The organism is Flagellimonas sp. 2504JD4-2 (assembly GCF_053642935.1).
The window spans coordinates 1-115,343 of record NZ_JBSIOV010000001.1 but is presented as its reverse complement, the minus strand read 5'-3'; the positions used below and the strand labels follow the sequence as shown (position 1 = coordinate 115,343).

Below are 115,343 nucleotides of genomic sequence, written 5' to 3'. Positions count from 1 at the left end.
GGTTTTGAAAACCATCCCAACCACGATGTGGCCAATAGTCAAATGGATGATTTTGGTGGAATGATTTCCTTTGTTCCTAAGGGAAGCAGCTATGAGGAAGCCATTAAAATTGTGGAAAAATTAGAGGTGTTCACACTTGCCGAATCTTTGGGCGGAGTGGAGAGCTTGGCAGGTCACCCAGCGAGCATGACGCATGCCAGTATTCCGAAAGAAGAACGTGAAAAAAGCGGAGTGGTCGATTCCCTAATTCGACTTAGCGTAGGGATTGAGGATGTTGACGATTTGATAGCTGACTTGGAACAGGCCATCGGATAACTGTTTTTGAAAAATTTTTAAAAAACAGGGGTTTAAATTATGTAAATACCATAATTTTGCCGTCTAATTCCTAATTCAATAAAATTGACCCCTTTTGAGAAACTGGGGACATTAAACCAGTAATCCGTTTTATGGAAGCAAAAATCAAAGCATTTATGGATGAGGTCATCGCCAGAAATGGCCATGAACCTGAATTCATCCAGGCGGTACAGGAAGTTGCGGAAACCGTTATCCCGTACATTGTAAAAAACGATATCTATCATGGGAAAAACATCCTTTTGAGAATGGTAGAACCGGAACGATTGATGTCGTTTCGAGTGGCATGGGTAGATGATGAGGGAGAGATTCACGTTAACCGTGGATATCGTATACAAATGAATTCAGCAATTGGCCCATACAAAGGCGGTCTTCGTTTTCACCCAACGGTGAATGCTAGTGTATTGAAGTTCTTGGCGTTTGAGCAAGTCTTTAAAAACAGCTTGACCACACTTCCCATGGGAGGAGGAAAAGGGGGTTCCGATTTTGACCCTAAAGGAAAGTCAGATGATGAGGTAATGCGCTTTTGCCACTCCTTTATGACAGAGTTGTGCCGACATATTGGTCCAAATACTGATGTTCCCGCTGGAGATATTGGTGTTGGTTCCCGTGAAATTGGATTCCTTTTTGGGATGTACAAAAAAATTAGAAATGAATTTACTGGAGTATTGACCGGAAAGGGTCGTTCTTGGGGAGGTTCATTGATTCGTCCAGAAGCAACAGGCTATGGAACGGTGTACTTTGCCGATAGCATGCTAAAAACCCAAGGAAAATCATTCGAAGGCAAAAATGTTGTGATTTCTGGTTCTGGAAACGTTGCACAATATGCTGCCGAGAAGGTGATGCATTTAGGTGGAAAAGTATTGACACTTTCCGATTCTGGAGGATATATCTACGACAAAGAAGGTATTGATGAAGAGAAGTTGGCCTTCGTCATGGATTTGAAGAACAACAAGAGGGGAAGGATTTCCGAATATGCGGATAAATATCCTTCAGCGGAATATCACAAAGGAAAAACCCCTTGGGAAGTAACCTGTGATGTTGCGTTGCCATGTGCCACTCAGAACGAGCTTGATGGTGATGATGCCGCCACCTTGATAAAGAATGGCTGTATGGCTGTTGCTGAAGGTGCGAACATGCCTTCGACCCCAGAGGCCATCCATGCGTTCCATGATGCCAAGATTTTGTTTGCACCTGGAAAAGCATCCAACGCCGGTGGTGTTGCCACTTCTGGATTGGAGATGTCGCAAAACTCACTTCGAATCAGCTGGACACGCGAAGAAGTTGACGAAAGATTAAAAGGTATTATGGAAGATATCCATGATTCCTGCATCGAATATGGAAAAGAAGAAGACGGCTATTGCAATTACGTTAAAGGAGCCAATATTGCAGGTTTCGTAAAAGTTGCTGATGCCATGTTGGCGCAAGGAGTTATTTAACACCTTGGTCAAATAGTAAATAAACAGGTGGACGGTTGAATTTCAATCGTCCACTTTTTTTATCTTCATCACTAAGAGATTCAAGATTTTTAGACGCTAAAATGCAGGTTACCACCAAGGCCATTGTACTTTCATCCTTAAAATATGGGGACACAAGTCTTATTGTTAAAGCGTTTACGGAATCTGATGGATTAAAATCCTATTTGCTCAAGGGAGTGCTCTCTTCCAAAAAAGGGAAATTAAAAGCTGCTTATTTCCTTCCCTTAATGCAGTTGGAAATCGTTGGGACACATAAGAACAAGGGTACTTTGGAAAGTATTCGTGAGGCAAAAGTGACCTTACCTTATAAAACGGTGCATACGGACATTGCCAAGAACAGTATGGTACTTTTCTTAGCGGAAATGTTGACCAATAGCATTCTGGAAGAAGGGCAGGACGAGGGAATGTTCAATTACCTGGAATATGCTTTACATTGGCTGGATGAGCATCCTCCCAACCCTAATTTTCATACCTTGTTTTTGCTCAACTTGACCAAGTATTTAGGCTTTTTTCCGGACACTTCTTTTCAAAATCAACCCTATTTTGATTTGTTGGAAGGAAGTTTTTATCCGAATCCTTCCCTGAACCCATTGATCCACGGTGAAAATTTGGAGCACTTCAAAAGCCTTTTGGGCATAAATTTTGATGCACTTCCAGCAGTACGAATGAACAAGCCCCAAAGACAAGGACTCTTAAAGAATGTTATTCTGTATTTTGAATTACATTTGCACGGATTCAGAAAACCCAAGTCCTTGGCTGTTTTAAATGCAGTTTTTGAGTAGTATGCGAACCATAGGTTTTGTCCTCTTTTTTTTGATGGGTTATGTAACTGTGTCCGCCCAGGAAATTACCGTGTTGGATGCCGATACAGGCACCCCTATTGCCAATTTGGCGATTTACAACAAGGACAAATCGAGAACTGCGGTCACGGACATCGAGGGCAGCAGTGAACTCGATGTTTTTTCGAGAAACGAACGGATTACCTTTCATCATATCAGCTATGGGATATATAGCACTACAAAAGCACAAATAGGCCGAAAGGGTAACCGGGTTTACCTCGACCTTAAACCCGAAGAGCTCCAGGAAGTCGTCATGTCAGTTTCTAAATGGGAACAACAAAAAAAGGATGTTCCGCTTAAAATCGAATCCATTGATGCACATTCTATAGCATTTACAAATCCCCAGACTTCTGCTGATCTTTTACAGAACAGTGGCAAAGTATTTGTGCAAAAAAGTCAATTGGGAGGTGGAAGCCCCATGATTAGGGGCTTTGCAACAAATAGATTACTGCTCTCGGTGGATGGTGTTCGGATGAACAATGCCATTTTTAGGGGAGGGAACATTCAAAATGTAATCTCTATAGACCCTTTCGCGATAAAAAATACAGAAGTAATCTTTGGTCCTGGGTCGGTCATTTATGGTAGTGATGCCATTGGGGGTGTAATGAACTTTTTCACCCAGAAACCACGCTTTTCTTTTACGGACAGTCTCACATTTTCAGGCAATGTAAATTACAGGTTTGCTTCTGCCAATATGGAAAACACAGCACATGTTGATTTTAATTTGGGACAACAAAAATGGGCTTCCTATACCAGTTTTAGCTACAATGATTTTGATGACTTGACCATGGGGAAAAATGGCCCTGATTCGTATCTGCGGAACAATTATGTAGTTCACGAAAATGGAACCGATGTTTTGATGACCAACAATGACCCTAGAAAACAGGTCTCTTCCGGGTACAATCAAATTAGTTTTCTTCAAAAATTTACCTATCGCCCCAACACAACTTGGAACTATGACTTAGGATTGTATTATTCCGAGACTTCGGATTTTACACGGTACGATAGATTAACTCGTCCAAACAGTACTGGAGATGGATTGCGCTCGGCGGAATGGTTCTATGGCCCCCAAAAATGGTTAATGGGAAACTTTCAGGTCACTAAAAAGGGGAAGAACAAATTTTACGATGGGGTAAAGTTGACCACAGCCTATCAGCATTTCGAAGAAAGCAGAAATGAAAGATTGTTTCAAGACCCAAACCGATTCACTACCGTTGAAATGGTGGATGCGATTTCCGTAAACCTTGACTTTGAAAACAAAAAAATCGGTGATTTACGGCTGTATTATGGGGCAGAATATATTTTCAACAAGGTAAACTCTGAGGGAACACAGACCAATATCGAAACCAACGCCGTGACCGCAGCTGCTTCGCGATATCCAGATGGGGCCACTTGGCAAACTTTTGCAGGATATATTAACGGAGAGTATAAACTAAAGCCAAATTTCACCCTATTGTCAGGTGCGCGATACAGTCAGGTATGGGTAGATGCCCAGTTCGAAAATACGTTTTTCCCTTTTCCTTTTGATGAGGCCGACCTGATTACAGGAGCTTTTACGGGAAGTCTAGGTTTTAGCTGGTTTCCAAAAGCCGACCTGCAGATTACCTTAAATGGGTCTACTGGGTTTAGAGCTCCAAACATCGACGATATTGGGAAGATTTTTGATTCCGAACCAGGTTCGGTGGTGGTGCCCAACCCAGAATTGGAACCTGAATATGCCTATAATGTCGAGATAGGGGTTCGAAAGAATTTTAATGACAAAGTGGTTCTAAAAGGAGCTGCATTCTACACCTATTTGGTCGATGCTTTGGTGCGAAGGGATTTTACCTTCAATGGGGAAAGAGAAATTGTGTACAACGGTGAGCTGAGCAATGTTCAGGCCATACAAAATGCTGCAAAAGCATATGTATATGGATTTGAGCTAGGGCTGGAAGCTTTTTTGGATGAAAACTGGGCAATAACGTCAAACCTTACCATTACCGAAGGAACCGAAGAAGATGATAGCGGGGAAGATACCCCAGCAAGGCATGCTGCTCCGACCTTTGGAGATTTTCATGTAATCTGGCAAAACCAAAAATTGAGGACAGATTTGTTCCTGAATTACAATGGGGAAATTAGTTATAATGATTTGGCACTCTCTGAACGAAGCAAGGATTATATCTATGACTTGGATGCCAATGGCAATCCATTTTCCCCTTCTTGGTACACCTTGAATTTCAGATCCCAATATCAGATATCCAATGCATTTAAGGCAACTGTGAATTTGGAGAACATTACCAACCAACGCTATCGAACCTACTCTTCGGGTATCTCGGCGCCGGGGACCAACCTCATTTTGGGACTGGGCTATAGTTTTTAAAACAAAAAAAGGACTGGTTTCCCAATCCTTTTTCTTTTTGAAGTAGTTAGTTCTTATTTTCCGTTGCCACCACCTGTACTGTCATCAACAGCTTTTTTGACATCATCGGCTGCATCTTTAACAGCATCCTTTGCATCTTCGCCCAATTCCTTGGCTTTATCCATGGCATCCTCTCCTGCTTTCTTGATGCTGTCCAAAGCCTGTTCTCCGGCTTCTTTCATTTCTTCACCAGCATCTTTTACCGCATCTGCAGCGTCATTGGCTGCATCTTTTAGATTGTCTCCCGCTTCTTCGATGGACTTTTCAGCTTCTTCAGTGGCCTCTTTGGCCTTGTCTTTTGCTTCTTTGCAAGAAATCGTTGCGGACATTGAAAAACACAATGCCACGGCTACAATTAGTACTCTTTTCATTATAAAATGGTTTAGTGTTAAAGCTGTCAAGATATGGATTTTAACGGAAAGCATCATTTTTGTGATTTCCCATTTGGCTCAACCGTACAGAAAGGTCGCAAATACCTTGTTTACAGGGGGATTATTCCGACTAAATTTATAATTTTGCAAACTTGGAAATCTAGAAGAAGTAGCAGTAGATATGAAGTTTGCGGAATACAAAGGATTGGACTTGCCCAAAGTATCGGAAGAGATTCTCGAATTCTGGAAGAATAACCAGATTTTTGAGAAAAGTGTCTCTACACGTGAGGGAGGGGAAAGCTACGTATTTTATGAAGGTCCGCCTTCGGCGAATGGTATGCCTGGGATTCACCACGTAATGGCTCGTACCATAAAGGATATTTTCCCAAGGTACAAGACCATGAAAGGGTTTCAGGTAAAGCGTAAAGCTGGATGGGATACCCACGGCCTACCCATTGAAATCGGTGTTGAAAAGGAATTGGGTATTACCAAGGAAGATATTGGCAAAAAGATTTCAGTTGAGGAATATAACGCAGCCTGTAAAAAGGCCGTGATGCGCTATACGGATGTTTGGAATGAGATGACCGAAAAAGTGGGCTATTGGGTAGACATGGATGATCCGTATATCACCTACAAACCCAAGTACATGGAATCGGTTTGGTGGTTGCTGAAGCAGATTTACGATAAGGGACTCTTATATAAAGGATATACCATACAACCCTACTCGCCAAAAGCGGGAACAGGTTTAAGTTCCCATGAGTTGAACCAACCTGGGACCTACCAAGATGTGACGGATACTACAGTTACTGCCCAATTTAAGGCAAAGAAGGATTCGCTACCTGACTTCTTGAAGAATGTTGAAGGGGATATTTACTTTTTGGCCTGGACGACAACACCATGGACACTGCCTTCCAATACAGCGTTGACGGTTGGACCTAAAATTGAATATGTATTGGTCAAAAGTTATAACCAATATACGTTTGAACCAATTCAAGTAGTGTTGGCCAAAGCATTGGTAGGCAAACAATTTTCGGGTAAATTTTTTGAAGCTGAAAGTCAGGAGGAGTTTGAAGGTTTCCAATCTGGTGATAAAAAGATTCCGTATCAGGTAACACAAAGTTTTGTGGGCAAGGACTTGGTTGGAATCCAATATGAGCAGCTCATTGATTATGTGCAACCCTATCAAAATCCGGAAAATGCTTTCCGAGTGATTTCTGGGGATTTTGTGACCACCGAAGATGGTACCGGTATTGTGCATACGGCACCAACTTTTGGTGCGGATGATGCCATGGTGGCCAAACAGGCAAAACCTGAGGTTCCGCCAATGTTGGTGCTGGACGAAAACAACAACCCTGTTCCTTTGGTGGATTTACAAGGAAGGTTTAGACCTGAGATGAAAGAATTTGGCGGTAAATATGTCAAAAACGAATACTATGCCGATGATGAGGTTCCTGAAAAATCGGTGGATGTGGAGATTGCCATCAAGCTGAAGGAAGAAAACAAAGCTTTTAAGGTAGAAAAGTATGTCCATAGTTATCCCAACTGTTGGCGTACTGACAAACCTATTTTATACTACCCGCTGGATTCCTGGTTCATTAAGGTAACCGACATCAAGGATCGTATGTTCGAGCTCAATCAGAGCATTAACTGGAAACCAAAAGCTACCGGTGAGGGGCGTTTTGGAAACTGGTTGGCGAATGCGAACGACTGGAACCTTTCACGTTCCCGATATTGGGGAATCCCATTACCCATTTGGCGTACCGCCGATGGAAAGGAAGAAATGCTCATTGGCTCTGTTGAAGAACTAAAATCTGAGATGGCCAAAGCCGTTGCCGCCGGAGTTCTTGAAAAGGATGTTTTCGAGGATTTTGTAGTTGGTGATATGAGCGAGTCCAATTATGATAAAATTGATCTGCACAAGAATATCGTAGATCAAATTACCTTGGTTTCTGCTTCAGGTCAGCCTATGAAACGCGAGTCGGACCTTATTGATGTTTGGTTTGATAGCGGTTCCATGCCCTACGCCCAATGGCACTATCCTTTTGAAAACAAAGCATTGATAGATGATGGTGTGGCTTTTCCTGCAAACTTTATTGCGGAAGGCGTAGATCAAACAAGGGGGTGGTTCTACACGCTCCATGCCATTGCTACCATGGTTTTTGATACAGTTTCGTACAAAAATGTGGTCTCTAATGGACTTGTTCTGGACAAAGAAGGAAAGAAAATGTCCAAGCGTTTGGGGAATGCAGTAGATCCATTTGAGGTGCTTCCCAAACATGGTGCCGATGCCACGCGATGGTATATGATTTCCAATGCCAACCCATGGGACAATCTTAAGTTTGATATTGAAGGAATTGTTGAGGTGAAACGTAAGTTTTTCGGAACGTTGTACAACACCTATTCCTTCTTGGCGCTATATGCCAATATTGATGAATTCAGCTATGCTGAAGCGGACATTCCTTTAAAGGAAAGACCAGAGATTGACCAGTGGATTCTATCAGAATTACATTCATTGATTCAAAGAGTGGATGAGGCCTATGCCGATTATGAGGCTACAAAGGCTGCTCGAATGATTTCTGATTATGTTCAAGAGAATCTGAGCAACTGGTATGTGCGCTTAAGTAGGCGCCGATTCTGGAAAGGGGACTATCAGCAAGATAAAATTTCAGCCTATCAAACCTTGTATACCTGCTTGGTGACGGTTGCAAAACTGTCGGCACCGATTGCACCATTTTATATGGAACGTTTGTACAAGGATTTGGATACAATCACCCAAAAAGAAGGTTTTGAAAGTGTGCATTTGGCCAAATTCCCAACTTTTGATGAGGGAATGGTCAATAGAAAGCTTGAGCGAAAGATGCAGTTGGCACAAAAAGTGTCCTCATTGGTATTATCTATTCGTCAAAAGGAAAAGATAAAGGTGCGCCAACCTTTGCAGAAAATCATGATTCCTATTTTGGACGATGCACAAAAGGAGGATATTAAAGCGGTTTCAGATTTAATCAAATCAGAAGTGAATGTAAAGGAGATCGAGTTGTTGGACGATGCTTCCGGAATCCTTGTGAAGCAGATAAAGCCAAATTTCAAGGTTTTAGGCCCCAGATTTGGCAAGGATATGAAGGAGATTGCGGCCGCTGTAAGTCAATTAAAGCAGGAGGATATACAAAAAATTGAGCAGGAAGGCGAATTAATGCTACAATTGAAAAATAAAAGTATTATTTTACAGTTAACTGATGTAGAAATCAGTTCCCAGGATATTGAAGGTTGGTTGGTAGCCACCTCAGGTGCGTTGACCGTAGCGTTGGATGTTACCATCGATGACAACCTAAGAAAAGAGGGAATTGCTCGAGAATTGGTCAATAGAATCCAAAATCTTAGAAAAGAATCTGGATTTGAGGTAACCGATAAGATCGACATCAAAATACTGAAAGATGGCTTTGTGGAAAGTGCTGTGACAAGCAATGAGGAGTACATTAAAACGGAAACTTTGACCGCGGAGCTTAATTTTGAAGAAAAATTAGATGAAGGCATTGCGATTGCCTTCGATGAAGTGAACACTAAATTGTTTATTCAAAAACATTAAAAAAATGGCACAAGATTTAAAAGTAAGATATTCAGATAAAGACCTAGAGGAATTCAGAACGCTTATTGAAGAAAAAATAGAAAAGGCCAAAAGTCATTTAGAACTTTTAAAAAGTTCTTATATGAATGATGGGAACAATGGAACGGATGACACTTCTCCAACGTTCAAGGCTTTTGAAGAGGGTTCTGAGACCATGAGCAAGGAGGCAAACACCCAGTTGGCCATTCGTCAAGAAAAGTTCATTAGGGATTTAAAGAATGCCCTTCTTCGTATAGAAAACAAAACCTATGGTATTTGCCGAGTGACTGGAAAGCTCATCAACAAAGAGCGCTTAAAACTGGTTCCCCATGCAACCTTGAGCATAGAGGCAAAGAACATGCAGAAATAAATGAAACGCCTTAGGGCGTTTTTTTGTTCATGAAAGCCCTGTGGTTTTTTCTGGGATTCTTTGTCTTTGCACACATGCAAGGCCAAAAGCTGGTAAAAAAAGCTATTACCAACACAACCGAGTATATTCAGATAGACTCCGAGTTTTGCTATCAGGTGAACCTTCTTACCTCCAAAACAGAGGAAGTTGTTGTTGCAGCGAGCATAGAAGGAGAATATGCCAAGGATTTGATCATTACCATAGAAGAGGAAGGAGCTACGATGTTGATCAGTGCCAGATTTCAACCCAATTTTATCAACCCCAACGACAAGTTAAGCGCCCATAAAGTTATTTCCATTGCTTTGGATATAGAACTTCCTGAGTATAAAGATGTATTTGTATACGGAACCAACAGCAATGTTAATATTGTTGGAAAATACAAAGAGCTGAATGTGAAGCTTTCCGATGGGAGGTGCAATCTTAACAATGTGGTGGAAACAGTAGAGGTGACCACTCAAAAAGGGGATATTATTTTAACAACACCTTCGGGAAATATAATGGCAAAAAGCATGTATGGGGAAGTATTCAGTGAGGACATTCCCTTTGGGGATAATCAATTTACATTGAATACGATAGAAGGGAAAATCCATCTGAAGAAAACAAAATAATATCCATATTTTTGCCGAACCTTTTTAAAAGCATGAAACTACAGAAATCGCTATTGATCATTGTATTGGTCCTGTTGATCGACCAAATCAGCAAAATATATGTAAAGACCCATTTTTTTCTTGGAGAATCGTATGACGTATTTGATTGGTTCAAAATTCTTTTCATTGAAAATGAAGGGGCAGCATGGGGAACAAAGCTTAGCGATTTGCTTCCAGTATCAGAATCAGCAGGAAAGTTGATATTGACCATTTTTAGACTTTTCGCTATAATAGGAATTGGATATTGGCTTTGGGACATCATTAAAAAGCAGTCCCCCAGAACGCTAATTTTAGCCGTCTCGCTCATTTTTGCTGGAGCTTTGGGAAATATCATCGATTCTGTTTTCTACGGATTGATATTTGACCACAGCAATGGTCAAGTAGCGACACTTTTTACTGAAGAACCTTATGAAAGTTTATTTTATGGTAGGGTGGTCGATATGCTTTACTTTCCATTGATCAATACCTCTTGGCCCGATTGGGTACCCTTTGTTGGAGGAAATCAATTTCGTTTTTTTGAACCTGTCTTTAATATAGCTGATACGGCGATCAGCACCGGAGTAGGTATTTTGATCGTATTCAATAAAAAGGCCTTTCCCAAACCTGAGAAGGAAGAAACTGCAAGTTAAAACCTATAAATTTTGTTTGGGGTAACGCAGTAATCCAGTGTTGCGTCCTTGGCATGTGTATCGGTGATTGCATCCTCAACCTCAAATAGGGACAATCCTATTTTTACAGTCTCATTTTTACACTTGGACAAAAAAGTGTCATAGTATCCCTTGCCATAGCCCACACGGTTGCCCTGCTTATCAAAAGCAAGTAGCGGTAAGAACACCACATCGATTTTTTCTTCAGGGATTTGGATGCCATCTACGGGTTCCGGGATATGCCATTTGTTTTTTTTGAGCACGGTGCTATCCGTAAGCAAAAAGTTCTCCATGGAGTTTTCACCAGCAACTTTGGGAACGACCACATTTTTGTCCTTCCCTTGCAATAGTGTAATCAACGGTAGCGTGTCTATTTCTTTGTTTTCTTCAATGCTCAGGAAAATATGGAAATAAAAAAAATCCCAAATTGGGATTTGAAGTACATGATTCGCTAAATCAATACTCAAATCTGAAATGTGGGAACTTTCGAGCTCCGCTCTCAGATTTTTGTATTTTTTTCTTAGTTCATGTTTCAACATTTAAATGTTGAAATTTTTTGGGGTTGTTTTGGGAAACTACTTACTCTCTTGTCGAAACCGTGAAAAAAATCTTGAAGAAAAGCATCAAGATCAAATACATTCCCAAAACGATAATATAGTTCTCCATAGAATTGTATTTATACGGTTAAAAATAAGTAAAAGAATTGGAAATTTTACTATGAAATGCATTATTAATCGATGAAACGCACTTTTTTTAGCACTGGTTTAACAAAAAAACCTATTTTTTAAACAAATTTTTAAGCAATAGTGATAGCATCAACTCGAAATCAACCCCAATCAAAACACTAACTTCCCCATCAATTTTAACAAAAAAACACTATTATTAAGGTATACCTTTGTAAAAGCTTCAATTTTTGGAAATTATATGCCCAAACTTCCTTCCATTAGCGTTCAAATAAGCGCCCTGCCCAATAACCCTGGGGTGTATCAATTTTATGACGCTGAAGGAAAAATTCTTTATGTAGGAAAGGCCAAGAACCTGAAAAAACGGGTTTCCTCCTATTTCAATAAAAAACAGGAATACGGAAAGACAAGGGTCTTGGTCAAAAAAATTGATAGCATCAAACATATAGTGGTGCCCACAGAATCAGATGCTCTTCTTTTGGAGAACAACCTGATCAAAAAATTGATGCCCCGCTATAATGTTCTGCTCAAGGATGATAAATCCTATCCTTGGATTTGCGTCAAGAAAGAACGTTTCCCCAGAGTTTTTTCAACCCGAAAACTCATAAAGGACGGCTCTGAGTATTATGGTCCATATACCAGTATGAAAACCGTACGCACACTGTTGGACCTTGTAAGAAGTTTGTATCCCTTACGGACATGCAACTACGACTTATCAAAGGAAAAAATCAATGCAGGCAAGTACAAAGTGTGTTTGGAATACCACTTGGGAAATTGCCTCGGTCCATGCGAAGGATTTCAGAGCGAAGACGATTATAAAAGGCAGATAGAGGTTATCAGACAAATCATAAAAGGGAACTTTAAAAGTTCGCTGCAATCCTTCAGATTGCAAATGAAAGATTTGGCAGGTCAAATGGAATTTGAGAAGGCACAGCGTATAAAGGACAAGATTGAAATTCTGGAAAACTACCAGGCCAAATCCACAGTGGTCAATCCTAAGATCAACAATGTTGATGTTTTTACGATTATTTCCGATGAGACCCATGCCTATGTAAATTTCTTGCAACTTTCGCACGGTTCCATTATCAGGTCGCATACCATGGAAATCAAAAAGAAACTTGAAGAGACCGATGAGGAATTGTTACAACTGGCGATTACCGAGATTCGACAGCGGTTTAAATCCCTATCCAAAGAGATTTATCTTCAGTTTCCGGTACTCGTTGAGGAAGATGTCAAGATTACCCTGCCTAAATTAGGGGATAAAAGAAGGATTTTAGAACTATCCGAACGAAATGCCCGATTCTTTAGGCAAGATAGGTTCAAACAGATAAAGATTACCGATCCGGACCGGCACACAAAACGTATTATGGCTCAGATGAAAGCTGACCTTAGGCTTTCGGAGGAACCAACACATATTGAATGTTTCGATAACTCCAATATACAAGGAAGCAATCCGGTGGCGGCCTGTGTGGTTTTTAAAAATGGAAAGCCTTCAAAAAAGGAGTATCGTCATTTCAATATTAAAACCGTTGACGGTCCTGATGATTTTGCAAGTATGGAGGAAGTGGTTTTTAGAAGGTACAAACGGTTAGTGACCGAAGATGAACCATTGCCCCAGCTCATTGTCATTGATGGAGGTAAAGGGCAGCTTTCAAGTGCCTTAAAAAGCTTGGACATTTTAGGGCTTCGAGGGAAAATTGCCATTATAGGTATTGCCAAACGACTCGAGGAAATCTATTTTCCAGAGGATCCGATTCCGCTATACTTGGACAAAAAATCGGAAAGCTTGAAGATTATCCAGCAGTTAAGAAATGAAGCACACCGATTTGGGATAACCCACCATCGTAACAAACGAAGTAAGGCTGCGATCGATTCTGAATTGGAAAATATTGAAGGAATCGGTAAAAAGACCGCAGAACAACTGTTGCAGCAATTTAAATCGGTAAAAAGAATAAAAGAAGCAACCATTGAGAACCTTGCGGAATCTATAGGTATGGCAAAGGCGAAAAAAATCTATAAATCGTTCCACTGAGCATGAGCATCAAAAACATCATAATAGGAACATTCATACTGTTTGGGTTCGTGGGTTGGTCCCAGACATCAGCTCATGGGGATGACCTAAAAGTGGGATTGGTATTAAGTGGGGGCGGTGCCAAGGGAATGGCACATATTGGAGCACTTAAGATTATTGATGAAGCGGGAATAAAAGTTGACTACATTGGCGGGACCAGCATGGGCGCAATTGTAGGCGCATTATATGCTTCCGGATATTCCGCAAACGAGCTGGATTCGATTTTTAGGGTAACCGATTTTTCCCAGCTCATCCAGGATAATGTTCCCCGGGGAGCCAAAACCTTTTATGAAAAGGAAGATTCCGAACGCTATGCGTTAAGTCTTCCCTTTACCAATTTCAATGTATCCTTCCCCCAAGCCATTTCTGGTGGACAGAACATCTATAATGAGTTGGTTCGACTTCTTTTTCATGTAAAAGATGTACAGGATTTTAATAGACTGCCCATACCATTTTTATGTATCGCGACCAATGTTGAGACGGGTGAAGAGGTTTTGTTGGATTCAGGATATTTACCGGAAGCCATTATGGCCAGTGGGACTTTCCCTTCGCTTTTTGAACCTGCTGAAATAGAAGGTGAAATTTTGATAGATGGAGGAGTGGTCAATAATTATCCCATTGATGAAATCAAAGCTTTGGGTGCCGATTTAATTATCGGGGTAGATGTACAACATGGATTATCCACACGCGAATCATTGTCCTCGGCAACCGAAATTTTGCTGCAGATCAACAATTATCGAACCGTAAACGATATGAAGGTCAAGGCAGAACAAACGGACATCTATATCCGACCAAATATTGATGATTTTTCGGTAATCGACTTTGACCGAAGCAACGAGATTATGGATAGCGGTGAGGAGGCTGCAGCACTTATAATTTCAAGATTGGAAGAAGTGGCCCAAGAGCAGAAAGGTGGTACTGTGGTGCGAAAGAGAATTGAACCTATGGATAGTTTGACCATCAACCGATTGATCATAAAAGGAAACGACCAATATACTCGCGGATACATTAAGGGAAAGCTGAGGTTTAACCTTGCGGAGAAAATCCCATTTGAAAAATTAAAACAGGGAATCAACAATCTTTCGGCCACCGGAAACTTTAAGGCTATTCGATATGAACTGGTATCCAATGGCCTGGGAACGGACCTTATTTTGAAGCTAAAGGAAAATCCCACCAAAATGTTCATCAAAATGGCGGCCCATTATGATGATCTTTACAAGAGTTCTGCATTGATCAATCTTACCAAAAAGAATTTTTTGTTGAAAGATGATGTGGCCTCCTTCGATTTTATCCTCGGGGACCATATTCGGTATAATATGCAATATTACCTGGACAAAGGTTTTTACTGGAGTTTCGGAATCAATTCAAGATTTACCGATTTTGATGAAGAAATCGATTTTGGTCTTATCCGGTCAAATTTTGATGCCCCAAATGATCCAAACATCCGGGAGATCAATTTGGATGTAACCGATTGGACCAATCAGATATATCTACAAACCGTCTTGCGGGAAGAATTTGCCTTTACCCTTGGGGCGGAACACAAATTATTGCGTTACAGCACCCGGACACTCAATCAGTTTGAAGAAGAAAATGAGGCTGCGCTTCAAATATCATCCTCCAACCGCACTTTTTTTGACGACTCGAATTACTTCAGCGCGTATGGAAAAATTACGTTGGACACTTATGACGATAAATATTTCCCTACCAAAGGGGTGTTTTTTGACAGTGATTTCCATTTATATCTCTTTTCATCCGATTTCAATGATAACTTCAAGGAATTTTCCATTGGAAAAGCAAAACTTGGTGGAGCGTTTACCTTACTGGATAAGTTAACCTTGAATTTGGAGACAGAAGGAGGGTTTAAATTGGGTACTTCCGGTGTAACCTCGTTTGATTTTGTTTTGGGAGGTTTTGGAAACGATTTTGTGAACAACTTCACGCCCTTTATGGGATACGATTTTCTGAGCTTGCCCGGCAACAGCTATGTAAAGGCATATGGAAGACTGGATTTCGAATTTGCCACTAAGAACCATTTTATGTTTACCGCTAATTTTGCCAACGTCGATGACGACCTGTTCAGGACAGGGGATTGGTTTACGGAACCCACTTTTTCAGGATATGGAATTGGTTACGGATTGGAATCGTTTTTGGGGCCGATCCAAATTTATTATTCATGGTCTCCGGAAACTGACAACAGCAATGTTTTCTTCAGCGTGGGATACTGGTTTTGAGGTCAGTAAGAATTAATCAAAAACCTTAATTTTTGTAGGGGAAATATGGAACGATATGCGCACAAAACCCCTAATTTTTCTTAATTAATTGCCAAATGTTCACTATTTGGTAAAAAGATAGTTAAAGTACGTTAAAACTTACATTTTTACTGGGGTGTTAATATATCTTTGTAACACATAAGGGGTGGTTCCCTTATAACTTTAAGTATTGGTTTTTCATAATTTAAAGTTTGGTTGGTTATTTAGGAAAAGCCCAGTTCTGAAACTGGGCTTTTTTTTATACATAATATTTTGGAACAAGATTTGTTTAAGTATATGTAAAATACTGAACGCGAGATGTGATTTTAGTAATTTTATACCGACATAAAGATTATGAAAAAGATTGTTACCATATTCGCCGTCCTGCTTATGATGCCGCTAATGGCACAGAACACCCGTCCTGCCTTTAAGGCAGGGGAATGGCTAAAATTCCGCATACACTACGGGTTTTTAAATGCTAGCTACGCTACACTTCAACTTAAGAACGATACTATCGACAGTGTTCCTGTTTACCATGTGGTGGGAAGAGGAAAGACAACGGGGTTCGCCAGTATATTTTTTAAGGTCGATGACACCTACGAAAGTTATTTTAGTAAGCAAGATGGTAGACCGCACCGCTTTATCAGAAAAATTTATGAAGGTGGATATACCAAGGATATTGAGATAGATTTCTATTATGACGAGGACAAAGCAATCTTAAAGGACAATAAAAATGGGAAACAAATGGATATTCCCGTGCATGATGGAATTCAAGATTTGTTGTCGGCCTCTTACTATATGAGGGATAAATATGCACTTGATGACTTTGAAATTGGCGAATCCATAAATATGGACATGCTGTACGATGATGATGGCGTTTTTAAGTTTAAACTGAAGTATTTGGGAAAAGAAATCATTCGAACGAAGTTCGGCAAAGTAGAATGTCTTAAATTTAGGCCTTTGGTTCAGTCGGGTCGTGTTTTTAAAGAACAGGAGAGTCTTACCCTATGGGTTTCCAACGATTTGAACAAAATTCCGATTCGAATTAAGGCAGATTTGGCCGTAGGATCGTTAAAAGCAGATTTAGATGCCTATAATGGGCTAAGAAACCAGTTTAAAATAATAATGAAATAGCTTGAATGAAGAATGATGAGCGAATTGAGTCCCAAATCAATAAGCTTGAAGAAAAGTACAAAAACTCTGGACAAGATTTAAGTTCTTACCTTGACGGACTCCTTTATCAACGATACCTTACCTACTGGGATTACATCCATTTAGATACCCTATTGAGCATACAGGTGCCTCGCACCCATTTCCCGGATGAAGAGATCTTCATCATGTATCATCAGATTACCGAATTGTATTTTAAGCTGATTCTACATGAACAAAAACAAATAGTCGAAGATAAATCCCAAGACCTTTCTTTTTTCAAAGAGAAGGTAAATCGGATGAACAACTATTTCAAGGCACTTATATCATCCTTCAGTATAATGATCAAAGGGATGGAAAGAGAGCAGTTTTTACGATATAGAATGGCATTGCTTCCAGCAAGTGGATTTCAGTCGGCGCAATATCGAATGATAGAGATTTATGCCACTCCCTTGGAAAATCTTGTCCACTTTTCGGAGCGGGACAACTATACAGAAAAGGATAGTATAGAAGAGCTTTTCGAACATATTTATTGGAAAAAGGGAGCCACTGATCTCTCTAGCGGAGAAAAGACATTGACCCTTAAACAATTTGAGTTTCGGTATACGCCTAGATTGCTAAGAATATCCAATCAAGTAAAGAACAGCACCATTTATCATAAGTACCTTCAACTTCCCGAAACCTCTAGAAATGATGAGACTTTGATCAAGTCCCTAAAGGATTTGGATCTGAACGCAAATGTCAATTGGCCTTTGATGCATATGGGCTCAGCATATAGATATTTGGCCAAGGAAAACAGGGAAGTAGATGCCACTGGAGGCACTAATTGGAAAGACTTTTTGCCTCCAAGTTTTCAGAAAATAATATTTTTCCCAACTTTGTACTCTGAAGAAGAGCTGGATACATGGGGAAAACAATGGGTTGACCATATTTTTAATCCTGCTAACAAGTAAATAAAATGCAAAGATTTATTGGGGCAATCTTGGCACTGTTGGTATTGGTGTCTTGCAAAGAGAAGAAAGAATTGGTACAGCAACTGGAGCCGAAGGACCCAGTTCAAAAGCCTATCGTAAAACGATTCGGGTTCAATCTGGATGACTTCAATGTTGTTTACGATACCATTCAAAAAGGACAGACCTTCGGAGAGCTCATGCTTAGAAACAAAGTGGATTATCCTAAGATTATCCACATAGCAGAGGAGTACAAGGATACTTTCGATATTAGGAAGATAGACAGAAAACCTTATGTGCTCCTAAAATCCAAAGATACTTCCGAAACCGCCCAGGTTTTTATTTATCAAAACGATAAGATCAATTATACGGTTTTTGATTTTAGAGACAGTTTGGCCAATGCCTACAAAGGAAGGAGAAAGGTTAAATCTGTTGAACGCGAGGTAGCAGGAATTATCGAAAACAATCTTTCCGAAACATTGGACAACCTTGGAGTGGATTACAATGTGACCATTGACCTTTCCGAAATCTATGCCTGGACCATCGATTTCTTCAGATTGGAAAAGGGAGACAAGTTTAAGGTCATTTATGATGAACATTTTATCAATGATACCGTTTATGCAGGGAGAGGAGCTATTAAAGCTGCACTTTTTGAACATAAGGGTACACCGATTTATGCCTTTCCTTATGTAACTGACTCCCTTAAAAACATCTTGGACTATTATGACCAAGATGCCAATAACTTGCGTAGCACTTTTTTAAGAGCACCAATAAAATTTGGCTATCGACTTTCTTCTAGATATAATTTGCGTAGAAGAATAGCCTATTACGGCTACAAAGTAAGGCCCCATAAAGGAACAGATTATGCAGCGCCCGTTGGAACCCCAATAATTGCAACTGCAGATGGAACCGTAACTGAATCTACTCGAAGAGGTGGAAATGGCCGGTATGTTAAGATTAGGCATAACGGAACTTACAGCACCCAATACCTGCATATGAGAAAGCAAAAGGTTAAGCGCGGTGAGTTTGTTAGACAAGGAGATGTTATTGGTTGGGTAGGAATGACAGGGAACACGGGTGGACCCCATGTATGCTACCGTTTCTGGAAAAATGGAAGACAAGTGGATCCCTTGCGGGAAAAACTTCCAGCTGCCGAACCTATTGTAGACTCTTTAAGAACGGGATACTTGACCCATATCGACCCCTTAAAAACACAATTGGATTGCATAGAGTTCTTGGAATTGGCTCCCGTTCCAATTCGACAAGAAGATCAAATAACACTGAACCCATAAAATGACATTGCCCAAGACCAACCCTACGACTGCAGAAAGCTGGAAAAAACTTTTAGAACACCATAAACAAACAAAGGATAAACATTTAAGGGAATTATTTGCTCAGGATAAAGATCGAGGGCAAAGGTTCTCATTGCTTTGGAATGATTTCTTTGTGGACTACTCCAAAAACAGGATAACAGAAGAAACCCTTTCACTCCTGCTGAACCTTGCCGATGAAATCGGATTAAAAGCATCCATTTCAAGTTATTTTGGCGGACAGGCTATCAACCAGACCGAAGGCAGGGCGGTACTTCATACGGCGCTCAGGGCAAAAAAGGAAGATGAGATTTTTGTTGATGGGACTAACATTGTACCTGAAGTCTATCAGGTGCGCGAGCAGATAAAATCGTTTTCGGAAACCATAATTTCTGGCGATAAAAAAGGTTTCACCAACAAGGCTTTCACCGATGTTGTAAATATCGGGATTGGGGGATCCGACTTGGGTCCCGTTATGGTGACCGAAGCACTTAAATTTTACAAGAATCATTTAAAAATGCATTTTGTGAGCAATGTCGATGGAGACCATGTTCATGAGGTGCTAAAAGAACTTGACCCAGAAACCACTTTGTTTGTTGTTGTATCCAAAACCTTTACAACACAGGAGACTTTAAGTAATGCATTGACCATTAAAAAATGGTTTTTGAAACATGCTTCAGAATCGGATATTGCGAAACACTTTGTCGCGGTTTCCACAAACACCCAAAAGATCAAAGAATTTGGAATAGCGGACGAAAACGTATTTCCCATGTGGGATTGGGTTGGGGGGCGTTTCTCTCTCTGGAGTGCGGTAGGACTTTCTATAGCCCTTTCGGTAGGTTATGAAAACTTTGAAGCATTGTTGGACGGCGCTAATGAAATGGACACCCATTTTAAAGAAACTCCTTTTGCGGTAAACATTCCGGTAGTGCTGGCGCTGTTAAGCGTTTGGTACAATAACTTCTTTGGTGCCGAAACAGAAGCGATTATTCCTTATACCCAATATTTACATCGATTCTCTGCCTATTTGCAGCAAGGAATTATGGAGAGTAACGGAAAAAGCGTTGATAGAGCTGGAAATAGGGCCAACTACGAAACCGGAACTATTATTTGGGGGGAGCCTGGAACAAATTCCCAACATGCATTCTTTCAATTGATCCACCAGGGAACAAAACTTATCCCAACCGATTTTATCGGGTACAAAGAATCACTTCATGGAGATAAGGACCACCATAATAAGCTTATGGCAAATTTCTTTGCACAAACCGAAGCTTTGATGAATGGAAAAACCCCGGATGAGGTAAAATCCGAATTGAAAGCTCAAGGGTTATCCAAAGATGAGGTTTCAACCCTATTGCCATTTAAAGTATTTGAAGGTAACAAGCCCACAAATACAATTTTAATTGAAAAACTGAGCCCGAAAAGCTTGGGGTCCTTAATTGCACTTTATGAACATAAAATCTTCGTCCAAGGGATTATTTGGAACATTTTCAGCTACGATCAATGGGGTGTAGAATTGGGGAAGCAACTTGCCAAAAATATACTTCACGACATTGAAAGTTCAGAAATCGGCAAACATGATAGTTCTACGCTGAATCTTTTGCAGTTTTTTAAGAAATGATTTAAGGTTTAGAAAAACCCCGTTCACACCTAAACATCTGTTTTTCAGCATTTTAAATAGTGTCCAATAATTATTATATTTGAATTTGTTAACGTTCGTTTAACATTTTTGACGTCAAAAAACGTCACTTTTGCATTGCTATTCAAATAACTTAAACACTACTGAAATGAAAAAACTGTATGTATTGATTGTGGTGCTGTTCAGCACCATGATTATGTTTTCGCAAGGAACGGTTACAGGTACCGTAATGGATGGTGATCTTGGAAGCCCACTTCCAGGCGCCAGTGTTGTGCTTCAAGGAACAGATATCGGAGCATCAACTGATTTTGACGGGAAATTTTCGCTTGAGGTTTCTGACAGTTCAGGAACTCTTGTCGTTTCCTACATCGGATTTGTGACCAAAAGGATTTCTTTCAGTTCTTATGGAGATTTGGGTTCGATTACATTGAACCCTGATGCCGAGGAATTGGAAGGTGTTGTTGTAACTGGAATCTTGGATATTGCCAAGGACAGGGAAACACCAGTTGCCGTGTCAACAATCACGGCCACAGAAATTCAGGAAAAAATTGGTTCTCAAGAATTACCTGAAGTTCTTAAATCTACGCCTTCAATCTACGCTACCAAAACAGGTGGTGGTTTTGGAGATGGTAGAATCAACGTTAGAGGATTCGATTCTCAGAACACCGCGATCATGATCAACGGAATTCCAGTGAACGACATGGAAAATGGTCGAGTTTTCTGGAGTAACTGGGCAGGACTTAGTGATGTAACCACTGCTATGCAGGTTCAAAGAGGTCTTGGATCCTCCAAATTGGCTATTAGCTCTGTTGGTGGAACCATTAACATCCTAACTAAATCAACCGATAAAGAAGAAGGTGGTTCTGTTCGTTTTGGAGGGGGTAACGATGGTTATCTAAAAACTACTGCTTCTTATAACACTGGAAAATCTGAAAACGGTTTTGCTGCGTCTATCTTGTTGGGAAGGACATCTGGAGATGGATATGTGCAAGGAACCAAATTTGAGGGGTACAACTATTTTATTGGATTGGGATATGAGCCCAATGATAGAAATAGTTTCCAATTTATTTTAACAGGTGCGCCCCAGGTTCACAACCAGAGAACATCGAGTTTCTTTAACGTGGCCACCCTTGAGGATCATCTTGAATACGGCGCATTGTACAACTTTAACCATGGTTTCTTGAATGGGGAAGAGTTTGGTTGGAGAAGAAACTTCTACCACAAACCTATTGCTTCCATAAACTGGGACCATAAATTCAATGATAAAACCACACTATCTACTTCACTTTACGCGTCCGTAGGTAGAGGTGGAGGAACTGGAGACATAGGTGTTGGACCTGGCTTTGGTTTCGCAAGCTCAAGCAGATATCGTATTCCTGAAACAGGACTTGTGGATTATGATTTGATTTCAAGATTCAATAGTGGAGAAGCGGTTACTTTCTACAACGGTGATAACGGAGGAAATCCAAGACAATTGACACCTGATGCCAACGGAGATTACATTATCACCAGCTTTGGGGATGGACTCATCAGAAGAGCTTCTATGAACTCTCATAACTGGTTTGGCCTTATCGCTAATTTGCACACAGAAATCAACGATCAGTGGAGCTGGGATGTAGGTATTGATGCAAGATCATACAAAGGAATCCACTATAGAAGGGTAGACAACTTGTTGGGTGCTGATGGTTATTTTGATGATGACGATATCAACAACCCTAACCACACTGTACGTCAAGATGGTGCAATAGATTCTGACTTTGGTTCAATCGTCAATATCTTCAAAAACATTGATGATGAGGAAAAAATTGATTACTACAACGACGGTATTGTAAGATGGCTAGGAGCTTTTGGGCAAATCGAATATTCTGATGGTACAATTTCAACTTTCCTTCAAGGAGGTGTTTCCCAACAAGGATTTAAACGAATTGATTACTTCAACTACTTGGATTCTGATCCAGAGCAGGAAACTGACTTTGAAAACAGATTGGGTGGAAACATCAAAGGGGGTATCAACTATAACATCAATGAAGCGCACAACGTTTTCGTAAATGCCGGATACTACTCTAAGCAACCTTTATTCGATGCTGTTTTCTTGAACTTTAGAAACGACCTTAACCCAGATTTGACCAACGAGAAAATCTTAGGTCTAGAGGCTGGATATGGAATCAATCTAGGCGATTTTAGAGCCAAGTTTAATATCTACAGAACTTCTTGGAAAGATAGATTCCAGGATTTGAGCATTGAGACTCCAGCAGGAGATGAAGGTACGGCCAACATCAATGGTGTTGAGCAAATCCATACCGGAGTTGAGATCGAAACTAATTACAGGGCTTCTGATGTGGTTCAGTTTAGAGGAATGCTTTCGCTTGGAAATTGGGAGTATGCAGGTAACCCAACTGGTGCTGCATTGGATGATGACAGAAACGTTATCGATCCAGAAGTTACCTTGTTTTTGGACAATGTAAAAGTTGGTGATGCTGCTCAGTTCACTACCAATTTGGAAATGATTGTACGTCCAATTGAAAACTTGAAATTGAGTGGTAATCTTTACTCTGCGTCAAGATTGTTTGCGCAGATCAACGCAGATGATTTTGCAGATCCTAATCACCAAGGTTCTTTAAGATTGCCAAGCTACAGCTTGTTCGATCTTGGTGCATACTACACCTTTAACATTGGTGGTGGAAACGATGCGATCAGCATCGCTGCCAACGTAAACAATGTTTTTGATACCGAGTACATCGCAGAATCATTGACCAATACTTTCGTCGATGGCAACGCTGCCACCTTTAGAGGATTGAATACGAGTAACAAAGTATTCTTTGGTTTCGGAAGAACTTGGAACGTAAGCATGAGGTACAACTTCTAAGTTGCACCCATATCATATTTTGAAAAGCCCGCCAATTGGCGGGCTTTTTTGTTGAACTTGGTTAGACTTTTTGAATTAGAGCGAAAATTGATGATTTTGTGCTGGTTTGAAGTTTTTTTTGACTTGCCTAGCAGGGCTACGGAAGGAGAAATAGACAAAAAACGAGTGCAAAAGGAAAATTTTTTAGCCTATTGAAAAAGTTTAAATGAGTTCATTGCTAAAATCCTTACTTTTAGAATTCAAATTATACCAATGGAAATTTTACGCACACTACACTCTTACTTCGCATACATTGTACTTCTTCTATTAATTTTTGCCGTTTTCAATGCCTTGATGGGTTGGCTTGGCAAAAAGGAATTTACCATGTACAAGGACTTACGGATAAGTCTTTTTGCCCTGATTCTGTCCCATTTGCAATTGGTGGTCGGACTTATTGTGTTCTTTGTTTCAGCCAATGGCCTTAAGGCCATCCAAACCTTGGGTATGGGTGGATTGAATTCTGCGGCACGACTGTTGGCGGTGGAACACCCCTTTACCAACATCCTGGCCATTGCCTTGATCACAATCGGTTGGTCACGTCACAAGAAAAAGGATGAAAGCAGTGCCAAATTTAAGAGCATTGCCGTTTTTTATGGTCTAGGACTGCTATTGATCCTTAGTCGTATCCCATGGGGGCAGTGGTTTAATTAAAGTTTTTTGGTGTCATTCCCATGAAAATGGGAATCTCATTCCATTTCCTTGATTAAAAAAAAATTGACAGGAAAACGATTGTTATTTATCGCTGTTCAAGGTTTTGGGACAATTGTGAAACCAACTTTCAAGTAATTTTTTGAGGACTTGATATAAGAACTTCCGCAGATGGTATAATTTTCTTATTGTGCCATTGCTCAGCAATTATATTTGAATGATTGTTAGCTAAAGGTATGATTGCAAAAAAACAAATAGCTTCACTTAATGCGGTAAAGTTGTTTTTCTTTGAAAAAAGCAATTTTTATGGTCTTAGGCTATGTTTAATCGTGATTATTGGACTTTTCTCATGCAGAAACAGTGGTGATCGGAAGATAGGAGATGAGAAAGCATCGATTAAGATTGATACAATAGCCGAAAATTTGGTTATCCCTTGGGATATTGGTTTTGCTTCCGATGGACGAGTTTTTATTACGGAACGACCTGGAAGAATACGAGTGATTATTGATGGCGAACTTCGTGAAGAACCTTGGGCCCAACTTCCAGTGGCCAACTGGCAAGCAGCAGGGTTGAGCGGGATGGCCCTATCTCCTGATTTTGAAAATAATGGATTTTTATATGTGCTTGGTACTTTTCGTAAAGGGAGGGATGGGTTTGTCAATAGGGTCTATAGGTTTACGGATGACAAAAACCAAGGTGTCGATTCTACCCTAATTGTGGCCGATTTGCCATCAATTAGCACCCACTCTGGGGGAGCCTTGGATTTTGGGCCGGATGGAAAACTATATGTGGCCATGGGAGACAACGAGAACATTTCTCTTGTCCAAAAATTGGATAACACCACGGGTAAAATACTACGGTATAATCCAGATGGCTCAATTCCAGTAGACAATCCTTTTCCGGGCTCACCGGTTTACGCCTTTGGGTTAAGAAACCCACAAGGTTTTGCTTGGGATGCCAAAAGTAAGGAGATGTATGCTACCGAGCATGGGCCAAGCGGATTTGAATCCGAAAGCTACAGAGAACATCAAGATGAACTTAATATAATAGTAAAAGGAGGCAACTATGGATGGCCCATAGTTTCAGGAATGCATATGGATGAGCGGTTTTATAAACCCTTGGTCGAATGGACACCTGCTATTGCTCCTTCGGGTTTGTGTATAGTCAACAATGAGAACTCTCCATGGTTTGGAGATTTATTGGTAGGAGCTCTTTACGGTCAACACCTTCGCCGGATAAGGTTGCATAGGGATAATGGTACAGTATCCGTGGAGAACGAGGAGAGGTTGTTCGAAAATGAATTGGGAAGAATAAGAATGGTGGAAGAAGGTCCTGATGGAGCAATCTATTTTACCACTAGCAACATTGATACTCCAGGAGAACCTAAACGTCGAATAAGTCAAAAGAACGATGATCGTCTATTTAGGCTGACGGTCCCCAATTGAAATTCGAAACAGACCTATTTGTCCTTTGGAAATAGACTTTAGTCCATCTCCTTGATCAAAAACAAATACACAGGGAAGTGGTCGCTGTATCCACCGGTATACGTGCCGCCAGAATATGTTCTTAAGGGGTATCCCTTGTATTTGCCAGTTTGCACTTTTAAAAAGGATGGGGAGTATACTCCTGATTTCCAATAGTGAAGATTCTTAGTATCCTTTCGTATGAGGTTGGGAGTCATAAAAAATTGGTCAAATAGATTCCACTTGTCCCTATAGGCTAGGGTACCAATCCCTTTTTTGAATAATCTCTCCATTGGGTTAAAAAGTACGGTACTGTCCAATTGGTCCATATTGCCCTTGGTCTTTAAAATCTTTTTGAGGCTGTCATCACGTGGGTCATCGTTCAAATCTCCCATGCTTATGATTTTTGCTTCCGGATTTATACGTTGAACGGAATCGATAATACGTTTGTTGAGCAAAGCGGCCCGTATCCGATTGGGCTGGCTCTTGGTTGCCCCTCCTCGTCTCGAGGGCCAATGGTTAACGATGAAATAAAACATTTCATTCTCCAACATTCCGCCGACAACCAATTGGTCCCTAGTGTAATTTCTTTCGCCCAAATCGTCAAACAAAAGCAACCGATGGCTTTTGAAAGAGGAAGGTAAAAAGACAGATTTTTTAAAAAGCAAGGCTACATCAATGCCGCGTTCATCAGGCGAATCAAAATGTACTATTCCGTAATCTTTGTTTATAAGATGCTGGTGTTGAACCAAATCCTCAAGAACCTCTTTGTTCTCTACCTCACAAAGCCCGATAATGTCGGGAGATGTTTTGGAAACATCTTTACTGATTTTCAGAAGCACTTCGGAAATGCGTTCAATTTTCTTCATGTACCGTTGTTCTGTCCAATTGTAGCGACCTGCAGGGGTGCGCTCATCATCGAATATTAAAGTATCGTTCTTGGTATCGAAAAGGTTTTCCACATTGTAAAAAACAACCGAACGGACCGTATAAGTTTTCTGTGATTGGGCAGAAAGACAGACCGATGTCAGTACAAATAGGTAGGCTAAAAATCTCATTTGGGTTTTGATTATTGCTCGAAAATAAGTAAGATTGTTCACTTTTCTTACAAAGCAAGAAGATAATAGCCCCGATATTTTATTAGTTAACCTACTGTAGCTAGCCTATGAGAACGGCTTTGTTCTTAACGGTGCTTTGTTATGCTGGATTACTATACGGGCAGCAGAGCACGACCATAAGTGGATTTATCAAAGATAAGGTCAACAAAAGACCAATCCACAATGCTGTAATTTTTATTGAAGGGTTTTCCAAGGAGTTTTTGACGGACGTCAACGGTCATTTTGAAATTGAAACCGCCTTGCAGGGAGAGGGGGTTCTCAATATCAAGGTTCCAGATTTTGTGCCTAAACGCATTCCCGTGTTTCTAGACAATAAATCTTTGGATCTGGGGAATATTTTTTTAGAGAAAGACCTCTTAACCGAAAAAGTCGACAATCTGATTACCTTGACGGAGGGAGATTTGTCCAATGACGGAGAAGTTGTAGCTGGGGCTTCAGGTTTGCTCCAATCTACTCGAGATGTTTTTCTGAGTAGGGCGGCTTTCGATTTTGGTCAAGCATTTTTTAGGGTCAGGGGGTATGATTCCCAAAATGGCAAAGTAATGCTCAATGGAATTCCCATGAATAAGTTTTTTGATGGTCGTCCACAGTGGAACAATTGGGGAGGCCTCAATGATGTAACCCGAAATCAAGAGTTCACCAATGCGCTTGCCCTAAACCTGTATACGTTTGGAGGTATACTTGGGAACACCAACATTGACTTAAGGCCATCCACGCAGAGACCTGGGACAAGATTATCGAGCTCAATTTCCAATCGAACATATGCCGGAAGGATTATGGCAACGTATAGCTCTGGATTGAAACAGAACGGAGTTGGATATACGTTTTCGTCATCCAGAAGATGGGCCAACTCAGGATACATAGAAGGAACCTTGTATGATGCCTATTCCTTTTTTGGTGCAGTTGAATATCAAATCAACCCAGAACATAGTATTTCCCTCACCTCAATCTTGGCTCGCAATCGTAGGGGAAGGTCTGCGGCAATTACTGATGAGGTTTATGAGCTTTTGGGAAACAGATACAACCCATATTGGGGAGACCAGAATGGCAAAACCAGGAATTCTCGGGAACGTCAAATTTTTGAACCTCTGTTTTTGTTCAATTATTTTGCGAAATCCAAAAAATGGAACTGGAATTCCGGAATTGCATATCAGTTTGGCTCCAATGCCAGAGGAAGGCTTGGATATTTTAATGCGCCTAGTCCAGACCCTACCTACTACAGATATCTGCCTAGTTTTTATCTGAATAGCTCCCTGGGCGCAGATTTTGTAAATGCTGATTTAGCACGCGAGGGACTTTATGTAAATTCTCAATTGGACTGGGAATCTGTGTACGGGGCCAATGCCAATAATGATGGAAAGGCTGCCTACTTACACTATGATGATATAACACGGGAAAAACAGCTTTCTATCTCCGGCAATTTCAATTACCACATCAATGAGCAAATAAACATTGGGTTTGGCATAAACCATAAAACGGGTAGTTCTGAAAATTATGCTGAAATCCGGGATTTATTGGGAGCAGAATTTCATGAGGACATAGATACTTTCTCCAATACCAGAAACGATGTCAATGGAGATTTTGAAAAAGGTGTAGAGGATAAGTTTAGTTATCACTATAATCTTAATACCTCCGAGACTGAAGGATTTGGACAGATAGAGGTAAATTATGGTAGAATTACAGGCTTTGCTTCGTTAGCGTTCAACAATTTCAGCACACAAAGGGAGGGATTGTTTCAAAATGGGCGTTTTTTGGAAAATTCCTTGGGAACTAGTGAAAAAACTACCTTTTCCAATATGAAACTAAAGGGTGGAACCAGCTTCTTCCTTTCTGGAAGACATTGGCTCACAGCCAACGCTGCTTGGATTGGAAAGCCTCCTAAACTTCAGAATATTTTTATCAATCCTAGGGAGAATAACCAAGTAGTTCCTGAAATTTTAAGTGAGACCATTGGTACTGTTGATTTGACTTACCACGTACGTTTGCCAGATGTAACAGGCAGAATAAGTGCATTTTACACACGATTTCAACATACTACCGACATCAATTTCTTTTATGTAGAATCTGGTCTCGGTGCTGATTTTGTGCAAGAAGTGGTAACTGGTTTGGACAAACTTCATAAAGGAATTGAGTTTGGAGTACAATATGAGATTTCACCTAGTGTGAAACTGTCGGCTGCGGGAAATTTTGGAAGCTATGTGTTTGCCAGCGACCCATCGGTTCACATAAATTTTGATACTTCGGGAGAAGAGGAGGATCTTATCAATCTGGAAGGGAATATAGATTTGGGAATTGCACAGCTCAAGGGCTTGAAACTCGCCCAGGGTCCTCAAACTGCCTTTGCGCTGGGAATAGAGTATCGTAGTCCAAAATATTGGTGGATCGGGGCCACTACAAATTATCTTGATAACAACCATATAGATATTTCTACCATTAGATATACTGATAGTTTCCTTCTCGACCCTGATACTGGTCAACGCTTTGTGAACGCAACCGATGAGAATGTCCAAGCGATTCTCAGGCAACATAAATTGGATGAGTTCTATTTGCTCAATTTAGTTGGAGGGAAATCTTGGCTTATGGGTAAAAAATACATCAGCGCTTTTTTAAGCGTAAACAATTTGTTTGATGAAATTTTTAAAACCGGGGGCTATCACCAAGGGCGCAATGGGAACTATGGTCAAATGTACCAAGACAGTTTGAGTGGAACACCTTCTTTTGGACCAAAGTATTGGTTCGGATTTGGGCGAACCTATTTTCTAAATCTGGCAATAAGCTTTTAAACAGTTTTTATGCGAGTAATAAACAAACTAATATGTTTTTTTGGACTGATAGCGGTGTTTTGTTGTGTTGAGGGAACAGATTTCGATACTCCAAGACAAGATTGCGATGCTGCGTTGGAACCCAATATCAGTTTTGCCGAATTGGAAGCCTTATACCTGGATGAAACCTTGCAAATACAGGATGACTTGGTGATTGAGGGATATGTAATTTCTTCCGACAAAGCTGGAAACTTTTACAACGTTTTGTTCATTCAGGATAAGCAGGTAAATCCAACTTCTGGAGCTCAATTGGAAATCGAGTTAAGGGAATCTCATTTGGTTTTTCCCATAGGAAGTATGGTTTTGGTGAAACTGAAAGGCTTGTATCTAGGTAAAAGCAATGAAAACCTGAAGCTGGGAGGGACGTTTACTGCTTTTGGAAATATTTCTGTTGGAAGGTTACCTTCCCATAAGATTGATGAGCACATATTTCTGCCCTGCGATAACATAGATAATGTAGAACCGACCCTAGTTACAATTTCTGGATTGGATGGTGTAGGTATAAATACCTTGGTAAGGTTGGAAGGAATGGAAATCGTGGAAGAAGAATTGGGGAACACTTTCGCCCTGGAAGGAGAGGACACCGAACGTACCCTGTTGGATTGTGAAGAAAATGAGATGGGATTGCTCACCAGTGGATATTCTGATTTTCAGGCAGAAATTTTACCAGAGGGCAACGGTGCTATAACTGGGATTTTGCAAAAGGATGGCAATAACCATCAAATAGTAATTAGGGATTTGAACGACTTGAATTTTATTGATGAACGATGCCCAGAAATCATTACAGAATTTACTTCAACCCAAATTTTTATTTCCGAACTGGCCGACCCGGACAATAATTCGGGAGCACGGTTTGTGGAATTGTATAATGCAGCCCAGGAACCTTTGGATTTAAATAATTGGTCGTTAAGACGGTATACCAATGATAATACAGAGATAGGTTCTTCAATCGATTTATCTGGATTTATCGTTCAACCACAAAGTACATTTATCATATCACCCAATACCCCAGAATTTGAGTTAGTTTATGGTTTTCCGCCGGATATGGGAGTATCGACCAACAGTCCGGCGGATTCCAATGGGGATGACAACTTGGAATTGGTCGACCCTTTTGGAACCCTAATTGATGCATTTGGTATTGTGGGCGAAGACGGGTCTGGGACCAACCACGAATTTGAAGATGGACGGGCAGTTAGGAAAGGAGAAATCTTGCAAGCAAATCCCGTTTATAACTTTGAAGAGTGGATAATCTACAATGATACAGGGGGTTCGGGAACCACAAAACTGCCCCAAAACGCCCCCGAAGATTTTACCCCTGGAGAAAGACAATAGATGCGTACGACACTGTTTCGGTTTTATGGTAAAACGTCCAATCGCCTCCCAAAGGACGTAAATTATAACAGTAACATAATAACCATAACTATGAAACACGCATTATTGACCTTAATTTTTGGTCTTGCATTGGTCTTTCAGTGCCAGGCCCAACAAATTTCAAAACACGCATTGGGACTTCGACTTGGAGATGATGATGGATTTGATTCCCTAGGCGGGGAGATCAGTTATCAATTGGGACTTACAGACAACAATCGATTGGAATTTGCCCTTGGAATCAGAAGTGGAGACTCTTATGACGCCTTTAAGGCGGTTGGTCTTTACCAATGGGTTTTCCCGCTTGATGGATCATTCAATTGGTACGTAGGTGCCGGTGCAGGACTTGGAAATGTAGATGTAGATGGAGGTGGGTCGAGCACCTTCGCCTTATTGGCAGGGGACATTGGAATCGAATATAATTTTAAAATTCCGTTGCTGCTATCCTTGGATGTTAGACCTGAAATAGGTTTCGGTGATGAAGGCTATGGAAGCGATTTTGATTTTGACTTGGGACTGGGAATTCGATACCAATTCTGATAAGGATCAAATCAAGCGAAAATAAAAATCCCAAGAACGCAAGTACATGCGCTCTTGGGATTTCTTATTTAAAGCGTTCTTAAAACGGCTTAAAATTGAATTTTTGTCCTCCTACGGATGCGTCGGCCATTAGGCCTGCTTTGGGCAATGCAAAAACTGCGACCCCATCCTTATATTTTGCGTTAAATGCTATTCCGGATTTTAGAGCGACCGCTGAGGTCTCGGCCGCGAAAGCAAATTTACCTTCCTTAAAACGTTGCAGGTCTACAGAAGTTTCAAAGAATATAACTTCGATGATGGCCTGTCCCCCGGCCTGCAAACCAATATTCAGTTTTTTGAGGCCTGCCATCCCGACACTTTCCCCACCTTGATACACAACCCCATTTCCAGAGGCTCCGCCGATTATAAAACCACCTTTTCCCACATTGGGAAAGATGACATAGCCAGCAGAATTGTTGAAGAATCGCTCGAGTCCCGAATCCGCCTTCAAAAGCGTCTTTTTCGCCTTTTTGGCATCGTTCATTATTTTTCGGTCTTTCTTATTTTGGGCAAAAGTTGCTGAAGTGGCCAATAGCAGGCAAATCAACACTAGCGGTCTAACAATTTTCATATGGGATTATCTTTCATTAATGTTGGTCAAAGGTAAAAAATAAACCCCCTACAAAATCAGACAGGTTTGCCAATAAGTGTTAATGTAAATCAGATTTTGCTTCGGGCGAAAGTCCAACTATCAGTAGAGGTAGCTATCCACATTTTCCGAGTTGATGATTTGGATGGGCAATAAACTTTTCTTGGGAAGCTCCTTGCCCAAGAGCAATTTTTCCACCAATCCTTTTAATCCTAAAGACGCTTGAAGTTTAGGCGACTGATGAATCAAAAATTTAATGTCGTTGGATCGTAGATATTTTGTGTTTTCCTCCAAAAGATCGTAACCCACAACAACCTTCTTTTTCTCCAGACCTTTTAGGGCCCTAACAATACGGTATGCTTTCGAGGTAGTGACGAATAGGGCATTTACATCCTCATTGTCCTCAATAAAAGCGGCAAATTTTTGTTCAAATCCGGTGGCACCAATGGCAAACGTGGTGGTTTCATAACCATCCTTTTCCGCAAAGAACGCTTTAAAGCCCCGTTCTTTTTCCCTTAAGTGGACGGCATTGGTGGATTCCTCATCAATATGGATAATTGCAATTTTGGATGTAGCTTTAAGAGTATCCGCCATTAACTTGGCAGCAACCCTCCCACTCATAAAAAGATCTAGACCCACATAAAAATCCACAGTGCCTCCGTGAGAACTGTTAAAGGTACTTGTTAGGATATCCTTGTTTTTTAGTTCATCTAAAAGCTGGCCACTCTCCTTTTCAAACAAAGGAACAAAGAGAAACGCGTCAATGGGTTGGTCTAACAAACCTAAGCCAGTGTCCAAAAAGGATTTTGGTTCTGTGGGATCAAAGTAATGCACCGAAATATCGATATCGAATGCCCCATATTCATCTATTATTTCTTCGACCCCTTGATTCCCGGGTAACCAAAAAGGGTCTTTGGCAGCATCTGGAAGGAGGACAGTTATAACATAGACCTTGTTGTTTTTAAGGGTGCGGGCAATAGGGTTGGGTCTATAATTGAATTCTTTTAGTGCATTATTTACACTTACAAGAGCTTTTTCTGACACTTTCCCGCGTTTGTGGAGAACTCTATCTACGGTTCCTATCGAAACCCCAGCGGCGTTGGCAATGTCTTTTATAGTGTACTTTTTCTTCATACCCCGTACAAATATATCAAAAAGAGATTGTCAAAAAATGTGTACGTTAACACATTTTATTATATTTGCTGAAACTATGATAAAACGAACCTGTTAAAGGTTTGGGAATAAGGCGTATTTTCGTCCCAAATGAATAAAATGCACAAAGAGAGAATAGTAGTCAAGGCCCCTGGTAGAACTTGTTTGTTTGGCGACCATCAAGATTATCTTGGTCTTCCTGTAATCGCTTGTGCCATTGACCGGCATATGATTCTTACCGGAGAAGCGAACCATAGTGATCAATTGGTTGTTAATATGCCTGACATCGGGCTTCAGAGAACCTTTAGCATTGGTAAAGACAATGGTAAGCCCGAGCCCGGAGATTTTCTGCTCACGGCACTGAAGGTGTTGAAACAGTATGATTGTATACCTGACAAGGGATATAATGTTGAGATTACCAGCAATATTGCCATAAATGCTGGAACCTCGAGCTCCAGTGCGTTACTATTGGCATGGGCCCAATTTTTGATTCAGGCCTATGGATGTAATCAAGAAGTGACCCGGGAATTTCTCTCTAAGGTAGCCTACGATGCGGAGGTGACCTATCATGGAAGCCCTGGAGGAAAGATGGATCAATATAGCATTGGCATGGGTAACATTATTTATCTGGAGACCGGTGATAATTTTTCGTATGAAATGTTTCATAAACCAATAGCAGGTCTTGTGGTGGCCGAATCTGGAATTCCGAAACAAACCACTGGGGTTTTGGGGGAACTGAAGACTAAAGCTCGAATGGCCATTGATGAGGTTGAGGAAAAATGTCCAGATTTCAATTTGGAAACAGCGACCGAGGAAGAGCTTCCGAAATATATAGAACATGTTTCCGAAGACCTAAAGATTTACTTCTCCGCGGCGATTATCAACCACAACATAACCCAACAAGCATTGCAAGAATTCAAGAAGGATGAATTGGACGTTGATAGGATCGGCGAACTAATGAATCGACATCATCATATTCTTAAAGACTATTTGGACCTAACTGTTCCGAAAATTGACAATATGGTCGATGCTGCAATGGCCGCGGGTGCCTTGGGAGCTAAGATTGTTGGATCAGGAAGAGGGGGAAGTATTGTGGTATTGGCAAAAGATGGAGAACAGGATAAAGTTGTAAAAGCTTTGATGGAAGGAGGATCAGAAAACGCATATGCAGTTTCTGTGGATGAAGGGGTAAGACTTATAGTATAAAAACATAGAGATAAATGAGTAAACGTACTACTAGTTTAGTGGTTTTGGCGGGTGGCGCCTCTTCTAGAATGAAGAAGCCGCCCATGGAAGGTAAAGGACTTACCGAAAAAGAAATTCAAGAAGCCAATCAGAGAAGCAAGAGTCTCATCAGCGTGGGCAACGATGGCCGCCCTATGATGGACTACGTGCTTTACAACATCAAAAAAGCTGGTTTTACCCATATTTACATTGTAATAGGTCCTAAAGGAGATCTTTTTAAAAAGTTCTATGGAGACCAAGACAAGGACAATGAATTTCACGGATTGAAGATTTCATTTGCCGTGCAACACATACCTGAGGAAAGGGAAAAACCATTTGGTACTGCCGATGCTCTTTTTCAGGCAGTGGAGCAGTTCCCGGAATTGAATGAAACAAGCTATGTTGTTTGCAACAGTGATAACCTCTATTCCGTAGAAGCTCTGCGATTGCTTTCCGAAAGCGCTGCGCCACATGCCTTTATTGCCTATGATAGGGACGCTTTGAGTTTTCCATCTGAACGAATAGCTCGATTCGCTTTGGTAGAACTTGACGGAGACGGTAGCTTAGCCACCATTGTGGAAAAACCATCGGAAAATGAAGTTGAAAATTATAGAGATACATCAGGAAAATTAAGGGTGAGCATGAATATCTTTAAGTTCGACGGAGCGATGACCTATCCTTATCTCAAAAACTGCCCGGTACACCCTGAAAGGAATGAAAAAGAGCTTCCATCGGCACTCATGAACATGCTGCGAGATAATCCTGGCACCATGGCTGGATTACCTTTGTCCGAGCATGTGCCAGATCTAACTTCCAAAGAAGATATTCAAGAAGTAAAAAAATACTTGGAAAAATATTATCCTAAATTGGATTGGGATTTTTAGACTCCCACCATTTTAAGATTTTTACTGTCAATTTATAAATGGCCAAGATCAACTTTTTAAGTTTTGGCTGTTTTGATTCAGCATTCCCTTTTGGAACCTTATTTTTACATAAAGTTCAACGGAATGCTCAAAAAGCTTTTTCCAATTTTTTCCTGGATAAAGGGATACAACCGTTCCTATTTGCTGAGTGATGTAACAGCGGGTGCCACTTTGGGTGTTATGTTGGTGCCTCAAGGTATGGCTTATGCCATGATAGCTGGGATGCCCCCAATTTATGGACTTTATGCGGCCTTGGTTCCACAACTGATTTATGCGATAACGGGAACCTCCAGGCAACTTGGGGTTGGACCTGTGGCGATGGATTCGTTATTGGTTGCTGCAGGAATAGGAGCTCTTCAACTTTCCAACACGCAAGATTACATATCAGCCGTGTTGCTTCTTACGTTCATCATCGGTGGATTGCAAATTGCCCTTGGGTTTTTGAAGATGGGCTTTTTTGTCAATTTCTTATCTAAGCCAGTTATCAGCGGGTTCACTTCGGCAGCGGCAATTTTGATAGGTCTTGGGCAGTTAAAACATGTGCTTGGTGTTGAGGTCCAGCAATCGAGTAAAATATATTCGCTTTTGCCGGACATTTTGAAGAGTTTGGATGGTATAAACATTTACACCTTGGCAATAGGGTTGGTTGCAATTCTCATGATTCTTTTATTGGGAAAGATGAGCAAAAAACTGCCAGCCGCACTATTGTTAGTGATTTTAGGAATTATTACGGTTTTTGTCTTTGGTTTGGAAACAAGAGGTGTGAAAATAGTGGGAAGCATACCAAGTGGGTTGCCAGATTTTATGTGGCCAAATTTTGGCGTCAACGGATTAGGGGAGTTAATGCCAATTGCAATTACCGTCGCACTATTTGGTTACATGCAATCTATTTCCATTGCAAAATCGGTAGAGGAAAAACATCCAGAATATGAAATTGACGCGAATCAAGAATTACGGGCGCTTGGACTTTCCAATATGGTGGGTTCCTTGTTTCAGTCTTTCCCTGTTTCCGGAAGCTTTTCCAGAACAGCGGTGAACGATCAAGCAGGCGCCAAAACGGGGATGAGTTTAATCATTAGTGCAATGATTATTGTAGGAATCCTGCTATTCCTAACGCCATTCTTTTACAATCTGCCCACCGCCGTCTTGGGAGCCATTATTATAGTTTCAGTTTTTGGATTGATCGATTTAAATTATCCTATCACGCTTTTCAAACATAGAAAGGATGAGTTTTTCTTGTTGATAACCACATTTGTAATGACCCTTTTTATTGGATTGATCGAGGGAATCTTGCTGGGGATATTGCTTTCCCTATTCCTTTTGGTCTATAGAACTTCACACCCGCATATTGCCATTTTGGGAAGAATAAAGGGGTCCGATTATTTCAAAAATGTTGATCGTTTTGAACAAGAAGTGGAGGTAGACGAAGACAAGCTAATTTTTAGGTTCGATGCCCAACTGTATTTTGGAAACAAGGACTACTTTAAAAAGGAACTGTACAAACATATAACGCAAAAAGGCCCTGAACTTAGCTATGTAATATTGAATGCGGAAGCCATAAATTATATTGATAGCAGTGCAGCTGTAATGTTGGAACGGATCATAAAGGATCTGCATTCCAAAGGCATCCGATTTTTCGTGGCTGGAGCCATTGGACCTACGCGTGACATTTTCCACAGTAGTGGACTGATAAATATCATAGGAAGGGAAAACCTTTTTGTACGAACTTTCGAAGCTGTTGCATATTGTACGCATCAAACAGCAAGAAATGAAATTCAAGAAAAAATATCGTTACAATCCAAAGCAAAGCATTTGTAACTTTGATAATTGGGTTGTAGTTGGTTCAACCCCAAAATTTTAAGATATGAAAATAGAACAGATATACACTGGATGCCTGGCGCAAGGAGCTTATTATATTGAGAGTGAAGGAGAAGCCGCCATAATTGACCCCTTACGCGAAGTGAAACCTTATATTAAACGCGCCAAAGATGATGGAGCGGAAATCAAATATATTTTTGAGACCCATTTTCATGCTGATTTTGTGAGCGGACATGTCACCTTAGCAAAGGAAACGGGTGCACCAATTATCTATGGTCCAAATGCCAATCCATCCTTTGATGCGATTATTGCAGAAGATGGGCAAACGTTCAAGGTGGGAAAGTTGACCATAGAAGTTTTGCATACACCGGGCCATACTATGGAAAGTACAACCTTCCTTTTAAAGGATGCATCGGGGAAAGACCATGCTATCTTCAGCGGGGACACCTTGTTTCTTGGTGATGTCGGGAGACCGGATTTAGCGCAAAAGGCTGCTGACATGACCCAGGAGGAACTGGCAGGGACCTTATACGATAGTCTTCGAACTAAAATTATGCCGCTTGCGGATGATGTGGTGGTGTATCCCGCTCATGGAGCAGGATCAGCCTGTGGCAAGAACATGATGAAGGAAACCGTGGATACCTTGGGTAATCAAAAGAAAATGAACTATGCGCTTCGGGCGAACATGACGCGTGAAGAGTTTATCGAAGAGGTCACGGATGGACTGTTACCCCCACCACAGTACTTTCCTTTGAACGTAAAAATGAATAAAGAAGGGTACGAAGATATTGACGCCGTCTTGGAGCGTGGAACCCAGGCATTGTCTCCAGATGCTTTTGAAGCCGCGGCCAACGAAACAGGAGCTGTGGTTTTAGATGTCCGCCATCAAGGTGATTTCGCCAAAGGTCATGTTCCAAGGTCCATTTTTATAGGATTGGGAGGAAGCTTCGCCCCTTGGGTAGGTGCCTTAATTGCCGATGTGAAACAACCCATCCTTTTGGTTGCCCCCGAGGGCAAGGAAGAAGAAACGATAACTCGACTTTCGCGAGTGGGATTCGATGGTACTTTGGGCTATTTGCAAGGGGGCATCGATGCATGGAAATCCGCAGGTAAAGAGGTTGATGTAGTTGAAAGTGTGGGCGCTGATGTGCTCAAACAAAAATTGAAAGATAAAGTTCCGGTATTCGATGTTAGAAAGGAAGCTGAGTATGGTGCAGAGCATATAGCCGATGCTACGCTGACACCATTGGACTTCCTTAATGACCACTTATCTGAATTTCCGGAGGATGAAACATTCTACGTGCATTGTGCTGGAGGATATCGAAGCATGATAGCAGCCTCTATCTTAAAAAGTAGGGGGATCCATAATCTGGTCGATGTAGCGGGTGGATTTAAAGCAATCAAAGAAGTCGGTATTCCGGTGACGGATTTTGTTTGTCCCACAACCCTGAAATAATAGATGAGGGTTCAAAAAATATTGATCGCATTCGTCTTGCTGGTTTACTTTGGATGTTTACCAAAGACAACACCAGAGGTAACCACGATAACAAAGTCTGAATTGACAGCAGCATTGGAAAAAGGGAATATCCAATTATTGGATGTTAGAAGACCTGGTGAATACGACCAAGGACACATTCAAGGGGCTATCAACATTAATGTGCTGGATTCTGTAGGCTTCAAAAAAGGAGTTGCTTCAATGGATAGGGAAAAGCCAATTTATATCTATTGCCAGGCCGGTAAAAGGAGTAAAAAAGCTTCTGAAAAGTTAAAAGAAATGGGTTTTCAGACCATTTATGATTTTTCGGCCGGATATGGCTCCTGGGAGAACTAAACGATCTTCTTTTTTAATTTGAATCCATAGATCACTTGCTTCCAAAAACTCTTTGGGACAGACTCATCTCCTGGAAATCCGAGGGGAATGGTTCCGCTTTGTTCAGGGATATGGTTCGTTTTAAAAAGATAATCCCATAAACTAAGGCTGATACCAAAGTTTACACCATATTTTCCTTCTGGAAGCGTATAGGAATGATGATACAGGTGCATCACCGGATTGTTCAAGATATATTTGAACGGCCCCCAGGTCAGTTTGACATTGGCATGGTTTAAATGTCCAATGGCAATAGCTGCAAAGTGGACAATATAGGCCTGCTCCGGTTCAAACCCTCCCAGAAGCATTACTCCCAAAGTTTTTAAAGGTTTGTATAATATGTTTTCCATCCAATGGTACCGTAAATGGGCAGCAAACCCCATCTCTTTGACGCTATGATGGATTTTATGGAATTGCCACAGTACAGGGAATCTATGTAAACAGATATGGGTAAACCACTGGACAAAATCGAGCAAAACAAAGAACACGACCAATTGCAACCATTGGGGCCAAGAAGATGGGTCGACCAGGGCCAAACTCTTCGATGTAATACCAAAAGCCAAAAAAAGAACCTCAAGCAGTTTGTAAAAACCGCTAATGATTATGGCGAAAATGAAGAAATTGAAAAACATATAAAATGCATCCAGCCAAAAATCCTTTCGAAAGATGGATTGTTCCTTTCTCCATGGAAATAGAATCTCCAAACCCCAAACCAGCACTGAAATTACAATCAATCCCCAAAAATAGTTGGTATACCAGGGAACATCAAACAAGATGGAATTCCAAGTCCAGCGCAATGAGCCCTCAAAGCCATTGAAGAGAGCCGTCAAATAATCATTCATAAGTGAAAGATATGACTATTTTCAACCAAAATTAAGTGGGACATCCCGCATATTTTATTTAAAGGCTTAATTTTAGGGAAACGAGAATTACACTATGGAAATGATTTACCAACCTTGGCCCTGGTACGTATCAGGGCCTTTAATTGCCCTGGTGATGTTCGTATTGATCATGATCGGGAAGCGCTTTGGAATGTCCTCCAACCTACGAACATTGTGCACCATCTGCGGTGCCGGAAAACATGCAGATTTTTTTCGATTTGACTGGAAATCCCAACGGTGGAACTTAGTGGTTGTGGTAGGGGTCATTATAGGGGGATATCTTGGTGCAAATTACCTATCACCAGAATTGTCTGTCGCCATTACAGCGGGGACAATCGCTGAATTGCAAACACTGGGGTTTGACAGTGCCGGTTCGGCCTATTTACCCACTGAACTTTTCGGTAATGCTGTTTTTTCAGATTTAAAAAGTTTGGCACTGCTTATCGTGGGGGGATTTCTGGTAGGTTTTGGAGCGCGATACGCGGGCGGATGCACTTCCGGACACGCGATATCAGGACTCAGTAATCTACAGTTGCCTTCTTTGATAGCGGTAATTGGGTTTTTTATCGGCGGCTTGTTTATGGTTCATGTTTTATTTCCATTGATTTTTTAATATGAGGACAATTGTACATTTATTGATAGGGATATTTTTTGGGATTTTATTGTTCAAATCAGAAGCGGCATCGTGGTTTCGTATTTATGAAATGTTTAGGTTCGATGCCTTCCATATGTATGGCATAATCGGTTCGGCCTTGGTAGTTGGGATTGTTTTGATACAGTTGATCAAAAGATTGAAGCTTAAATCCTTTTATGGAGAACCAATAAGAATACAGCCAAAAGAAAAAGGCTTTAAAAGATATATGTTTGGGGGAATCCTTTTTGGACTGGGTTGGGCCTTGGCCGGAGCCTGTCCTGGACCAATTTTCACATTGCTGGGTGCAGGATTTCTGCCTATTGCCGTGGTATTGGTTTCAGCGATTTTGGGAACCTACGTATATGGTATTTTGAAGCATAGATTACCACATTAAATTGGTCTTAACGGGATATTTGGACAAGATGACGAATTTGACAGGTCATTTAAGCCCAAGATGCTAGATTTACCCGCTTGTAAAGATTTGAACGTGCAAAGAACCGTTTGTATAATCGATGATGACTTGGTGTCGCAGTTTGCAACCAGATACTGCATACAGCAATATCAAGAAGATTTCAATATAATCACCTGTGCCAGTGGCGAGGAGGGAATCTCAACCTGCCTTGACCTGGTTGAAAGCCAAAAGAACTTACCGGATATCATCTTTCTTGACTTGGTCATGGACGGCATGGATGGATGGGCTTTTTTGGAAAATCTTCAGAATCTGTTCAAGGAACATGAGCTACCAAAAGTATATGTGCTTTCCGCTTTTACCAATGCCAAGGACAGGACGATTGCCAAAGAACATAAATTGGTTTCGGGACATATAGACAAACCTCTTTCGAGAAATCGTTTGGAAGGGATTTTTGGCTAGTGACACTGCAAAAAGTTTTTCAAAAAAACATATTTTTGCTATCCATTTTTGGGAATGGCCCCGTAGTTCAATGGATAGAATAGAAGTTTCCTAAACTTTAGATGCAAGTTCGATTCTTGCCGGGGCTACAAAGTAGCGGCGCAAAACATACGGAGTATGTAAAAGCGAAGCTTTCTGATCGAAGTTCATGCTGAGCTTTGTCGAAGTGATTCTTGTCGGGGCTACATCTTATATTGAGTTCAATATTCTTTTCAAAATTTAGTCAAATACCCCTTCTATGGGTAGGTTGCTAGAAAGACTCGGCAAGGGAATATCCAAAAGGAAGGAAAGTGTCGGCGCTATCTGGTCTATTGTTGTTTTTTTGACGGTTTCTCCATTTTTAATCCCCCATCCAAACCATAGCATGGGAACGTGTGTGTCATTATTATAAAAGGCACCATGTGTTGTTCCTTCAGTTCTTTTTGGCATCCAGCCAGGCTTAAAATGTAGCAAAATGTCTCCGGAGTTATTGGGATTATGGCTTTTTCTAAAAACGGCATCCATCACTAAATTTCTGTTGGAATGAAATTCTGGGACGTATAGTTCTTGAATTCCCTCCAACTTGGTCAAAAAAGAAACAGCTGCTTCGAGTATTTTATCTTTTGGAGTTGTTACCGGATTGAAATAAATCTGTGTCTTGTCCATATATGCTACATACGTGTCATTTCCGAAATCCTCGGACAGCTTGGCATTCAATTGTCGCTTTATCGTTTCCACTTCAAAGTACTTTCCTTGCAGGTTTGTAGCTTTTAGAAAATCTGGGTGGTCACTTGCAGCATGGTCCGCGGTAAGAAACACGAGATAATTGTCCTTGCCCACCTTGGAATCAAGAAAAGATAGCAAATCGGCAATTTCTCCATCCATCCGGATATAGGTGTCTTCCAATTCCTTGGATCGAATACCGAAGCTATGACCTATGTAGTCGGTACTTGAGAAACTTATGGTCAAAAAATCTGTTTCATTTAGTTGTCCCAAAGCTTCTTCCTGAATAACGGTTTTGGCCAATTGACTCAAAAGGGTATTCCCGAAGGGAACAAATGGAATCATCGCAAAATTTCCATTGGCTTTGTACAGCCTTTTCAACCCATAGGGAAATGTGGCATTTACCCTTCCCTCAAAAACTTTTTCCATGGAAGCGTTGTCCGGCCCGCTATGTTTGTATGCTTCCGATGGTTTTAGCATATTCCAAGTAAGGTTGAGCAAGGAATCGGCCAACTTTTGTTGATTAAATGCCATCAACCAATTGGGAAGCTTCTCTGAATAGTAAGTGCTGGTAATAAACTTTCCGGTTTGCTCATGGTACCAAAAAGCATAGTCGGCCAAATGTCCAGCCGGGAAAATTGCACCTCTGTCCTTCAAGGATATTCCAATCACTTTAGACCGACCATTGGTAAAGAGTTTTAGTTCGTCTGTGATGGTAGAGGCCAGCAGATTTTTTGGAGATCGGGAATATCGATTAACTTCTTTTTTCGGATTTGAAACGCCCCCGACCAAAAAAACACTTTCGTCTTCTGCGCAATACATTTTACGTTCCACTGCTTTATCGTACCAATCATTCGCAACAATTCCATGGTCTGCAGGGGTAGTTCCGGTGTAAATTGAAGCGTGTCCGGGACCAGTGGCAGTGGGCACATAGTTATAATGCATATTCTTTACATTAAACCCCTCGCGAATTAATCTTTTGAACCCATTTTGGGAGTAGTTTTCCTGAAAACGATAGAGATATTCAGCACGCATCTGATCCACCACAATCCCCACGACCAACTTAGGTTTGCCATGGTTTTGCGCAAGAACCATTTGGGTGAAAAAGACTATAATGCCAATTAGGTTGATTCTCATCTTACTTACTTTGATAGGGACCATGCGTCGATTTTGTGCTCATATTGACTTCGTCCAAAATATAGACCATGAATGTTTCTCCTTGTGGAGCAACCCGGACCACAATATGTCCGTTCAAGCTTTTGTAATTATCCCTGAACCAAGGCCCATAGGTGACCAAGGTCTCTGGATGCATGTTGGTTGAAAAAATATCCCTTTTGCTGCTCCCTTTATCTTCATAAATTAAGCGTTGGTAAACTTCCTGCCCAGGATGGTCAGAGCACCATAGTTGTTGAACAACTACGTTGGGGTCAAGCGTTTCTATAAAAAACGCGTTGGTTGCATCACGATTTCCATGATGGTTTAGGGTTGTTACTTCTACTTGACCCACAACTTTGGCCATAGGTGTTTCCACATCAAACCATTTGGGTAGTCCATAACCTTGAAGACCTGTATTATCCCCACCAGTAAAATAGTCGAAGTCGCCATATGATATTTTTAAGGCTAAACTCAGTGGATTTTCATTGTAACTGCCCTTGTAAAAAGAGGTCATGTCCTCTGCTGAAAAAAGTTGAATGGTGTTGTTGTCAACCCCGGTCCATAGCGTTGCGTTGGATTTAATGTTCCGGATGGAAAAATCGGGATAGTTATTTTGGTTGTTCAATAACTGAATTTGGGATTTACTCCCTACCTCCATGGCCTCGACAGGTACTTTCGTTGTTTCGATAAAAGAGAGATAATCCTGGAAAATCGCGTCGTCCTTTAAAAATGAAGTAAGGTTGACCGGAAAATCAAGGTTTGGGGAATTACGGTCTATGATTTTCCCAAAGGGAATTTCTTTTCCCAGTCCAACCAAACTTCCATAATGATCGGAATGGAAATGGGAGATCAAAGCATAGTCGATTGAAGATTGACTTTGTTCGGGGGCTACATGTTTAATATATGTAGATATCCATTCGGGAGTTGACTTGCTGGCATCAGGTACGGGAGACGTGGCCTTTAAGGGAGCATATTTTTCTTCGAATTTCGCCTTGTCCATACTGCCGGCGTCGAAAAGCATTGTAGTACCATCGGGCATGACAAAAAAAGTACAATTACCGCTTCCTGTATTAATGTGATGTATGTCCAAATAGCCTTCCTGCCAGCTCCTTAATTTTTTTTGGGTTTCCGCCGGTTCAGCCTTTTGCCGGACCACATCTACTTGCTCGGGCTTGGATTTACAACCTATTTGAAGCCCAAAAAGGATGGCCACAAGGAGAAACCCGAAACTATGATTTATGTGCTGTGATTTTATGTAAAACATAAGTGATGAGTTCTTTTACGTTATCTCTATAATTTTTATTGGCTTCCTTGTTTAACCTGTTGGCTATAATCAAGCATATGGCAATGGCTTCGTGCCCCAACATTTTGGCCAGACCATAAAGCGCGGAGCTCTCCATTTCATAGTTGGTGATTTTGTAACCATGGTATTCGAAATCAGAGAGTTTTTTGTTGATGTCATCCAGTTTTTTGGAAAGACGAAGCTCCCGTCCTTGTGGAACGTAAAAACCAGGAGCGGTAATCGTGATTCCCGAAAAGGTAGTCTTACTCTTCAACTGGGAAAGCAATTTTTCCGATGCATCCACTACGTATGGGTTTAGGAATATGGAATGTCCACCGACCAAAATCCGAAGCAATCTACGAAACTCGTCATTTATAACTTCTGCCTCGTTTTCATAGAAGTAAAGGAGATTGTCAAACCCAACGGATTTTTCAGAAATAACATAGGAGTTAACGGGAACATCTTTTTGAAGACTGCCAGAAGTCCCGATGCGTATAAATTCCAATTTCCGTTTCTCATGCTTTATTTCCCTGGTCTCAAAATCGATATTGACCAATGCGTCCAGTTCGTTCATCACAATATCAATATTGCCAATCCCAACTCCTGTGGAGACCACAGTAATTCTTTTCCCATTGAATTTTCCCGTCAAGCTAACATATTCCCTATTGGCAATTTTAAACTCGACCTCTGAAAACAAGGATTCGATTACATCCACCCTTTTGGGGTCACCTACAAGGATAATAGTGTTCGCAATTTGCTCAGGTTTTAAATGGAGATGGAAAATACTCCCGTCTGGATTTAGGATCAATTCAGAATCTAAAATCATGCGGCCTAATTATGTAGGTTCTTGCTTCGCAAAAAGTCCAGCAATAGTTGGGGACGGTCGGTTTGAATGATATCAACGTTATTGTCTATATACCACTGGTAGGTGTTGATATCCATTGCGGCCTTTTCATCATCATGACCACCACTGAGCCGTGGCCATAACGAATTGACCCAAACACCAGCTCCCTTTTTTCGAATTTCCTCGAAATAGGAACCTAAACCGATGGTGTCATTTGGAATGATAAATTCGAAAGCTACCGGTTTCCGATGGGCAACGTAATCATCTACAATTAAGTTACTACCTTCTTTAAACCTGACTATGGGCATGAAATAGACTTTGTCCAAATAGGTGCCGAACTCTTTTTCCACTTCCTCCCTTGTCTTTGTTCCCTTAATGATGACCTGATCCAAGGTTTCGGTCAGTTGTACAATTTGAAAACACTTGTCAAAGATCGAATAGCTTTTATCCAGATTTACAAGAATCTGGTCCTTTGTGGCCCTTAGGGCTTCTTCAAGTGTTGGAATTTTATGGGGAGTCGGGACTCCCAATCCATCCTTCAAATACAATGTCCGCAACGAGTCCAAGGTCCAATCCCCGACAAATCCCTTTCCTGTAGTGGTCCGGTCAATGGTTTCATCGTGCATGAGCACTAGATGTCCGTCTTTGGTTTCCCTAACATCTATTTCCACCATATCAACACCCATATCAATACAATTTTGAATGGCCTGTATGGAATTCTCCGGCGCGTTTCGCCAATCGCCGCGGTGTGCAACCACAATAATTTCCTTGTTCATTGAATTTTTGAGGTTGGCTATTTTATCTTCAATGGTAAAGGCTTGGGCTGTGATATCTGCCCCGACAGGTTCATTGTTTGTTTTGTGGTCTTTGCAGCTCACACAAATTAAAAGGGCTACAAAAAAGAAAAAGTGTTTCATAGTATGGTTTTAATAGTTTGGTGGTTGACAATCCTTTTAAAAGAAATAAAAGGGGGGACGGAATCCCCCCAATTGAATTAAAATAAACCAACTCAAACTAACTATCGCTATTTAGTGAACAAGATTAAACCTGTTCGATACTTAGATATTTGTTTAATATCCTGGGTTTTGGGTAATCGCTGGATCCGTATCCAATTGACTCTGCGGGATGGGCAGAATCAGTTTCGTGTCATCTATGGTCACATTGGCTCCGGTATTGCTAAAAAAGGCATTCATAACCGACACAGCTGTTCCATATCGCTTTAGATCAAACCACCGATGACCTTCTCCAATAAACTCAAAACGACGTTCTTGGCGGATTGCTGCACGCACTTCGACCTGGGTTGTTGCCGTTGTGGCAGCCAAGCCGGCCCTTGCCCTTATGGTATTCAGTTGTATTATGGCCTCAGCGGTTTGGCTATTTTCATTGAGCGCTTCTGCATATTTTAGGATGACATCTGCATATCGGATGATAAGATGATCACTTCCGCCATCATCGGCACCCGTTGTTGACACCTCATACTTTGTGGAAAAGTAGAATGGGTTGGCCCCAGGGTCCACTGCCACATAATCATTGAGCCTGGTATCAGCAGCGTCATATGAATCAATAAAAGCTTGGGTGGGCAAATTGTGACCTTTGGCATTTGCAGTTGTCCCGGAAGGACGGAACTGTGAGCCCGCAGGACTACCTTCAAGTTGACCATCAACGTTAAACCCGCTGGCAAACTGTACCTCAAACAAAATCTCGGAGTTACCTTCGTTGGCCACGCCAAATATTTCTGAAGTAGTGGCCGCCAATGCATATTCTCCGGAATTGACAACAGCTTCCAAATTGGTCAAAGCACTACTGAAATTACTCTGGGTCAATTGCACATCACCCAATAGTGCTTGGGCTGCACCCCTGGCTGGTTTACCAGACGTCTTGCTTAATGGAAGGTCCTGTGTCGCATCATTCAAATCAGTTTCTATTTGGGTATAAACCTCGGCCATTGGTGTACGACCTTGACCAAAGAAATCGAAAGGACTCTCCGTTTCTACCGTCACCAAAGGAACATCACCATATAGCCTTACCAAATTGAAATACAACAATGCACGAAGAAATTTCATTTCGCCTATCCTATTCGTCTTCAAGGAAGCATCGGCATACTCGATATCGGTAATTCGATTCAAAACTGTATTGGCACGCTGAATACCTCTATACGATTCCCGCCAAATATCTCCAACCAAATCGTTCCCGGCATTTGTGGAGAAATCGTCCAATTGTCCAAAACGACCCCCATCGTTGGCCGCAATTTCCTCAAAAGAATCCTCTCCAGAAATTTCACCAACACCAATTAGATCAAGACCGTAAAGACCTCCGTTTTGTAATTGCGCATAGACTCCTGCTATGGCACTTTCCAATTCTTGCTCATTGGAATAAAAGTTATTGGATGCCTTTTCGGTTATTGGAACAATATCCAATTCGTCCTCACATGAAAACAGCCCAAGGAAGACAACCACTATTAAAAATGTATATTTATTAAAGTTCATTTTGTTCAGTTTTCAGTTTAAAATTTAACGTTCAATCCAAGTGCTATAAAGCGTGTCAATGGGCTAGCCGACTGGATCCATCCCCTCGTAAGGGTTTGACGTCTGTTGCTTCTATTGTCAATGGCATCAGGGTTGTATCCCCTAAAATCCGTGATATTGAAAATGTTATTCCCGGTCAGATATATCCTTAGAAAATCGATGCCCAAATAATCCGTAACACCTTCTTCGAAATTGTATCCCAATTGCAAACTTCTTAAACGGAAGTAGTCGGCATCGTATACCGAAAGACTTGAAGCCCTTGTCAACCTTCCTGCGGAAGAAAAACTTGAAAAATCTGGTCTTCTAAAGAAGCCGTTGGGATTTCTATCGGAGTAGTAATTATCAAAATAATGCTGGGTTGGAACAAAAAAGCCTTCCCCGCTTTCTGCAAAGTAGACCATACGATCAGAGACTTTTCTACCTTCAACACCTGTGAACTGGGCACTAAAATCGAATCCCCTGTAGTTGAGGTTGAAACCAAAACCATAGGTAAAATCCGGATTGTAATCCCCAAGGGTAACCCGGTCATCTGGGGTTATTTGACCATCTCCATTGGCATCACGAACAATATAATCACCTACTTCCGTACCCGCCAAAGGCGTTACCGATGCTCCGTCGATATCGGCTTGGGTCCTAAATACCCCTTGGATATCGTAGGCATAGAACTCAGCTATGCTACCGCCGACCTTGGTCAGGAAATCCATCCCTCCGTTATTTTGGATAATCTGCTCTTGACCTTCTCCCAAGGCCAATATCTCATTTTGATTGGTTGTTATGTTGGCATTGAAACCTAAGCGTACATCACCAATCTCGAAACCATTGCCCCGGATTTCAAATTCGAAACCTTTGTTTTCCAGTTCGCCGATGTTCTGTAACGATTGGGAAAATCCAGATTGCTGGGGCACTGGGACATCCAATAAAAGATCTGTGGTCTTGGACTTGTAGTATTCTGTTGTAAGGAACAATTTGTTATCCAAAAAGCCTAGATCCACACCGATGTTAAGAGCACTATTGGTCTCCCACGAAAGGTCTGGATTGGGCGAGGTGCTGGTGAAGGAACCTGCAACAAGTTGCCCGTCTAGCGCGTAGTTGTCCGGTGAAATTAAGGCAACAGAACCGAAGTCCCCGATTTGATTGTTACCGGTCTGGCCCCAACTTGCCCTTAACTTGGTAAAACTGACCAATCCCTCCTCAGGGAAGAAGGCTTCATTACTCAATGTCCATCCTGCAGAAACAGAAGCGAAGTTTCCATACTTGGTATTTGCTCCAAACCTGGATGAACCATCCCTTCTAAATGAACCCGAAAGGGAATAACGACCGTCATAATCGTATTGTAAACGGGTAAAATAGGATTCAAGCGCCCATTTGCTTCTGGCAACCGTTGCCGATGGATTGGTTGCTCCTGCAATATTGCGCAGGTTGTCATCTGCAAAATTGTTGCTCTGCAATCGAGTGTTGAAAAGGCTTTCTTCTTGATAGCTGAAACCAAGCAATACATCAAAAGTGTGCTTGTCCAGAACTTTGTTGTATGTCAGAAGGTTCTCGGTGATGAAGTTCTCCCTTCTCGCATTGTTTTCAAATGCTTGGGTAAGGTTATTGGCCACAGGGGTTCTATAGTTTCCAATGTTCGATGGAGCAAAGAACTCTGTAAAAATGGTATTGAAATCGCCTCCCAAAGAAGTTTTGAACTTTAACCCTTTCCATGGTTCTATTTCCAGGTAAGCATTACCAAATACTCTTAATCGACGCTCGAAAAAGTCCGTCAAAGCTGTTTGGGCCACCGTATTCTCCGAGATGGGTCCATCCCAATTGTCGTTATTATCATGCAATTGATTTGCAATAGCAAAGGTTCCATCTGAATTTCGGATTGGATAATAGGGCTGCATCAAGATGATGGAAAAACTCGGATCGGGTTGTGCCCTGACACCCAAGCCGTAATTGGACCAGCCTGCCTCACCCGTTGGGTTTGAATTCACCAAAGAAACATTTGAGGTCAGTCCAAAACGAATTCGGTCACTGATTTGGGAATTCAATTGCATGTTGGCCGTATATCGTTTGTAATCGGAATCCATGATGATGTTTTCCTGATCTAAATACCCAAGGGAAATGGAGTAATCGGTTTTTTCTGTTCCGCCACTAAGATTTAAATAGTGATTTTGCTGAGCAGCGGTACGGAAAACTGCATCCGTCCAATTGGTATTCGTCAGACCGGCTTGTCCATCCAGATATCCCTGTAGGTAACCCGGAATCCTGCTACGTTTACCTCCTCCATTGGCATCACGCGTAGCGTTGTCATCAGTAACACTTCTTCCTGGACCTCCTGAAACATATCCAAAGTTTCTGGAATCGGAATCAAACAAGGCAGCATCATACGCATCCACCAATTCGAAATTATCAATACGTTCTTGAAAACCGTAATAGGTGTCATATGTAACTTTTAAACTGCCCTGTCTTCCTTTTTTTGTGGTAATCAGGACAACCCCATTGGAGGCTCTGGAACCATAAATGGCTGCTGAAGCCGCATCCTTTAAAATGTTGACGGACTCGATATCCTGGGTGTTGATGGAACTAAATGATGATCCTTCGGACAATGGATTCCCATCGATTACAATCAATGGATTTGTCCCTGCGGTCAAGGTGTTTAGCCCTCGAATCTGAATGACCGAATTCTCTCCCGGATTCTTTCCGTTTCCAAGAACCTGTATTCCGGATACGTTACCTGAAAGTGCTTGTTCAAAGTTTGCGGAAGAGAAATTGTTCAGGTCTTCGTTATCCACTTTGGAAACAGCACCATTGAATTTTTCCTTGGTGGTGGTACCATATCCGATGATAACCACTTCTGCCAACTTTCCAGCATCAGGTTGTAATTGTATGTTGATGCCGCTTTGTCCATTTACTGGGATTTCCTGGGTGGAATATCCCAAGTAGGAAACTTCCAGTGCAGCCTCGGTACTGGCTACTTCAATAGTGTAGTTTCCATCAAAATCGGAACTGACACCATTTGTGGTTCCTTTTTCAATGATACTTGCACCCGGCAGTGGCTGTCCATTTTCATCGGTTACCAAACCACTTACGGAAAACTGCAGCTCAGTTCCTGAATCCGATTCCTCAGGGGGGGCTTGGGAATCCGATTCGGTTAGTTTTACCAGATAAATGCGGCGATCATTAAGATTGAATGTGGTATTCGTGTTTTGAAAAACCTGGTTGAGCACATTGCCAATACGCTCCCGGTTCACTTTTATGGTAACAACACGATCAAGATTTACATCCTTTATTTTATAGACAAACTCAAATTCAGTCTTGCTTTCAATTTCATCGATCAATTGTCCTACCGAGACGTTTTTGAGATCTAGGGTTACTTTGGCACGTTGCCCGTAGGCATCATTGGCCTGCATGGAAAAGAGAGCAGCCAAGATAAACAACGTACTGAGTTTCATTTTCAAATCATATTTAAATACTGGAAACAGGCTTCTTTTAAGCGTAAGAAGTTTTTTCATACTTTTATAGTGTTAAATGTGGTTAATCTTTTAAGGTTGATCACTTCGACCAATCGGAAGATGTTCGCAGCATTTTCCGATTTTTTTATGGCCAATTTTGACCCTAATAAGAAGTAATCATTTTAGTGTTTGGTTACATCTTTGTTGGGTTTATTTCATAGGCGGTATAGTTTTAAGTTTAGTTGTTTTAGTAGTTATTGAATTATTATTTTATCCTCTAGAATCTCGTATTCAATTCCGTAGTTGGTCTTTAGTTCCTTGAGCACATTTTCAATAGGTTCGTTACCGAAATTGGCATTGAATTCCTCGTGCATCAGATCCGTATTGTTGTTGAATATGGTCACTGCATAATGGCGTTCAAGTTTCTTCATAATGTTCTTTAGTGTCATATTTCTGAAGACCAGTTTGCCATTGATCCATGAGGTGTATAAACTGGTTATCACCTCGGAGGTATCAATATGGCTATTGGTCCTGTCAAAACTTCCCTTATGTCCAGGTTCCAGATAGATGTTGTTATCTGTACCAAAACTGTCCGCCTCTGTGTATAGGCTTACCGAACCTTCCACAAGCACCACTTCAGTGGTTTCATCCTCTGGATATGCCGAAACATTGAATTGGGTTCCAAGTACCCGAACGTTCAAACCGTTTGCATTTACTATAAAAGGATGCTCAGGGTCTTTGGCCACATCTAAATAGGCCTCGCCGACTACAGATATAAGTCGATTGGAGCCTTCAATAAATTGTATGGGATATTTTATGGAGGAGCCTGCATTCAAATGTGCTATGGTGCCATCCGATAGTTGAAGTTGAAACGTTTTGCCATGCGGCACGGACAATGTATTATAGGCAAGTTCCTTTTTGGAATTGTTCCCAGAATATTTCAAACTTTTTCCGTCTTGTTTTCCAATAATTTTTCCTTCACCGTCCAATACTTCTATCTGTCCATTTTCATTGATGACTTTGATGTCACCATTTTCAAGTTGCAGGGTAATGGCGTTTTCGGGGATGACAAAATTGGTGTTCGCAGCGGTGTTTTGCAGATAGAAGTATCCTGTGGTCAAAAGACCAAGGAAAACTGCCGCGGCAGCGGAGATTTTCCAGATTGTGGACCTTCTCTTTTTGGAATTATGGGTTTGCACATTGATGGATGCCCAAAGCGATTCCTTTATGGCGGTTTTGTGCGATTCGTTTTTAAAGTGGGACTCTTTCTTGATTTTGTTGAGTTCTTCCTTGAACTTTTCCAACAGTTCCAATTCTTGATCAGAGATGGAACCATCAAGGTATTTGTCCAACAGTCTTTTAAATTCTTGCTCTTGCATATTTCGGCGCTATACTAGTATGAACCAAGAAGTGGGGGGAACTCACATCAATTTTAAAATATTAACATTTCTTTAACATTTTAACAAAAGACACTAAAAGACAAAATTCGGGTGGCAGCTAAGAAATTAAATAAGGAAAAGAAAGATAAAAAAGGAGGTTAGTGAAGACTGGGCGAGTCTTAGATTCTGGCGAATGGATTTTAACGCGATCGACATCTGGTTTTCCACCGAACGCTTTGAAATGCCCAAACGCTTAGCGATTTCCTCGTTGCTGGCGGCTTCCATTCTGCTCAGCCTGAAAATCTGTTGACATCTCGGGGATAGTTCGGTCAACGACTTTTCAATAATAAATTGGGTTTGGTCCAAGCTGTGTTGCGTTTCAACCTCGGATACCGTGGGCAACTCCAGAGCCTCCATCGCCTGAAGGTGGGTGGTCTTAAGTTTGTTATCACGCAAATACTTAAAACAACCATAGGTGACGGACCTAAAAATATAGGCCTCGAAATTTTTGATGGTATTCTCCTCCCTTTTTTGCCACAGATTCACCCAAATTTCCTGCACAACGTCCTTGGCGGCATTCTCATCGAGCACTATGGATTTGGCACGGGTAAACATAGGCTCCCAAAAAAGTTCAAACAGCTTTTTAAAAGCTTTTTTATTGCCCTTTTTGAGTTCCGCTAAGAGTAGTTTGTTAGTTTTTGGCTTCGCAGCTGACATTTCAATCTAATGCTTGATTAAATGAAATTTTGATAGGATAAATGTATAAAAAATGTCATTGTCATCGAAAAACGACAAATATCCTAACAGATTGATAAGAATAATTTAATATGAGTTTTGAGAAGATGAAATAATCAGATTTAGCCTTCTTCAAACATGTTTTTTTATCAAAACAAATTAGCAATTGTTTTGGGTTGATGGCTTATATAATGCGGGTTTGTGCCATTTATCCACTATATTTAATCCAGAGAAAATTGGTTTACCGACCCCATGGATAAAAATGACCTTTCATTTTATGATACCTCAAAATATAAGCTCGTCCTGAGCGTGGTCACATGCATTTTTTTCTATGGCTTTATCATATTTTTCCTACCATTTGGGGTCGATAATTACAATCCAAATCATGAATACACCAGCGAGTTCTTGTTGGAAATGTTCTATTTTTTTATCCCGCTCTTTCTTTTTTTACTGGGGAATGAATTCGGCCTGCGCCCTTTGTTTTTTAAACAGGCCACAATTAAAAAAGTGATCGGTTGGAGCATTTGGACTATGGTACTTTTAGCATCGGTGATGTTCTTTACCTATAACTATCTGGGCAATTGGCACGACTTCCTTTTGAAAAGCTATTTCGGATTTCTACGGGATGTTTCCGTGGTATTGCTATTTCCCATAGTCGGCACATTTTTCTTTTTTCGATATCGTTCATTACAAAATCAAATGGAACATATCCTGACCAATAAGGAGGACTATGTGGATGCGGGACAATTGATCGAGTTTAAGGGTGTGGGAAGCAAGGATCAGATAACCCTTTCCGCTTCCAGTTTTCTCTATGGCAAGGCGCAGGACAATTATGTCGAGCTTATATACTTGGAGCAAGATCAGTTGAAGAAATTTTTGATGCGTTCGCCTTTGGGGAATTTGGTCTCTTCCATCAACAACACGGCCATTGTAAGGAGTCATCGTTCCTATATGGTGAACTTGTTGCATGTGAAATCCATAAAAGGCGGAAACCAGGATCTGATGCTCTATCTGGATCCCTTCGATGCAGCTGTCCCCGTTTCAAAATCCTTCAAAAGTACGGTACTTGAAAACCTCCGCAGCCTTAAAAATTTTGGCTGACACATCATTTCGCCACAAATAGGAAAATTTCACCACAATACCCTTCCAGAGCAGTAACAAAAGGACTTCTGCGGCACTCTTCTGTGGTGTATAGCAAAAATTGTTAACCTAAAAATCAATCAAAATGAAAACAAGATTGCGATTAAACAGAAGAGGTATTGGACTACTAAGTCTTTGTATGGTGATAAGCGTTTCAACCATTCAAGCCCAAACAGAAAGCACCAAAAAAATGCTCCAGAGTTTTGTGGACAGTTACCAAACCGACCACATGGCCCATACGGTGACCTTCGGAGTAAAAGTAGGTGAGGATTGGTGGCATGTACGCTCCCAACGAAAACAGGAAGGTTATGCCGTAGGTAAAAAGAAGCAGTATACGTTTCATAATTTTGGTCCACATGGGGTCAGCTTGCACCAGGGCAAACCCGGTGAACCGACTTGGTACTTCCATTTTGCCAACAAAGAGGTGCTGAACAACATCCATTCCAAAAAATGGACAGCTTCCACAGCCTCCGCCAAATCCTTTGGCTCGGATGTGGTAGGACTGAACATCCGGGATATGGAAGGCCATCAAAGTGGTATTGAAGAAGATGCCCTTGCCTATGAGGTCATGGAGCATTTTTGGAAAAGGGATGCCGTGGAAATCACCTATTTTACCCGGGATGCTTCGTTACCGACCCATGGCGTGGATCATGTGGGACTCTACACTATGAAGGACAAGCGCATTGGTTGGTTCAGTATTGGTCCGGAACAGGCGGCCAACACAGAAAGAGGGCTGGATAAAGGCCAGGTGCCCAATCTCTTCATTATTACCAAAGGTAAGGGCCGTGCCGAATTGGGTGATGGCATGGTAGAGCTAAAACCGGGGATGAGTGTTTTTATAGCGCCCTATGTAAAGCACGTGATCTACAACCCTTATGACGAACCCATGGAAGGTATTTTGGTGCTCTTTGGGGATAATATCGATTATGCCCGTGGCAAATCCTATATGGATATGTTGGAAGATCAACATAAATTCTACGGAGCCTATGATACAAGTTTGGAGCGCTAGCGTTCCAATGATTGGTGATTAAAAAAGCCCCATCATGGGGCTTTTTTTTGGAGTGATTAAACTGAAAATCATTCCGGATCAATTTGTTACTTGTTGAGTAATCTAATTCTGATTCGCTATCAAAGTTTCCAAACTATCAATAATAACATGATAGAAACCTTCAAATAATTTGCGCATCTCTTCCTTAGCCGCTGGGTCGGTTTCATACTCACAACCCCATGTAATTTTACAACTTCCCTCACCGGTCTTTTCAACCTTTATATTGCTAACATAGCCACTTATCGGAAAAGGACCTTCGGTAATCTTGTATTGCATTTCCATGCTTTGATCCTCCACTTCTTCCAACACTTCATGAATTGCCGCTCCGTCGGGCATATAACACGTACGGGTGGCTCCGGCTCCGTGTCCCGCTGTTTCAGAACGTTCAATAGGGGAGAATTCCTCTATTCCCCTAAAGGATGATAATTTCTCCCAAGCTTTTTCTGCTGATACATTGATTGATTTGGATACGATTACTTCTTCCATGATGAATTCTTTTATTTGGTTTATGATCCAAAGGTAGAAGAGGTGTTCCGCGGGATAAAAAATAGCGTTCAGCTATGCTGTTATTGAATAAAGGAAAGTTGCTCGTCAATAAATTGATGCAGCTCTGACTTACTGCGAAGTTTAAAAAGGATGCTCAGGCTAAAAATGATGCCCAACAGAAACTCGGCATAAGAATCCAGCTTTTCGGGATATTTGATCTGCCCCAGGTCAACCGCCTTTTCCAACACCACCCGATAACTCCTTTTTAAAGCGCTCAAGTAGCTTTCGTACCGTTGTACCACGCCCTCGTTTTCATTGCGCAGCTCCACGACCGTATTCACCATAAGACAACTGCGTGGAAAGGTCTTGTCCTCCAATGCATTGATCAATTGGTAAAAGAAATCCCGAAGTGACCCCAGGCCCTCGGTGGTCTCCCGAAGGCGTTTCAGGAAAGGGTCAGAATAGTTGGAGGTATAATAATCCAGGGAATCCAAGAACAGTTCATCCTTGGAATATTTGTTGTACAGTATGGTCTGGCTCACACTTAGGTATTCCGAAAGCTCCTTTACCGAAACCCCTTTAAAGCCTTTGAGCCAAAAGATTTCTTGGGCTTTTTCTACCAATTCTTCGTACGATTCTTTGAGTATTTTGGGCATTTAGGCTACAATTAAATTTATTCCATTGGTGATGTACCGGTCCCGCTCCGTTTCGGTATGAATCAGGCAAAAGCTCATGGCCGTAATGTACAAACCGAGCAGGTGCCTGGCCTTAAATTCCGATTTACTTGCACCCACTCCATTTTCATGCAATAGGTTCACAAAGCGGGAATAAATTTCCATCAGATAATTGTCCACACTTGTTTTCACGCGCACATCCGTATCGGCCAGTTCGGTACCAATATGAATAAAATAACAGCCGGGTATGGGTCTGTTTTTTTGGAGAAACGATAGATAGAAATCTTTTAAAACAGCCTCCAGATTACCTTTGGCATCCAACAAAGCATGGTTTTCATCACAATAACGGGCCCTATAAAGATTTAAAGAGTGGTACAATATGCCCTGCTTGTTCTCGAATTCGTGGTAGAGTGAAAAACGGTTGACCCCGGTTTCATCCACTAATTCACTTATGGGGCATCCGTTAAAGCCATTTTGCCAAAAAAGCACCATCGCCTTCTCCAAAACCTTGTTCACATTGTATTCTTTGTACCTCATGCCTGTTTTAAAGTTACCAAAAACCCCTGCCAATAAAAAAATCGCGTTCAGAAATCGAATTTAGAACGGCTTTTATCTGTCATTCCGCACTTGATGCGGAATCCAAATACGAATAATTTTATGGATTCCTACGAAAGCAGGAATGACATAACCACCATCCTAAACAAATGGATCAGTTGATCCCCTATATTTGAATAGCCAACCCATATTCGATTATGTTACCACGATTAAAAACTACTTCGACCTTATGTGTTTTGCTGTTGATATTCGCATGCCAAAACAAATCCAAGGACAAGGAAACGGAATCCGTCTCCACTTTTGAAAAACCCAATATTTTATGGTTGGTGGTCGAGGACATGGGCCCATACATTCCCTCCTTTGGCGATTCAACCGTGGTTACACCCAACCTTAGTAAATTGGCCTCTGAAGGTGTTCGCTATACCCATATGTTTTCTCCCTCCGGGGTCTGTGCCCCGAGCCGGGCGGCCATTGCCACAGGGATGTACCCGACCAGCATTGGCGCCAGTCATATGCGCACCCATTCGTATACTGATGTTACCGGATTGCCCCCCTACGAAGCTGTTCCGCCACCCCAGGTAAGGATGTTCAGTGAACTACTGCGAAAAGAGGGCTACTATTGCACCAACAATTCCAAAAATGATTACCAATTTAAGGCTCCAGTGACCGCATGGGACCAAAATGGGAAGGACGGCCACTGGCGCAACCGTGAACCAGGGCAACCCTTCTTTTCCATTTTTAATTTTGGGGTGACGCATGAATCAGGGTTATTTGAACCCTATAAAAAGGAAGCTGTCATTCCGAAGGATACCCAATTTCCCATTCCACCGTATTTACCGGATACCGAAGTGGTGCGCAATGACCTGTGGAAAATGTACAACAACATCGCCTTGATGGACCGTCAAGTTGGGGAGATTTTGGAACAATTGGAAGCCGATGGACTTATGGACAGCACCATCATCTTTTTCTATGCCGATCATGGTGGCCCCTTACCACGCCAAAAACGATTGGTTTACGATTCTGGACTCAACGTCCCCATGATTGTTCGATATCCCGATAAATCAAAAGCTGGTACCATCAACAACCAGCTTGTAAGCTTCATAGATTTTGCACCGACCGTGCTCACCTTGGCCGGACAGACGCCTCCCGGCCATCTGCAGGGCCAAGCTTTTGTAGGGGACCATGAACCCAGACAATACATCCATGGAGCGGCAGACCGCTTTGATGGCGTTACCGATGCTATCCGAGCGGTGCGCGACCAGCGTTTTAAATATGTGAGAAACTATCGGCCGGAACAGGGCCGCTATTTGCCCAATAAGTATCGAGAGCGTATCCCCACTATGCAAGAACTTTTGCGCATGCGAGACCAAGGGCAGCTCAACGAAACGCAGATGCTGTGGTTTAGTGAAAGCAAGCCCAATGAAGAACTGTACGATTGCCTAAACGACCCGCACGAGGTCAATGACCTTGCCCAAAACCCGGAATATGCCCAAAAATTGCAGGAATTGAGCACGGAAATGGACCGTTGGCTGGCAGAGATTGGCGATCAACCCAACTTGCCGGAGCGCGAACTCATAGACCAGCTTTGGCAGGGAGCCCAAGAGCAACCAGCAACAGCTAAACCTGCGCTGATTCAGGTGAATAATGAGATTACCATGGAATGCAAGACCGAAGGTGCCTCCATCGGCTACCGAATCATGGGGAATGACTCAATTAGTGCCTCTTGGAAAGTTTATACAGTACCCTTTAAAGTGGATAAAGGCGCCCAATTGGAACTCATGGCCCATAGAATAGGGTTTAAGCCTAGTGAAGTCATTCAGTTTCAGGTGTCTTTTTAGTTAAGACATCAACTTAATCAAATAAACAAGTTATCCCTTATTTAACTAATCCAACTAAGGAGTTTACTCATTCTTACTTTTCAATTACTAATCTAATTGTAGATTAGAATCAAAATTTTCGAAAAATGAAACTTAGCACTTTCTTTATGTTACTTTTTTCATTAACTGTTATAGGCCAAAAGAAGAATAAAGGACTGTATTTGACCAAGGATAGTGACACTCTATTTTGGAAAGAAATTCAAGTGGAAAAAATAAAAGAATTCAATCTTCCAGAACTAGATAAAAAATCAGATTTCGTTTTTAGAAAATGGAACCCTGGGAGTGTTCTTGAGATAAGGAAAAAGAAAGACTCCCTAGTTGGGAAAATAATTTATTTCGTATTTGAAGTTTGGGAAGAGAACTATAAAGCAGACAAGTTTGTTAAGGAATATGAATTACCGCAAGAAACCTCAGAGCTTCTACACGAATACATAACTACGAGTGGATTTGATACTATTCCCAGTGAAAAATATATCGATGGGTGGAGTACAGGATTTGATGGAATCACGCATATTTATGAATTAAAAAGGGATTCAACTTATTCTTTTAAAAATTACTGGACTCCGAAAATTCAAAATGGAATAAAAGAAGCAGAATTCATCATTGAGTTTGACAAAAGGATTGGAGAAATTGGAAATCTGGAAAAGTACGGAAAGGACTTTTCTGATAAAGTCCCGTTCATAACGTATATGTATTCTGGCGCTGCTTATGCGATTACAAAAGCTCCTACCAAAAAAGAATATCGGAAGTACAAGCGTGAGCGGAAAAACAGAATAATAAAAAACAAGAGATAATATTGGCAACAATCTAAAAATGAATAAATTAACCATCGTGCTATTCTGTTTTATTTCAATTTGTTGCTACGGACAAAATGAAAAAAATGAACTCATAAAGTTTAATGGACTTTACGAAACGAAATGTGAGTATGAGGAAGATGACGATGAAGGAACTCAAGGCTACTTGAGGTTTTACCCTAGTGGAGAAGTAATTAGCGCTTCTACTGAATGTGAAGGGACAGCCTTTGACTTAAAGGATTGGTTTAACCTAGAAATGGAATATCTAAATGTTGGGTATTTCGAACTGGATGGAAAAAGAATCAGATTTTCAACTACTAGCAAAAATGGAACAATCCACTACTATGGTAGAATTGACAAAAATGGCAACTTAAAATTAAATTCTAAAAGTCTGATAAATGGATATGAGAGTCGAGAAGAATATTCATTTGTTAAGGTAATCGGACTGAAATAAAAAACTGTATTTAACAATAGCTATAATTCACCTTTCCTTCTGAATAAAATTGAAAACCCTAACTTTAAATGACGGCTGGATTCCGAACTTGGAAATCATGGCCAAGCCCGTAAGCTCCAATTTCAAGGCCGTCTTATCGTACAGATAAACATCGCCATCAATTAAATTGATTTTTATGGAAGTAACAGCGGAAAAAAATGAAAAGCTTGCCAATATGATATTTGGGTCCATTTATCCACTTTACCTGAATAGATTGGAGAAAAATGGCAGAACCAAAGAAGAGCTCGACCAAGTGCTTGAATGGTTCACTGGTTTTGATCAAAATGCCTTACAAACACTTATTGATGAAAAGGCAACGTATAGAACATTTTTTCAAAAAGCTAAAATCCATCCAAACGCGCATATGATTAAAGGAGTTGTTTGCGGGTATCGCATTGAAGAAATAGCGGATGAATTTGAACTATACAGACAATGTAGGCAACTAGAAAAGCTGATCGATGAATTGGCAAGAGGTCGGAAAATGGAGAAAATTTTGCGTGAGGAAAAAAAGTAGAAATCGGGGCTAATAAATCCTAAAATGCATTCTGATGTAGTTTAGCTGTTACGTTGAAATAAATTTCACCTAAAATGAGAAATTGGTTTTAAAACAACTGGACAAACTAGGTCTAGACACTTCAAATTTGAAAACTGACGCGGAGTTAAATGGTCGTTTTCTTGAATATGACGAAACAGAGAATATTATTTTTCCTAAGGAACTATTAAATGGAAATGACTGGATAATCAAAGAATGGTTCTTTGAAAAGGGACAGTTAGTTCAACCTGGAGATGTGATTGGAGCTGTGGAGAATAAAACTCAAAGATTTGAATTTGAGTCCTTTGTTGGCGGAAAGTTGAATTACTTTAAAAAACCCGGTCAAAAAGTTCAAGGCGGCCAAATTTTAGCCGAAATTATCGGGTGTAAAAAAAATTAAGTGTTCAATGACCGACTTGATGATCCTACTTGTTTGGACTGCCGCACTCTTTGGAGGCGGAATTATATACTGGATGCGATTGCAAATGAAAAAACTTGGTTACACGTATCCAATGTTAGATTTCAGTTTTAGAATGATGGCGGATTTTCATGCAAGGAAAGCAATTGATAAAAAGCTAAGGAACAAATACCACAGGGCTCTTGTAATTGTGTTCTTGTTATGGCTAGCAATCGGAATTGGCTTTTGGTCGCTTTGGAATTAAAAAACGGGAAACAACATAAACCACATGGTACGTCCCAATCCTCCTCTTTCTCATATAAACTATATTTGAAGATGTATGGATGTGTTTACGTCTTTTACAAATAAGTTAGGATATTGAAAAGAAAAAAATCGAACAAATGACATACAGTAGTGCTCCACAAACATTTATTTTCAAAAATATATTCCCAATTATAATGTTGGGTGGCGGGATAATTGGATTTTTCACACTAAAAAATAGTGGAGATGAATTAGCATCAAATTTTGCAAATGCATTTGGAATTGCATTGGTCTGGATTTCAATTTTTCTAATTCAAATGCCATTCAGATTAAAGAAAGTTGACGTTGATGAAAATGGTTTGAAAATAAAATCTGCAAGCGATGAAAAAATAATTCCATTCAGAACCATAAAATCTGTGTCAAAATTCGATTTGTCGAACCCTTGGATGATAACGGTCAAATATTTGGACTCCAATAAAATCGAAAAATTTCATACATGCCAAATTCAAAATACCAAAGATTTATGAAAGAGGATGAAATGACAGAATACCTAACCAAAAAAGCAAGGTCAGAGAATCCAAATTTTGAAGAATCAAGCACTAAGAAAAATCTATTGATATTGTTTTTGGCAGGACTTCCATTTTTTATCGGAATGATTTATTTTATTTCAAAAGCAGGTTTCAATAATTTGTATTAAAGAGAAAACGCTAAGCCTAACAATGTGTATGACGTTCATCGCGGGGAATAGTAGGCAAAGCCGCATACGCGAGACCGTTAGGTACAATCTTAAACCAATGAAATTCCCTTTACTTTACTTTATGTTTTTGATATTCGGGACTTGCTTTGGGCAGAACTCTAAAGTGGATTTGAAAACTTATTTTTCAGAATCTGAAATTAAGGACCTGAATCTGATTACGGACTTCTTCCAAACCGAATTTTGTGGAACCAAGGACTGGACAAAATTTGGGAGTTGCATAACTAAGGCACTTCCAAAACTTAATGACTGGGAATATAAATATCTTGGAGAAAAAATAAGTTGGAGAAAACAGAAAAGATTGTACTCTAAAATCTCGGATTCTACATTTAACAAAATATGGACGATTTCCAATTCAACTTTTCTGGTAAGTAAACCCAAATATGAATACAAATCGATTGTCTTTAGCTACAATCCAATTGTGATAGGCTTCATAAAGGAGTTAGGTAAATCAAACAAATTCTTGGAATATTATGCAGAAAAACTGGAAGCAATTGGAGGATTTACTAATATCAATTTAATTACAGAAAGTTTAGCGGAACATCCTCAAGAATGGGACTTGAAAGATAGAAATATTCAAATATTTCTTGCCATTCATTATTTGACCCAGAACGACATGCTAAAGAGGGACAGAAAAGTTGGGCGTTTGGAAAAGCGCCATATGCGGAGTTTGAATAAAGAGCAAAAAAAGACTGTTCCTAACAAGGGCTAAAATTCACTGCGATTACCCCTTTTACCCTTCGCCCTTACACCAAACCTTACAGCTTATACTGCTTATATGCTATATTTGATGATATAGCGATTGTTTTCACTTCAATATAGACAAGACCACGGACGAAAAACTAGAAACCATTCAATCCCAAATGAGCAAGGAAGAGAAATCAAAAAAAGGAAAAGTAATTGGAACAATTGTAGGAATCGTTGCTTTTGCCATATCCTATTATGGAGTCCAACAACTCTTTAAAAAGGACTTTGAAACTGAACTAAAAAAGGCGGCAGTGGAATTGAACCAACAAACACCCATGCAAATTGACCAGTTCACAAGATTGGACAGTGCCGGGACCAAAGGAAAAACCAATTTCACCTATTACTATACCCTAGTGGAAATGGAAAAGTCCGAGGTAAACTTAGATACGGTAAACAAGTACATTAGACCCGATATCATAGAAAATGTCAAAAAAAATCCTGACCTAAAGATCTTTCGGGATAATGGTGTAACTATGGACTATAAATATTTTGATAAAAAGGGAGAATTCGCCTTGGAGATTTCCGTTACACCAGAGCTTTATAGAAAGTAAAAAGCCAGATTGTGACAAGAACTAAAAATTCATAGCTGTTTTCTCGCTAGCTCAAACCTGTAAACTGTCAATACCGCTACAAACCATTATCAACACCGTTATAAAAATTATGAAAAAAACTCAGAAATACTTCTTTCTACTTATCTGTCTCTTAGGTGCGTTTGAACAAATTTGCGCACAAGACATTTATGATAAAATGTCTAAAAAATTATGTAAATGTCTTGAAAAAGAACAGGTAAAAGATCCTTCAGGAATGGGATTTTGCTTTGAAAAGTTACTTGTGGACAATCTTGAAGAGCTAAAGGATTTATATAATGCCCAAACAATGTCCGACATGAATATGGAAGAAATTGGAAACAAGATTGGGGCAAAAATGATAAAGGAATGTGACTACGTTATTGATAACTTTCCAAGTGGGATTGTTGGCAGCCAAGAACAAGTGGCAAAACAACAAAATTTAAACTGTGATGACTTGAAGAATGGGGATTTCTTTTATTTAAATAAAAGGCCTGAGACTGGAATTATTGATACGACTTTTGTGACCATCTCTAATAACATGTATCTTGAAAGAATGAAAAACGGCCGGACTTATTCGCTGTTGAATATAAAATGGAAAGAGGATTGTAAATTTAGTTTAGAGTTTAAGGAGAGTAATGATTCGCTAAAAAGAGAGGTCAGTGCTCCAGGAGATATCTATGAATATGAAATTCTAACCAACGGAGAAAAGTCTTTTTTCTTGAATGTCTTTTGGAGAAAAAGAACCCATCAATTTGAGCTCTTCAAACTTAAATAAGGTTTTGCAACAATGACCATTACCCATTTTGCTTTAGCATCACCCCAAAACCTCCACTTCCTCATATAAACTATATTTGAAAGTATAAGGATGTATTTTAAAGTTTTACCCAATTATTAAAAATGAATGAGCTTAAAATAGATTGGAACCAGAGAAGACCTACGGCACAAGAAATCACTGATCTCTGGAAAACTATAAAATTTATACCATTAAATAATTGGTCAGAAGCTGCTCTAAAGCTTAAATCAAAATTGAATGAAACTCATTCCAATGGAGGAGCGCAATTTCACAAGTTCAAAGTGGAAAGCAACCTACATTTTGACTGGTTTTCGTCAAGAAATAGATTAGATGAAATTAAGTTTGTCAGAAAGGCTATTAGACACGACGATTTAAATGAATATCGAATAAATCTTAAAATAAAAGAGAATAAACCAAAGGTTGAGTTGGTGAATTATTGGACTGACATCTATGATGTTCCTTCAATTTTAGCTCGAACATTAGCTGTTGGAGGTGCTTATAAAAGTATCAATCCCCAGGAAGCTTGGAAAATTGGAGTTGATTTTGTGGAGAATGAATTCGAAAATCGTTTTGATGAATTTAATTGTTTCCAATTTGTGGTGAAATCGGCAGAATGGTTTTTCGATATCGCTTGGGACTTCTCTATTGCTATTTTTGATGTAAGAAAAAATGAGCTTTATCTTATCGATATTACGGATACCGACTAAAAAAGCAGCTCACAACCACGGCTAAAACCTTCTATTTGGAAATATAAAGATGTATTTTACATCCATAGAAGCAAGTCATACACAATTTTAATCAATCAATGAAAAAACTAATTTTTGCTTTCCTACTTATTTCATCGCTTGGATTTTCTCAAGAAAAATCCATTGAAGTATTGGTCAAGGACACGATAATGCTGAAGCCATTATCATTTGAATATGCAATTTCTGGCGATACTGATTTTGATTTCGGCCAGGATAACAACAAAAAACGGACTGAAACAATAAAGCAGTCCAATAAAAAGGTTTTGGAATTTCTAGAAAGCACTGGTCTAAGGTTTGAAGAAAATCAATTCAATGTGGTTTATGCGGCATTAGCAGGAAATGTACCTAAAAGTTACATGGTGTTTGTGCCAAGCCTAGAAGAGAAACAGGAATTTCTGCAAAACCTTGAACTAACAGAGGGAATAGAATATAATTTGGCTCGAACAAACTATGAGCAAAATGAATCGACCGAGGAAAGAATTTATAAAAAGTTGCTTGAAAAGGCCGATAAGAGAGCTGAACTGCTTGAGAGAACGAAAAGCTTGAAAATTGTGGATCTAATCGAAATTTCCGAAACAAAAGCTTCTGAGACGGTTTTCTCCAGTTTTATGGAAAAACTATTGTCCCGTGGTGATGCTGTCCTTGATGTTACTACAACTTTTATATCGGATGAAGGCGTTTTAAGAAAGAGTATTAGTGTAAAATATCGGGTGGAGTAAAACTGACAGGAACAACCACAATCCATTCCAACTTTCTTCCTAACTTCAAACCGATAAACCACCAACCTCACAACGAAATTATAGCCGAGAACGTTAGCACATTAAAATGAAAGAGCAAAACACTGATATAGAGGTCTTGATTTCGGCTTTCGCCTACTCATTTGCCTCAATGAATGAAACTTTCTTTCTGAGAAAGAGGGATTTGAAGGTGATTGGAGTGCACATTTTTGACCACTCATTGGTTTCGGAATGCAAATCTGATTATAACTCGGGATTATCCAAAGATCAAGAAAGAGATGTAAAAGAGGCGATTATAGCAAAAGAAAAAAATTACGACACGCATATTTCCATTCCAAGATTGACGAAAGAACAACGATTTGAAATTATGTCTGACTTTATTGATTCAAATAGAGATTTCAAAGAAGAACTTAACAGGAACTACGAATCCTTGGTTGACTCTACCGAGAACTATGGGATTGAATTCTATAAAAAAGGAATAAAGGCTGGAGTTGAAATGGAATATTTAACCAATGGGCTTGAAGATGAAAATCTCAAAACTAAATGGACAAAATTTTATAGAAATAAGATAAGAACCATTGCACTTGAATGGTTTGAAAAAGAAAAAAACGTGCTACAACAAAGGCAATAATTTATACCTAATTTTCTCCCTAACTTCAAACCGATAAACCGTCAACGCCGTGACAAATGATAGCAATGGCGCCCTACACAATATAAATCACTGGAATGCTTAAAAAAATCATCACACTTTTTATTTTAATCTGTTGCCTTACTGTCGGACATTCTCAATCTGGAAAAATAAAAATCAAATCGGACAATTTAGAAGAAACCAATTATCTGAAAATGGACGATTTTTATTTGACCCATTATTTATACATCGATTTGTTTTTGAGAGAGAATCTGTTTCCTGAAGCAAGCCCGAAAGATGTTTCCAAAATACTCAGAGCAATAAAAAAATATGTCTCGGTAGAAAACAAACTTACTATTGAAATCGAAAAACCGGGAGAAAGTAAGTACTTAATTAGGTTTGCCATATTTAAGAAAGATGATGGAACCGAACTGTTCATTGCTTTTACAAACTGGAATGCCAAGAAAAAATTCTTTGAAAAAGAAATCAAAATAGAGAATGATTCCTATACAAGATGGTATTTCCTTAACGGAGATAAAATGACGTACAGAAAGGACATGTCCAATCAAAATGACTATTCAAACATGACCAGATCTGACTTGGCCAATGCCTATCTCTTTGATGAACTATCAGAAAATGATACCAAAATAAAAGGGTTGATCGATGAAGTTCTCACCGATGGTGATGCGACTGTTTCTGATAATATCATGGCCAATCTGATTCTTTTGAAGAATTTCATTTTCAAAAGAGAAAATGAAAAAGTTGCCAGTCAAACTAATTACCTTACAGAACTATTTGAAAAGCATAAATCGGACCCCAGTATAAGAGGTCTGAAAGTTGCTTTTGACGCCACAAAGTTTCAAATAGAATTGATGAAATAATTACTGTGTACAAGTACAGCTATAACCCACAATGAGCACTAAAAACACAGTACTGACTATTTTCTACCACTACACCCGAGTTTTTATTTTCGGATTGAACAGGAAAAAGTTTGTGTGTGAGGCAAAAAAGGATGGCTTATTTGCGCTGAACAACTCGCGAAATTCATTTATTTCGCTTGTCTTTACCTTATTTTCTTGCGGACTGTTTTTTAGCGGGTTTATTGAAAGTTATATCAACGGAACCGAAATTTCGCCGGGATTTATCCTTATCTTTTTTGTTGTTCATCCTATTGTGGCGCTAATAGGATTGCGACAATTCCTATGGTTGCTTAGGGGACGACAAGAATTGCGGATAGACAATGGTAAAATGACATTGACCAAGCGGGGAACCTTCCTAACAAAAGCAAAAGTTTTTGAGTTGGCACAGGTAGTGAACCTCCGAAGTGCCGTGGACGAAACTTCCTTATCGCTTTTCGACAAAATCTTGCTGAATGGAGCGCTTTACAGAAAGCTATTGTTTAGCCATATAATGGGTGAAATTCTATTCGATTATAAAGGAAAAAAGGTCAAATTATTTAACGAATTGACTGACGCTCAAAAATCTGAACTGATAACTGAAATCAACAAGCTAAAAGAAACTTACGCATAACCCTGGCAAAACACATTTTGGTCTAGCACCACCCTTTTACCCTTCACCTTAATACCAAATAGTACAGATATCCCTTACAAGTTTTGGCGTTTATACGCTATATTTGAAGGTGTAGGGATGTATTTTACATCTCTATAAACAAGTTGTGTGTAATTGTTTAAACCTGGTGATATCAACAGAAATTAAAGAATGCTGAAAGGATTAGGAGATTTTTTTGAAAAATTAATATTTAAAATAATAGATTATTTTCTTCGCAAGAAAACTCTAAATTTCATTCTATACTCTTTAATTATAATCACGCTTGGAGAGGCAACGGCTTGGGCAAGTAACAAGGAACTAACTGAATTAATAGCTGAATTAAAGATTGAATTTCCAAATGGCTTTTGGTATTATTTGTTAAGATTCTGCGAGGTATTTCTAATACAAGGTGGAAAACTAGTGCTTACACTTTCCATTATTTTCACAATAATGATTTGGTTTTTAAAGAAATCTGAAATTTCCAAAGCTCACAGTGGCCAAAAAATGAAATTAATTAATGAAGGACTTGAACAAAAACTACAGTTGGCTAATGAATCTATAGTGCAATCGAAAACTCAAGCAGAATTGCAAGAACAAAAGCAACTTGAGTATAGAAAACTTTTGAATAAAATCAATTATACTCTTAAAGAAAAGAACATATCAAAAGCGGATATACTCTTAAAATTTGATAAAAAATTTCGCATTATTGTTCTACAAAAAAATCTAGAAGACACAAACTATTACTATATAAAAGAACAATTTTATCCACACGTTGGGGCAAAGAACATTGGTGGCGGAGTTTGTATTATACCACCAAATAAAATTGACCAAAAATTATCGGACAAAGAAATTTTAAAATGGTTTGAAAATGAATTAAACAAATTTATTCCAGATAATTATCAATATAATTTTGCCATAATTTCTGTTGTAGACCTTAATAGTACAATAACTCTTAACAACGAAATGCATCCACTAAGTAGATACAAATCGACATACCTTGATGCGATTGATATTGATGATATTCTATCGTTTAGAGAAATCGAAAGTTATTTATACACAGAAAAAAATATTTCTTCTAAAGAAATAATTGATTTGCCAAGCTTAAGCTTTTTGCTGGATAATGAAAAAACTAATCTTACTAGTATAAATAAGATAAACGATTCCAACAAGGAAATAGTAGAAGCACTAAAAGTCAAGCTCGGAATCAATAGTTTGACAACAATGGATTTTGCTCATATTGAATTAAATGACCTAATAGAAGTGCTGGATGATTATATTTCAGATTCAGATGTTGTAGCTGAAAGCATCGTAGAGAACGCCAAGTTTTGGAAAGACTATTTTGATAATTCAGTATAAATTCCCTTACAACTAACCTTTACTCAAAGAAAACATTAATTATGGCAGAGGAAATAGAAATTAATCGACAAACAGTTTATTTAACTATTGATAACGTTAGAGTAGAAACTGAAAACGGAATTGAAGAACAAGAGAATCAATTTGTAGCTTTTTTTAAATATGAGCCAGCTACCGCAATTAGTTTAGGAGAACAACTTAAAGATGCTAATGGAGAAAATTTGATCTATCCATCAAGAGAGCAAGCAAGAACGGAAGTTATAGATATTCTGAAAAGAAGAGTATATCCACCTTCGTTTTTTAATCCTATGGACTACACACTAGATAATTTAGCAGAAATAATGCACAAAGAATTGACATTCGATATTGGAAATTTCAATTCAGACGAGGTTCAAGAGCGCATACAAGGAGTTATGACAAACTGTACTTTAGCCTCAAATCCACCAAACTTACCGGCAAGTGTTCGAATTATGACTAATAATGGGGAAAGAAGATTTAGTATCGTAGAATTAAAAAGAATAAGACAATAAAAACTACACACAACAATGGCTATAATTCATTGTGGTTTAGTGTCCCCTAAAACCTTCACTTTCACATTTGAACATTACAGATATCCTTTACATTTTTTGGCGTTTATAAGTTATATTTGACTAGGTAGGGAATGTATTTAGGCTTATATAAACAATTGAGTTCAATTAGATCATATCATTTTGACGCCAAGGAATTCTAATCTTTAAAGTTTGAGAACAAAAAAAAACAAAATGCAGGACTTGGAAGGCTTAATTAGTACTGGGAATTGGATTCAGATATTCGCAATTGTCCTCATTTTCCTTGGTGGGATATTGCAAATTTCAAAGTTTGTTATTGACAAAAAAATTAAAAAAATTAAGACTGAAAAAGAAATTATAGCGAAAGAAGAACAAGAAAAAAAAGTAGCTGGATTGGAGGCAAAAATTGAGAGTCAAGAGGAAGAGGTTGGAGTTTTAAACTTAACTTTTAGAGAACAACAGGAAAGAACAAATGAATTAAATGAAACTCTAAAGCAAAGAAATGACAGGCTTAAGGAATTAGAAACTCGCGTTAGGATTATCCACTCGGTTGAGGTTCACATGTTCATAGATGAGAAAACGACCGATAGAGACATTGGAGAATTAAAAAGTAATATGGGAATTAGTTTTGCTATTGCCTTCTTCAATGAAAAAAATGAGCGATTTAGATTTGTAACTGACGGTACTTTCTCTAATCAACAAATTAATAAAAATACTAACAGAGGCACATTAAAATTTAGGCCAGAAAACCCAAGTCAAGTTTTGGGAAAGAACATCTCATTTTTAGAGAGTTTCGAAGTTCTAGTCTATAATTTTTCAGAATCTTACCAATATTTTGAGTTTGATAAGATCAATAAAACTCATAGAATCACTTTGCATTTTTATTTAAATGGAACTAAAGTTTTGGATTTGAGAAATATTCCTCATGATAATGGGAAACTATCTGAAGGCCAACTTTCTCTTGATTTGAAAAATGAGTTTAGTAAATTGGAAGAAAAATATCAAGATAAAATAGACTCCGAGAGTTAATATTATCTAATCTCTATAATGACCAAAATTCTCTTTGGTTTGACATCACCCCAAAACCTCCCCAAATCGCTTTAGCAAATCTGCTGCACTTTGCACTTCCCTTCGGGTAAAAACTTCTTCCTCCAGATAATGCAACATAAAAATCAGCTCATCCAATTGTTTGGTCAGCTGTTCTGGTGAACCATAAGCTTCCTTGATCCATTCATTTAAGTTTTCTATTTGTGTGGCTGTCAACATAGGAGCAAGGTAATCCCTAAAATAGATCTCTGTAACCACTAATTAGTAGTATTTTTATGTTGCAAAGTCCTAAAAAATGACCATCAAACGCCTTACCCAAGAAGACTTGACCATAGAAATGGAAAACCAAATGGTAGACCTGTTTAAGCAGTTAAACCCTGATCTTAAACTCAACCCTTTGGCCAAGATCATGGAAAAACAAGACCAGTTAAGCTTGGTGTATTGCCAAGAGGGCGGCCAAATCATCGGTATGGCCTCTATGTGCAGTTATCATGTACTTTCGGGCAGTAAGGGTATGGTGGAAGATGTGGTGGTGGATGTCAACGCGCGCGGTAAGGGCCTTGGCCGTAAACTTATGGAAGAACTGCTCCAGATCGCCGAACAAAAAGGGCTAACGGAGGTACTGCTCTTTACGGGCAACCATAGGCAAAGTGCCATCCGGTTGTATACCAAACTGGGGTTTGAGAAATCGGGGAGTGGCATGTACCGTTTTAAAATAAAGCAACCGTAACCAAAGCATCGGCCAACAAACAGGCTCAACCCACTTGGGTGGATAGCAAACAAAACTTCAAACAAAGAAACCTATGGGAATACCCATCTACGAGACAGCTAATTTTAGAGTGACGGCGGTGGAGTTTCCACTGGTGACCCGAAAAGATGGCGGGCACATAGAAATAGCACCGATCGTTCGGTTGAACGACAGGACCTTGTTATCCCCCAAATTGGCCATAGAGCAAATGCGCTTGACCATGTTGATCGGAGAAGCCATGACTGTGGGACTCAACAATCGTGGTATTGATGTGGGACGTATCAACTATCAAGACAATGGCAACTGGGGTGTTTTTAAACCGGAGGGGCCATTTCTGCACGTTCACCTCTATGGGAGGGCCAAAAGCGCCACCATTCAGAAATATGGGGAGGCCTGTCAATTTCCATTTAGGGAGACCGGCTTTTATGACGATTTTGAACCCCTGAACACCGATGATATCACCGAGATTCAAAAACAAATTGATATTTTACTAAAAACTGACCGCTATTCATTAGCCAACTGGAACCTATAGCAATCTATGGACAAGCTGCCTTTTATTCTGGTTTTGATATCTATTTTTACGCATGCCTACTGGAATTACCTTATCAAAAGCTCTGAAAACAAGCACATTTTTACGGCCCTCAGCAAAATAGCGGAAACTGCCATTTTTGCGATTCCGGCCATCTACTTTTTTACCATTTCTGACTTTAAGGTCAGCTTCCTTTGGTTAATTCTTGTTGCCGCTGTAATCACATTTTTTAATTATTTCTTTTTGTCCAGTGCCTATAAATATGGCGACCTTTCATTGGTGTACCCCGTTTCCAGATCTAGTATCATCTTCTTGCCCGTTTTGGCTTATTTTTTTATTGGGGAAACTGTGGACACCGTTGGCATAATGGCCATTGTGCTGATCATCTTGGGCACGTTTGTGATGCACTTGGATGCCTTTAGTAAAAAAGGGGTGCGTACCATCCTATCAAACATTGGAAATAAGGGAAGTGTATATGCCTTGTTGGCCGCGCTAGCCGTGGCTGGATATACGCTTTGGGACAAGGTTTCGGTAACCAAAATGGAACCTTTTCTGTATTTCTATCTATATACTTTGGTCATTGCTGTTTTCTATAATTTGTTCACGTCCTTTAAATTTTCCAAGCTCGAAGTCAGTACGGAGTGGAGGAAAAATAGGTCCAAGATTATCCAAGTAGGATTTTTTAATAGTTTTACCTACATATTGGTGTTGACTGCTTTGACCATGAGCAAGGCGACTTACGTCGGTGGCTTACGACAGTTAAGTATAGTTGTTGGGGCCTTTCTTGGTTATAAGTTGCTCAATGAAAATCTAAGCAAGCCCAAAATAGTGGGCATACTGATCTCTATCATCGGCGGAAGTTTAATATACATTGCCAAATAAAAAGGGCAACCCATCGGGCTGTATCGCTTAGGGTTCACACCTTAGATAAATCCAACGAAATCATTACCTTTAAAAAGTAGCTAATGGGTTAATCCCTTGCTTGTTATGTTATTCATCAATCAATAAACTATCATGAAGTGTTACCTATCCATTGTTGCTTCGGTGCTTTGCTTTTCCCTATGGGCCAGCGACCTTAAAATTTCAACTCCAATGCTCTATAATGAGGGTGGCCAAGCCTATACCTTGTTCAATCTGAGCTGGGACAATGCCTGGCACAACACTAAAAACCATGATGCGGTGTGGCTGTTCTTTAAATCCATCTCGGAAAAAGGGGGGTATAAACATATTCAAGTGGCGCAAAGCGGGCATAAGGTGGTTTCGGTATTTTCCGAAGATCCCAATCTGGTTTTTGAGGTTCCCAAAGATGGCACGGGGCTATTTATAAAACCCAACAGCAACTTTCGGGGTCGGGTAGAGGTCACCCTAAAAGTAATGCTGCACAGGCCCAGTTTTGCCGATGTGGGCGAGCGTGGCTGGTATTTTCATGCCTACGGCATCGAGATGGTCCATATCCCCAAAGGAGGTTTTACCTTGGGCGACCCTGACGTTGCGGCACAAGAGTTTGGTAGTTTTTATGCGCCCAATAAAAAAGGAAAACCAGCGGGCTTGGTGAAAATCACCTCCCAAGATCAAGAGTTGACGGTGGCCGCCACGGGAGACCTGTTCTATAATTCTGGTCAATACAAATATGAGGGCGACCAGCAGGGGCCCGTTCCTTCTTCCTATCCCAAGGGAGTTTCGCCCTATTATATGATGAAATATGAACCTACGGAGGGGCAATATGCCGCTTTTTTAAATAGCTTATCGGCAGATCAAGTCCCTGCGAGATTGTTGCATCTTGAACGAAATTATAATGCCCAAGATGGCAGTATAACCCCGAAAAATGAGGTTTATGTGACGCCTTATCCCAATAAACCTTGTCTGTTTATGGGATGGGACGATGCCATGGCCTTTGCCGATTGGTCCGGCTTGCGCCCCATGACCGAATTTGAATTTACCAAGGCCACAAGGGGAACGGAACCACCGAAAGCGCATGATTTTCCATGGGGAACCAACAGTAGGGAACGCTTACAGCGACTTCCGCATCCGAACAGGACCTTGATCATGGTCAACGGCTGGGACGAGTCCAAACTTACCGAAGCCACCAAGGATTATTTTGGAGCCTCCCACTATTGGGTCATGGATTTGGCCGGAAGCATTTGGGAACGGGTAATTACCATTGGGCATCCAAAGGGGAGATCCTTTACCGGTGTCCATGGCGACGGGAGTTTGTCGCCGGAAGGGGCCGCAGATGTGCAAGATTGGCCCCAAGGGGAGTCCGAGGGCGGTATCGGTTTTCGCGGAGGCGGATTCTATAGCTACGACCGCGAGTACCATGAATTTAACCCGTTCAGTCCGGTCGCCTATCGAAGATATGGTGGATGGCACGGTGCGATGCGAAACAATGCCTATGGGACTAGATTTGTAAGAAGTATTGACTGACTGTATGTTTGAACTGAATTCCAATCCACAGGTTAAAGTTGTTTTTGAAAACTACCCCGATTCGGTGCGGGGTAAAATGGAGACCTTGCGGCAATTGGTGCTCGAAGTCGCCCAAGAAACCCCTGAAATCAACAAACTGGAAGAAACCCTTAAATGGGGCGAACCCAGTTATCTGGCCCCAAGGGGCAGCACCCTTCGTATGGACTGGAAGGCCAAATCACCCCATCAATATGCGCTCTATTTTCAATGCTCCAGCATGTTGGTGTCCACCTTTAAAATGGTTTATGGCAATACGTTCAGCTACGAGGGCAATCGGGCCATCGTTTTTCCGTTGGAGGATGAAATCCCGGTGGAGGAAGTCAAAAACTGTATCCGCACCACTTTGCAATACCACAAAGTAAAGCACTTACCTAGTTTGGGTCTATAACGTCACATCGAGTGGATTTTCCCGATTTAAGGAGGGAAAATTTGTATCGAGATGTTTTTACAATAGGTTCTCGATACACTTCTCCTTCGTCGAAGCACTCGAACTGACGATTGTGCTGTTTTTGAATCCACTTGCATCACAAGCAAGGTCGAGCTGTCATCCTGAGCCCGTCGAAGGATTGACTTCGCAATACTTTTGTACACTTCGACAGGCTCAGCGTGACAATGTGCCCAATACGGAAGGGATATTTACCCTCTCAGCCCACCTTTGGTGGACACCTCCCCCTTACATGGGGAGGAATAACGGTCTCATTGAATTATCAGAATTTTAACCCTTCCCGACTACGCTCAAAGTGACAATTGCCCTATTTTTAGAACAAACTATGAAACAAGCCCGTTATTTAGTTGCTTTTGTTCTGTTGACATGCCAACTCGCATGGCCACAAACTACGGTGTCCGCTACAGACTTGGTGGAGGCCGCGATGGAACTCACCCAACAACAAGTGACCTATGATGGCAGTTATTTTTCCATTCCCTATCCCAATGGCGATGTGCCGGAGGGCAAAGGTGTCTGTACCGATGTGGTCATCCGGGCCTATCGAAAACTGGGAATAGACCTGCAAAAAGAGGTCCATGAGGATATGAAGGCCAACTTTAGCGTCTATCCCAACAATTGGGGCCTTTCCCGGACCGATACCAATATCGACCATCGCCGTGTACCCAACCTGATGACCTATTTTAGACGCCAAGGTGCTGAAAGGGCAATCACCAACAACGCCAAGGACTACCTTCCTGGCGACCTTGTCTGTTGGAACTTGGGCGGGGCCATTACCCATATCGGTATTGTGGTGGATAAAAAATCACGTGACGGCAAACGACATTTGATCGTGCACAATATCGGTCGCGGACAGGTGATGGAAGATATCCTCTTTGATTTTAAAATCATTGGACACTATACCTTCAAACCCAAACTTGCAAACGAATAGCTTATGTCCCTGTATCAAACCTTGATGGATTTCAGCTCCAAATTCTTCAAAAAGAATGTGCTCCTAAAATTTGGGTTCAATTTCTCACCGATGTATCGACGCAGTACGGGTCGAATCACCTTTGTTTCGGAAGACCTCATGACGGTTACGATGAAGCTTCCCATTTCCTATAAAAACCGAAACTATGTGAACACTATTTTTGGCGGCAGTATGTTTTCGGCCACTGATCCCGTTCCCATGGTGCAGCTCATCAATCTGTTGGGCCCCGATTATGTGGTTTGGGATAAATCCGCAGAAATTTTCTTTAGACGCCCTGCCAAGGAAACGCTCTATGCCGAATTCAAATATACCTTGGAGGAGTTGGAGGAAATCAAGGCCCAAGTGGCCCTTCAAAATGAAATGGAGATCATAAAAACCACAGATCTTACCAACAAGGATAAAAACAAGATTTTCTGTCAGGTGAAGAAGACCATCTACATTGCGGACAAGGGGTATTTTAAACAAAAAAGGGCCCAAAAACGAAGCTAAAAACTGCCTCGATTGTAGTATATTGTAAAGATAAAACGGAATGCTTTTACCCGTTTCGACTAACTCAAAAGAACAACCTATGACCGATTTGGAAATTGCCAAAGGTGTTACCCTACAACCTATTTCGAACATTGCCAAAAAGTTTGGAATCGACCCAGATTCCATAGAAATGTATGGTAGGTACAAGGCCAAACTGCCACTGCAGGCCATTGATAATACCAAAGCTGAAAAGAGCAACCTTATTTTGGTATCTGCCATTTCGCCGACCCCGGCCGGGGAAGGAAAGACGACCATGTCCATCGGTTTGACAGAAGGATTGAATCGTTTGGGAAAAAAAACAACCGTTGTGCTTCGCGAACCTTCTTTGGGACCTGTTTTTGGCATCAAAGGTGGCGCCACAGGGGGTGGATATTCGCAAGTACTTCCGATGGAGGATATCAATCTACATTTTACTGGGGATTTTGCTGCCATTGAAAAAGCGCACAACCTGTTGTCGGCAGTAATCGATAATAATATCCAAAGCAAAACAAGGTCGTTGCGTCTAGATCCGAGAACCATAGGTTGGAAACGGGTGATGGACATGAACGACCGCTCGCTACGTCATGTTATTGTTGGTTTGGGAGGAACTACCTCTGGGATTCCAAGGGAAACAGGTTTTGATATTACAGCCGCATCCGAGATTATGGCCATTCTGTGTTTGGCTGAAGACCTGAGTGACCTGAAAAAACGGCTAGGGAATATTTTCATTGGTTATACTTTTGATAAGGAACCCATTTATGCACGGGATTTGAATGCGGAAGGGGCTATGGCCGCTTTGTTAAAAGATGCAATCAAACCGAATCTGGTGCAGACCATTGAAGGGAATCCCGCCATTATTCATGGAGGTCCGTTTGCCAATATCGCCCAAGGAACAAACTCCGTAATTGCCACCCGAATGGGAATGTCGTATTCCGACTATACGGTAACGGAAGCTGGTTTTGGTTTTGATCTGGGGGCGGAAAAATTCTTCGATATTAAATGTCAAAGTGCTGGACTCAAGCCTAAGGCTGTTGTGCTCACAGCGACGATTCGGGCACTTAAATATCATGGAGGGGCGGATTTGAAATCCTTGACCGAACCCAATGTCGAGGCCCTTAAAAAAGGATTGCCCAATTTGGAAAAACACTTGGAGAACATTGCCAAGTTCAATGTGGTTCCGGTTATTTCAATCAACAGATTTGTTTCCGATACGGATGAAGAAATCGAGGTAATCAAGGAATTGGCGGCATCGAAAGGTGTTCGTGTGGCCTTGGCCGAAGTTTGGGCCAAAGGCGGTGAAGGTGCTGAGGAGTTGGCCAAACATGTCATTGATGTTGTAGAATCAGGAGCTTCTGATTTTACGCCGCTGTATAACTGGGAATCCAGTGTCATGGACAAAATTGCTACTATTGCTACGGAGATTTACGGAGCTGAACATGTGGACTATACCTCAAAAGCAAAAGCCCATCTCCGAAAAATCGCCAATCTAGGATTGGACCATCTTCCGGTCTGTATTGCCAAGACCCAAAAATCCTTATCGGATAATCCCAAATTATTGGGCCGCCCCAAGGATTTTATCATTACTGTTCGGGAAATTGAAATAGCCGTAGGCGCCGGATTTTTAGTCCCCATTACCGGAGATATTATGCGCATGCCAGGCCTACCAGCCCATCCTTCGTCCGAAGGTATCGACATTAATGATGATGGAGAAATTGTTGGGTTGTTCTAGTAAACTAAAGCTGACTCCAACGTCTCCGTCACATCGAGTGGATTTTCCTGACCTAGGGAGGGAAAATTTGTATCGAGATGTTTGGTTCTCGATACACTTCTCCTTTGTCCAAGAGCTCGACCTGACAAAGATGATTATATCTTTTGCAGCCAGTAGCGCATATCCACCTCTTTGGAAATGATTCCCTTAACCTCATCCAATTTCACACGCTGCTGCTCCATGGTGTCACGATGACGAATGGTAACGGTGTCATCTTCCAAGGTTTGATGGTCAATGGTCACACAGAATGGTGTTCCCGCAGCATCTTGGCGACGGTAACGACGACCCACAGCATCCTTTTCATCATAGGCCACCTTAAAATCCCACTTAAGATCATCAATGAGCTTTTGGGCAACTTCGGGAAGTCCGTCACGTTTTAGCAAGGGTAGAATCGCGGCTTTGGTAGGTGCCAGTACCGCTGGAATTTTAAGTACCGTTCTTGTGGTGCCATTTTCCAATTCTTCTTCTTCTAGCGAATTGGAGAATACCGCCAAGAACATTCGATCCAAACCAATGGAAGTTTCCAATACGTAGGGCACATAGCTCTTGTTTTCCTCTGGGTCGAAATACTGCAGTTTTTTCCCTGAATATTTTTCGTGTTGGGCCAAATCGAAATCTGTACGGGAATGGATCCCTTCCAGTTCCTTGAACCCGAACGGGAATTTGAATTCAATATCGGCAGCAGCGTCTGCGTAATGCGCAAGTTTCTCATGGTCGTGGAAACGATAATTCTCCTCGCCCATTCCAAGGGACAAGTGCCAGTTTAATCGTTTTTCCTTCCATTTGTCATACCACTCCTGTTGCGTTCCTGGTTTGATAAAGAATTGCATTTCCATTTGTTCAAACTCCCGCATCCGGAAGATGAATTGACGGGCCACAATCTCATTACGAAACGCTTTTCCGGTTTGGGCAATTCCAAATGGGATTTTCATGCGACCAGTTTTCTGAACATTCAAAAAGTTGACAAAGATTCCTTGTGCTGTTTCAGGTCTTAGGTAAAGGTCCATTGCGGAATCTGCGGAAGCACCCAGTTTGGTTCCGAACATAAGGTTGAACTGTTTTACATCAGTCCAATTCTTCGAACCTGAAAGCGGGCAAGCGATTTCCAACTCCTCTATCAAGGCTTTTACATCGGCCAGATCCTCATTTTCCAATGATTTGCCCAAACGTTTTAGGATTCCATCACCCTTGGCTTTATAGTCCAGTACCCTTTGGTTGGTGGCTAAGAACTGTTCCTTGTCAAAACTATCACCAAAGCGCTTGGCAGCTTTTTTGACTTCCTTATCTATTTTGGCCTCGATTTTGGCAACATGGTCTTCGACCAAAACATCGGCACGATATCTTTTCTTGGAATCTTTATTGTCGATCAAGGGATCATTAAAGGCATCTACGTGTCCAGAAGCCTTCCATGTGGTAGGGTGCATAAAAATGGCCGCATCAATCCCAACAATATTGTCATTGAGTTGCACCATGGCCTGCCACCAATATTCACGAATATTTTTCTTTAGCTCAACCCCGTTCTGTGCATAGTCATAAACAGCGCTGAGTCCGTCATAAATCTCACTGGATTGGAACACGTAACCGTACTCCTTCGCATGGGAGATTACCTTCTTAAAAATGTCTTCTTGATTTGCCATTGGGCAAAAATAGAATTTTGCCCCAAAAGAAAAGCGCTATTTCAACTGAAATTCAGTGGAAGCAAGCAATCTTTCGTCCTCGAATACATTGAGGGTATAAATTCCCTCGGAAAGTGAACCTTCAGGAACGGTTATGGCATCGCAAATACTGATTTCCTTGCCCGTGTAGATTACCTCAACTTTTTTGCTGTAGGTGTTGCCACTTACAGAAATAGTGTTGGCGTTATCTTCGACAACTGCCATATTGGGGTCCAAAAACTGCAGATAAAGCACTTTTACATCGCCTTCTTCATCCGCGTTGGACAAAATGGTGACGCAGCCCCTCAATTTTTCCACCACAGAAGCTTTGTTGGTCTTTAAGGGGCGACCTGCCCTTAGGCGAAATCCACTACCTTCCGCATCCTGGAGTTTGAGGTAGCTTTTAATTCGTAGTTCCCGGGTCAATTCCCTGTTGGTCTCACGCAATAAGGACTCTGTTTGCTCCATGGTGCTGGCCCTGCCTCTTGCATCTTCCAACTGTTTTCGGGTTTCCTCATATCGATTGGCCAATAAACTATTGTTATATCTGAGGAAGTTGTTCTTTAGTTTCAAGCTGTCGAAGCGGATTTCGAGCATTCGAAGCTCTTTTCGAGTCTCTTTTAGTTTGGTTAGGCTGAAATTCAATCTTCCCACCGAATCCAATAACTGCTGAACCCTAAAGCGGGATGTTTGCAGTTCTATTTCGTTGACTTCATTTAAGCCGGATAAACGGTCCACTTCGGCCTTCATCAAGGTCAAATCCTTTACCAAAAGGGATTTCTCTTGCTCCAAAAACGTCATTTGGTTCTTGGATTGCGCATAACTGTAGTAAAAAGCAATGAGAATGCCTACAATGACCGCGACAAGCGCTGCAAAGATAATCTTGTAGTTGAAATTGTTATCTTGGGCATCCATGGGGTTTATTAGGCTTCTGTAACGCGTATAAGATTTGATCGATAAGTTGGCTAAGATACTAAACGAGATTAACAACATCCTATTGCCAAGGGTATGTTTTGGATGTAATGCGCAATTATCCAGAGGAGAAAGCGTATTGTGTACCGTTTGTCGACATGAGATGCCACTCACCGATTATAACTTTTCGGATGAAAATCCCGTAGACCGCATATTTTATGGGAGGATTCCTATAAAAAAAGCGGTTTCTTTCCTGTTTTTTTCCAAAAAAGGAGCGGTTAAGCAACTATTACATTACTTAAAATATAAAAATCAGGAGCAGATAGGCGATTTTTTGGGGGACTGGTGCGGTTCTTCCTTGGAGCGTGAGGAACATCTTAAATCGGTCGATGTAGTGGTGCCAGTGCCATTACATCCAAAAAAGCAAAAGAAACGGGGCTACAATCAAGTGGAATTGTTTGCGAAAAAGATTTCTAAAGTCATAAATGCGGATTATCGGGATGATATTTTAATCAAAGTCAACAATACCAAAACCCAAACCAAAAAAAGTAGGCTATTGAGATGGGAAAGTGCACAAGAGGATTTTGAGCTCAACGCAAATATCAAAAAGGGATTTCACCACCTTCTACTGGTCGATGATGTCATTACCACGGGAGCGACCATCGAGGCATGTGCCCAAAAGCTGCATGCGCTTGGCAACGTTTCCGTTTCAGTGCTTAGCATGGCCGTGGTGCCCAAGGGTTAAAATTCTATAAATCCTTGTTTTCAATTTTTAAATTAGTTGTTTCTTTGCCCAACACTTGTTTTTCAATGCGGTACTTTAAAAAACTGTTGAGCTTTTCCTTCCTTTTTCTTATGGGTTTGGCACTTTGGCAATGTGCTAAAAGAGGAAATCCCTCCGGTGGCCCAAAAGATGTTACCCCGCCAGTGCTGCTCAGGACAGAGCCTGAGAATTTTTCCATCAATTTTAAGGCGCAAAAGATTCGATTGTACTTTGATGAATTTATCAAACTTAAGGATGTTCAAAATCAGCTCATTATTTCCCCACCCTTAAAGTACCCCCCGGTAGTTACTCCCTTGGGAGGTGCAAGTAAATACATTGAGGTGACCATTAAAGATACGCTGCGGGAAAACACTACGTATACATTCAATTTTGGACAGAGTATAACCGACAATAATGAAGGAAATCCCAATAGCTTTTTATCCTATGTCTTTTCCACAGGGGATTATTTGGACTCCCTTACCTTATCAGGTGCGGTCAAAGATGCTTTTAACCGTAAGGCCGACCAATTCATTAGTGTAATGCTCTATGAACTGGACACCACCTATACCGACTCAACCGTTTACAAAAGACCTCCAAATTATATTACAAATACTTTGGATAGCGTTCCCTTTTTTGAGCTTAAGAACCTAAAGGCTGGAAAGTACGCTTTGATGGCCGTTAAGGACATCAATAAAAATAACATGTTTGACCAAAGACAGGATAAGATTGGTTTTATAGAGGACACCATTACTATTCCGACGGACTCCATTTATCTGCTCAATCTTTTTCAGGAGCTTCCGGACTATAGTGCATCGGTTCCAAGTTATGTGGCCAAAAACCATATTATTTTTGGATATCAGGGAGATCAAAAGGATATTGAGATAGCCCCGTTGACTATACTTCCCGATTCTGTGAAGACCACTATCCTAAAAGATAGGGAAAAGGATACGCTGAATTATTGGTTGACACCGACGGACATCGATTCCATAATCTTTACCGTAACCAATACCAAATTGGAGCAGATTGATACCTTCACGGTAAAAACCAGAAAATTACCGTTGGATTCTTTGCGACTAAGCTCTAATGGAGGTAGATCCTTTGGCTTTGAAGACACCTTCAGTATTTGGGCCAACACCCCAATATCGGAATTGGATTCATCCAAAATAGCCCTTTTTATCAGCGATTCGATTAGCTCTCCTTTTTCCTTTGAGTTGGATACCTTGGAAAACAAGATTGACTTCGATTTTGGGATCGAGCCCCAGCAGAGCTATTCTTTTGAGTTGATGCCGGGAGCCATCACGGATTTTTTTGGTATTCAGAACGATTCGCTGAACTATCGTTTTTCAACCGGGAGCTATGCCGATTTTGGCAATTTAAGGGTGAATGTTGGCGGTGCTGTTCGCTATCCTCTTGTCGTTCAGCTAACGAATGAATCCGGAGAGATCAAAAGAGAGATTTTTGCCGAACAATCCCAACAATTTGAGTTCAACAATCTTGAGCCTGCGAAATACATGATTCGGGTAATCTTTGATGAAAACGGAAATGGTATTTGGGATACCGGAAGCTACTTGAAGAAAATCCAACCTGAAAAAGTGAGCTATTATCCTGACGTTATTGATGTGCGGGCCAACTGGGAGCTGGAGCAGACGTTTGTTATATCAGATTAAACGGATCTCTATCTTCCAAGAATCTCAACTTTTCCCTTGTTGAAGCAATATGTTGCTTATCCAAAGTAACATAAAGGGTTTCTTCCTCTTCGGAATAGGCCAGCTGATTTCCGAGAACATCATAGGCAGCTGAATGCCCGCAGTATTCGTATCCCAATCCGTCAGACCCAATCCTATTAACCCCAATGCAATACGCCATATTTTCAATGGCGCGAGCTTTTAAGAGCGTATCCCAGGCTTGGATGCGGGGTTTTGGCCAGTTGGCCACATAAATCAATGCGTCATAATTCTCCACATTTCTTGCCCAAACAGGGAAGCGAAGGTCATAACAAATCAATGGGAATAGTTTGAATCCCATGTAATCCAGAATTAACTTGGAATCGCCAGCCTTAAAAACTTTGTCCTCCCCAGCCAGGGTGAAGGAGTGTTTTTTATCGTAATGGGCAGTTGTTCCATCCGGCTCAGCAAAAAACAGACGGTTGTGGTTTTTTCCGTTTTCATGGAAAATGATGCTTCCCACCAAAGCGACCTGCTTTTGTTTGGCCCAATCCTGCATCCATTGCACGGTCTTTTTTCCTTCTTCCGTGTTGATATTTTCCGGATTCATGGTAAAACCGGTGGAAAACATTTCGGGAAGTACAATCAAATCCACATCGGCAGAAATGGTTTTGATTTTTTCGTCGAATAGTTTTCTATTGGCTTCGGGATCTTCCCAAATCAATTGGGATTGGACCAGGGCTAATTTTAATTTTTGATTCATGGCTTGTACTAATCAAAATAGACTTCTGTTGTTGAAGATTTGGCCAACTCGAATAAGTGCTTCAATTGACTTTCCAAAATTCGTTCCTGCGAAAGCTCAGGGAGATTTTCCAGTGGGAAAAATCCAGTCCCCAGCATATCAAAGCCAGCACGCAATTCCCCTCCAACGACCCTGCACAAAAAGTTCAATTTGTAAATGTAATAGGGTTCTGGTGGATGTGGATGTACTTGCTTGTCGTATACAGCAAGTAGCTTGACCACTTCAACTTTTAACCCGGTTTCTTCCTCTATTTCTTTGATAGCTATTTCTGAAGGAGTACTGCCAATGTCAGCCCAACCACCTGGGATCGTCCATTTGCCATCGATACTTTCCCTTGCCATCAAAATTTCATCCTTTTCATTCAATACAAAGCCTCTAACATCAACTTTTGGAGTAGGGTAATCATCTTGAGGCATGAAAAACTCTTGAAGTACTTCCACCGAGGTATTCCCAATATTGGACATCAGTTCCAAGCTAATTTGTTGAAGTTCTTCATATCGTTCCCGGTCATAAGGATCTTGGGCGTACACCAAACCTGTTTCCGAAATTGCCTTTATACGTTTGATGAGGTTGAGCTGTTGTTTTGAATCCATTAAAGTTGTCCGCTTTGTTGTAAAAGTTCTATCATTGGTTTCGTTCCCTGCATTTTGGCATGGTCCATCGCCGTATTTCCCCGTGCATCCCTAATGGAAACATCTGCTTGATGTTCCAATAATAATTGCGCTATCTCCATTCTGTTAAAGGTTGCGGCATAGATCAGGCATGTTGCCCCCATGGCGTTTATATGGTTAACATCTGCTCCCGCTTGAATCAAAAGCTTCGCTATTTTTGGAAACCCTTTAAAGCAAACGCCCATTAATGCGGTATTACCAGAACCATCTTTGGCATCAATATTAACACCTTTTTCCAATAATAGAGCGGTTATGTCTTCATGATTGTAATAGGAAGCCAATATTAAAGGTGTTGACCCTCTTTCATCGGTAGTTTCCAATAATTTGGTGTCTGATTCCAGCAATTCTGAAGCGACCTCAAGGTTCCCGGTTCTAATTGCATTGAAGAAGTCTTCGTTGTTACCCATAATCTTACGGAAAGTTATAAAAAAACTGCCACAACCTTTGCAGGAAGTGACAGTTGTTTATTGTTAATTTTCTTTTTCTAAAATTAAACCAAATCAAAACGATCTAGATTCATCACTTTGGTCCAAGCAGCTACGAAATCGTTGAGAAAACGCTCCTCGGAATCGTTACTTCCATAGACTTCAGCAATGGCTCTCAATTCAGTATTAGATCCAAAGATAAGATCAGCCCGGGTACCTGCCCATTTAACTTCGCCTGATGCACGGTTACGACCGGCAAATACAGTTTCTTCTTCAGAAGTTGCCTCCCATTTAGTGCTTAAATCCAACAGATTTACAAAGAAATCATTGGTAAGAGATCCAGCACGTTCGGTGAAAACTCCATGTTGGGATTGGTCATGGTTGATGTCAAGTACACGGAGTCCTCCGAGAAGAACGGTCATTTCAGGAGCGGACAACGTTAATAGCTGTGCTCTATCAATCAACATTTCCTCTGCGGTAACCACATATTTTGACTTCATATAATTTCGGAAGCCGTCAGCTTTGGGCTCCAAAACAGCAAACGATTCCACATCGGTCTGTTCTTGAGTGGCGTCACCTCTTCCGGGAGTGAAAGGAACCGATACATTTTGACCAGCATTTTTGGCTGCTTGCTCAATTCCAGCATTACCACCTAGCACAATTAAATCTGCAATGGAAACCTTTTTATTACCAGATTGGTTGCTGTTGAATTCGTTTTGGATTCTCTCCAACGTATCCAAAACCTTTGAAAGTTGTTCGGGATGGTTCACTTCCCAATCTTTTTGAGGTGCAAGTCTGATGCGGGCACCATTGGCACCGCCTCTTTTATCTGAACCACGGAATGTGGATGCAGAAGCCCAAGCAGTACCTACCAACTCAGGTACAGAAAGTCCAGAGGCCAAAATGTTTTGCTTTAATGCTGAAGCATCCTCCTCGTTAATTAGCCCGTGGTCAACAGCAGGAATTGGATCTTGCCAAATCAACTCTTCTGAAGGCACCTCAGACCCTAAATATCTTGAGAGTGGACCCATATCACGATGCGTCAGTTTAAACCAAGCTCTTGCAAATGCATCGGCGAACTCATCAGGATTCTCATGGAAGCGTCTTGAGATTTTTTCATAATCAGGATCCATTCGCAAGGACAAATCTGTCGTCAACATGATGGGTGTGTGTCTTTTGGATGGGTCATGGGCATCAGGAACACTTTCGGCACCTGCGCCATGCTTCGGGATCCATTGATGGGCACCTGCTGGACTTTTGGTCAATTCCCATTCGTATCCGAACAAGTTCCAGAAAAAGTTATTGCTCCATTTGGTGGGAGTGGTAGTCCAAGCCCCTTCCAGTCCACTGGTAATGGTGTCTCCGGCGTTTCCGGTTCCAAAGTTATTTTTCCAACCAGTACTCTGCTCTGTGATTCCGGCAGCAGCGGGTTCACGCTCCACATATTTATCTGGATCAGCAGCACCATGGGTTTTCCCAAAAGTATGACCTCCGGCAATTAGCGCAACAGTTTCCTCATCGTCCATGGCCATTCTACCAAAAGTCTCACGGATATCATGAGCGGCTGCAACCGGGTCGGGATTTCCATTAGGTCCTTCGGGATTCACATAGATCAACCCCATTTGGACTGCGCCAAGTGGATTTTCTAGTTCCCGGTCTCCTTCATAACGTTTGTCCCCGAGCCATTCCGTTTCAGCACCCCAATAAATGTCTTCTTCCGGTTCCCAGACATCCTCACGCCCTCCGGCAAAACCAAAGGTTTTGAAACCCATGGATTCCAGAGCGCAGTTCCCAGCAAGAATCATCAAATCTGCCCAAGAAATTTTCTTTCCGTACTTCTGCTTAATGGGCCATAACAACAGACGCGCCTTGTCAAGGTTGGCATTATCCGGCCAGCTATTCAAGGGTGCAAATCTTTGTGTACCTGAACCGGCACCACCTCGTCCATCAGCAATACGATAAGTTCCCGCGCTATGCCATGCCATACGGATGAAAAATGGTCCATAATGTCCGTAATCTGCCGGCCACCAGTCCTGGGAATCCGTCATCAAATCATAAAGGTCTTTTTTAATGGCATCCAGATCAAGGCTTTTGAATTCCTTGGCGTAGTCAAAATCCGGATCCATTGGGTTTGAAAGGGCGGAATGTTGACGAAGAATATTCAACCTTAATTGATTAGGCCACCAATCGCGGTTTGAAGTACCACCTCCAGCGCCGTGCTTAAGTGCCCCGTTCATAAATGGGCACTTGCTCTCGCCGTTTGAATTTTTAGCTCCGGCCGCTGCCGAAGATGTCGATTGTTTACTCATGATCGTATAGTGTTTTATAAATTTTTAAGCCTTCATAAAATTAGGAAAACATCTTTCTGAACAATAGATAATTCATATCAAAACATTATGAAAAGATAAATATAATTTATGCTTTGAATGGCCAAAATGAGTCACTTTACACAAATCGACATTCATTTTGGCGCATTTGCCCCCTTTTATGGTGTAGATTTACCTTAACTTTGGGAATCAGGTCCAATTTTGGATTGTCTAATCGTCTATAGCATAGAAACCTTTACACTATAAAATTAATTTAAACTCTGACACAAATGAAAAAACTGGTTTTACCGCTGATTGCCTTATTGCTTTTCAGCTTTAGCACAGATACTTTTAAACTTTCAGATGAAGACCGAAAAATGGCTGTTGATCATTTGAAAGAAACACGGGATGAGATGTCCAAGGTTCTTCGCGGACTTACTGAGGAGCAGTTGAACTTTAAGGCAGAAGAGGACTCGTGGTCTATTGCTGAATGTGCGGAGCACATCGCAATTTCGGAAAATGCTTTTGCCGGATTGATTCAAAAGACGGTGGCCGCTGGGCCAAATCCTGCACTGAAGGATTCTGTGAAATTTAAGGACGATGAACTTTTGGGCATTATCTCTGATAGATCCAAAAGAGTGAAGACCAGTGAACCTTTTGAACCTTCAGGTAAATTTGGTTCGCATAAGGCAACGGTAAAAGCTTTCATGGACAAAAGGGATGAACATATCAACTATATGAAAACCACGGATGACGATTTAAGAAATCGATTCAATTCCGACCTTCCTTTCGGAACAGTTGATGGATTTCAGGTTGTTCTCTTTATGTCAGGGCATACAGAAAGACACGTAAATCAAATGAAAGAGGTGATGGCCCACAAACTTTTCCCAAAGGGAAAATAGATTCAACTTAACTCGAATTATAAAAACCCTTTCCGTTTTGGAAGGGGTTTGTTTTTATGCGATCGACGTTTATCGATTAATTTTTAATTTTCTTAGTTACCTTAGCACAAACTTGTTTTCAATGGAAAAGAAAGTAAAAAATGTTTTTGTTGAGGGCGCTATCACCCCTTCCTTTATTGGCGATTCCATTGCCAAGCACCAATCCAAGACGCAAATTGGTGCTCATGACATCTTTTTAGGGCAGGTCAGGGCAGATGTGATAGAAGGAAAGACCGTAGGAGCCATTGAGTATACGGCTTATGAAGATATGGCCAATCTAAAATTCCTTGAAATTAGAGAAAACACCTTCTTGAAATTTGACATCACTTGTATGCATATATACCATAGCTTGGGAAAGGTGAACGTTGGTGAAATCTGCCTCTTCGTATTTGTTTCATCTCCGCATAGGCGCACAGCTTTTGAAGCGCTTGAATATGTGGTGGAGGAAATAAAATCGCAGGTTCCAGTTTTTGGAAAGGAACTGTTCGAGGATGATTCCTATCAATGGAAAGTAAACACATAGCCTATGGTTGACATTACCCAAAAACAAGCTACCCACCGAACGGCAATTGCGCAAGCTGTGGTAAAGGTAAGTTCCCAAAAGACCATAGAGGCGATTCAAACGGGAAGTGTTCCCAAAGGCGATGTTTTCGCAATGAGCAAGGCAGCTGGATTTCTTGGGGTTAAAAAAACGGCGGACCTTCTTCCGGACTGCCACCCGTTACCTGTGGAGTTTTGTGGTATAGATTATGTAATCAAAGGCCTCGAAATCGTGGTAAGGATAGAAGTGAAGACATATTATAAAACAGGTGTGGAGGTGGAAGCCATGCATGGCGCCAGTATCGTGGCGCTCAATATGTACGATATGCTCAAGCCCATTGATAAAGGGGTTGAAATACATCACATAAAACTCTTAAAAAAGACAGGGGGGAAGTCCGACATTGATCGGAAGTGAATTTCATCGAATTTTTTTAAATCAAAAGCTTTTTATCCTAATTTTAGGAAGATATTGATGATAAGCTCGTTGAAATGGAAAATCTCAAGAGGGTAATTGTCGATTATAAAAAGCTTACCCCGGGGGTGCTCAAACTTCTCGTAGAAAAGTATCCTGATGGTTATGGGGATAGGGATATCATAAAATATAAAGGACCAAGAGGGTCAGCAATCGAAGCTGTTGAAGTATCCACTCCTGATACCATATATTTGGTAAAGATCAGCTCAAAATTACAGCGGAGTATGGCAAGTTTTGATGAGGCAGATGCAGCTTTGCTCAAAGCCGATGGTATGGAAAAACCACCAGTAGGTTTACCTGAGTCAGAGGAAGAATAGTCCTAAGAATACGTTTCCTTTAAATTATCAAGCATTTCTTTAGTGGTTCCATCCAGGTCAAATCTTGGTTTCCAGCCCCATTCGGTTTGGGCAGCGGAATCATCAATACTGCTTGGCCAAGAATCTGCAATTTGTTGCCTAAAATCAGGGTTGTAGGTGACTTTAAAATTTGGAATGTGGGATTGGATGCTTTTGGCAATCTCCTGTGGACTGAAACTCATGCTTCCCAAATTGTAGGAAGACCTGATGTTTAGATTTTCAGCTGGACTTTCCATCAAGCTTATTGTAGCTCTAATGGCATCGTCCATATACATCATGGGCAGTTTAGTAGTCTTGTCCAAAAAACAATTGTATTCACCCTCTTCGAGTGCTTTATGGTAGATTTCCACGGCGTAATCCGTTGTTCCACCACCTGGCATTGTTTTCCAACTGATCAATCCCGGATAGCGAACGCTCCGAACGTCCACACCGAATTTGTTATAATAATATTCGCACCAGCGCTCTCCCGATTGTTTACTTATACCATAGACCGTACTTGGTTCCATAATCACATTTTGGGGGGTGTCTTCCTTTGGAGTGTTCGGACCGAACACAGCAATGCTCGAAGGCCAGAAAATTTTGGAGATTTTTTTCTCTTTTCCCAGATTGAGCACATTGAACAGTGAGTTCATATTTAGGTTCCATGCACGCATGGGAAACTTCTCCGCGGTGGCGCTCAGCATTGCCGCCATTAAATACACTTCATCGATTTCATAATGCATCACCACATCTTCAATAGCTTCATAATTGGTGGCGTCCAATATTTCAAAAGGGCCTGATTTCATAAGTCCTTCCGTACCTTCCCTAATGTCACTTGCGATAACCGTTTCAGCACCATGCTTGGCTCTTAGTTCCATGGTTAGCTCGGTTCCAATTTGGCCACAGGCGCCTAGAATAAGAATGGGTTTTTGCATTTAAAATGAAGTTAATTGTATCAAAGCGCAAAGATAGCCTTTATTAAAATTTGTACATTCGCTTATGCGAAAATTGTCCTATTGGGTTGCTGCTCTTTTACTTGTGGCAGCATGTAAAAATAACAACGCCTCTCCTGACGAATTACAGGATGAGGAATTGGTGTTCAACTACCAAAAAATGCCCAAGAAACTTGAAATGAACCCTATAGCTACCGAATTGGTGGAAGGCTGGGCGGAGTTCAAGACATTGTCCAGTAGTTTCGATGTTTTGTATAAAGCCAGAAACAACGAAGATTTGATTTTGGCCATTGATGATCTCATAGAGAAAGAGAAGCTTTTGGCAGCATCTACATACCCGGGAATACTTGATGATCTTCAGATTAAGAGTAGACAGCGTGTTCTTAAGACCTATTTTCTAAAAGTTAAGGCAAGTATTTTGAACAATCATGATACGACCCAGCCCACAATAGAAATGTTGGAAGCGTATAATGCATTTCGCAGACAATTTAATGTAGTGGTCAATAGCCAATTGGATGATAAACTGATTTTAGATGAAGAATAAACTGCTCCTACCCCTAGTAATGACAATTTCTCTTGGTCTTGGGGCCCAAGAAATTGAGAAACAAGCGATAAATGAATTGTTGGATGGTTGGCACCAAGCCGCGTCCGATGCCGATTTCGATGCTTATTTTGGAAAAATGACCCCAGAGGGGGTTTTTATTGGGACCGATGCAACCGAAAATTGGCAAAACAAGGCATTTCGGGAATTTTCAAAACCCTATTTTGACAAAGGGAAAGCATGGAGTTTTACCTCCGTAGAACGAAACATCTACCTTAACGAAGCAGAGGATATCGCTTGGTTTGATGAGCTGTTGGATACCCAGATGAAACTTTGCCGTGGATCGGGAGTGGCCAAAAAAGAAAATGGGCAATGGAAAATTGCCCACTATGTTCTTTCTATTGCTGTGCCCAACGAAAATGTCGGGGAACTCATTCAACTAAAAAAGGAAAAGGATAGCCTAATACTGGTTGAGCTTCAAAAAAAGAGCTACTAGTTCTGGTCTTCCCCTTCCGCCTTTTGCTTGCGCGATTCCAAAGCTTGCTTACTTAAACTTGCCAAATTGAAATTGGGGTCAATTTTAAGCGCTTCATCAATAGAAGCAATTGCAGTATCAATATTGTTCTTGTCCTTGTTGAAAATCACCAAGCCTTTTAAGTGATGAAATGCAGCTTTTAAAGGAACCTCATAGGGTTGCTGTCTTTCGTAAAAAGCATATTTCTGATCATCCTTGGCGTTGGCGATGCCATACTCAATATTGGTCGATGCGCCATCATTATCTCCCACCTGAATTTTGAGATCGGCCAATTCATAGGCCAAATAAGCCGATGGAGCTCTTGTGAAAAGTACCTCGAAATGCTCTAAAGCCCTTTTGGGTTGATTCAGAGCCTTCAAAGAGACTGCCTTCACCTGAACAGACAAATCGGAATCATCTGCTTTTTTCTCAATACCTATAGTGTTTAGGGCTTGCAGGTGCTGTCCATTGTTCATGTAAACAAATGCCAATGTATCCCTGCGTGCAGTCGAAGGTGACAGAACGTTCAAATGTGTCAAAGCATTGATCACACCTGAAATATCGCCCTGTAAACGCATTTCGTTATAAAATGCCTTATAATGTTCGGTAAGTTCGTTGTTGCTCTGTGAAATCCCGTTGAAACCTGTGAATAAAAGTATCAACACCGCAAATTTTCTCATCTCTCATGTTTTTTGGTGCGCCAAAACTAAAAAAATAATTGGTATTAAGCTGTTAAAGAATACTATATGAATTACAAAATATGGAAACTAGTTTTATTGGATTAAGAAATGATCGAAGTTTGCAATCGATGTGATTTATCCTCAAAGTTTTTGCTCACAATGATTTTGTCCAATTTGGAAGGAAGGCTGTTGGAATAATCAGGTGGGGTAATCCCCATTTTAAGGGCTTCCAGGGTGTAAAACTCTTTTTTGGTTGGATGCATTGGATACACACCATTAAAGACCTCACCCCAATACCCGTTTTCAATGACTGTGTTTATCATGTAAATACAATCATCCAAATGTATCAGATTGATCGGGTCGTTGCCATTAGTGAGATTTTGCCTTTTGGACAACATGCTCACAGGATGTCTGTTTGGACCTATCAATCCTCCAAAACGAATGATTGTAGCGTTTAATTCCTTATCAGTGGAGAACAATTGTTCAGATGCCAAAAGCTGTTTGCCAGATTCCGTAACGGGTTGCGGAATTGCATCTTCTGTCACTTCACCCTTTATATCACCATAAATTGCCGTGCTGCTGATAAAAATGATATTTGAAACCGAACTCTTCCTGATCTTACCATACAACAGCTTCATTTTTTCATAAAAGCTCTCTGAATTTCCACTTCGAAGTTTTGGAGGCACATTGATGACCAGGAGATTTATTTGTGACAAGAAATTTTGAACATCTCCTTCAATAGCGCTTGCGGACAAAGCAATTTGATGTGCATGTATACCTTCATCGCTGAGCATTCCAAGTCTAGTTTCGGATGTTGTAGTGCCATGGACGATATGGGAAGCTGAGACGAAATGTTTGGCAAGTGGCAGCCCTAGCCATCCGCAGCCCATAATGCCTATTTTTTTACTCAAATCGTAGTGTTTTGGTCACCAAAATGGCGTCATTGAGCACAAATGGCATGGGAATACTGTTTTCAGGTCGCTCTGGAACCGTAAAATCTAGATTGCTTAACAAGTCATTGGATGATTCATAAAAAGCAAGTTCCAAAACGGAATCTTTAGGAAAACTCATTTCCAATTCAGTGTAATGGTTGTTGCTGATATGATGCGTAACCAATTTTTTTCTTCGCTTCTGCAAGAAACTATCGGACAACGGAATATTATTGACCTTTACCCTATTGAATTTGACATCATTTGCATAAACATCCAACCGATTGACCGCTCTTTTCGGGGTTACACAAAGTTCAAGGATTCGATTATCACCTATAATGGTGTCCCTTACCGTATCGATCCAAGGAACAGCAATATCTTTTGAAGGGGCCGTGGAGGTATATGTAAACCCTGAGCTGTACTTGCTGGCAAGCGTTTTGAACCCTTCGGCTTGGGAGGGGTCTATTTTATCTTTCAAGAATTGACTGTTCCAGCCGATCAATTGTTTATCATAGGTGGCCCAAATAGCGGTCCCATTATCTGCATCATAAACATAAAGAAGACTACTGGGCTTTGGTCGTTCTTCGTTAAAGTCCGATTTAATATGTGCTGAAATACTATAAACTGCAAAAAGGAACAATGCCAAATAGGCGAAACGATTCTTGTTTTTGAGCTGACCAAAAAATGGTAATACTAGCACAAACAGCAGTGTGGTGAAAAAGGTTGCGGCCACCATCATTTTTAATCCAAGACCCACGGGGAACATTTTTATAAAAGGAGAATACATGAAAACCGCAGGAAGTGCTAAGAAGACAAGTAGAAAAGGACTTGGCTCTTCTTGGTTGATCAATACCATGAGAGCTACCAACATTCCGTATAGGGGTACAACAAAAAAGCTTGCTCCTTGGAGGTAGATCGAAACAAGGGTACAGATCAACAACCAGATAAAAATTGGAGCTATTAAAAGTTCCGGCATAGGGATTTTTCTGAATTTATGGTAAAACCAAAAACATACCGCCAGAGATAACATGGCAAACGACATGATGTAGAGGTGCCCGTTATAGGTAAATCCGTGCAACATATCGCTAAAACCAGGATACCACCATTTTATGGCCAACCAACTAAAATAACCCACAAGGCCATTTATTATCAAGGTCAATAATAGTGGTAAAAACCCTTGTAATATGCCTTTTGCACTCAACTTTTGCCTTTTTAGACCCAGGACAAGTAGCATTATAAAGCCAACCACTGCTATGGCAAGCATGGGCCATATCCATTCGAATGGATAAGAAACCAACCTAAAATAGGGAAGGTTAAAGTAGATATAATCGTCGCTGGTTTTTAGATTGTTGAGGTCGGCGTCACTGAAGTATCGAAATAATGGCATCAAATAACTCCCTTGATGTGCCAAAGAGGTTTTATCCAAACGTTCATAGTTGTCAAGAACCGTGTGGTAATCGTAATGATCATCAATAAAAGCGAAATTAAAACCTTCGATATCCCCATCTTCCCTAAATACGGTAAGGTCGGTGTCGTTTGGCAGCATTTTATAAATGCTGTACGCCAAAGAATTGGCCACCGGATATTTAGGATTTGCTTCGGTAAATTCTTTGATCAATGTTCCATTGCCTTGATTGGTTTCAATGAGCATATAGCTGGGGCCGCCGCTACCTCTGGCCTCAAAATTGAGAACAAGGCCTACATCCTTGGCCCAAGGGTGTTTTTTCACAAACAGATCAGCTCCATTCAGACCCAGTTCCTCTGCATCTGAAATGAGTATTATGATATCATTTTTTGGACTTCTATTTTCAGCTAAAAAAGCGCGAACCCCTTCCAAAATTGTGGCAACACCACTTCCTGCATCGCTGGCTCCCAAAGAAGAATGGGGGCTGCTGTCGTAATGCGTTAGTAAAAGCAGGGCCTTGCCGTTGCCAGAACCCTTAATCCGTGCCAAAATGTTGGTGGCTTTGCTGAGATTGGCCCAATCCCCCGCCGTATAACCTTCTTGTACGGTGGCTTCCAGCCCTAATTTCTTCAGCTCTGAAATAATGTAACTTCTGACATTTTCATGGGCAGGGAAACCAACACCGTGAGGCTCTTTGGAGATGTTTTTTACATGGACCAGAGCCCTATCTGTTGAAAAGGAGTTTGGACCTGCATTCAGGTCACTTTCATAGGGGGGCATCAAAGACTTATAGCTCCAATAAACGGCCAATAAAAGAATAAGAAAGGCAAGTGTTCGGGAAAGTTTCATGGTTTATCGAGTTGGCACATAAAAATATGAAATTATGAAAGGTTTGTGCATTTGGACTTAAAAATTTAAATATTCCGAAGAAAAATCCTATATTTAAGATTCAACCTTTAAAAAATCAGCACTATGGCAATCAAGAGTTTTCAAGGTGCTAGAGCAAAGGATTCCTCAAAAAAAGAATATAAAGCCCCGATACTGGTTGAGGATTACATGACCAAGAAATTGGTGACTTTTGCTCCAGAGCAGTCTATTTTGGAAGTGATGGAAGCTTTTGCCAAACATCATATTTCCGGGGGACCGGTAATGGATGAAAATGGGTTTTTGGTTGGAATTATTTCTGAGGCGGATTGCATGAAGCAAATTTCTGAAAGTAGATATTTCAATCAACCCATATTGGATAAAAGTGTAGAACGTTTTATGACGAAAAATGTGCAGACCATTCCGCACGATATGAGCATTTTTGATGCAGCGGGGGTTTTCGACAAGCATAACAGACGTCGATTGCCGGTCATGAAAAACGACATTTTGGTCGGACAAATTAGTAGAAAGGATATTGTAATTGCGGCGCTAAAATTGAGTGCCCAAAACTGGAAGTGATCGACTACTCACGCTTTACAATCATGTAGCGATCATTATCTAAAGGCAAATATCCAAGATCATAAAGGAAGTAGTACGTACTTCCTTTTTTTGTGGTGTAAAGATTGGTAATGTGCTCAAAGTCAAAACCTTTATCAATGAGCCGCATTTTTGTTGTTGTGGTCTTTCCTTCCTTTAACGGAAAACTGTCCAAGATCCTGTAGTTCTTGCGCAGTTTGTTGTTGATGTTTCTGACCAGGTTTTTGCTATCCTTGTTCAGCCTATTGTTATAAGCATTTCGACAATGGTCGGAACAATATTTTTTGTCGACCCTGCCCATTAACTTCTCACCACATTCCAAACAGTTTTTTTCGGACATATTCTTCGATTTAGGATACTACAATATCGTGTTTTTTCATAAGATCTTGAAAGTCAACCCTCTTTTAGGTTTAAAAAGATAAACAAATGTTAAATGTCGAATTAATTTTGGAACATTCGTTCCAGAATAATTATGTTTGTTTCGGAATGATTGTTCCAAAATAAAATATATAACCGAAAATCACATAAAATGAAAAAATTGGAAGGCAAAGTAGCCGTAGTAACAGGAGCGACTAGTGGAATAGGGCTGGAAACCGCTAAAAACTATCTTCGAGAAGGTGCAAAAGTGGTATTGACAGGAAGAAACCAAGAAAAGCTGGACGCCTTGAAAGATGAGCTTTCAGGAGAATATCTTTTAGTAAAAGCTGAAGCTTCTAGTATCAAGGACAGCCAAGAACTTATTGAAAAAACGAAAAACACCTATGGAAAGATCGATGTTTTGTTCCTGAATGCTGGAGTATTTCGTTTGGAAGGCATCGATGAACTAACCGAGAAAATTTATGATGAGGTCTATGACATCAATGTCAAGGGACCATTGTTTACCGTAAAAGCGGCTTCTGAGCATTTGAACGAAGGTGCCAGTATTATTTTCAACACTTCGATAGTCAACGTAAAAGGTTTTGCAGGAATGGCCGCATATGCCTCGAGCAAGGCAGCCTTAAGGTCTTTGACAAGAACCTTGGCAGCAGAGTTTGGGCCTAAGGGCATTCGTGTGAATGCGATTGCACCAGGACCTATAGATACCCCGATTTATGGAAAACACAATGTTCCCCAGGAGAATGTGGACCAAATGGCTTCTGGCCTGCCTTCAATGGTGTCATTGGGAAGATTTGGAAAGGCTGAAGAGATAGCTTCAACAGCCCTGTTTTTGGCTTCTTCAAATAGCAGCTATATCACCGGCGCTGAAATTCCTGTGGATGGTGGCTTGGCCCAGGTGTAATTTTTTTGAATAAATTTGGAACATATATTCCAAAACCTATATGCCAAGAACAAAACAGTTTAATGAAGAAGAAATATTGATCAAGGCCATGGAACTCTTTTGGGAAAAAGGGTTCCATGCCACTTCAATACAGGATTTGGTCTCACATTTGAGAATCAACCGGGCCAGTCTATATGATACTTTTGGTGGCAAGGAAAAACTGTTCAATAGGGCCTTTGCCCACTATAGGAGTATTTCCAGGAACATGCTAAAAACACTTTTCGAGAGCGAGGAGGGCGTAAAAGCAGGGTTTCAAAAACTTTTTGATGGCGTCATAAAAGAATCAATGGAGGATTCCTGTAGAAAAGGATGTTTTGTGGTCAACACAACAACCGAACTTATTCCCGGTGACGAGTCACTACTTCAAGTTTTATGTGAAAACAAGGCCAATGTTGAAACGCTTTTTTCAAATTATATTCAAAAAGGTATCAATAATGGTGAATTCGCTACATCTTTAGATGCAGAAAGTACGGCATCAATGCTCTTCACATTTTATAATGGCCTGCGGGTAGTGACCAAAGTCGAGTCAAATCCGAAAAAACTCAAAGCCATGGTCGGTACTGCCCTTTCGGTACTGGACTAGTTTTACTGTTGGTATCGTTCGTAATTGAATACCAATTCCTGCACATTCTTGTCCTGTTCGACAACCACGAACACGCGCATACTATCTTCACTCGTTTTTTCCATAGTCAAGCCCTCAAAGAACACTTTATCTTTTTCCATCTTCACAAGTTTAAAGTCAACGGTCTCATCCTTGGTTTCCCATCCCCTTAAATCTCCATGAAAATGTTTGAGCTGCAATATCAGTGTTGAATCTATTTGTCTTATATGCCCCACTTCATAGAAAGAAACCTTGCCATCATTGACCAATCTGAATGAAAACATCATGGATTCCCCTAAGGGCGGACTCCAAATTTCTTCCACAATACCTCCCAGAGCTTTTCCCTTCCAGTGTCCGGTTATCCATGCGACATCATCCAGAGTGGCGTTAGGAGCTTGCTGATTTTCCTCTAATTGAAGTGTGTTTTGGGCATAACTAAAGCCAAAACCGAATAGTAAAAAGCAAATTAAAAGTCTCATAAGTTGTCATCTTTACTACAAAGACGAAGAAAGACTCCCTATTTGGACAATTCAAATTTTATATTGACCGAAGTCTCCACTTTGATTTTCTCAAAATCGATATCTAAGGGTTCGGCTTCCTGTCGGGCAGCAGTTTCAGCATAAAGTGAAATTTTGCTATTTCTTGGTCTCCATTGTGGTTGATGATACGAATTATCCAAAATATGAATAGCGGCGCCAACTTTTTGACCCAATGGAGTTGTGAGAGCTTCCGCTTTTTTCTTGGCTTTTTTGACCGCCCTGGATTTTAGTTCCAGTTCAAGCTCATCCATTTTGGAATACTCCGTTTTTTCGAGATACGTATTGGCGATATCCAATTTTTCAAGAGCGACCATTACCTCACCTGCCTTTTTTCCAGAATAGACCAAAAGGGAATATTGTTTGCTTTTCAACACATCTTTTTGCCTCAAAAAGTACTTTTTAAAGTTGCTGCTCAGGTCTTTGATGACCAATTGCTTTTCCAGATCTATTCCCAACGCACGTAGACTTTGCGCCATTTTGTTTTCCTGTTCTTCAACGGATTTTCTCCCCTTCGAATCCTTTTCTTGAATGGTGATATTTAGGTAGATTTTATCAGGAACCACCAAGGTGTCCACTCTGGCCGAGGTTTCCAGATAGGGGATATCCAAAAAGTTTTTGGTTTGCGCAGAAGTAGCCACAACAAAGCTGAAGAATATTAAAATGGATACTATTTTTTTCATGATTAAATTTTTATTAAAATTAAATACTTTGAGACTGCAAGCAAAACACATACCATTTTAAAATACGTTAAAAAGAAATCTTACTTTTAGAAACATGAAGTTTGTCCTAGCTCCAGATAAATATAAAGGCTCATTAACCGGACAGCAGTTTTGTGGGATTGCGGAAAAAGGGATAAGAAGAGTGTTCCCGAATGCTGAAGTCGTTCACATGCCTTTAGCGGATGGTGGCGATGGAACAATGGAAGTGGTCAAACACTATTTAAACGCATCCAAGATCAACGTATCGGTGAAAGACCCTCTTTTTAGGGATATTGCATCGAGTTATCTCTTTTCAAAAGAAAAAAATGTCGCTTTTGTTGAAATGTCCGAAGCCTCAGGATACAAACTGTTGGAGAAGGAGGAGCTGAATTGCTTGCGAACCACATCTTATGGGATGGGGCAACTGATTGCCCATGCGGTTCAACAGGGGGCCAAAGAGGTGGTTTTGGGAATTGGAGGAAGCGCTACAAATGATGCTGGAATGGGTGTGGCCTCTGCTTTGGGATATCAATTCTTGGATGGAGAAGGAAACCCACTTGCTCCAATAGGGGAAAACCTTGTAAAAGTGTCGAAGATCGATGTATCAAACGTACTTCCTGAGCTTAAAAACATTAAAATCAAGGTGGCCTGTGACGTAAACAATCCTTTGTATGGAAAAGACGGAGCGGCCTATGTCTATGCACCCCAAAAAGGAGCTTCTCCCCAAGAAGTTGTTTTTTTGGATAGTGGCCTCCAGAATTTTGCCAAGGTAGTTCAACAGCAATTTGGAATGGATGTACAGCAAATTACTGGTGCAGGAGCCGCTGGGGGAATGGGTGCAGGCACAAAAGTATTTTTGGATGCTGATTTGATTTCGGGAATAGATTTAATCAAGGAAATTGCAGATTTTGACAATGCCATTGATGGTGCAGATTGGATCGTCACCGGTGAGGGGCAATTGGATGGCCAGACACTCTCGGGAAAAACCATTGATGGGGTGATGCAATCCGCAAAAGCAAAGAACATTCCCGTAGCTGCCCTCTGCGGCTCGGTGGCGGTATCCATGGAGGAGTTGAAGACGATGGGATTGCATTATGTCACTTCCATTTTAAATGGAATAGGAACTTTGGAGGATGCAAAAAGAAAAAGTGCTGAAAATTTGGAACAGGCTAGCTACAACTTTGCCATGCTTCTAAATCAGGTGCAAAAGTGACCGTTCGAAAACCCTACGAATAAGACTTTTGCATTTTAAACTCCAACGACTTTTTAACCGCGGGCCATTCGTTGTCCAAAATGGAAAAAATTACGGTATCCCTTACAAGTCCATTGTGATCAATTCGGTGATTCCGGATAATTCCCTCTTGCTTGGCTCCCAGTCGCAAGATTGCATTTCTAGAAAGATGGTTATGAAAGTGGGTTCTAAACTCCACCGCAATGGTGTTCAATGTTTCAAAAGCATGGGTTAGCAAAAGGTGTTTACACTCCGTGTTGATTCCAGTCCGTTGGGTGCGTTTGGCATACCAAGTGGCACCAATCTCGACACGTTTGTTTCGGGAGTCTGCATTCAGATATCTTGTAGATCCCACGATATCGCCGGTTGCTTTTTCAACAATGGCAAAAGGAAGGGCCAAATCGGCTTTCTGCTCATCTAAAACTGTCTGCACATAATGCTCCACGGTATCCGCCGAAGGAACGGAGGTATACCACAACTCCCACAGCTTGCCATCCGAAGCAGCTTCGAGCAAAGCGGGAATATGGGACATTTCCAAGGGAACAAGTTTAACCAAGTTTCCTTCCAACACAATTGGGTTCAGCCAAGTTTGCATACGCGTTGATTTTAGTCTCCAAATATAATCTTATTGTTCTTCCAAGTTGTAAACTTTGTTCGGAGACAATGCCCACACGGGCGATAACCTTCCTTGAGTGCTTCCGATTCTGAACCAAAGAATACCCTGCTGGACTTCTTCATGCGTTTTCCAGATTTACAGCGCAATGATCCATATATTTTTAGGTTCTTATTGCCCGCCCATCGTATTTTTTGATGCTTCAATGCCCGGAAAAGTTCGGAAGGGGTCAACTCTTGATGCGAAATCATACTATGCTGGAGCATCGTGAAAAATGATACCCAAGGTGTAGCGTTCACCGGAATGTACTTTACTTACCCCGTGCTTCATGGCTACTCTATAATGGCCTTTTTTACCTTGAACGGGTCTAAAATTGGTAGTAAACAATAACATTGCACCTTTTTTTGGACGGAGCACTATGGCTTGGGATTGGGCCCTGGGGATTTGTTGCGTGAGAACAAATTCACCACCAGTGTAATCGACATCTTTTTCATTTAAGAAAAGCACTGCCTGCATCGGAAAATAGACCTCGCCATACAAATCCTGATGTAAGGTATTGAACCCTCCTTCCCTGTACTGCAATATGAGGGGTGTTGCCAACAGCTGTCCGTTATTGGCACAAGTTGTGTGAAGCTCGGCTAATTGGGATGGAAAAGAGATTCCCATTTTCAGATCATTCATCCATTGATTGGCAACGGGCACCAATTTTGGATAAGTGTATTCCCTGATCCGTTCGATTAAATCTGGCAAAGGATATTTGAAGTATTTGTACCTTCCTTTCCCAAATCGAAACCGTTCCATATCGACTTCCTTTCGATACAATGGGCCGTTTTCAAACACTTCAATGAGCGCAATACAATGTTGGTCATCCAACACATTTTCAATAACGGAATACCCTTGTTCATACAATTCCTGTTGAACACTTTCCCAGGAGATTCCCTCCAAGTTTCTTTCCAGACTTTTCATTTATTGGACTTGAGCGGCTTCCCATCCGATAATTGCAGTTTTGCGCACACTGTCCCAGCGATAACCTCCAAACCCTCCAGATGACTGAATTACCCTATGACATGGTATCAGGTACGCGATTGGATTACTGCCGACGGCCGTTCCTACCGCTCTTGATGCCTTTGGTTTTTCCACCATTTTGGCAATTTTTCCATATGTGGTGAGGTTTCCCTTTGGGATTTTGAGCAAGGATTCCCAAACTTTTAATTGGAAATCGGTTCCCTTTAGGTGAAGCTTGATATCGGATACCTGACTCCAATCCTTACTAAAAACCAAAAGTGCATTGGCCTGAATTTGATCTACTCTTTGATGATACGTTGCCTTTGGAAATTGACTTTTTAGCTCGTAAAGTCCTTTTTCCTCATCTTCGGTAAACGAGATATGGCATACTCCTTTGGTGGTTGAAGCAATAACCACAAGTCCAAAAGGACTATGGGCATAGCTATAGTTGATGTTTAGGTTTTCGCCATCATTTTTGAATTCTCCCGGGGTCATTCCCTCTATTGAAATAAAGAGGTCGTGCAATCGGCTTGTTCCCGATAACCCTGTATCCATGGCTGCGTCGAAAAGTGTGGCATTTTCCTCGCTTAAAACCTTTTTTGCATGTTGCACACTAGTGTATTGCAAGAATTTTTTAGGGGTAATACCCGCCCATTCCTTGAACATACGCTGAAAATGAAAAGGACTTAGATGCACTTTTTCAGCGATTTCATCCAAAGAGGGTTGCTCCCTAAAATTGGCATTAATATGGGCAATGGCTTTTGCGATTCGATTGTAGTTGATGTTTTCTTGACTCTCCATAACTTCTAATTTGTTTTCCAAAAGTATTGCCAATGACCTTCGTTCAAAACCCGATTCTTGCTATCTTGACAACGGTAAGAAAAACCCATTGCACTACTAAAATACTATGAAGACCAAGAACTTTTTGGCAGTTTTAGTCACAATTGCTGTTGTTTTGGGAATCTTGATCTATTGGCGGGAATATGCTACCCGGGATCAGGTTACCCTTGCACACGTATTGCTTTGGCAACTATTGATTTGGTTGCCATGGGGTCTTATGTTTTTGGTGTTCAAAAAAGCTATTGAAAAAGTAAAGAGGCTAACATATGGCAGAGCCTTGGTTGTTGGGATAGGATTCCTGTGGATAGCCATCCACTTTGGCTGGTTTTTTAGTTTGAGTTCAACCATAAGCCCGTACCTAGATTTGCCTGGTTCTAGATATGGAGTTTATCGGTACTTTTTTGTGTTCTGGACCTTGATTGATTTTGGAATCCTGTGGTTTGTAATTGATAAACTTTGGTGGACAAAAAACGAAAAAACTGCATCTCCAGTACTTTTTGAATTGACCAGGGGTGGAAAAAAACACTTTTGTAAACCATCACAGATCCATTGGTTGGCGGCAGAAAATTACTATACTAAATTGTTCACAACGGAAGGGGTCTTTTTGATGCGTAAGCCGCTAAAATCATTTTACGATGTTCTTCCAAAGGAAACCTTCAAAAAAATTCATCGGTCCACGATAATCAATGTGGATTATGTAGCTGAACTTGCCAGAGGAGCCGGAAGTACCTTGGAGGTCATTATGAAGGACGGCACAAAACGACGTGTGAGCAAAAGTTTTGTCAAGGACATCACCCACTTTTTTAAGAACAGAACGTATTAAGTCCATTCGCTGACAAAAACAGGGCGATTTACTGCAAAACCCACTTTTCTTCTAGCGTATTGGGTAAGTTTAGATGTTGGAAAAATCCAATCAAATTCTTCATTCAAAATCAAAAAACGGAAAATAAGATGCCCTCGTATGCCTTGACGATAAATTTGAAAAGAAGGAATTAATTCTATCTGTGGATACATCTTTGTTGGTATTAAGTACAACACCTTGAAAACAAGCAAATTTTTAGAAAATGGAATCTAAATTAAATAAATCAAAACCCACAATTTGTTGCTACACACTAGTGCTGATCTCTCTTTTTTTTATAAATGATGTTTTTTCCCAAAGCAACAACAAAAGTATTCGTGGTGATTCAATAGCAGTTAAGCATTTAGAATCTATGGTCAATACAATGGGGGGTAAAAGAATATGGTCACAGCTTAAAAGTGTTCATTTTGTGCATCGATGGTATTTTTGGGATAGAGATTCATATCTCGAAAATGAAATTTTGGATTTAACTGGTCCTAGGTCTTGGGTAACCATGAAAAATGAAACATACTCCAGGATTAGAGCTTACAGTCCAGAGCACAAATATTGGAACATAATAAATGGAGAATTTAGCTATGCAAGCTTAGAGGCATTGAATAATGCGATGGAAAGAGCTCCGTATAATATCTATCGAATTGCGAGAGCAGTGGCAAATGGTGATTCTAATTATGAGGTAAAATTTGGAGAAGAAGAATTTCCAGGAGCTAGGAGAATAGAATTTTATGGTCGAGACAATCAATACCATGGCTATATCGTCCTTAATACTAAAAATGAACCATTGGTTTGGGCCACGACTCAGTACAAATATACATTCGGGCCTATGAAAAAATTCGGAAACCTTAGCGTTCCCGACTGGGCCGTAACAGGAAATGGGGCAGTAACCTATGAAATGATTTCATTAACGGGCGATAATCAAGTCCCCGATCCTGAATTATTTATCCCACCTGCTAAAAATGTAGGGTATTGAGTAACAGAAACACTGCCAATACCCATATTTGGCTGTTGGCCTCGAAAAAAATAAACGGGTGATAAGGTTGACAATTTTTCTTTTATGGTTATTAAGCCTTCCAGAACTGACAGCTCAGGATTTTTTGTTTAAAAACTTGGACTTGGAAGGTCCTCCACAAGGTTCAAGAGGAGTATCCATTGCAGATCTGGACGGGAATGGACTGCTCGATATTGTTGTGGCCAATCAGGTTGACTCGACCTTATTGCTGGGGAATACCATATTCTTTAATGAAGGGAAGAAATTCAGAAGAGTTCCCATTGCTAAAAATAAAACACAGGCATGGAGCGAATCCGTGCATACCGTTGATGTGGACAACGACAGAGATTTAGATCTCTTTTTTACCACCCAATTTGGGGTGCCGAATCTACTTTATTTGAATAATGGAACAGGTGACTTTGCTATTGCTGAGGCGGGAGAGTTAACTGCTGATTTGACCAATTCGCCAGGAGCATGTTGGTGCGATTATGATTTGGATGGGGATATGGATGTTTTTGTGGTGAATCGGGATGGGGAAGAGGATAATCTCTACGTAAATAATGGAAAGGGAATGTTCAAAAAAGCTGATTCCGGGCCTTGGATGGGCAACAGAGGGGATGGAAGGGCATGTACCTGGGGCGACTTGAACGGCGATGGATTTCCAGACCTTTATGTAGCGAATTTTGTGGTCAAAAACAATGGGAAGGTTACCGGTAAATACAGAAATTATCTGTATTGGGGTTCTTCTCAAGGGACATTTACAGAACAGAACGAAGGTCTTTTGGTAGAGGAGTTGAATGCTTCTTACGGCGTTTCTTTTGTGGACTATGATTTTGATATGGATTTGGACATCTACGTAACCAATGTAGCTCGCTCCGATGAGAATGTCTTGTATCAGAACTCAGGTTCTGGGGTTTTCAAAAAAATAACCGATAATGGAATTACGTATGAGGTAAGAAGGCCCTCTAAAGGTCAGACCTGGGGTGATTTCAATAATGATGGCGAACTAGACCTCTACGTTGCGAATGGAACGGAGGGATATCCCGAAATTCAAAATTTTCTTTTTGCTGGTGATTCCAAGCATGACTTCAAATGGGTTTATAACACACTTCCTGCAATTGAAGCGCACATATCCGCTGGAACTGCTTCTGGAGATGTAAACAGGGACGGATTTCTTGATCTATATGTGTGCAATTGGGGTGGAGAAGCCGAACCTGACGACTACTACAGCAATCAAACCAACACCAACAATTGGGTGGTCTTTCAATTGAAAGGGGTAGAATCCAATAGCCACGGATTGGGAAGTTGGGTTAAACTTACCACCTCTGACGGCAATGTTCAAACGAGATATCTCATTCGAGAAACAGGCTATGGGAGCGAAAATGCCGCGGAAGTCCATTTTGGTCTATCAAACTTAAAAATTGCCAAGGTCGAATTCCTATGGCCTAGCGGTATTGAACAAGAAGCAAGCGATCTTGACGGTAATCATATATATCAAGTAATCGAGGGGAAGCAAATAAAAAAGGTAGAAGAATGAAAAACACACTTGGAAGAAGGAATTTTATCAAACTAACCGCAACTGCAAGCGGAGCTCTTGTGGTTGGCGTGCATTTTCACTCCTGTAAGACTGAAAAAGCACCTGCGGAGAATTTTGAGTTTTTACCTCTTGTGACCATTGATACGGATGGATGGGTAACCCTTATTGCAAAGAATCCGGAAATAGGTCAAGGTGTCAAGACATCCTTGCCCATGATTCTGGCCGAAGAATTGGGTGCCGATTGGAAAAAAGTAAAGGTGGTGCAAGGCGATTTCAATGAAATATATGAAGAGCAATGGGCGGGTGGAAGTTATGCCATTATCTTGAATTGGGATTTGATGCGCACTGCTGGTGCAAAGGTGAGATACGCACTTACCGCTGTTGCATCCCAAAAGCTAGGAGTACCGGCAGCAGAATTGATCAGTAAAAATGGCGAGGTGGTGCATCAGGCATCAGGAAAATCAATCGCTTTTGGCGAGTTGGTGAGTGAAGCTTCCCAAATAGCATTGCCGGATGAGGTTGAATTCAAACCAAGTGATGCATTCGATATTGTTGGTCAGGCAATTCCCCAAGTTGATTTGGATAAAATTGTCACTGGGAACATGGAATACGGCATTGATATCAGACTACCCGGAATGCTCTATGCAACGGTTCGAAAGAATCCTGTTTTTGAAGGAGGTGTTGCCGATTTTGATGCAACAGAAGCGAAAGCGGTGAATGGGGTTATCGATGTACTAGAACTGGATAATAAAAAATATGGTGGAAGACTTCTAGGTTCCAACAGTCCAAACTTTGTCAACGGGGTCGCTGTAGTAGCAAATTCTACTTGGGCCGCTTTTAAAGGGGCGGAAAAATTAAAAGTGACTTGGGACAATTCTGGGTCAAGAAAAGAAAACACCAAAGGCATATTCGAACGTTTCCATGCGGGGTTAAATAATACTTCGGTAGAAAGGGAAGATGGTAATTTGGATTTAGCAAAGCGACAAGCGAGCTCTTATACGGAAGCTATCTACGAGGTACCTTTTTTGGCACATGCAACCATGGAACCCATGAACTGCACGGTGGATTTCGGGGAAGATGTATGCGAAGTCTGGGCACCAACGCAAAATCCGGAAGCTTTGCAACAAGGTCTTAACAAACTCTTTGGACTTCAACCTGATCAGATAAAAATTCACATGCCGAGAATTGGAGGTGCCTTTGGGCGACGATATTATGTGGATTACGCCATGGATGCAGCAATTTTGTCCAAAGAAATAGGCAAGCCGGTCAAATTGACCTGGACAAGGGAAGAAGATATGAAACATGATTGGTATCGCCCTGCAAGTGTTCAAAAATTGGCGGCCACACTTGATAGTGAGGGGATGGTTACGGGATGGCAACATATCTTGGCCAATGCTTCAAGAAAGACTTGCTTGGGTCGCGAAGGAAGACCAGCGGGAACCGAGATAGATGAATATGAGTTTCCAGCGGGCTTTGTGCCAAATTTGCGCTTTGAATACGGCCATGTCTTAAGTGATGTTCCATTGGGGCAATGGCGGGCCGTCTCCCCCGGGGCAAATGCATTTCCTATACAAAGTTTTCTGGATGAATTGGCACATAAGAACAATATGGACCCCATAGATTACTTTTTAAAGTTTATTGGCCCAGCTCGAATGGTGCCGGTAGTTGGAGAATATGAATTTGATAATGCACGATTTATTAAGGTGATTGAAAAGGTCAGAGCGAACTGCAACTGGGATACTCCGCTGCCCAAAGGTCAAGGTAGAGGTTTTGCTGCGCGAAAGATGTCTGGGTCTTTTATTGCTGAAGTGGTAACGGTTGAGGTTTTGGAAAACAATGAAGTGAAAATTCTAGAGGTGGATGTTGTTGTGGATTGCGGGATTGTTGTGAACCCGTCTGGAGCCAAAGCGCAAGTGGAAGGAGCAATATTGGAGGGACTCTGTTCCGCACTTTATGGAGAAATCACCATCAAGGATGGTGCTGTGGAACAATCCAATTTTCATGATTATCGGTGGATGCGAATGAATGAAGCCCCCGAAATGCATATTGAATTTATCAAAAATGACCTTCCCCCAAGAGGTCTGGGAGAACCACCATTGCCGCCAGCAATACCGGCACTGACTAATGCCATTTTTGCTGCCACCGGTCAACGTATCCGAAAGTTGCCCATTGTAAGGAATTTTAATACTTAAACCGGGACGATTTTATCAATTCTTTTGGTTACTAAAAATAATCAACCAGAGAAAGTACCCCCAGATAAGTAAGTATTAAGCCTGCCAAAAACACTCCAGCCTTTAACCATTTTCCCATTCTTAGGGCTTTAGGCAAATGTATCTTATCAATAAAAAGCATGGCAAAACACCATAATCCGCAGGTCAAGGCTCCGCCAACCACCGCACCTAGAACCATTCTATCAACAATGTTGCCGCTTAAAAATTGGGGAAGCCATATCAACAAAAGTGCAAAACCGAGACAATAACCATTCGTAACCTTCCTCCAGAGCTTCGATTTATTCCCAAGCACCAATTTGGGATTTATGGCCCTTACCACTTCCAGGATACTGTGTCGATAGATTTCAAAAGCGCCATAAAGAGTGCCAATAAAGGCAAAGAATACCCCAAATCGATATATCCATGTGAGATAAGGGTGCACGAGTGAAAGAAAACCCTCCTGTCTGTGCAAAAGGTCATTGCCTGAAGGAATCTCATGGGCGGGATACAGCACGGATGCCCCCATGATTACGAACAAAAGTGTCACAAGGGTCACAAAAAAGAAAGATGAAGTTGTATCCATCATAGGGGCCCTAAGCCATTTTTTTGCGTTTTTCACCTGGGCAGGATCTTTGGAAATTGAATCTTCAAGCTGCTGTTTTGTTGCTTCCTTTCTTCCAGCTAGTCCCCATTTCTTATCCCGTATCAGGCCCACATATCCTAAATAATCATAAGTACCTCCACCAACCGCGGTGAGATAAAGGGCCATTTCTGCCCATTTGCTTCGACTGGCAATGGTATCCCCATATTTTTCGGTGATCCAAGGTTCAAACTCAGGTACTTGCCCCGGAATCAATCCTTTTAGAATAGCAATAAGATCGGGTTGGAGAAGTATGGCCGATATTAAAAGACAGGTAATTAAAATGGCCAACACGGCAATGGATATCTTTTCCAACAATTTTAATCCAGTGGAGATGCTCAGTAAAAAGCAAGAACCCAAAATAACTGTGGCAGCAACGTTTCCGAAAAATTCAAACTGTTCCCAAGAACCAATAAAACCTTGGGTTTCTTCGATACCCAAAAGACGCAACGAATAGTAACCAATGGTCTCTGAGATTCCCGAAAACAAAATGGGCATGGTAAAAATAGTGGGGATGGCCACGAACAAGATGGGAAACCACCATTGCAGCAACCGTGTTTTGTTCCAAGCGGCAATTGGGTGCACTCCTGTTAGGGTAATATATCGAGTAGAGGAATATACCTGCAATCCTTTGAAAATTCCGGCAGCAAGAAAGGCCCACATCAGAGAAGTGCCAAAAATGGCACCGCTACGGGATGCCCATACCAGCTCCCCACTTCCAATGGTAACAGAAGCTATAATCGCACCCGGACCAATAAATTTGACAAGGTTTTTAAAGGTTAAACGATTCAATGCTTTTGGAGGACTTGGATACATCTCGTGTAATATGATTGGGGAATAATTATTTAATGGCAATCGACCTACCAAGATATTCCGTGGCTGGCTTAAAGAGCGTTGGATGAGTTAGAAAATAGAAGTGGGAATACAAGTAAACACCCCAGAAGGATGATTTTCTGTTTTTCATCGGATTGGATTGGTTGGTTTGTTATAAAGATAAGAGTTTTTAAAAATGACACCTTAGCTGAAATTTTACCATTATGTGAAGTAGGAGTGGGCTTCAAACCAAAAAGACCAAGCTCACAACTTGGTTGTGCGCTCGGTCAATTTTACCATATAACCAATGGCGGATTGTTCTTTAGGAGAAGGGATTTAGTATCGGTTCAACTTCTAACCAAAACTAAGTCCACCTCCGCCTGATCAGGAGTACCATCATCGTTAAAGTCAAATTCCGCAGGTCCACTCAAAGAAAGATTGTTTGACCCGTTGAACTGTATTCCATAGAATTCGTAGTCATCCGCAGCATCCCCATCAAAGCGAACTACTAGAATATCCTCATCAAAACACAGCTCCCCGGAAGAACGGGAGGTAGATCCATCAGCTTCTGAAATGTTGAGGGTAAATCTACCGTTGGATTGAATGGACAGCGTTACTGTTCCGCCTTCGGCAACAACATCCACCACCTGAATAGGTTCCGTGGATACATTAAAAAAACTGGCTTGGGTGGCCGTCCAGTTCCCGGAAATATCAGAAACTGAAAAATTGGTGCCCTGTAGGGAACAGTCTGGCCCTTCGTCCTCACTGCAGGATACAAAGAAAAAACCAATCCATAAAATGGATAGTAGGAAATAAAAGAATCGGTGTTTCTGGATCATTGGAGAATAGTTTATACGTTTCATATCATTGGATTTTATGGGTTATTGAAAAATTATTCGTTTGCTAAAATTTGATAGGATTAAAAGTACCTGAAGATGTTATTTTCCTTTGCTACCCATGTTCCAATTTTTAATACTTAGGTTGCGACTATCTGCCTCGTTCCCAATGAAATCAGTGTTAATTGCTGAAATATGACGGATATTACTGTTATCTTAGTAGAAGTGCCAGTAACCAATGCAAACCCCTATGAGAAAGCTTGTTCTTTTTGGCTTTGTCTGCTTCTTTTGTTGGGGTACAAGTGCCCAGCTCAGAACTCAAGTAGATAGTCTCGTTCGCTTGTTGGAAAATAGGCAGGAAAAAGATACCGCTTCAGTTAAGCTCTTGCTGAACCTGGCCAATACCTACCGAGGGGTCAACCTGGACACCTCTTATCTATACGCGAAAAGAGCTTTCGACCTATCATCAGACCTTTCCTATGATTATGGGATGGCCTCTGCGGATAAGATTAAGGGGACCTATTTTCTTTACACCGGGGTAATGGATAGCAGCGTGTTCTACTATGAAAATGGCCAGAAACTGTTCCAAAAACTCGGGGATTTGGATGGAGTGCATGATATCAATTACAATCTGGGGTTATTGCATTCGTCCATTTCCGAATATGACAAAGCTATTTCCTATTACCAAAAGGACTTTGCCTATCGAAATGAGATCAACGATACGCTCGGCATAGCAGATGGGTATCTGAACATAGGGGCAGTTTATTTGTATAAGGGGGATAACCAGCAAGCCTATAAAAACCTCACTGCCTCAATTCCATTCTTTGAACAGGCCGGAGATCAATTGTCCGTTGCGAAGGTCAACTTCAACTTGGGCACCATTCAGTGGAACTATAGCAACTATGATCTGGCCTTAAAGGACTTTTTTGCATCACTTGCTGTTTTTGAACAGCAGGAAGACCGGTATTTATTGGCGAGCTGTTTTGAAAATATCGCCGGGGTCTATGAAAACATGGAAAACTATAAAAGCGCCCTCAAATATTATCGCGCTTCTTTACACAATAGTGAAGAGGTAGGAGATGCCAGACTAACGGCCTCGAACAACCATAGCTTGGGAGTGGTAATGGACAAATACGGACAGCGGGATTCCGCGCTGTACTATTTTGACAAGAGTCTTAAACTAGCGCAAGAAAGCAATTTTAGGGATTTGTTGAGCTTGAATTACCACAGCTTAGGGGTTTTGTATGGTAAGGAAAATGCACCAAAGGGAATTGACTTCCTGAACAAAAGCATTTCCTTGAAAAAATCCATCGAGCTCGACAATTTCAACATAGCCACTTCTTTATATGAATTGGGAAGCATTCAAACCAATCAAAATCAATATAACAAAGCAAAGCAAAGCTTGGAAGAGGGTTGGGAGGTATCACGACGCACAGATTCCAAAGAGCTCAAAAGCAAGCTGTCATATGCCCTGTATCAACTGAACAAAAATATAGGCAAACAAACCCGCGCCCTGGCCTATTTGGAAGAATATCATCTGCTGAAGGACAGCATTTTTGATGATGAGGCCAACAAAAACTTGGTGGCCAGGGAAATACAATATGAAACTGCGAAGAAAGACCAGCAAATAGCATTGTTGACCAAAAACCAGGAGTTAAAACAGGCGGAGGTTGCCGCGCAGGAGGCATTGTTACAGCGCAATAGGACCCAAAGAAATCTATTGCTGGCGGGGATAGCCTCGGTCCTTATCATTTCTATACTTCTTGTTAGAAATTATCTAGTGAAACTTCGGGCCAAAGAAATGGTAAACAAGAAACAACGTGAATTTGTGAACCTTCGATCCCGTTTTTTTGCCAATGTTTCCCATGAATTCCGGACCCCTTTGACGCTGATCTTGGGTCCCCTGAAAGACTTGGTGTCCTCCAACACAGAAAATAAGGAACACCAGGAAAGCTATGCTCTTATGAAAAGGAACAGCGAGAAACTATTAGGGCTGGTGAACCAATTGCTGGATTTGTCAAAATTGGAAGCTGGCGCGCTGCCTTTACAAGTAAAGGAAGATGACCTAAATAGCTTTTTAAAGGTGGTAACCGGCTCCTTCAGCTCTTGGGCTGACTATGAAAACATTGCATTCCGTGTAAACGTCTCGGACCAAATTGGCAAGGCTTGGTTTGACGGGGATGCCCTGGAAAAAATCTTGAATAACCTACTGGCCAATGCCTTCAAGTTCACCCCCAAAAATGGTAAAGTTCATTTTGATGCCACCTTGGCAAGCGGAAATAAAACCGATGGAGAGCATGTAAAAATTATAGTGCGGGATACTGGAAAGGGAATTGCAAGTTCTGATTTGGATAAGATTTTTGATCGCTTTTATCAGGCTGAAGCATCCCAAACTGATGCAAAAACAGGAACGGGGATCGGATTGGCCTTGGTCAAGGAATTGACCGAATTGCATCATGGAAATATCAATGTAGAAAGCGAAGAAGCAAAGGGTACTGCTTTTACCTTGAAACTCCCCATTTCAAAAGAGCAATTCGAGGCGAAGGAAATGGCGATGTTAGATTCCGCACAGCGGGAAATTATAAAGAATGACTTTCCATCCAAAGCTATCGAAGCCCAAAAGGTGGAAGGCACCATCAAAAAAGACCTTCCGCTGCTCCTTGTTGTTGAGGACAATGACGATGTTAGATCCTATGTGGTAAAAAACCTGAACGATAGCTACAATATTGAAGAAGCCATAAATGGGGTTGCGGGTTTTGATAAGGCCCAGAAGGTTGTCCCAGATTTGATTATCAGTGATGTGATGATGCCCGATATGGATGGACTTTCCCTTTGCAAAAAATTGAAAGAGGATGAAAAAACAAGCCATATTCCAGTAATCCTGCTCACGGCACTGGCTTCGCAAGCCTCAAAAGTAGAGGGAATTGAGACGGGAGCGGATGATTATATTATAAAACCGTTTGACAAGAAAGAACTGGTCGCACGTGTAAAAAATCTTATTGACCAACGCCAGCGATTGCGGGAAAAATACAGTCGCAAACTTACCTTGGAACCAAAAACCCTGAACATTAGCTCGGTGGATGAGCGCTTTCTGGAGAAACTAACCCGGATTCTTGAAAAACGTTTGGACGACTCCGCTTTTGGCGTGGAAGATCTGGCGAAGGAAACGGCCATGAGCCGTACGCAACTGTTCAGAAAGATGCGAGCCTTGGTGAACCAATCCCCTCAGGATTTTATTCGGGATTTTCGACTTAAAAGAGCTGCCCAATTGTTGGAAAACAAGGCGGGAAACATATCGGAAATTGCCTATCAAGTGGGATTTAATAACCTTTCCTATTTTACCAAAAGATTTAAAGAGCTGTTTGGCAAAACGCCATCAGCATATAGTCATGGGGAGTGATGGGATGCGTATTACTGTAAAAAAAAGGCACTTTTATACCATATGGGACAAAGCAAAGCCTTGATAGTGGAAAAAGAATATGCGCTGGAGTAATGTTTCCAATCGAGGTTCGGACTGCCAAGCGCCTTTACGGAACATCGGTTCAAAAAACGGTTATCAAATACATCGGTTTCATTCCAATTTAAGCGCATAAAGATGTATTTTACATCCTTATAAACAAGTTGTAAAACATTTCTTTCACATTAAATGATAAAGAGATTTTTATCAGACTTTTTCAGAATCTCCACTTATGAGTTGAATACTCGGGAAAAAGAAATTTACAATTACTTCTTGGAAATCGCAT

At 41.0% G+C, this 115,343-nt stretch carries 110 protein-coding genes and 1 tRNA gene (1 of these 111 running past the window's edge); 74 read left to right on the top strand and 37 right to left on the bottom strand.

Translation table 11 applies throughout. From position 1 onward, the window contains the following. The 4 genes from ACULLH_RS00555 to ACULLH_RS00540 all read left to right on the top strand — a co-directional run. Positions 1–315, top strand: partial view of a cystathionine gamma-synthase gene (locus ACULLH_RS00555; RefSeq protein WP_454086771.1) — the 3' end only. Its footprint begins 840 nt before the window's first position; only the last 315 of its 1,155 coding nucleotides appear in the window; its start codon lies beyond the left edge, outside the window; it ends in the stop codon at positions 313–315. 131 nt (positions 316–446) lie between these two features. Next, on the top strand, positions 447–1,790 hold the full coding sequence (gdhA, locus tag ACULLH_RS00550; RefSeq protein WP_454086770.1) for an NADP-specific glutamate dehydrogenase: 1,344 nt from the start codon (positions 447–449) through the stop codon (positions 1,788–1,790). Between the two features lie 101 nt (positions 1,791–1,891). Beyond that, the gene (recO, locus tag ACULLH_RS00545) at positions 1,892–2,611 is read left to right on the top strand and encodes a DNA repair protein RecO (protein ID WP_454086769.1); all 720 of its coding nucleotides are present in this window, start codon (positions 1,892–1,894) and stop codon (positions 2,609–2,611) included. Then, positions 2,595–5,027, top strand: a complete 2,433-nt coding sequence (locus ACULLH_RS00540; RefSeq protein WP_454086768.1) for a TonB-dependent receptor — start codon at positions 2,595–2,597, stop codon at positions 5,025–5,027. Before recO ends, ACULLH_RS00540 begins: the two co-directional genes overlap by 17 nt. 53 nt (positions 5,028–5,080) lie before the next feature. Here ACULLH_RS00540 and ACULLH_RS00535 read toward each other — a convergent pair whose 3' ends face one another. Continuing rightward, positions 5,081–5,437, bottom strand: a complete 357-nt coding sequence (locus ACULLH_RS00535) for a hypothetical protein (protein ID WP_454086767.1) — start codon at positions 5,435–5,437, stop codon at positions 5,081–5,083. A gap of 181 nt (positions 5,438–5,618) precedes the next feature. On the opposite strand from ACULLH_RS00535, the gene ileS reads away from it, so the two are divergent. From ileS to ACULLH_RS00515, 4 genes are all read left to right on the top strand, one after another. Continuing rightward, positions 5,619–9,020, top strand: coding sequence for an isoleucine--tRNA ligase (gene ileS, locus ACULLH_RS00530; protein ID WP_454086766.1), 3,402 nt, complete (start codon positions 5,619–5,621; stop codon positions 9,018–9,020). Positions 9,021–9,024: 4 nt separating this feature from the next. Then, positions 9,025–9,408, top strand: a complete 384-nt coding sequence (locus ACULLH_RS00525; protein WP_420320682.1) for a TraR/DksA family transcriptional regulator — start codon at positions 9,025–9,027, stop codon at positions 9,406–9,408. Between the two features lie 74 nt (positions 9,409–9,482). Further along, positions 9,483–10,055 (top strand): hypothetical protein, encoded by a 573-nt coding sequence (locus ACULLH_RS00520; RefSeq protein WP_454086765.1) that lies wholly within the window; start codon positions 9,483–9,485, stop codon positions 10,053–10,055. A 32-nt stretch (positions 10,056–10,087) separates the two neighbouring features. Continuing rightward, complete coding sequence (locus ACULLH_RS00515; protein ID WP_454086764.1) at positions 10,088–10,723, top strand: lipoprotein signal peptidase; 636 nt, start codon at positions 10,088–10,090, stop codon at positions 10,721–10,723. On the opposite strand, the gene ACULLH_RS00510 is transcribed toward ACULLH_RS00515, so the two are convergent. Further along, positions 10,720–11,280 carry a 5-formyltetrahydrofolate cyclo-ligase gene (locus tag ACULLH_RS00510; protein ID WP_454086763.1) on the bottom strand — a complete coding sequence of 187 codons (561 nt, stop codon included), beginning with the start codon at positions 11,278–11,280 and terminating at the stop codon, positions 10,720–10,722. The two genes, ACULLH_RS00515 and ACULLH_RS00510, sit on opposite strands and share 4 nt — an antisense overlap. A 385-nt stretch (positions 11,281–11,665) precedes the next feature. On the opposite strand from ACULLH_RS00510, the gene uvrC reads away from it, so the two are divergent. From uvrC to ACULLH_RS00465, 9 genes are all read left to right on the top strand, one after another. Next, positions 11,666–13,456 carry an excinuclease ABC subunit UvrC gene (gene uvrC, locus ACULLH_RS00505; protein WP_454086762.1) on the top strand — a complete coding sequence of 597 codons (1,791 nt, stop codon included), beginning with the start codon at positions 11,666–11,668 and terminating at the stop codon, positions 13,454–13,456. A 2-nt stretch (positions 13,457–13,458) separates the two neighbouring features. Then, positions 13,459–15,726, top strand: a complete 2,268-nt coding sequence (locus tag ACULLH_RS00500) for a patatin-like phospholipase family protein (protein ID WP_454086761.1) — start codon at positions 13,459–13,461, stop codon at positions 15,724–15,726. A gap of 372 nt (positions 15,727–16,098) precedes the next feature. Then, a complete protein-coding gene (locus tag ACULLH_RS00495; protein WP_454086760.1) occupies positions 16,099–16,878 on the top strand; it encodes a DUF3108 domain-containing protein in 780 nt (259 codons plus the stop codon). Between the two features lie 5 nt (positions 16,879–16,883). Beyond that, the gene (locus ACULLH_RS00490; protein ID WP_454086759.1) at positions 16,884–17,846 is read left to right on the top strand and encodes a tryptophan 2,3-dioxygenase family protein; all 963 of its coding nucleotides are present in this window, start codon (positions 16,884–16,886) and stop codon (positions 17,844–17,846) included. Positions 17,847–17,851: 5 nt separating this feature from the next. Further along, positions 17,852–19,135 carry a M23 family metallopeptidase gene (locus tag ACULLH_RS00485; protein WP_454086758.1) on the top strand — a complete coding sequence of 428 codons (1,284 nt, stop codon included), beginning with the start codon at positions 17,852–17,854 and terminating at the stop codon, positions 19,133–19,135. A 1-nt stretch (position 19,136) separates the two neighbouring features. Next, the gene (gene pgi, locus ACULLH_RS00480) at positions 19,137–20,774 is read left to right on the top strand and encodes a glucose-6-phosphate isomerase (protein WP_454086757.1); all 1,638 of its coding nucleotides are present in this window, start codon (positions 19,137–19,139) and stop codon (positions 20,772–20,774) included. A gap of 166 nt (positions 20,775–20,940) precedes the next feature. Then, positions 20,941–23,658 carry a TonB-dependent receptor gene (locus ACULLH_RS00475; protein WP_454086756.1) on the top strand — a complete coding sequence of 906 codons (2,718 nt, stop codon included), beginning with the start codon at positions 20,941–20,943 and terminating at the stop codon, positions 23,656–23,658. A gap of 252 nt (positions 23,659–23,910) precedes the next feature. Continuing rightward, complete coding sequence (locus ACULLH_RS00470) at positions 23,911–24,348, top strand: hypothetical protein (protein WP_454086755.1); 438 nt, start codon at positions 23,911–23,913, stop codon at positions 24,346–24,348. 233 nt (positions 24,349–24,581) lie between these two features. Further along, entirely contained in the window at positions 24,582–25,790 is a 1,209-nt protein-coding gene (locus ACULLH_RS00465) for a PQQ-dependent sugar dehydrogenase (RefSeq protein WP_454086754.1), read from the top strand. 38 nt (positions 25,791–25,828) lie between these two features. On the opposite strand, the gene ACULLH_RS00460 is transcribed toward ACULLH_RS00465, so the two are convergent. Beyond that, complete coding sequence (locus ACULLH_RS00460) at positions 25,829–26,866, bottom strand: endonuclease/exonuclease/phosphatase family protein (RefSeq protein ID WP_454086753.1); 1,038 nt, start codon at positions 26,864–26,866, stop codon at positions 25,829–25,831. Positions 26,867–26,973: 107 nt separating this feature from the next. On the opposite strand from ACULLH_RS00460, the gene ACULLH_RS00455 reads away from it, so the two are divergent. The 3 genes from ACULLH_RS00455 to ACULLH_RS00445 all read left to right on the top strand — a co-directional run bounded on the left by ACULLH_RS00455 (position 26,974) and on the right by ACULLH_RS00445 (position 31,656). Beyond that, the gene (locus tag ACULLH_RS00455; protein WP_454086752.1) at positions 26,974–29,709 is read left to right on the top strand and encodes a TonB-dependent receptor; all 2,736 of its coding nucleotides are present in this window, start codon (positions 26,974–26,976) and stop codon (positions 29,707–29,709) included. 9 nt (positions 29,710–29,718) lie between these two features. Next, a complete protein-coding gene (locus tag ACULLH_RS00450) occupies positions 29,719–31,080 on the top strand; it encodes a DUF5689 domain-containing protein (protein WP_454086751.1) in 1,362 nt (453 codons plus the stop codon). Between the two features lie 90 nt (positions 31,081–31,170). Further along, the gene (locus ACULLH_RS00445; protein WP_454086750.1) at positions 31,171–31,656 is read left to right on the top strand and encodes a hypothetical protein; all 486 of its coding nucleotides are present in this window, start codon (positions 31,171–31,173) and stop codon (positions 31,654–31,656) included. A 79-nt stretch (positions 31,657–31,735) separates the two neighbouring features. Here ACULLH_RS00445 and ACULLH_RS00440 read toward each other — a convergent pair whose 3' ends face one another. Then, entirely contained in the window at positions 31,736–32,266 is a 531-nt protein-coding gene (locus ACULLH_RS00440) for a lipid-binding SYLF domain-containing protein (RefSeq protein WP_454086749.1), read from the bottom strand. A gap of 120 nt (positions 32,267–32,386) precedes the next feature. Continuing rightward, complete coding sequence (locus tag ACULLH_RS00435; protein ID WP_454086748.1) at positions 32,387–33,418, bottom strand: substrate-binding domain-containing protein; 1,032 nt, start codon at positions 33,416–33,418, stop codon at positions 32,387–32,389. Between the two features lie 138 nt (positions 33,419–33,556). Between ACULLH_RS00435 and ACULLH_RS00430 the strand changes: the two genes are divergently transcribed. The 5 genes from ACULLH_RS00430 (at position 33,557) to ACULLH_RS00410 (ending at position 39,232) form a co-directional block, all read left to right on the top strand. Continuing rightward, on the top strand, positions 33,557–34,642 hold the full coding sequence (locus ACULLH_RS00430) for a mevalonate kinase family protein (RefSeq protein WP_454086747.1): 1,086 nt from the start codon (positions 33,557–33,559) through the stop codon (positions 34,640–34,642). Positions 34,643–34,656: 14 nt separating this feature from the next. Next, complete coding sequence (locus ACULLH_RS00425; RefSeq protein ID WP_454086746.1) at positions 34,657–35,544, top strand: sugar phosphate nucleotidyltransferase; 888 nt, start codon at positions 34,657–34,659, stop codon at positions 35,542–35,544. Positions 35,545–35,667: 123 nt separating this feature from the next. After that, a complete protein-coding gene (locus ACULLH_RS00420) occupies positions 35,668–37,401 on the top strand; it encodes a SulP family inorganic anion transporter (protein ID WP_454086745.1) in 1,734 nt (577 codons plus the stop codon). 46 nt (positions 37,402–37,447) lie between these two features. Then, positions 37,448–38,857 (top strand): MBL fold metallo-hydrolase, encoded by a 1,410-nt coding sequence (locus tag ACULLH_RS00415; RefSeq protein WP_454086744.1) that lies wholly within the window; start codon positions 37,448–37,450, stop codon positions 38,855–38,857. Between the two features lie 3 nt (positions 38,858–38,860). Beyond that, a complete protein-coding gene (locus ACULLH_RS00410) occupies positions 38,861–39,232 on the top strand; it encodes a rhodanese-like domain-containing protein (protein WP_454086743.1) in 372 nt (123 codons plus the stop codon). Here the strand turns inward: ACULLH_RS00410 and ACULLH_RS00405 are convergent. Continuing rightward, positions 39,229–40,110, bottom strand: a complete 882-nt coding sequence (locus ACULLH_RS00405; protein WP_454086742.1) for a sterol desaturase family protein — start codon at positions 40,108–40,110, stop codon at positions 39,229–39,231. The two genes, ACULLH_RS00410 and ACULLH_RS00405, sit on opposite strands and share 4 nt — an antisense overlap. Positions 40,111–40,204: 94 nt before the next feature. Here ACULLH_RS00405 and ACULLH_RS00400 point away from each other — a divergent pair, with 94 nt between their 5' ends. The 4 genes from ACULLH_RS00400 (at position 40,205) to ACULLH_RS00385 (ending at position 41,782) form a co-directional block, all read left to right on the top strand. Next, on the top strand, positions 40,205–40,762 hold the full coding sequence (locus tag ACULLH_RS00400) for a YeeE/YedE family protein (protein ID WP_454086741.1): 558 nt from the start codon (positions 40,205–40,207) through the stop codon (positions 40,760–40,762). A 1-nt stretch (position 40,763) separates the two neighbouring features. Continuing rightward, entirely contained in the window at positions 40,764–41,177 is a 414-nt protein-coding gene (locus tag ACULLH_RS00395; RefSeq protein WP_454086740.1) for a DUF6691 family protein, read from the top strand. 60 nt (positions 41,178–41,237) lie between these two features. Further along, positions 41,238–41,654, top strand: a complete 417-nt coding sequence (locus tag ACULLH_RS00390) for a response regulator (RefSeq protein WP_454086739.1) — start codon at positions 41,238–41,240, stop codon at positions 41,652–41,654. Between the two features lie 56 nt (positions 41,655–41,710). Continuing rightward, positions 41,711–41,782 (top strand) — tRNA-Arg (locus tag ACULLH_RS00385). Positions 41,783–41,912: 130 nt separating this feature from the next. On the opposite strand, the gene pafA is transcribed toward ACULLH_RS00385, so the two are convergent. From pafA to ACULLH_RS00345, 8 genes are all read right to left on the bottom strand, one after another. Next, on the bottom strand, positions 41,913–43,532 hold the full coding sequence (gene pafA / locus ACULLH_RS00380) for an alkaline phosphatase PafA (RefSeq protein WP_454086738.1): 1,620 nt from the start codon (positions 43,530–43,532) through the stop codon (positions 41,913–41,915). 1 nt (position 43,533) lies between these two features. Further along, positions 43,534–44,814 (bottom strand): ComEC/Rec2 family competence protein, encoded by a 1,281-nt coding sequence (locus tag ACULLH_RS00375; protein WP_454086737.1) that lies wholly within the window; start codon positions 44,812–44,814, stop codon positions 43,534–43,536. Next, complete coding sequence (locus tag ACULLH_RS00370; protein ID WP_454086736.1) at positions 44,780–45,658, bottom strand: nucleoside phosphorylase; 879 nt, start codon at positions 45,656–45,658, stop codon at positions 44,780–44,782. The genes ACULLH_RS00375 and ACULLH_RS00370 overlap by 35 nt, the downstream gene beginning before the upstream one ends. Before the next feature lie 5 nt (positions 45,659–45,663). Next, positions 45,664–46,593: a glycerophosphodiester phosphodiesterase family protein gene (locus ACULLH_RS00365; RefSeq protein ID WP_454086735.1), complete on the bottom strand. Its 930-nt coding sequence runs from the start codon at positions 46,591–46,593 to the stop codon at positions 45,664–45,666. Between the two features lie 153 nt (positions 46,594–46,746). After that, positions 46,747–48,162, bottom strand: a complete 1,416-nt coding sequence (locus ACULLH_RS00360) for a RagB/SusD family nutrient uptake outer membrane protein (protein ID WP_454086734.1) — start codon at positions 48,160–48,162, stop codon at positions 46,747–46,749. A gap of 17 nt (positions 48,163–48,179) precedes the next feature. Further along, on the bottom strand, positions 48,180–51,698 hold the full coding sequence (locus ACULLH_RS00355; protein WP_454086733.1) for a TonB-dependent receptor: 3,519 nt from the start codon (positions 51,696–51,698) through the stop codon (positions 48,180–48,182). Between the two features lie 194 nt (positions 51,699–51,892). After that, positions 51,893–53,017, bottom strand: coding sequence for a FecR family protein (locus ACULLH_RS00350; protein ID WP_454086732.1), 1,125 nt, complete (start codon positions 53,015–53,017; stop codon positions 51,893–51,895). A gap of 126 nt (positions 53,018–53,143) precedes the next feature. After that, positions 53,144–53,734 carry a sigma-70 family RNA polymerase sigma factor gene (locus ACULLH_RS00345; RefSeq protein ID WP_454086731.1) on the bottom strand — a complete coding sequence of 197 codons (591 nt, stop codon included), beginning with the start codon at positions 53,732–53,734 and terminating at the stop codon, positions 53,144–53,146. A 270-nt stretch (positions 53,735–54,004) separates the two neighbouring features. Between ACULLH_RS00345 and ACULLH_RS00340 the strand changes: the two genes are divergently transcribed. Both ACULLH_RS00340 and ACULLH_RS00335 read left to right on the top strand, forming a co-directional pair. Continuing rightward, on the top strand, positions 54,005–54,853 hold the full coding sequence (locus ACULLH_RS00340) for a LytTR family transcriptional regulator DNA-binding domain-containing protein (protein ID WP_454086730.1): 849 nt from the start codon (positions 54,005–54,007) through the stop codon (positions 54,851–54,853). 124 nt (positions 54,854–54,977) lie between these two features. Next, positions 54,978–55,901, top strand: a complete 924-nt coding sequence (locus ACULLH_RS00335) for a cupin domain-containing protein (protein ID WP_454086729.1) — start codon at positions 54,978–54,980, stop codon at positions 55,899–55,901. A 102-nt stretch (positions 55,902–56,003) separates the two neighbouring features. Here the strand turns inward: ACULLH_RS00335 and ACULLH_RS00330 are convergent, their stop codons facing one another. The 3 genes from ACULLH_RS00330 to ACULLH_RS00320 all read right to left on the bottom strand — a co-directional run bounded on the left by ACULLH_RS00330 (position 56,004) and on the right by ACULLH_RS00320 (position 57,637). Further along, positions 56,004–56,426 carry an SRPBCC family protein gene (locus tag ACULLH_RS00330; protein WP_454086728.1) on the bottom strand — a complete coding sequence of 141 codons (423 nt, stop codon included), beginning with the start codon at positions 56,424–56,426 and terminating at the stop codon, positions 56,004–56,006. Positions 56,427–56,506: 80 nt separating this feature from the next. Continuing rightward, complete coding sequence (locus ACULLH_RS00325; RefSeq protein WP_454086727.1) at positions 56,507–57,082, bottom strand: TetR/AcrR family transcriptional regulator; 576 nt, start codon at positions 57,080–57,082, stop codon at positions 56,507–56,509. Then, the gene (locus ACULLH_RS00320; protein WP_454086726.1) at positions 57,083–57,637 is read right to left on the bottom strand and encodes a TetR/AcrR family transcriptional regulator; all 555 of its coding nucleotides are present in this window, start codon (positions 57,635–57,637) and stop codon (positions 57,083–57,085) included. It abuts the gene before it with no gap. Positions 57,638–57,852: 215 nt separating this feature from the next. On the opposite strand from ACULLH_RS00320, the gene ACULLH_RS00315 reads away from it, so the two are divergent. The 18 genes from ACULLH_RS00315 to ACULLH_RS00230 all read left to right on the top strand — a co-directional run bounded on the left by ACULLH_RS00315 (position 57,853) and on the right by ACULLH_RS00230 (position 71,461). Continuing rightward, entirely contained in the window at positions 57,853–59,493 is a 1,641-nt protein-coding gene (locus tag ACULLH_RS00315) for a sulfatase family protein (RefSeq protein ID WP_454086725.1), read from the top strand. 125 nt (positions 59,494–59,618) lie between these two features. Continuing rightward, positions 59,619–60,326, top strand: coding sequence for a hypothetical protein (locus ACULLH_RS00310; protein ID WP_454086724.1), 708 nt, complete (start codon positions 59,619–59,621; stop codon positions 60,324–60,326). A 19-nt stretch (positions 60,327–60,345) separates the two neighbouring features. Further along, complete coding sequence (locus ACULLH_RS00305) at positions 60,346–60,780, top strand: hypothetical protein (RefSeq protein WP_454086723.1); 435 nt, start codon at positions 60,346–60,348, stop codon at positions 60,778–60,780. Positions 60,781–60,955: 175 nt separating this feature from the next. Further along, entirely contained in the window at positions 60,956–61,333 is a 378-nt protein-coding gene (locus ACULLH_RS00300) for a DUF2200 domain-containing protein (protein WP_454086722.1), read from the top strand. 127 nt (positions 61,334–61,460) lie between these two features. Further along, on the top strand, positions 61,461–61,751 hold the full coding sequence (locus tag ACULLH_RS00295; RefSeq protein WP_454086721.1) for a biotin/lipoyl-containing protein: 291 nt from the start codon (positions 61,461–61,463) through the stop codon (positions 61,749–61,751). 398 nt (positions 61,752–62,149) lie between these two features. Continuing rightward, entirely contained in the window at positions 62,150–62,536 is a 387-nt protein-coding gene (locus ACULLH_RS00290; protein ID WP_454086720.1) for a hypothetical protein, read from the top strand. Continuing rightward, the gene (locus tag ACULLH_RS00285; protein ID WP_454086719.1) at positions 62,533–62,706 is read left to right on the top strand and encodes a hypothetical protein; all 174 of its coding nucleotides are present in this window, start codon (positions 62,533–62,535) and stop codon (positions 62,704–62,706) included. The genes ACULLH_RS00290 and ACULLH_RS00285 overlap by 4 nt, the downstream gene beginning before the upstream one ends. Positions 62,707–62,803: 97 nt before the next feature. Further along, the gene (locus ACULLH_RS00280; protein WP_454086718.1) at positions 62,804–63,475 is read left to right on the top strand and encodes a hypothetical protein; all 672 of its coding nucleotides are present in this window, start codon (positions 62,804–62,806) and stop codon (positions 63,473–63,475) included. Positions 63,476–63,626: 151 nt separating this feature from the next. Next, positions 63,627–64,061 (top strand): hypothetical protein, encoded by a 435-nt coding sequence (locus ACULLH_RS00275; RefSeq protein ID WP_454086717.1) that lies wholly within the window; start codon positions 63,627–63,629, stop codon positions 64,059–64,061. 109 nt (positions 64,062–64,170) lie between these two features. Continuing rightward, positions 64,171–64,854: a hypothetical protein gene (locus ACULLH_RS00270; RefSeq protein ID WP_454086716.1), complete on the top strand. Its 684-nt coding sequence runs from the start codon at positions 64,171–64,173 to the stop codon at positions 64,852–64,854. Positions 64,855–64,976: 122 nt separating this feature from the next. Then, complete coding sequence (locus tag ACULLH_RS00265) at positions 64,977–65,579, top strand: hypothetical protein (protein ID WP_454086715.1); 603 nt, start codon at positions 64,977–64,979, stop codon at positions 65,577–65,579. Between the two features lie 98 nt (positions 65,580–65,677). Then, on the top strand, positions 65,678–66,337 hold the full coding sequence (locus ACULLH_RS00260; RefSeq protein ID WP_454086714.1) for a hypothetical protein: 660 nt from the start codon (positions 65,678–65,680) through the stop codon (positions 66,335–66,337). A 106-nt stretch (positions 66,338–66,443) separates the two neighbouring features. After that, the gene (locus ACULLH_RS00255; protein WP_454086713.1) at positions 66,444–66,986 is read left to right on the top strand and encodes a hypothetical protein; all 543 of its coding nucleotides are present in this window, start codon (positions 66,444–66,446) and stop codon (positions 66,984–66,986) included. A gap of 95 nt (positions 66,987–67,081) precedes the next feature. After that, entirely contained in the window at positions 67,082–67,864 is a 783-nt protein-coding gene (locus tag ACULLH_RS00250) for a hypothetical protein (protein WP_454086712.1), read from the top strand. Between the two features lie 31 nt (positions 67,865–67,895). Next, entirely contained in the window at positions 67,896–68,513 is a 618-nt protein-coding gene (locus ACULLH_RS00245; protein WP_454086711.1) for a hypothetical protein, read from the top strand. Between the two features lie 189 nt (positions 68,514–68,702). After that, positions 68,703–69,887, top strand: a complete 1,185-nt coding sequence (locus ACULLH_RS00240; RefSeq protein ID WP_454086710.1) for a hypothetical protein — start codon at positions 68,703–68,705, stop codon at positions 69,885–69,887. Between the two features lie 41 nt (positions 69,888–69,928). Further along, positions 69,929–70,414, top strand: coding sequence for a hypothetical protein (locus ACULLH_RS00235; RefSeq protein ID WP_454086709.1), 486 nt, complete (start codon positions 69,929–69,931; stop codon positions 70,412–70,414). A gap of 231 nt (positions 70,415–70,645) precedes the next feature. Then, positions 70,646–71,461, top strand: a complete 816-nt coding sequence (locus ACULLH_RS00230; protein WP_454086708.1) for a hypothetical protein — start codon at positions 70,646–70,648, stop codon at positions 71,459–71,461. 45 nt (positions 71,462–71,506) lie between these two features. On the opposite strand, the gene ACULLH_RS00225 is transcribed toward ACULLH_RS00230, so the two are convergent. Continuing rightward, positions 71,507–71,737, bottom strand: coding sequence for a hypothetical protein (locus ACULLH_RS00225; protein WP_454086707.1), 231 nt, complete (start codon positions 71,735–71,737; stop codon positions 71,507–71,509). 37 nt (positions 71,738–71,774) lie between these two features. On the opposite strand from ACULLH_RS00225, the gene ACULLH_RS00220 reads away from it, so the two are divergent. From ACULLH_RS00220 to ACULLH_RS00185, 8 genes are all read left to right on the top strand, one after another. Continuing rightward, entirely contained in the window at positions 71,775–72,209 is a 435-nt protein-coding gene (locus ACULLH_RS00220) for an N-acetyltransferase family protein (RefSeq protein ID WP_454086706.1), read from the top strand. Positions 72,210–72,282: 73 nt separating this feature from the next. After that, complete coding sequence (locus tag ACULLH_RS00215) at positions 72,283–72,759, top strand: hypothetical protein (RefSeq protein ID WP_454086705.1); 477 nt, start codon at positions 72,283–72,285, stop codon at positions 72,757–72,759. Between the two features lie 6 nt (positions 72,760–72,765). After that, the gene (locus tag ACULLH_RS00210; protein WP_454086704.1) at positions 72,766–73,638 is read left to right on the top strand and encodes an EamA family transporter; all 873 of its coding nucleotides are present in this window, start codon (positions 72,766–72,768) and stop codon (positions 73,636–73,638) included. Positions 73,639–73,770: 132 nt separating this feature from the next. Beyond that, a complete protein-coding gene (locus tag ACULLH_RS00205) occupies positions 73,771–75,180 on the top strand; it encodes an SUMF1/EgtB/PvdO family nonheme iron enzyme (protein ID WP_454086703.1) in 1,410 nt (469 codons plus the stop codon). A 4-nt stretch (positions 75,181–75,184) separates the two neighbouring features. Next, positions 75,185–75,607: a DUF1801 domain-containing protein gene (locus ACULLH_RS00200; RefSeq protein WP_454086702.1), complete on the top strand. Its 423-nt coding sequence runs from the start codon at positions 75,185–75,187 to the stop codon at positions 75,605–75,607. A 382-nt stretch (positions 75,608–75,989) separates the two neighbouring features. Next, a complete protein-coding gene (locus ACULLH_RS00195) occupies positions 75,990–76,592 on the top strand; it encodes a DUF1287 domain-containing protein (protein ID WP_454086701.1) in 603 nt (200 codons plus the stop codon). A gap of 3 nt (positions 76,593–76,595) precedes the next feature. Beyond that, positions 76,596–77,120: a PaaI family thioesterase gene (locus ACULLH_RS00190; RefSeq protein WP_454086700.1), complete on the top strand. Its 525-nt coding sequence runs from the start codon at positions 76,596–76,598 to the stop codon at positions 77,118–77,120. Positions 77,121–77,199: 79 nt separating this feature from the next. Further along, positions 77,200–78,867: a formate--tetrahydrofolate ligase gene (locus ACULLH_RS00185; protein WP_454086699.1), complete on the top strand. Its 1,668-nt coding sequence runs from the start codon at positions 77,200–77,202 to the stop codon at positions 78,865–78,867. 134 nt (positions 78,868–79,001) lie between these two features. Here the strand turns inward: ACULLH_RS00185 and ACULLH_RS00180 are convergent, their stop codons facing one another. Both ACULLH_RS00180 and ACULLH_RS00175 read right to left on the bottom strand, forming a co-directional pair. Continuing rightward, positions 79,002–80,543 carry a glycine--tRNA ligase gene (locus ACULLH_RS00180; RefSeq protein WP_454086698.1) on the bottom strand — a complete coding sequence of 514 codons (1,542 nt, stop codon included), beginning with the start codon at positions 80,541–80,543 and terminating at the stop codon, positions 79,002–79,004. A gap of 36 nt (positions 80,544–80,579) precedes the next feature. Next, positions 80,580–81,476, bottom strand: coding sequence for a hypothetical protein (locus ACULLH_RS00175; RefSeq protein WP_454086697.1), 897 nt, complete (start codon positions 81,474–81,476; stop codon positions 80,580–80,582). A 46-nt stretch (positions 81,477–81,522) separates the two neighbouring features. Here ACULLH_RS00175 and ACULLH_RS00170 point away from each other — a divergent pair, with 46 nt between their 5' ends. Together ACULLH_RS00170 and ACULLH_RS00165 are read left to right on the top strand one after the other, a co-directional pair. Next, positions 81,523–82,218 carry a ComF family protein gene (locus ACULLH_RS00170; RefSeq protein WP_454086696.1) on the top strand — a complete coding sequence of 232 codons (696 nt, stop codon included), beginning with the start codon at positions 81,523–81,525 and terminating at the stop codon, positions 82,216–82,218. A 65-nt stretch (positions 82,219–82,283) separates the two neighbouring features. After that, complete coding sequence (locus ACULLH_RS00165; protein ID WP_454086695.1) at positions 82,284–83,903, top strand: Ig-like domain-containing protein; 1,620 nt, start codon at positions 82,284–82,286, stop codon at positions 83,901–83,903. On the opposite strand, the gene ACULLH_RS00160 is transcribed toward ACULLH_RS00165, so the two are convergent. From ACULLH_RS00160 to katG, 4 genes are all read right to left on the bottom strand, one after another. Beyond that, positions 83,890–84,663 carry an amidohydrolase gene (locus tag ACULLH_RS00160; protein WP_454086694.1) on the bottom strand — a complete coding sequence of 258 codons (774 nt, stop codon included), beginning with the start codon at positions 84,661–84,663 and terminating at the stop codon, positions 83,890–83,892. The two genes, ACULLH_RS00165 and ACULLH_RS00160, sit on opposite strands and share 14 nt — an antisense overlap. An 8-nt stretch (positions 84,664–84,671) precedes the next feature. Beyond that, entirely contained in the window at positions 84,672–85,295 is a 624-nt protein-coding gene (locus ACULLH_RS00155; RefSeq protein ID WP_454086693.1) for an NUDIX hydrolase, read from the bottom strand. After that, on the bottom strand, positions 85,295–85,780 hold the full coding sequence (locus ACULLH_RS00150) for an ankyrin repeat domain-containing protein (protein WP_454086692.1): 486 nt from the start codon (positions 85,778–85,780) through the stop codon (positions 85,295–85,297). The genes ACULLH_RS00155 and ACULLH_RS00150 overlap by 1 nt, the downstream gene beginning before the upstream one ends. Positions 85,781–85,863: 83 nt before the next feature. Continuing rightward, a complete protein-coding gene (gene katG / locus ACULLH_RS00145) occupies positions 85,864–88,107 on the bottom strand; it encodes a catalase/peroxidase HPI (protein WP_454086691.1) in 2,244 nt (747 codons plus the stop codon). Between the two features lie 287 nt (positions 88,108–88,394). Here katG and ACULLH_RS00140 point away from each other — a divergent pair, with 287 nt between their 5' ends. The 4 genes from ACULLH_RS00140 to ACULLH_RS00125 all read left to right on the top strand — a co-directional run bounded on the left by ACULLH_RS00140 (position 88,395) and on the right by ACULLH_RS00125 (position 90,374). Next, positions 88,395–89,006, top strand: coding sequence for a DinB family protein (locus ACULLH_RS00140; protein ID WP_454086690.1), 612 nt, complete (start codon positions 88,395–88,397; stop codon positions 89,004–89,006). A 121-nt stretch (positions 89,007–89,127) separates the two neighbouring features. Beyond that, positions 89,128–89,568, top strand: coding sequence for a molybdenum cofactor biosynthesis protein MoaE (locus ACULLH_RS00135; RefSeq protein ID WP_454086689.1), 441 nt, complete (start codon positions 89,128–89,130; stop codon positions 89,566–89,568). 3 nt (positions 89,569–89,571) lie between these two features. Then, complete coding sequence (locus ACULLH_RS00130) at positions 89,572–90,000, top strand: cyclic pyranopterin monophosphate synthase MoaC (RefSeq protein WP_454086688.1); 429 nt, start codon at positions 89,572–89,574, stop codon at positions 89,998–90,000. A 74-nt stretch (positions 90,001–90,074) separates the two neighbouring features. After that, on the top strand, positions 90,075–90,374 hold the full coding sequence (locus ACULLH_RS00125) for a hypothetical protein (protein ID WP_454086687.1): 300 nt from the start codon (positions 90,075–90,077) through the stop codon (positions 90,372–90,374). Positions 90,375–90,376: 2 nt separating this feature from the next. Here the strand turns inward: ACULLH_RS00125 and ACULLH_RS00120 are convergent, their stop codons facing one another. Further along, complete coding sequence (locus ACULLH_RS00120) at positions 90,377–91,327, bottom strand: NAD-dependent epimerase/dehydratase family protein (RefSeq protein WP_454086686.1); 951 nt, start codon at positions 91,325–91,327, stop codon at positions 90,377–90,379. A 64-nt stretch (positions 91,328–91,391) separates the two neighbouring features. Between ACULLH_RS00120 and ACULLH_RS00115 the strand changes: the two genes are divergently transcribed. Both ACULLH_RS00115 and ACULLH_RS00110 read left to right on the top strand, forming a co-directional pair. Further along, complete coding sequence (locus ACULLH_RS00115) at positions 91,392–91,889, top strand: hypothetical protein (RefSeq protein ID WP_454086685.1); 498 nt, start codon at positions 91,392–91,394, stop codon at positions 91,887–91,889. Then, positions 91,879–92,382 (top strand): nuclear transport factor 2 family protein, encoded by a 504-nt coding sequence (locus tag ACULLH_RS00110; RefSeq protein WP_454086684.1) that lies wholly within the window; start codon positions 91,879–91,881, stop codon positions 92,380–92,382. Before ACULLH_RS00115 ends, ACULLH_RS00110 begins: the two co-directional genes overlap by 11 nt. On the opposite strand, the gene ACULLH_RS00105 is transcribed toward ACULLH_RS00110, so the two are convergent. From ACULLH_RS00105 to ACULLH_RS00095, 3 genes are all read right to left on the bottom strand, one after another. Next, entirely contained in the window at positions 92,379–93,080 is a 702-nt protein-coding gene (locus ACULLH_RS00105; RefSeq protein WP_454086683.1) for a hypothetical protein, read from the bottom strand. The genes ACULLH_RS00110 and ACULLH_RS00105 overlap by 4 nt on opposite strands. Before the next feature lie 101 nt (positions 93,081–93,181). Further along, on the bottom strand, positions 93,182–93,991 hold the full coding sequence (locus ACULLH_RS00100; protein ID WP_454086682.1) for an SDR family NAD(P)-dependent oxidoreductase: 810 nt from the start codon (positions 93,989–93,991) through the stop codon (positions 93,182–93,184). After that, entirely contained in the window at positions 93,984–96,263 is a 2,280-nt protein-coding gene (locus ACULLH_RS00095; RefSeq protein ID WP_454086681.1) for a M28 family peptidase, read from the bottom strand. The genes ACULLH_RS00100 and ACULLH_RS00095 overlap by 8 nt, the downstream gene beginning before the upstream one ends. A gap of 123 nt (positions 96,264–96,386) precedes the next feature. On the opposite strand from ACULLH_RS00095, the gene ACULLH_RS00090 reads away from it, so the two are divergent. Further along, on the top strand, positions 96,387–96,857 hold the full coding sequence (locus ACULLH_RS00090) for a CBS domain-containing protein (protein ID WP_454086680.1): 471 nt from the start codon (positions 96,387–96,389) through the stop codon (positions 96,855–96,857). Positions 96,858–96,861: 4 nt separating this feature from the next. On the opposite strand, the gene ACULLH_RS00085 is transcribed toward ACULLH_RS00090, so the two are convergent. Then, positions 96,862–97,215, bottom strand: a complete 354-nt coding sequence (locus ACULLH_RS00085; protein WP_454086679.1) for a hypothetical protein — start codon at positions 97,213–97,215, stop codon at positions 96,862–96,864. A 189-nt stretch (positions 97,216–97,404) separates the two neighbouring features. Between ACULLH_RS00085 and ACULLH_RS00080 the strand changes: the two genes are divergently transcribed. After that, complete coding sequence (locus ACULLH_RS00080; protein ID WP_454086678.1) at positions 97,405–98,154, top strand: SDR family NAD(P)-dependent oxidoreductase; 750 nt, start codon at positions 97,405–97,407, stop codon at positions 98,152–98,154. 40 nt (positions 98,155–98,194) lie between these two features. Further along, positions 98,195–98,776, top strand: a complete 582-nt coding sequence (locus tag ACULLH_RS00075) for a TetR/AcrR family transcriptional regulator (RefSeq protein WP_454086677.1) — start codon at positions 98,195–98,197, stop codon at positions 98,774–98,776. A 2-nt stretch (positions 98,777–98,778) separates the two neighbouring features. On the opposite strand, the gene ACULLH_RS00070 is transcribed toward ACULLH_RS00075, so the two are convergent. Further along, the gene (locus ACULLH_RS00070) at positions 98,779–99,273 is read right to left on the bottom strand and encodes a DUF6265 family protein (RefSeq protein WP_454086676.1); all 495 of its coding nucleotides are present in this window, start codon (positions 99,271–99,273) and stop codon (positions 98,779–98,781) included. Positions 99,274–99,311: 38 nt separating this feature from the next. Next, on the bottom strand, positions 99,312–100,013 hold the full coding sequence (locus tag ACULLH_RS00065; protein ID WP_454086675.1) for an SIMPL domain-containing protein: 702 nt from the start codon (positions 100,011–100,013) through the stop codon (positions 99,312–99,314). Positions 100,014–100,107: 94 nt separating this feature from the next. Here ACULLH_RS00065 and ACULLH_RS00060 point away from each other — a divergent pair, with 94 nt between their 5' ends. Then, positions 100,108–101,244, top strand: coding sequence for a glycerate kinase (locus tag ACULLH_RS00060; RefSeq protein WP_454086674.1), 1,137 nt, complete (start codon positions 100,108–100,110; stop codon positions 101,242–101,244). Between the two features lie 13 nt (positions 101,245–101,257). Here ACULLH_RS00060 and ACULLH_RS00055 read toward each other — a convergent pair whose 3' ends face one another. From ACULLH_RS00055 to ACULLH_RS00040, 4 genes are read right to left on the bottom strand one after another with little or no spacing between them, the layout of a single operon-like run. Further along, positions 101,258–101,857, bottom strand: coding sequence for a GNAT family N-acetyltransferase (locus tag ACULLH_RS00055; RefSeq protein ID WP_454086673.1), 600 nt, complete (start codon positions 101,855–101,857; stop codon positions 101,258–101,260). 11 nt (positions 101,858–101,868) lie between these two features. After that, positions 101,869–102,141: an Ada metal-binding domain-containing protein gene (locus ACULLH_RS00050; protein WP_454086672.1), complete on the bottom strand. Its 273-nt coding sequence runs from the start codon at positions 102,139–102,141 to the stop codon at positions 101,869–101,871. Then, a complete protein-coding gene (locus ACULLH_RS00045; RefSeq protein WP_454086671.1) occupies positions 102,128–102,841 on the bottom strand; it encodes a 2OG-Fe(II) oxygenase in 714 nt (237 codons plus the stop codon). Before ACULLH_RS00045 ends, ACULLH_RS00050 begins: the two co-directional genes overlap by 14 nt. Continuing rightward, positions 102,842–103,681, bottom strand: coding sequence for a methylated-DNA--[protein]-cysteine S-methyltransferase (locus tag ACULLH_RS00040; RefSeq protein ID WP_454086670.1), 840 nt, complete (start codon positions 103,679–103,681; stop codon positions 102,842–102,844). A gap of 106 nt (positions 103,682–103,787) precedes the next feature. Here ACULLH_RS00040 and ACULLH_RS00035 point away from each other — a divergent pair, with 106 nt between their 5' ends. The 4 genes from ACULLH_RS00035 (at position 103,788) to ACULLH_RS00020 (ending at position 109,293) form a co-directional block, all read left to right on the top strand. After that, positions 103,788–104,543, top strand: a complete 756-nt coding sequence (locus ACULLH_RS00035) for a LytTR family DNA-binding domain-containing protein (RefSeq protein ID WP_454086669.1) — start codon at positions 103,788–103,790, stop codon at positions 104,541–104,543. Positions 104,544–104,784: 241 nt separating this feature from the next. Next, entirely contained in the window at positions 104,785–105,546 is a 762-nt protein-coding gene (locus ACULLH_RS00030; protein ID WP_454086668.1) for a hypothetical protein, read from the top strand. A gap of 58 nt (positions 105,547–105,604) precedes the next feature. Then, positions 105,605–107,101, top strand: a complete 1,497-nt coding sequence (locus ACULLH_RS00025; RefSeq protein ID WP_454086667.1) for a CRTAC1 family protein — start codon at positions 105,605–105,607, stop codon at positions 107,099–107,101. Beyond that, positions 107,098–109,293, top strand: a complete 2,196-nt coding sequence (locus ACULLH_RS00020) for a molybdopterin cofactor-binding domain-containing protein (RefSeq protein ID WP_454086666.1) — start codon at positions 107,098–107,100, stop codon at positions 109,291–109,293. The genes ACULLH_RS00025 and ACULLH_RS00020 overlap by 4 nt, the downstream gene beginning before the upstream one ends. 31 nt (positions 109,294–109,324) lie before the next feature. Here ACULLH_RS00020 and ACULLH_RS00015 read toward each other — a convergent pair whose 3' ends face one another. Next, complete coding sequence (locus tag ACULLH_RS00015; protein WP_454086665.1) at positions 109,325–110,767, bottom strand: hypothetical protein; 1,443 nt, start codon at positions 110,765–110,767, stop codon at positions 109,325–109,327. A 344-nt stretch (positions 110,768–111,111) separates the two neighbouring features. Continuing rightward, entirely contained in the window at positions 111,112–111,627 is a 516-nt protein-coding gene (locus ACULLH_RS00010; protein ID WP_454086664.1) for a hypothetical protein, read from the bottom strand. Positions 111,628–111,850: 223 nt separating this feature from the next. Between ACULLH_RS00010 and ACULLH_RS00005 the strand changes: the two genes are divergently transcribed. Beyond that, positions 111,851–115,000, top strand: a complete 3,150-nt coding sequence (locus ACULLH_RS00005; protein ID WP_454086663.1) for a hybrid sensor histidine kinase/response regulator transcription factor — start codon at positions 111,851–111,853, stop codon at positions 114,998–115,000. Positions 115,001–115,343: the final 343 nt, after the last annotated feature.

Coding starts and splice junctions, on each gene's coding strand:
- ACULLH_RS00485 (WP_454086758.1), top strand. CDS start 17,852: ATGCAAAGATTTATTGGGGCAATCTTGGCACTGTTGGTATTGGTGTCT.
- ACULLH_RS00430 (WP_454086747.1), top strand. CDS start 33,557: ATGCACAAAGAGAGAATAGTAGTCAAGGCCCCTGGTAGAACTTGTTTG.
- ACULLH_RS00180 (WP_454086698.1), bottom strand. CDS start 80,543: ATGGCAAATCAAGAAGACATTTTTAAGAAGGTAATCTCCCATGCGAAG.
- ACULLH_RS00030 (WP_454086668.1), top strand. CDS start 104,785: ATGGAATCTAAATTAAATAAATCAAAACCCACAATTTGTTGCTACACA.
- ACULLH_RS00005 (WP_454086663.1), top strand. CDS start 111,851: ATGAGAAAGCTTGTTCTTTTTGGCTTTGTCTGCTTCTTTTGTTGGGGT.
- ACULLH_RS00340 (WP_454086730.1), top strand. CDS start 54,005: ATGGATAAAAATGACCTTTCATTTTATGATACCTCAAAATATAAGCTC.
- pgi (WP_454086757.1), top strand. CDS start 19,137: ATGACATTGCCCAAGACCAACCCTACGACTGCAGAAAGCTGGAAAAAA.
- ACULLH_RS00300 (WP_454086722.1), top strand. CDS start 60,956: ATGGAAGTAACAGCGGAAAAAAATGAAAAGCTTGCCAATATGATATTT.
- ACULLH_RS00370 (WP_454086736.1), bottom strand. CDS start 45,658: ATGATTTTAGATTCTGAATTGATCCTAAATCCAGACGGGAGTATTTTC.
- ACULLH_RS00240 (WP_454086710.1), top strand. CDS start 68,703: ATGCTGAAAGGATTAGGAGATTTTTTTGAAAAATTAATATTTAAAATA.
- ACULLH_RS00205 (WP_454086703.1), top strand. CDS start 73,771: ATGAAGTGTTACCTATCCATTGTTGCTTCGGTGCTTTGCTTTTCCCTA.
- ACULLH_RS00190 (WP_454086700.1), top strand. CDS start 76,596: ATGTCCCTGTATCAAACCTTGATGGATTTCAGCTCCAAATTCTTCAAA.
- ACULLH_RS00235 (WP_454086709.1), top strand. CDS start 69,929: ATGGCAGAGGAAATAGAAATTAATCGACAAACAGTTTATTTAACTATT.
- ACULLH_RS00050 (WP_454086672.1), bottom strand. CDS start 102,141: ATGCTCCAGCATAGTATGATTTCGCATCAAGAGTTGACCCCTTCCGAA.
- ACULLH_RS00065 (WP_454086675.1), bottom strand. CDS start 100,013: ATGAAAAAAATAGTATCCATTTTAATATTCTTCAGCTTTGTTGTGGCT.
- ACULLH_RS00245 (WP_454086711.1), top strand. CDS start 67,896: ATGAGCACTAAAAACACAGTACTGACTATTTTCTACCACTACACCCGA.
- ACULLH_RS00460 (WP_454086753.1), bottom strand. CDS start 26,866: ATGAGATTTTTAGCCTACCTATTTGTACTGACATCGGTCTGTCTTTCT.
- ACULLH_RS00130 (WP_454086688.1), top strand. CDS start 89,572: ATGGTTGACATTACCCAAAAACAAGCTACCCACCGAACGGCAATTGCG.
- ACULLH_RS00070 (WP_454086676.1), bottom strand. CDS start 99,273: ATGAGACTTTTAATTTGCTTTTTACTATTCGGTTTTGGCTTTAGTTAT.
- ACULLH_RS00140 (WP_454086690.1), top strand. CDS start 88,395: ATGAAAAAACTGGTTTTACCGCTGATTGCCTTATTGCTTTTCAGCTTT.
- ACULLH_RS00020 (WP_454086666.1), top strand. CDS start 107,098: ATGAAAAACACACTTGGAAGAAGGAATTTTATCAAACTAACCGCAACT.
- ACULLH_RS00115 (WP_454086685.1), top strand. CDS start 91,392: ATGCGAAAATTGTCCTATTGGGTTGCTGCTCTTTTACTTGTGGCAGCA.
- ACULLH_RS00055 (WP_454086673.1), bottom strand. CDS start 101,857: ATGCAAACTTGGCTGAACCCAATTGTGTTGGAAGGAAACTTGGTTAAA.
- ACULLH_RS00270 (WP_454086716.1), top strand. CDS start 64,171: ATGAAAAAAACTCAGAAATACTTCTTTCTACTTATCTGTCTCTTAGGT.
- ACULLH_RS00040 (WP_454086670.1), bottom strand. CDS start 103,681: ATGGAGAGTCAAGAAAACATCAACTACAATCGAATCGCAAAAGCCATT.
- gdhA (WP_454086770.1), top strand. CDS start 447: ATGGAAGCAAAAATCAAAGCATTTATGGATGAGGTCATCGCCAGAAAT.
- ACULLH_RS00210 (WP_454086704.1), top strand. CDS start 72,766: ATGGACAAGCTGCCTTTTATTCTGGTTTTGATATCTATTTTTACGCAT.
- ACULLH_RS00345 (WP_454086731.1), bottom strand. CDS start 53,734: ATGTCAGCTGCGAAGCCAAAAACTAACAAACTACTCTTAGCGGAACTC.
- ACULLH_RS00310 (WP_454086724.1), top strand. CDS start 59,619: ATGAAACTTAGCACTTTCTTTATGTTACTTTTTTCATTAACTGTTATA.
- ACULLH_RS00440 (WP_454086749.1), bottom strand. CDS start 32,266: ATGAAAATTGTTAGACCGCTAGTGTTGATTTGCCTGCTATTGGCCACT.
- ACULLH_RS00105 (WP_454086683.1), bottom strand. CDS start 93,080: ATGAGAAAATTTGCGGTGTTGATACTTTTATTCACAGGTTTCAACGGG.
- ACULLH_RS00500 (WP_454086761.1), top strand. CDS start 13,459: ATGAGCATCAAAAACATCATAATAGGAACATTCATACTGTTTGGGTTC.
- ACULLH_RS00520 (WP_454086765.1), top strand. CDS start 9,483: ATGCAAGGCCAAAAGCTGGTAAAAAAAGCTATTACCAACACAACCGAG.
- ACULLH_RS00285 (WP_454086719.1), top strand. CDS start 62,533: ATGAAAGAGGATGAAATGACAGAATACCTAACCAAAAAAGCAAGGTCA.
- ACULLH_RS00125 (WP_454086687.1), top strand. CDS start 90,075: ATGGAAAATCTCAAGAGGGTAATTGTCGATTATAAAAAGCTTACCCCG.
- ACULLH_RS00495 (WP_454086760.1), top strand. CDS start 16,099: ATGAAAAAGATTGTTACCATATTCGCCGTCCTGCTTATGATGCCGCTA.
- ACULLH_RS00390 (WP_454086739.1), top strand. CDS start 41,238: ATGCTAGATTTACCCGCTTGTAAAGATTTGAACGTGCAAAGAACCGTT.
- ACULLH_RS00220 (WP_454086706.1), top strand. CDS start 71,775: ATGACCATCAAACGCCTTACCCAAGAAGACTTGACCATAGAAATGGAA.
- ACULLH_RS00290 (WP_454086720.1), top strand. CDS start 62,150: ATGACATACAGTAGTGCTCCACAAACATTTATTTTCAAAAATATATTC.
- ACULLH_RS00415 (WP_454086744.1), top strand. CDS start 37,448: ATGAAAATAGAACAGATATACACTGGATGCCTGGCGCAAGGAGCTTAT.
- ACULLH_RS00535 (WP_454086767.1), bottom strand. CDS start 5,437: ATGAAAAGAGTACTAATTGTAGCCGTGGCATTGTGTTTTTCAATGTCC.
- ACULLH_RS00445 (WP_454086750.1), top strand. CDS start 31,171: ATGAAACACGCATTATTGACCTTAATTTTTGGTCTTGCATTGGTCTTT.
- ACULLH_RS00090 (WP_454086680.1), top strand. CDS start 96,387: ATGGCAATCAAGAGTTTTCAAGGTGCTAGAGCAAAGGATTCCTCAAAA.
- ACULLH_RS00260 (WP_454086714.1), top strand. CDS start 65,678: ATGAAAAAACTAATTTTTGCTTTCCTACTTATTTCATCGCTTGGATTT.
- ACULLH_RS00465 (WP_454086754.1), top strand. CDS start 24,582: ATGATTGCAAAAAAACAAATAGCTTCACTTAATGCGGTAAAGTTGTTT.
- ACULLH_RS00435 (WP_454086748.1), bottom strand. CDS start 33,418: ATGAAGAAAAAGTACACTATAAAAGACATTGCCAACGCCGCTGGGGTT.
- ACULLH_RS00420 (WP_454086745.1), top strand. CDS start 35,668: ATGCTCAAAAAGCTTTTTCCAATTTTTTCCTGGATAAAGGGATACAAC.
- ACULLH_RS00010 (WP_454086664.1), bottom strand. CDS start 111,627: ATGAAACGTATAAACTATTCTCCAATGATCCAGAAACACCGATTCTTT.
- ACULLH_RS00450 (WP_454086751.1), top strand. CDS start 29,719: ATGCGAGTAATAAACAAACTAATATGTTTTTTTGGACTGATAGCGGTG.
- ACULLH_RS00215 (WP_454086705.1), top strand. CDS start 72,283: ATGGGAATACCCATCTACGAGACAGCTAATTTTAGAGTGACGGCGGTG.
- ACULLH_RS00365 (WP_454086735.1), bottom strand. CDS start 46,593: ATGAAACACTTTTTCTTTTTTGTAGCCCTTTTAATTTGTGTGAGCTGC.
- ACULLH_RS00265 (WP_454086715.1), top strand. CDS start 64,977: ATGAATGAGCTTAAAATAGATTGGAACCAGAGAAGACCTACGGCACAA.
- ACULLH_RS00095 (WP_454086681.1), bottom strand. CDS start 96,263: ATGAAACTTTCCCGAACACTTGCCTTTCTTATTCTTTTATTGGCCGTT.
- ACULLH_RS00540 (WP_454086768.1), top strand. CDS start 2,595: ATGCAGTTTTTGAGTAGTATGCGAACCATAGGTTTTGTCCTCTTTTTT.
- ACULLH_RS00470 (WP_454086755.1), top strand. CDS start 23,911: ATGGAAATTTTACGCACACTACACTCTTACTTCGCATACATTGTACTT.
- ACULLH_RS00135 (WP_454086689.1), top strand. CDS start 89,128: ATGGAAAAGAAAGTAAAAAATGTTTTTGTTGAGGGCGCTATCACCCCT.
- ACULLH_RS00330 (WP_454086728.1), bottom strand. CDS start 56,426: ATGGAAGAAGTAATCGTATCCAAATCAATCAATGTATCAGCAGAAAAA.
- ACULLH_RS00255 (WP_454086713.1), top strand. CDS start 66,444: ATGAAAGAGCAAAACACTGATATAGAGGTCTTGATTTCGGCTTTCGCC.
- ACULLH_RS00325 (WP_454086727.1), bottom strand. CDS start 57,082: ATGCCCAAAATACTCAAAGAATCGTACGAAGAATTGGTAGAAAAAGCC.
- ACULLH_RS00185 (WP_454086699.1), top strand. CDS start 77,200: ATGACCGATTTGGAAATTGCCAAAGGTGTTACCCTACAACCTATTTCG.
- ACULLH_RS00315 (WP_454086725.1), top strand. CDS start 57,853: ATGTTACCACGATTAAAAACTACTTCGACCTTATGTGTTTTGCTGTTG.
- ACULLH_RS00175 (WP_454086697.1), bottom strand. CDS start 81,476: ATGGATGCCCAAGATAACAATTTCAACTACAAGATTATCTTTGCAGCG.
- ACULLH_RS00350 (WP_454086732.1), bottom strand. CDS start 53,017: ATGCAAGAGCAAGAATTTAAAAGACTGTTGGACAAATACCTTGATGGT.
- ACULLH_RS00410 (WP_454086743.1), top strand. CDS start 38,861: ATGAGGGTTCAAAAAATATTGATCGCATTCGTCTTGCTGGTTTACTTT.
- ACULLH_RS00320 (WP_454086726.1), bottom strand. CDS start 57,637: ATGAGGTACAAAGAATACAATGTGAACAAGGTTTTGGAGAAGGCGATG.
- ACULLH_RS00280 (WP_454086718.1), top strand. CDS start 62,804: ATGAAATTCCCTTTACTTTACTTTATGTTTTTGATATTCGGGACTTGC.
- ACULLH_RS00200 (WP_454086702.1), top strand. CDS start 75,185: ATGTTTGAACTGAATTCCAATCCACAGGTTAAAGTTGTTTTTGAAAAC.
- ACULLH_RS00015 (WP_454086665.1), bottom strand. CDS start 110,767: ATGTATCCAAGTCCTCCAAAAGCATTGAATCGTTTAACCTTTAAAAAC.
- ileS (WP_454086766.1), top strand. CDS start 5,619: ATGAAGTTTGCGGAATACAAAGGATTGGACTTGCCCAAAGTATCGGAA.
- ACULLH_RS00160 (WP_454086694.1), bottom strand. CDS start 84,663: ATGAATCAAAAATTAAAATTAGCCCTGGTCCAATCCCAATTGATTTGG.
- uvrC (WP_454086762.1), top strand. CDS start 11,666: ATGCCCAAACTTCCTTCCATTAGCGTTCAAATAAGCGCCCTGCCCAAT.
- ACULLH_RS00230 (WP_454086708.1), top strand. CDS start 70,646: ATGCAGGACTTGGAAGGCTTAATTAGTACTGGGAATTGGATTCAGATA.
- recO (WP_454086769.1), top strand. CDS start 1,892: ATGCAGGTTACCACCAAGGCCATTGTACTTTCATCCTTAAAATATGGG.
- ACULLH_RS00510 (WP_454086763.1), bottom strand. CDS start 11,280: ATGTTGAAACATGAACTAAGAAAAAAATACAAAAATCTGAGAGCGGAG.
- ACULLH_RS00075 (WP_454086677.1), top strand. CDS start 98,195: ATGCCAAGAACAAAACAGTTTAATGAAGAAGAAATATTGATCAAGGCC.
- ACULLH_RS00425 (WP_454086746.1), top strand. CDS start 34,657: ATGAGTAAACGTACTACTAGTTTAGTGGTTTTGGCGGGTGGCGCCTCT.
- ACULLH_RS00110 (WP_454086684.1), top strand. CDS start 91,879: ATGAAGAATAAACTGCTCCTACCCCTAGTAATGACAATTTCTCTTGGT.
- katG (WP_454086691.1), bottom strand. CDS start 88,107: ATGAGTAAACAATCGACATCTTCGGCAGCGGCCGGAGCTAAAAATTCA.
- ACULLH_RS00375 (WP_454086737.1), bottom strand. CDS start 44,814: ATGTTTTACATAAAATCACAGCACATAAATCATAGTTTCGGGTTTCTC.
- ACULLH_RS00120 (WP_454086686.1), bottom strand. CDS start 91,327: ATGCAAAAACCCATTCTTATTCTAGGCGCCTGTGGCCAAATTGGAACC.
- ACULLH_RS00400 (WP_454086741.1), top strand. CDS start 40,205: ATGGAAATGATTTACCAACCTTGGCCCTGGTACGTATCAGGGCCTTTA.
- pafA (WP_454086738.1), bottom strand. CDS start 43,532: ATGAGAATCAACCTAATTGGCATTATAGTCTTTTTCACCCAAATGGTT.
- ACULLH_RS00405 (WP_454086742.1), bottom strand. CDS start 40,110: ATGAATGATTATTTGACGGCTCTCTTCAATGGCTTTGAGGGCTCATTG.
- ACULLH_RS00475 (WP_454086756.1), top strand. CDS start 20,941: ATGAAAAAACTGTATGTATTGATTGTGGTGCTGTTCAGCACCATGATT.
- ACULLH_RS00250 (WP_454086712.1), top strand. CDS start 67,082: ATGCTTAAAAAAATCATCACACTTTTTATTTTAATCTGTTGCCTTACT.
- ACULLH_RS00080 (WP_454086678.1), top strand. CDS start 97,405: ATGAAAAAATTGGAAGGCAAAGTAGCCGTAGTAACAGGAGCGACTAGT.
- ACULLH_RS00360 (WP_454086734.1), bottom strand. CDS start 48,162: ATGAACTTTAATAAATATACATTTTTAATAGTGGTTGTCTTCCTTGGG.
- ACULLH_RS00155 (WP_454086693.1), bottom strand. CDS start 85,295: ATGGATTCAAAACAACAGCTCAACCTCATCAAACGTATAAAGGCAATT.
- ACULLH_RS00515 (WP_454086764.1), top strand. CDS start 10,088: ATGAAACTACAGAAATCGCTATTGATCATTGTATTGGTCCTGTTGATC.
- ACULLH_RS00045 (WP_454086671.1), bottom strand. CDS start 102,841: ATGAAAAGTCTGGAAAGAAACTTGGAGGGAATCTCCTGGGAAAGTGTT.
- ACULLH_RS00150 (WP_454086692.1), bottom strand. CDS start 85,780: ATGGGTAACAACGAAGACTTCTTCAATGCAATTAGAACCGGGAACCTT.
- ACULLH_RS00525 (WP_420320682.1), top strand. CDS start 9,025: ATGGCACAAGATTTAAAAGTAAGATATTCAGATAAAGACCTAGAGGAA.
- ACULLH_RS00035 (WP_454086669.1), top strand. CDS start 103,788: ATGAAGACCAAGAACTTTTTGGCAGTTTTAGTCACAATTGCTGTTGTT.
- ACULLH_RS00060 (WP_454086674.1), top strand. CDS start 100,108: ATGAAGTTTGTCCTAGCTCCAGATAAATATAAAGGCTCATTAACCGGA.
- ACULLH_RS00355 (WP_454086733.1), bottom strand. CDS start 51,698: ATGAAAAAACTTCTTACGCTTAAAAGAAGCCTGTTTCCAGTATTTAAA.
- ACULLH_RS00165 (WP_454086695.1), top strand. CDS start 82,284: ATGCGGTACTTTAAAAAACTGTTGAGCTTTTCCTTCCTTTTTCTTATG.
- ACULLH_RS00195 (WP_454086701.1), top strand. CDS start 75,990: ATGAAACAAGCCCGTTATTTAGTTGCTTTTGTTCTGTTGACATGCCAA.
- ACULLH_RS00275 (WP_454086717.1), top strand. CDS start 63,627: ATGAGCAAGGAAGAGAAATCAAAAAAAGGAAAAGTAATTGGAACAATT.
- ACULLH_RS00335 (WP_454086729.1), top strand. CDS start 54,978: ATGAAAACAAGATTGCGATTAAACAGAAGAGGTATTGGACTACTAAGT.
- ACULLH_RS00305 (WP_454086723.1), top strand. CDS start 60,346: ATGAATAAATTAACCATCGTGCTATTCTGTTTTATTTCAATTTGTTGC.
- ACULLH_RS00455 (WP_454086752.1), top strand. CDS start 26,974: ATGAGAACGGCTTTGTTCTTAACGGTGCTTTGTTATGCTGGATTACTA.
- ACULLH_RS00490 (WP_454086759.1), top strand. CDS start 16,884: ATGAAGAATGATGAGCGAATTGAGTCCCAAATCAATAAGCTTGAAGAA.
- ACULLH_RS00395 (WP_454086740.1), top strand. CDS start 40,764: ATGAGGACAATTGTACATTTATTGATAGGGATATTTTTTGGGATTTTA.
- ACULLH_RS00085 (WP_454086679.1), bottom strand. CDS start 97,215: ATGTCCGAAAAAAACTGTTTGGAATGTGGTGAGAAGTTAATGGGCAGG.